The organism is Streptomyces sp. NPDC002577 (assembly GCF_053594815.1).
The window spans coordinates 115,344-230,193 of record NZ_JBSFWK010000010.1; the positions used below are offsets into that span (position 1 = coordinate 115,344).

The window sequence follows — 114,850 nt, forward strand, 5'->3', positions numbered from 1 at the left end:
CCAGTGCGAGCATCCGGTACCACGGCCCCTGCACCGGGCCGAACCGCGCTGCGAGCTCGTCCGGGTCGGCCCCGGCCAGCTGGGCGACGGTGAGCAGGCCGGCCTCGGCCAGCTTTCTCGCCGTCTTGCGTCCGATGCCCCACAGCGCGTCGGTCGGCCGCTCCGCCATGACGGCCGCCCAGTTGTCCCGGGTGAGGCGGTACGTACCGGCCGGCTTGGCGAACCCGGTGGCCAGCTTGGCGCGCAGTTTGTTGTCGCCGACGCCCACGGAGCAGGACAGCCCGGTCGCGGCCCGTACCGCCTCGCGTATCTCCGCGGCCATGGCCTCGGGATCGTCGGTGCGGGCGCCGAGGAACGCCTCGTCCCAGCCGAGCTCCTCGACGACCACCGGGAACCGGCGCAGCGTGGCCATGAACTCTTCAGATACGCGTTGGTACGCCGGTGGATCCGAGGGCAGGAACACCGCTTCGGGGCAGCGCTTGGCCGCCGTACGCAGCGGCATGCCGGACTGGATGCCGAATGCGCGCGCCTCGTAGGAGGCGGTGGCGACCACCCCTCGCTGGGTGGGGTCTCCGGATCCGCCGACCACCACGGGCCGTCCACGCAACTCGGGCCGACGAGCCACTTCCACCGCGGCGATGAACTGGTCGAGATCGACGTGCAGTACCCAGTCCCTGCCGGACACGCAGTTCAGTATGCGTCTTCGGCCCGTGCCGTGCCCGAGGAAGCGCCCGCCCGTTCCGGAGGAGGATGCGCGGTCGCACGGGCCCAGATCCGTCCGATTTTCGGTCACGACTGTCGCTCGGCCGAACATTTGGCGGCGATTTGGTGTGAGGTGTCCGATAACCGACTATAGGTGCATCCCCCAAGCGTTCTCGCAGCAGGCGTGCGCCCGTACGCCGGGCCGCCGCTGTGCGGGCCGGGTGAGCCGAGGCCAGACCCGCGGGCAGGCGACGGTATCCAGCACGACGAAAGGCGCACCACCCCATGCACGACACCGGAACCGCCTCGCCGTCGGCTCCGGCCCCGGGCGGGGCCACCACGTCCCCGGCCCATGGCCCCGCCTCCCAGACGGGGCACCTTTCCGCCCCCGAGAGGGACGGGGACAGCCGCCACGCCCGGCGCTTCGGGCTTCCGGTCGCCACCGCGCTGGTCATGGGCAACATCATCGGCGGCGGCATCTTCCTGCTCCCCGCATCCGTCGCCCCGTACGGCACCATCAGCCTCGTCGCCTTCGGCGTCCTCACCCTCGGGGCCATCGCGCTCGCGCTCGTCTTCGGGCGGCTCGCCCGGCGCAACCCGCGCACCGGCGGGCCGTACGTCTACGTGCGCGAGGCCTTCGGCGACTTCGCGGGCTTCCTGGCCGCCTGGTCGTACTGGATCACCTCCTGGGTGAGCAACGCGGCACTCGCCGTCACGGCCGTGGGCTACCTGGACGTGCTGCTGCCCCTGCACGGCTCGCCGTGGCTCAAGATGACCGCCGCGCTCGTCCTGCAGTGGCTGCCGGCCCTCGCCAACCTCGCCGGGACCCGCTACGTCGGCGCCGTGCAGCTCGTCTCCACGGTGCTGAAGTTCGTACCGTTGCTGCTGGTCGCCGTCGGCGGACTGTTCTTCTTCGACCCCGACAACCTCGGTCCTTTCCAGGCCACTGAAGACGGCGCGCTCGGCGCGGTCTCCGCGTCCGCCGCGATCCTGCTCTTCAGCTACCTCGGTGTCGAGTCGGCGGCGGTCAGCGCGGGCGAGGTGCGCAACCCGCGGCGCAACGTCGGACGGGCGACCGTCCTCGGCACGCTCGGCGCGGCGCTGGTCTACCTGCTGGGCACCCTGTCCGTCTTCGGCACCGTCGCGCACGACAAGCTGGTCACCTCCAGCGCCCCCTTCAGCGACGCCGTCAACTCCATGTTCGGCGGCACGTGGGGCGGCGCGGTGGTCGCGTGCGCGGCGCTGGTCTCGATCGTGGGCGCGCTCAACGGCTGGACGCTGCTCAGCGCCCAGACCGCGTACGCCGCCGCCCGCGACGGGCTGTTCCCGGCACGCTTCGCGGAGAAGCGCCGCGGCGTGCCGACCTTCGGCGTGATCGTCACGGTCGTGCTCGCCTCGCTGCTGACCGTCTACAACTACACGGCCGGAACGGCCCGGGTGTTCGAGATCCTCGTGCTGGTCACGACCTTCACCGCGACCGTCCCGTATCTCCTGGCGACGGCGGCCCAGCTGTACTTCCTCTTCTCGGGTCAGCGCGACCGGGTCCGCCCGGCGCGCCTCGCCCGGGACGCCGTGCTCGCGCTGGCTGCGTTCGGCTTCTCCATGTGGCTTCTGGCCGGATCCGGTTACTCCGCCGTCTATCAGGGCGTGCTGTTCCTCTTCGCGGGCGTCCTGGTCTACGCGTGGATGTCGGCCCGCGCGGCGCGCTCCTGACGCCTCGGCCTGGCTCAACAGCGGGGTGCCGCCCGGGCGCCCACCGCCAAACCCGTCGTACGCCCGCCAAATACCCGCAACACAACCGGTCTAGACTCTCCCCCGCAACGGCCCGCGTGACCGTTTCCGCAAGCGGGCAGCTCTGCCAGACCCGAAGGGTATTCGGCGCTTTGATACGGATAGATTCAGTCACCAAGCGGTACCCGGACGGCACGGTGGCCGTGGACCGGCTCTCGCTGGAGATACCGGACCGCTCGATCACCGTCTTCGTCGGGCCGTCCGGGTGCGGGAAGACGACGACCCTGCGCATGATCAACAGGATGGTCGAACCGAGCGAGGGCACGATCCTCCTCGACGGTGTCGACATCCAGAAGCAGCCGGTCAACACGCTGCGCCGGTCCATGGGTTACGTCATCCAGAACGCCGGGCTCTTCCAGCACCGCACGATCATCGACAACATCGCCACCGTGCCCCGCATGCTCGGCTGGGGCAAGGAACGGGCGCGGGAGCGGGCCCGGGAGCTGATGGAGCGGGTGGGACTCGACGCGTCGCTCGCCAAGCGCTATCCGTACCAGCTGTCGGGCGGCCAGCAGCAGCGCGTCGGCGTGGCGCGGGCGCTCGCCGCGGATCCGCCGGTGCTGCTGATGGACGAGCCGTTCTCCGCCGTGGACCCGGTGGTGCGCAAGGGGCTGCAGGACGAGCTCCTCCGCATCCAGGAGGAGTTGGGCAAGACCATCGTCTTCGTCACGCACGACATCGACGAGGCCATCAAGCTGGGCACGATGGTTGCCGTGATGCGCACCGGCGGCAAGCTCGCCCAGTTCGCGCCGCCCGACGAGCTGCTGTCCGCCCCGGCGGACGACTTCGTCGAGGACTTCCTCGGCACCGACCGCGGCATCCGCCGGCTGTCCTTCTTCTCCTCCGCCGGGCTCGAGCTGCAGACGGCTCCCGTCGTCGCGGTCGACTCCACCGCCGAGCAGATCGCCGCAAGCAGCACGCCGGACGTGCCCTATCTCCTCGTCACCGACTCCAAAGGCAAGCCGCTCGGCTGGAGCGAGCCCGGCGAACTGACCGCCGGGGACGTGGCGGCCGAGCGACTCCTGCCGTACGGGCGGCCCTTCGAGCACGGCAAGGAATCGCTGCGGGCCGCGCTCGACGGCGCCGTGCTCTCGCCCACCGGATGGGCCGTCGCGGTGGACGGCACCGGGCGGGTCGTCGGCGTCGTGTCGCAGCAGACCATCGGCGAGGCGATCCGCAGCGCCCACGCCGAGGGAAGCCGCACGGACGAGAAGGTCGCCGGATGAACGGCTTCTTCGACATCCCGAGCGACCTCCAGCACAGCTATCTCGGGCTCATCGGGCTGCACCTGCGCGAGGCCCTCCTGCCGGTCCTTGCCGGCCTCCTCGCAGGCCTGCTGATCGCGCAGATCTGCGTGCGGTTCCGCTGGCTGTACCCGCCGGTGCTGTGGGTCACGACCGTGCTGTACGCCATCCCGTCGCTCGCCTTCTTCGTCGTCCTCATCGACTACACCGGGCAGAGCGAGACCACCGTGATGATCCCGCTCGCCGTGTACAGCCTCGTCGTGCTCGTCCCGGCAATCGTCGACGGCGTCCGCTCGGTTCCGCAGGAGACGCTCGCCGCGGCCACTGCCATGGGCTTCGGGCCCGTACGGCGGTACGTCCAGGTGCAGTTGCCGATCGCCGTGCCCGCCATCATCGCCGGACTGCGGGTGGCCACCGTGTCCAGCATCAGCCTCGTCAGCGTCGGCGCCCTGATCGGCAACCAGGGCGCCCTCGGCAATCTGCTCGCGGACGCGATGTTCTACCACCGGCCCGTGCTCGCGGTGAACTCCGTGGTCACCACGGCCGTCCTCGCCATCGTCGTGGACGCGCTGCTGGTTCTCGTACGCGTCCTGCTGACGCCGTGGATGCCGCGCGGCAGCACCCGCAGGAGACCGAAGGCTGCCGAAGTGCCCCGACAGGCAGCGCCCGCCCTGGAGGACGCCGTCCGGTGAACGTACTGAACTTCGTCAACGCCTTCTTCAGCGACAGCTCCCACTGGCACGGCTACGACGGCATCCCGCAGCGCGTCCTCGAACACATCGGGTACTCGCTGATGGCGCTCGGTATCGCGGCCGCCATCGGGCTGCCGGTGGGCCTGCTGACCGGCCACACCGGGCGCGGCGGGAACGCGCTGGCCTTCGTCGCCACCGCCGCCCGCGCGCTGCCCAGCTTCGGCCTGCTCGTGCTGATGTTCGTGCTGCTCGGGCTCGGACTGCTGCCCGTGATGATTCCGCTCGTCGTCCTCGCCATCCCGCCGATCCTGGTGACGACATACGAGGCCGTGCGTTCCGTCGACCCGTCCCCGGTGGACGCCGCGCGGGGCATGGGCATGTACGAGTCCCGGATCCTCTTCCAGGTCGAACTGCCCGTCGCGCTGCCGCTGATCCTGAGCGGTCTGCGTTCGGCGGCCATCCAGATCGTCTCGACGGCCACCATCGCCGCGTACGTCAGCCTCGGCGGCCTCGGCCGCTACATCGTCGACGGCCTCTACCAGCGTGACTACGAGAAAGTGGTGGGCGGCGCCGTCCTGGTCGCGGTGATGGCGCTGGCGACGCTGGCGGTGTTCTGGGCGATCACGCGGCTCGCTGTGTCGCCCGGGGTGCGCAGGAGCGGCTAGACGACGGTGTACAACTGGCCCCGGGCCCGGGGCGGTTCCTCCATCGCCCCGGGCCCGGCGTCGCACTGCTCGAAGGGGAGCCGGCCGTGCCCCGCAAGCCGTGCGGGGCCCCATCTGGGGTCACATTCTCCTCAACTGACCATTGATCGAAGTCAATCGGTAACCAGACTGCGCTTGACTCACCGAGAGGCGGCTGGATTGGATCAGCAAAGGGCGGTTTCAGCACGCCGCCCACTTTGCCCAGGTCAATGCCCCAGTCAACCCCCCTACCCGGAACGGGAATTGTGACTCCTACCGCGAAGAGCAGCAGGTCCAGCACGATGCATCCTGGCGCGGCCGCCGTCGCGCTCGCCGCCACGGCGGCGCTCCTCGCCGGATGTTCGTCGTCCTCCGACAGCAAGTCCGACAACCCGCTTTCGGGAGACAAGGCGAACGGCAGCACCGTCGTCGTCGGCTCGAACAACTTCGCCGAGAGCATCCTGATCGCCGACATCTACGGCGAGGCCCTGAAGGCCAAGGGCATCAAGGTCACCTACAAGCCCAACATCGGCAGCCGCGAGACGACGTACGGTCTGCTCAAGAACGGCACCATCACCGTCCTGCCCGAGTACAACGGGGCGCTGCTGGCCTACCTCGACAAGAAGGCCGCGCCGAAGACGGTCGCCGCCACGACGGACGCCATCAACGCCAAGCTGGACTCCAAGCTGACGCTGCTGGAGCCGTCGTCGGCGCAGGACAAGGACTCCGTCACGGTGAACGCGGAGACCGCCAAGAAGTACAACCTCACCGAGAAGTCCACCATCGGGGACCTCAAGGACATCGCCAAGGACCTGGTTCTCGGTGCCGGGCCGGAGTTCCAGGCCCGGCATCAGGGTCTGCTGGGCCTGAAGTCGGTGTACGGCCTGGAGTTCAAGTCCTTCAAGGCCCTGGACGCGGGCGGCCCGCTGACCGAGGCGGCGCTGCAGAAGAACACGGTGCAGGCCGCGGATATCTTCACCACGGACCCGACCATCGCCAAGGAGAAGTTCGTGGTCCTCCAGGACCCGGAGAACCTCTTCGGGTTCGAGAACGTGCAGCCGCTGGTCTCCAAGTCGGGGCTGTCCCAGAAGGGCGTCGACGCGCTCAACGCCGTGTCGGCCAAGCTCGACACGGAGGCGCTGCTGGACATGGACGCCCAGGTGCAGCTCGACAAGAAGGACCCGCTGGAGGTCGCCAAGGCCTGGCTGAAGTCGGCCGGCCTCGGCTGACGTCCGCACCTCGGACACGAGCGGGAACAGAGCGCAGCGGGTGCCCCCGGAGGCCGGGGGCACCCGAACGTTCTTCGGCCGGGCGGCGTCATAGCGGTGACCGTCTTCGAGAGGACGCCGACATGCCTGCCGTACGTATCGGTTCCCGTTCCGTGCCCTCTGCCGCGCTGATCGGGGCATTGATGTGCGCGACCGCGGCCTGTGGCACCCACTCACCGGCTTCCGTAAATTCCGCTGAGGAGGCCGGGGCGGACGGCGGGCAGGCTCTCACCAACTGGGAGGAGCCCGCGTCGTACACCTACACGCTCAAGTCGAGTGAAGGGGAACGGGCCCTCATCGGAACCTTCCGGGTGACCGTCCGGGACGGCAGGGTGGCGAAGGCGGTCGGCCTCGACGAGAGCGGTCGGCGAGTGGTGAAGCGGTCGCCCGCTGAAGTACCCACCATCGGGGAGCTGCTGAAGGAGCTCGAGCAGGCCCGGCGCGAGAAGGCGCACCGGGCCGAAGCGCAGTACGCGGCCGACGGCCACCCGGTGCGCATCTCGCTGGACTGGGAGGAGAACGCAGTCGACGACGAGGCTGCGTACATCATCAGTGGCTACGAACCGAACAGCCGCTAGGAGTGTCCTGAAGATCTTGGAATCGCGCCCGGCTTGCATCGGTTCATGACGATTGACATTTACTGGCAATCCGGGGCGAGCCGGGTGGTCGGAGCAAGATCTTCATCGGCCTCCTAGTGCTTTCCCCAGCCGCTGACTTCGCCGTATCGCAGTGCCGGCCTCAATGTGCCTGCTGCGACACCCTGTCATGTCGGCTGCGCAACGCGAAGTCCGCCCGCAGGACCCCTCCCGGCCGCAGCAGCTTCTGGTGGACCAGTGGGTTCCGGCCGGGGGACGAGACGACGATGCTGAGATAGCCCTCGGGAAGACCGGCAGCGGCGTACTCCCCGTGTTCGTCGGTCGTGGTCCGCACCAGCTGCCGCCCCTTGGTGTCCATGACGATCACCGCGGCACCGCGGATGGGCTGCTGCTCGGAGTCGTGGACGGTGCCGACCAGCACCGGTACCGGCTCGCCGAAGTGGTGGCGGTGGACCGGGAGGGCGGTGGGTGCCGGCACCTCCAGCGCCGGGTCGTCCACGGGGGGCTCCTCGACCTCCTCCTGGTCGTCGTCGGCGTCACGTCCAGCGGCTCGCCGGTTCCGCAGCCAGGCGTCGAGGCCCATCAGAGCGGCGCCCGCGGCGATCCACGCGCACAGCACCAGGACCGGCTTGAGCACCCCGGCCCCGTCGAAGTAGAGGACTCCGCGCAGGGCGTCGACCGCGTTGGCCAGCGGCATCACCGCGTGCACGTACTGGAAGAAGGCCGGCAGCAGCGGGGCGGGCACCGCGCCGCCACTGGTGGGAATGGACAGCACGATGAACAGGCCCATGCCCACCGCGGGGAAGAACTGCCTGGTGAACGGGGCCACGCCGGAGGCGAAGGTGGCCACGGCCGCGGTGAGCAGGAAGGAGATCGCCATGGCGGAGGGGTCGGCGGGTATGTAGCCCAGCCCGCGGCCGACCAGGTAGCCGATGACGCTGAACAGGGCGGCGACGCCGGCGATGGTCAGCAGCTTCCGGCGCCGGTTGAAGGTCACCGCACGCAGCAGGGTCGTTGCGAGGATGTAGCCGGGAACGCTCCAGGCGATCCCGAAGTAGAGCAGTGTCGCGCCCAGCAGGTCCTTGCTCACGGTGGGCGCCACATCCTCGACCGTGAGCTGCTGATGGCTCCGGGCGGTGAGGTCGGTGAACACATCGCGGAGCTTCTGCTCGAGCGACATGCCGTTGGCCTTGGCCACATACAGCACGGGGTTCCGGCCGTGACCGGCGAAAGCCGCCGCCGCATCCCTGTCCAGCACCGCCTGCCGGGCCGCCCGTGCGTCGGCGACCGGGTGGACGTCGAACCCGCCCGGGTACTGCTGGTGAAGGGCACTGTCGACCTTGCGCTCGACGGCCGGATCGGCCACCACCACCTTCACGTGGTGCGGCTGCGGTGCGTGCAGGGCGGGGGCGAAGCAGAACAGGAAGCCGAGGAAGAGAGCCAGAGGAAACCACAGCGCCTCGGCCAGCGTCCCGGCCACGGACGGGCCCGGCGGCCGCTCGGTCTGTTCTGCCATGGGCCCTCCTTGGGCTGCTGGAACCTGGGCTGCCGGATCGAGCCGGTCCTTGCCGGCCGGCAGCACGAAGTGCCCATCATAGGCAACCTTGCAGTACTGCATTTTTGCAGTACTGTAGTTAGTGCCGTAGTTATCCTGGCGGCCGATCCGGGGAGCGTGACCAGGGCATGACGACGAGCCCTTCGAACGGGCTGCGTGAGCGCAAGAAGCAGGCGACCCGCATGGCCCTGCAGAGCTCGGCAGTGGACCTCTTCCGCCGGCACGGCCCGGACGCGGTCACGGTGGAGGACATCTGCGCGGACGCCGGCGTATCTCCCCGCACCTTCTTCAACTACTTCTCGACCAAGGAAGAGGCCGTCTTCCTCCTCGAGGAGGGCACCCCGGCCCTGCTCCGGCAGCGAATCATCGACCGCCCCGCGGCCGAGACCCCGCTGGAAGCGATCCACGCGGTGCTCGCCGATCGCCTGGGTGAGCTCACCACGGGCGAGATCCTGCTGGGACGCGGAGCGCTGCTGCGCGAGCGCCCCGAACTGCTCCCGCGTATCGCCCAGACGAACCGCGCGGTCGAGGACGCCGTCATCGCAGCGGTGGCGGTACGCACCGGCCTGCCGGAGGGCGACCTCTACGTCCGTACCACCGCGGCGGTCGCCTTCGCCGCCCAGCAGGCAGCCGTCGCCTGCTGGCAGCCCGGCTCGGGCGACGACGCGGTCGCCCTGCTCGACAGGGCGGTCGACCTGGTCTCCAACGGGCTGCCCTGGAAGCCGCCGACCCGCTGAGGGAGACCTCACACGCTGCGGTAACCAAGGCCGCGGTGACTCAGGCTGAGGTGACTGCGACAGCGGGAAGTATGACAGCGTGGCACGGCAAGACCTATGAGGTGACACGGCAACGCCTGTGAGATCGGGGGAGCAATGTCCATGCGGTGGGGCCTGATCGTCGAAGAGACCGTCGGGATGGGCGACAGCAAGACGTATTCGGCAGAGGTCTTGGAGCACTTCACGGGCACGCGCGAGGAGGCTTTGAGCCGCCTGGAGGCGCGCGCCCGTTCCTACGCGGCCCGGCATCCGGCAAACCCCGTGAGCACCCGGCTGTACCGGACCAGCGAGGGCTTTCTGCTGGTCAACGAGGGTTCCATGCGTGGCTATGGCTGTCGTTTCTCCGTCGCTGAACTGCTCTACGACAGCGTGGAGGAGCGGCAGGCGGCAGCGGCCGCGCGCGAGGCGGAGCGGCAGCAGCGCGCCGCTCAGAAGGCCGCAGACAAGGCGGCGAAGCGTGCTCAGCGGAGGTTTCCTTGGCGCTGAGAGGGCGCTGAGGGCGCAGCACGCCCCGGACCGGTCCGCTCAGCCCCGACACGGCCTTGGAACCGCCGAGTTGCAGCAGCATCGGCAAGGTGCCCGGCAGCTCGCTAGGCGCTTCGGAAGCGGCGGATGATCAGGTACATCTCGCAGCCGAGGCAGTAGCCGAAGGCAGCGTTCAGGAAAGCCGCGGCGAGGGCCAGTGCGGTGGCGGCCAGGCCGAGCCACTCGGCGCCTGCGAGGTAGCCGACCGTGCCGACGAGACCGAAGCCGAAACCGACGCCCTGCGCGAAGCGGGGCGGCCGGGCGTCCTCCAGCTCGCGCGGCGGGGCGAGCCTGGGCCGGACGGCGACGCGGTACAGCCAGCCGTACGGGGAGTACTGCAGGCCGCTGAACGCCCCGACCGCGAAGACCGCGGTCTGTACGGCCAGCAGGACGCCACTGCCGGTGATCAGCACCGCGCAGAGGACGAGTGTGGTGAGCGTGGCGGCGAAACGGGGGCCGCGCGGGTCGATCTGCATGAGCGGGACTCCGGGTGGAGGGGAGGATGGCGATCGGGCCGAAGCAGGTGTCAGCGACAGCGGCAGGCCGTGACCCGGCAGAGGTCGACCACGCGACGCGTGGTCAGCCGCAGTGGCCGGGGCGGGGAGTCCATGGCCGTCATGGTAGCGGCGCGGTATCGAGCGGTCGATGGCCGGATAGCGCGCACGGTTCGCGACCGTGCGGGTTCGCTGGGTTCGCAGGGTGGAGAGTTCGGAGGGCTCAAGGGTCGTGGAGACTGGACGTATGACCGGGTTGGTGGTGTGTGTCGCGGTGCTCGTTCTGGCGAGTGTCTTCGGGCTGGTGCGGAGGGCGCGCAACGGCCGGGTCCGGGAGCGGACCGGCGACGGTGTGGTGAGCCTGTCGGCGGCGGAGCTCGGCGCCGAACTGGGGGAGCGGGTGACGCTGGTTCAGTTCTCCACCGCCTTCTGCTCGCCTTGCCGGGCCACGCGTCGGCTGCTGACGGAGGTCGCCGGGACGGTGCCGGGAGCGGCGCACGTGGAGATCGACGCCGAGGCCCGCCTCGAACTGGTCAGACGGCTGGACATCCTGCGCACACCGACCGTGCTGGTCCTCGACCCGCACGGCCGGGTTGTCGCGAGGGCGTCCGGGGAACCCAGGCGTGCCGACGTGATGACGGCCGTCGGCAAGGCGACCGGGGTATCCGCGGTCCCGTAGTGGTCAACTCGCTGCGAAGCAGGGTTCGTTGTCCGGTCCCTGGTCGGGTTGGATCCGCAGACCGAACTTATTCGCAGCCACTGGCAGCCCGGACCAGCGAGACCAGCGACGCCAGCGACTCCTCGGGGCCTTGTCCCGAGGTGTCGACCACGATGCGCTCCCGGGCCCACGGCTCGTACTCCCGGTCGACGACCTGCTGCCAGTCGGGCAGCGGCAGATCCGGAATGTCGACCGACCGCGAGATCACGCGCCGCCGGTGTTCGGCCGGATCCGAGCAGACCACCTCCACTTCGACGGCAGGCACACCCGCTCTGGCGCCTGTGTCGCGCCAGGCGTCGCGCGTGACGGCCAGCGGATTCACCGACTCCGCGATCACGGTCAGGCCCTGCCGCAGATGCTCCTCTGCCAGGGCGTATCCGACGACGTAGCCGGCAGGCCCCACGGGGTGCCGGGCCAGGCCGGAGCGGACGATCGCCTGCTCGATGGTGTCGATCCGCAGGTGGACCGCGCCGAGCCGCGCGGCCAGCAGGCGTGCGAGGGTGGTCTTGCCAGTGCCTGGCAGACCGCCGATGACGATGAGCATGCCGCCATCCTGCCGCGAATCGTCCGGGCACCTGGTGGAAAGGGCGCCGGCGCCATCACTCCGTCCCTGTCGTGTGCCGCGCCAGGCCGGCGCGCAGCCCGGTCAGACGGGCGATCTCGGCGTCGAGGGCCGCCAGCCTGCGGTGCACGATCCCGGCGCCGGGGCCGTCCGAGCGGCCGTCGCACCGCCGCCGTGGCTCGTCGACCAGCAGTTGGATGCGGTCGGCCACACTGCGCAGGTCCTCCACGGTGAGCCCGAGGGCCAGCAGCTCCCGGATCACCCTGACCCGGGCCACCTCGGCCGGACCGTACTCGCGCTGCCCGGCGGCCGTACGCGGCGGCGGTGGCAGCAGACCGCGCTCCTCGTAGAACCGAAGCGCACGTGGCGTCGTGCCCGCTGCTGCCGCCGCATCCCCGATCCGCATCCCGGTTCCTCGCCTCAACCCGTGCCGCGCCGCTGTCTGCCGCGAAAGGCGCCGGCGCCGCGCCGGCGTGGATCAGCCTGGGGGGAGTTCCACGACGACGGTCCCGGTGTGCCGCCCCTCGAACAGTTCCTGCAACGCCCCGGGCGCGCGATCGATGCCCGGGATCCGCACATACGGGAAGACGATCTCACGCGAGCGCAGCCATTCGCCGAAGCGCTTGTTCCACTCCTGCGTCACCTCGGGGAGGTTCGTGCTGCTGAATCCGCGCAGCGTGACGCCCCGTGTGACGATCCGGAAGGTGTCGATCTCCGCCGGTGCGCTCGCGCCGTCGCGCTCCGGCGAAAGCTGCCCGGAGAGCGCGCCGACCAGCACGAACCGTGCGCCGCGGCGTGCTGCGCCGACGGCCGCGGTCAGCTGCTCGCCGCCCACCTGGTCCAGCAGCACGTCGATGCCGTCCGGCGCGGCGGCGGCCAGCTGTTCGGCGAACGGGGCGGGGCCCGGCACCACCACCGCGTCGTAGCCGAGTTCGGTCCGGAGCCGTTCGGCTTTGTGCGGCGAGCGGGTGCTGCCGACGACCCGTCCGGCGCCCAGCAGCCGGGCCACCTGTCCCGCCAGGGTCCCCACGGCTCCCGCGGCTCCGGTGACGAGGACCGTGTCGCCGGGCTGGAGGGCGGCGAGCTCGGTGAGCCCGGCGTACGCGGCCGCCCCCGATGACAGATGGGCCACCGGGTCCGGCAGCGCATCGCCGAGCGGTGCGCATTCCGCCTCGGCCACCAGGGCGTGCTCGCGCCAGCCGAGCAGGTGCGTGACCTCGTCACCGGGGCGGAGCCCGCTGCCGGGGCCGACGGCGACGACCTCGCCGACGGCCGGCCCGAACAGCGCGTCGCCCACGCGGACAGGAGGCAGCGGCACGCCGTCGGCCACGCCGCCGATGAGCGTGCGCAGCCCCGGGAAGACGAGGAAGTACCGGTTGCGGACCACGACTTGGCCCGGTCCGGGCGCGGGCAGCGGCGTCTCGACGACGCCGAGGTCTTCGGGCCCGGGCAGCTGATCGGGTGCGTTGACGAGCCGGATCTCTCGGGTCACGGGCGGCGGTACGGCGGTCATCTAGCGGGTCCTTTCCACAGCCGGGATACGACGGGCGGAGCGTCGCGTCGCCGCAAGCTAATCCCTGACGTACGCGTCAGGGGCAAGGCGGCCTCAGGAGGCAGGGGACGGGTGGCCCCTGCCCGGGGACATGAGTTCGCAGAGAGGCCGCCGGAGTATCCAGTTCCGGGATGGGGAGCCACCGGCGCCCCCCATCCGTCCCGTTGACACCTCTCGTGGCACGTGCTTGCATCCCCGCATGCCGTCGCCGGAGCCCCTGACAAGTCGCCGTGCCGTGGACCTGGTTCGCGTCGCCGCCGCGCTGTGTCGGGCGTCCGGCTGATCACGCGCTTGCCCGCTGCTCTCCCCAACTGTCGCTGCAGGCAGTTGCATTGCGTCGGTGAGCCCGGCTTCTGAACGCCTGTGGCCCGACGCTGTTGCGCGTCTGCCCTGCTCACTCCACTCATGACGAGGACCGCCATGCCTTCACCCAGCCCTGTCGGCCGACATGACGAAATCGCCTACGACCGCCGCAGACTGCGTCAGTGGCTCGCTGGTGAGGCCCGGGCGGACGGGATCTCCCGCCGCCGGCTGCTGACCCTGCTGGCCGCCACCGCCGCCGCGACCACGCTCCCCACGACGCCCCAGGCGCACGCCGCCGACCCGACGATCGTCAAGCCGCTGCCGCCGGAGTGGTTCATCCAGCGTGGCACCAACGCGGAGACCCGCTGGGAGGCACTGCGGGGCACCGGCCACCACACCCCCAACGAGTTGTTCTTCGTCCGCAACCACACCGCAACGCCTGTTCTGGACGCCGCGGACTGGCGGCTGAGGCTGTGGGGCGACGGGCTGCGCGCTACACCCGCAGAGGACAGCCCGGTGGAGTTCGGGTACGACGATCTGCGCGCCCTGCCCGCTGTCACCCGCACCGCGTTCGTCGAGTGCGCCGGAAACGGCCGCAGTTACTACACGACACAGCAGGGTGAGACGGTCACCGGCACCGCATGGACGCTGGGGGCGATCGGTGTCGCGCGCTGGCGCGGGGTGCCCCTGGCCGACGTGCTGCGCAAGGCCGGTCTTTCCCCGTACGCCGTGGACGTGCAGCCCCGCGGCCTGGACGCCGAATACCTCAGTGGCGGCGAGAGCCTGGGACGGGTGCGCCGTCTGCTGCCGCTGGCCAAGGCGCTGGACGACGTCCTGCTGGCGTACGAGATGAACGGCGAGCCGCTGCCGTACGACCACGGGTATCCGGTGCGGGTCCTGGTGCCCTCGTGGGTGGGGATCGCGTCGATCAAGTGGGTCGGTGACATCGAGGTGTCCGCGCAGCCGCTGTACTCGCCCTGGAACACCACCTTCTACCGGCTGTTCGGCTCGGCCTACCCGGAGGGCGGGAGCGCGCCGCTGACGCGGCAGACCCTGAAGAGCGCGTTCGAGCTGGCGAGCGGGGCCACGTTCACGGCAGGGGAGGGGCAGGTGCTCCACGGACGGTCGTGGTCGGGGGCGGGCGCCATCGCCCGGGTCGACGTGAGCACCGACGGCGGGACGAGCTGGCGGCCCGCGCGCCTGCACGACCGGCCGCGCGCCGGCACCTGGACCCGCTGGTCGGCCGACTGGAAGCCCGACGCCCCCGGCGCTACCCACATCCTGGCCCGCGCCACCGACACGGCCGGGCGCACACAGCCCGACACCGCGGTGCCCAACACCCAGGGGTACCTGTTCGACGCGGTCGTCAGGCATCCGGTGACCGTGGTCTGAGGACGACCGCCGACGGCATCTCAGCCCGGCCCCGGAGGGGAAGGGGCCGGGTTGAGGCACCATTGACCACTCGACCTGCCCGCGGCCCACTCAGCGGCCTGTGACACGGGCGGCTGCGACAGAACGCCGTGACAGGCCAAGGCCACGGTAGAGGTGGACGGCCGCGGTGTTCCAGCTGTCGACCATCAACGCGGCCATGCCGTGCTCGGCGACGAGACTGTCCAGAACGAGGCCGCACCCAGCCCGGCAGATGCCTCGTCCACGGCCTGTGCTGCGGTGGCGACGCCCGCAAGGAATCTGACGTCCGGCGCGCTCCAGGCGTCGGCGGCACACGCCAGGAGCGCTCCGGACGCATCGCGGGCCGGCATTCACCTGCGTGTACCAGCGGCACGGCGGACCGCGGAAGGCGTCGGGGGTCGGCCGGGGCGTGCCGACCCTGCCCGTCCCCGCATCGGCCACACTCACCGGGCGCGGCCGTCGACGCTGATGGATAGTGGTGGTGGAACGACGCCCCAGGCAGCACCCCGCCGCAACACCGGAGGCCCGATGTCCGCTGCACGGTCGATGACCGCGCTCACCGGCGTTGCGTTGCTCACCATCGCGCTGGCGGGCTGCGAGCGGTCGGCGCTTGGCCTGATCAACGCGCAGAACGGGACCCAGTACGGCGAAACCATCTCGAACCCGGTGATCGGCGGGTGCCACCATTTCCGCCAGGGCGTGGCCCGAGTCGAGAACCACACGCTGAACGACATCATCCTGTACCAGACCGACGACTGCACCGAGCCCAGCTTCGGGGAAAGCAGCTACGTGGGCACGACGCTGGCGGCCAACGTGGTCCGCTCGACCGGACTGTGGCGCAGCTACACGATCGTGGGCCGCTGACGAATCGTCAGCCGCGGTGAGCCGGGAATACCGGCCGCGCATCGTGTGGAGCCGCCGGCCGCGCTTGCGGAGCCGACCTCCGGAGCCGGTCGGCAGTACGCACAGCTCGGGGTGGGGAGGCGCCGTCCTCATGACCTCTCGGACGAGACGCCCGGGCCCGGAGCCCATGGGCATGGACGCCTTCCGTGCGTTGTACGAGCAGTTGCGGGACCAGGCCTGGGGCGGTCCCCATGACCGGCGCGGGGCACTCGGGCACCTGACAGCCGAGCGTGTGGTGGCCGCCGCAGCCGAAGTCCGTACCGGCCGGACGGTGTCTCTCGCCGCACCCATCGAGACGCGGGCCGGCCCGGACAACCCCGACCCTGCGGAGCATCGGATGACCGGACCGGCTCCTGGGGAACGCACGGACCACGGTCTTCACTTCGCTCGCGACAGGTTCGCGATGAACGTGCATGGAGACGCCGACAGTCATCTCGACGCACTCTGCCACGTACTGTTCGACGGCCGGCTCTACAACGGGCTTCCGGCAAGCAGCGTGACGCCGGACGGCGCCGGTTCTCTCTCGCTCGACGTGGTCCGGGACGGCGTCGTCGGCCGCGGTGTGCTCCTGGACATCCCGCGGTCGCGGGGCGTGCCGTGGCTGGAGCCCGGCGACCATGTGACGGCCGGCGACCTCGCAGCCGCCGAGACGGCGCAGGGGACCCGCGTCGGCCCCGGGGACCTGCTGCTCGTGAGGGTCGGGCACCGCCGTCGGCGCCGCGAACTCGGACCGTGGGACTCCGCGCGCGCCCGGACCGGCCTCCATCCGACGGCCATGCGGTTCCTGGCTGAACGGCAGGTCGCCCTGCTGGGGGGAGACGGGAACAACGACACCGCCCCCAGCGCGGTGGCGGAGGTCGCCTTCCCCGTGCATGTACTGGCGATACAGGCCATGGGGGTGCACCTGATGGACTACCTGCAGTTCGAGGAACTGGCCCCGGTGTGCGAACAGAACGGCCGCTGGACCTTCCTCTGTGTCGTCGCACCACTGCGGCTGCAGGCGGCCACGGGCTCTCCGGTGAATCCGATCGCCGTTCTGTGACCGACCCCGGCCAGGCAGGGGCCCTCGGGATGCCGCGTGCGGAAAGGGCGGATACGTTCGGATAAGCGGAATGTTTGCCTCGGCTCCGCGCTGCGGAGTGACGGGCCCGAGAATCGACATGACCGTGAGCCCGAGGACGGTGGCCGCCATGGGCGACTCTCCCCACAACGACGTCATCATCATCGGTACCGGCGCCGGCGGCGGCACGCTCGCCCACCGGCTCGCACCTTCCGGGAAGCGGATCCTCATCCTCGAACGCGGGGACTACCTCCCGCGCGAACGGGACAACTGGGACTCCACCGCCGTGTTCGTCAAGGGCAAGTACCGGGCCCCGGAGTTCTGGTTCGACAAGCACGGCAACGCGTTCCCGCCCGAGGTCAACTACTACGTCGGCGGAAACACGAAGTTCTACGGCGCCGCCCTCTTCCGGCTGCGCCCGGAGGACTTCGGCGAGATCCGGCACCACGACGGCCTCTCGCCGGCCTGGCCGATCCGTTACGAGGATCTGGAGCCGTACTACACCCAGGCCGAGCACCTCTATCTGGTGCACGGCCGGCACGGTGAGGACCCCTGGGAAGGGCCGGTGAGCGCGCAGTACGCCTATCCGCCCGTCGAGCACGAGCCGCGTATCCAGCAGCTGAGCGACGACCTGGAGAAGCGCGGGCTGCACCCCTTCCACCTGCCCATAGGCGTGAATCTGAGCCAGGACGAGAACGGGCGGGCGACGCACTCGAGTGTCTGCATCCGCTGCGACCGGGTGGACGGCTTTCCCTGCCTGGTGCGGGGCAAATGCGATGCCCAGGTGATCTGTGTGGAACCCGCCCTTCGGCATCCCAACGTAGAGATGATCACCAATGCCCAGGTCGTCCGTCTGGAGACGGACCCCACAGGTCGCACGGTCAGCACCGTGGTCACTCGGCATGCCGACGGCTCCGAGGCCCGGTACACGGCAGACGTGGTGGTCGTGGCCTGCGGGGCGGTCAACTCCGCGGTCCTGCTCCTGGCCTCCGCCGACGACCGGCATCCCCGGGGGCTGGCCAACAGCTCCGACGTCGTCGGCCGGTTCTACATGCGGCACAACAACATGGCTCTGATGGCCGTGTCGAAGGAACCGAACGACACCCGCTTCCAGAAGACCCTCGCCCTGCACGACTGGTATTTCCGCGCCGATGACTGGGACTACCCGCTCGGCGGAATTCAGATGCTCGGCAAGTCGGACGCCGAGCAGATCCACGGCGAAGCCCCGCGCTGGGCCGGAGCGGTGGCCCCTGACATGCCCTTCGAGGTACTGGCCCATCACGCCGTCGACTTCTGGCTGTGCGGCGAGGACCTGCCGCTGCCGGACAACCGCGTCACCGTGGACGGCGACGGCGCCATCCATCTGGCGCTGGACGAGCGGAACAACATCGCCGGCCTCGAGCGGTTGCGGCACAAACTGCAGAGCATGCTCGGTCACCTGGGCATGCACGAGCACCATCTGCTGTCCCACAGCATCTATCTGCACAAGGGCATGCCGATCGGAGCCACCGCGCACCAGGCCGGCACCGTGCGATTCGGCCACGACCCGGCCTCGTCGGCCCTGGACGTCAACTGCAAGGCGCATGACCTGGACAACCTGTACGTGGTCGACACGAGCTTCTTCCCGAGCATCGGCGCGGTCAATCCGTCACTGACGGCCATCGCCAACGCCCTGCGGGTGGGAGACCACCTCGTGGAACGGCTCAGCTGACCGCCGGACGCACGGCTGGTCCGGCCGGGCGAAGAATGCTGCTCCGCGCGGCGCAACACCAGATCGTCGGAGCCCACGGCCGCTGCGCCGGGTGATTCCGTGGCGCTCCGGGGCCGACGACGTCGTGGCCCGGCGGACACTGCGTCACGCAGCGAGGAGAGCCGATCGTGAATTCCACCGAAGGCGCGCCCCAGGGCGTGATTCCGACGCAGCTCCTGCAGGGGCAGAAAGCGCTTGTCACCGGTGCCAACTCCGGAATCGGCATGGCCACCGCCGTCGCGCTGGGCCGGGCAGGCGCCGACGTGGCCGTGAACTACGTCGCAGACCGGACGGCCGCCGAGAGAGTGGTCGACGAGATCGCCACGTTCGGGGTCCGCGCGGCGGCATACGAGGCCGACGTGTCCCAGGAGGACGCGGTCGTCGGGATGATGAACCGGATGGTCGAGGAGTTCGGAACCATCGACATCCTGGTCGCCAACGCCGGGCTGCAACGGGACGCCCCGTTCACCGAGATGACCCTCGCCCAGTGGCAGAAGGTTCTGGACGTCAATCTCACGGGTCAGTTCCTGTGCGCCCGGGAGGCCACCAAGGAGTTCCTGAGGCGCGGCGTCGTCCCCGAGGTCTCGAGCGCGGCGGGAAAGATCATCTGTATGAGCTCCGTCCACCAGGTCATCCCGTGGTCCGGGCATGTGAACTACGCCTCCTCCAAGGGAGGCGTGCAGATGATGATGGAGACCCTGGCGCAGGAACTCGCGCCGCACAAGATCCGTGTGAACGCGGTCGCTCCGGGAGCCATCAAGACGCCGATCAACCGCAGCGCCTGGGAGACGCCGGAGGCCCGGGAGGACCTGCTGCGGCTGATTCCGTACAAGCGCATCGGCGACCCCCAGGACATCGCCCATGCGGTCGTCGGCCTCGCCTCCGACCTCATGGACTACGTGGTGGGGACCACCCTCTACGTCGACGGAGGAATGACGCTCTTCCCCGGCTTCTCCACCGGCGGCTGATCCGGGCCCAGATTTCCTAGCCGCTCCCGAGCAGCGAAGGCGCGCATGCACACCATGTATCACCTGCTGGCGGACGCACCGGCACAGCTCCTTCCGGCCCGGCAGCTCATGGCCTTCACCCTCGCCTCCCACATTCTCCTGGTACCCATGGGCGTGGCACTGCCGCTCATCACTCTGGTGATGCACTACCGCGGTCTGCGCCGGGACGACCCGGCCGCCCTGCTGCTGGCGCGCCGCTGGTCGGCCGTCATGGCCGTGCAGTTCGCGGTGGGGGTGGTCACCGGCACCGTGCTGTCCTTCGAGTTCGGCCTGCTCTGGCCGGGGATGATGGGCCGGTGGGGGGACGTCTTCGGTATCGGCTTCGGCGTCGAGGCCTGGGCGTTCTTCCTCGAAGCGGTCCTCATCGCCATCTATCTGTACGGCTGGCGCAGACTGCCGCCGCGCGCCCACTTCCTTCTCGGACTGCCGCTGCCGGCCGTCGCGCTGCTGGGTGCGTTCGGGATCCTGGCCGCCAACTCGTGGATGAACACCCCGCGAGGCTTCTCCCTCGACGCGGCCGGCAATCCCGTCGACGTGAACATCTGGAAAGCCGTCTTCACCCCGATGTTCGGGCCGCAGTACTGGCACTTCGTCGTGGCCATGGTGCTGACGGCGGGCTATGTGGTCGCCGGCGTCTACGCCGTCGGCTGGCTGCGCGGCCGCCGGGACCACTACCACCGGCTCGGCTTCACCGTCCCCTTCACCATCGCCGCCGTGCTCACCCCCGTGCAGTTCTTCCTCGGGGACTTCATCGCGCGCTCGGTCTTCCACAAGCAGCCGGTGAAGTTCGCCGCCATGGAGATCGTCTGGAACACCGACACCCATGTGCCGGAGTACATCTTCGGCCGACTGCACCCCGATGGCAGGATCTCCGGCGGCATCAGGATCCCGCAGTTCGACTCCATCCTGGCCGGGTTCTCTCCCCGCACCCAGGTGACCGGCCTGACCTCGGTGCCGGCGAGCGACCGGCCCACGGCCACCGAGGCCACCATCGCGCACTGGGCCTTCGACGCCATGGTGGTACTCGGTTCCCTGCTCGTCCTCCTCGCCCTCTGGTACGGCTTCGTGTGGCTCCGCCGCCGGGGGCTGCCGGCGTCCAGGTGGTTCTACCGGAGCGCGGCGTGCGCGGGCGTCGCCTCGCTCGTCGCCGTCGAGTGCGGCTGGGTCGCCACCGAGGTCGGACGCCAGCCCTGGATCGTCTACCAGAACATGCGGGTTGCCGAAGCGGTGACGTCGACCCGCGCCGCGAGCCTGTGGACCATGTTCGGCCTGGTGATCGTGGTCTACGTGTTCATCTTCGGCTCGTTCGTCGTCGTGCTGCTCAAAATGCGCACCCGATGGCGGCTCGCCGACGCACAGCCAGAGACCCGCGCCGAGGCCGAGGCCCCGGAGGCGCACACCCCGTACGGGCCACGCTCACTGTCTTCGGCCGGTGAACCACCGGCCTCCGGAGCCGGGCCTGCTTCCACCAAGGACGGCACGTCATGATGGCCGACCTCATCGCCGTGGTCCTGGTGATCGTCGTGGCCGCCTACGCGTGTGCCGGCGGCACCGACTACGGAGCCGGGATCTGGGATCTGACCGCCGGCGGAGCGGACCGGGGCAATCGCCCCCGATGGCTGATCGACCACGCCATGGCCCCCGTGTGGGAGGTCAACAACGTCTGGCTGATCTTCGTCCTGGTCATCATGTGGACGGGATTCCCCACGCTCTTCCAGACGGTGTTCTCCGCGATGTGGCTCCCGCTGGCCCTGGCCGTCGTCGGCATCGTCCTGCGCGGCGCCGGCTTCGCCCTGCGCAAGCCCACCCGCCGTATCGCCGGGCGACGCCTCTACGGCGCCGTGTTCGCCGTGTCCTCGCTGCTCACGCCCTTCTTCCTGGGGGCCGCCGTCGGCGGCGTCGCCTCCGGACGGGTGGCCCCCGGGACGCCCGCCGCGGCCGACGCCTGGTCCAACCCCACCTCGATCCTCTTCGGCCTGCTCGCCATCGCCCTGACGGCCTTTCTCGGAGCCGTGTTCCTGGCCGGTGACGCCCGCCGCTTCGACGCACCCGATCTCGACCGTTACTTCCGGCGGCGGGCGCTCGGCAGCGCCGTCGTCCTCGCCGCGCTGGCGGTGATCATGCTGTTCGTCACCCGAGGCGACGCCCCCCACGTGTGGCACGGGCTGACCCACGGCGTGGGACTCTTTTTCATCATCGTGTCCGCGGCGAGCACCCTCGCCACCGGATGGCTGCTGACGCGCGCATCCGGCTCCTGGTCGCGGGTCACGGCCGTCTGCGCCGTCGCGGCGGCCGTCATCGGCTGGGGCATGGCGCAGCGCCCGTACCTCATCCCTACTTCCCTCACCGTGGCCGACGGGGCAGGCGCTCCCACCACCCTGCGCTGGCTGGCACTGGTCACCCTGGTCGCGGTGGTGCTCGTCGGCCCGGCCGTCGCCCTGCTGTACTGGCTCGACACCCACGGCGAGCTGGAGCCGCTCACTGACAGCGATGTGCGGCGCGGCGGTAGCACTGGCGACGGCGGAACGGCCGACGCCAGCTCTCCGCCGGGCTAAGCAGCGCCCTGCCGCACCCGGTTCAGGCTCGCGTCCAGGGTGATGGCCGCATCGATGAGCGCCAGATGCGTGAAGGCCTGTGGGAAGTTGCCCAGTTGATGTCCTGTGAGGCCGATCTCCTCCGAGTACAGGCCCAGATGGTTCGCGTAGGTCAGCATTTTCTCCAGCACGAATCTGGCCTGCTCGGGCCGGCCGGCCCGAGCCAGGGCGTCGACGTACATGAAGGTGCACAGGGAGAACGTGCCTTCGGAGCCCCGCAGTCCGTCGGGTGACGCCTCGGGGTTGTACCGGTAGACCAGGCTGTCGGAGACCAGCTCCCGGTCCATCGCGTCCAGCGTGGACGTCCAGTACGGGTCGTCGGGGGTGATGAAACCCACCGTCGGCATCCGCAGCAGCGAGGAGTCGAGCACATCACTGCCGTAGTGCTGGACGAACGCCTTGCGGTCCGGGTCCCACCCCTGGGTGAGGACCTGTTCGTAGATCCTGTCCCGCTCGCTGTTCCAGCGGCCGATCTCGGCGGGCCGGCCGTTGGAGGCCGCGAGCCGCAGGGCGCGATCGAAGGCCACCCAGGACATCACACGGCCGTAGGTGAAGTTCTTCCGGCCGCCACGGGTCTCCCACAGGCCCTCACCCGGCTGGTCCCAGTGGTCGACGAGCCACTCGAGGAGTGTGTGCAGCGAGGCCCAGCCACGGTGGTCCAGTTGGATGCCACGCTCATGGGCGAAGTAGATGCTGTCCAGTGCCTCGCCGTAGATGTCCAGCTGCAGCTGGGACGCTGCGCCGTTGCCGATGCGCACCGGGGCGGAGCGCTCGTAGCCCTCCCAGTGGTCGAGGACCTCCTCGACGAGGTCGGAGGAGCCGTCGACCCGGTACATGATGTTCAGTGGCCCCGAATCCCCCTCAGAGCCGGCCTTCTCTTGCACCCGGTCGCGCAGCCAGCCGATGAACGCCGCCGCCTCCTCCTTGAAACCGAGGCCCAGCAGGGCGTACACCGAGAACGACGCGTCGCGGATCCAGGTGAACCGGTAGTCCCAGTTCCGCTCGCCCCCCAATTGCTCCGGGAGTCCGGTCGTCGGGGCGGCCACCAGGGCGCCGCTGGGCGCGTAGGTCATCAGTTTCAGCGTCACCGCGGAGCGCTCCACCGCCCCCCGCCATCGGCCCACGTACCGGGACTGGCCGAGCCAGGACCGCCAGTACCGGACGGTGTCGTCGAAGAGCGTCTGGAACTCGGCGACGCGGATCTCGCGCGGCGGTCCCTCGGAGGCCGACTCCATGACCATGCCCCGCTGCTGCCCGGCGGACAGCGGCAGGGAGAGGTGCACATCGTGATCACCCGTGAGGATGTTCACCAGCCGTTCGTCTTCTGGCTCGCGGACCGGGTGGACGGTGAGTTCCAGCCCTCCCGCGGCGAACACGGCACCGTGGTCGGTGAGGTCCAGCTTGTGCGGTATACGGCCGTAGTCGAACCGGGGGGCGATGTCGACCTCGAAGGTCATGGAGCCGCGCACGCACCGGAACATGCGTGCCAGACGGTGCCGGGGGGTCGCCGTCACCCCGGTCACCGGCATGAAGTCGACAACCTCACCGGCACCCGAATCGGTCAGGAACCGAGTGACGAGAATCGCGGTGTCGGGGAAATACAACTGTCTCGTCGCATAGGTATTGTCCGCCGGGGCCACTGAGAAATGACCGCCCTTCTCACGGTCCAGCAGGGCGCCGAACACACTGGGCGAGTCGAAGCGCGGACAGCAGAACCAGTCGATGGTCCCGTCGGTGGTCACCAAAGCCGCGGTCTGCAGGTCACCGATCAGGCCGTGATTCTCGATCAGCGGGTATGCGTCCATCGTGAGCCCCCTCTCGGCCCCAGCCGAAAGCCGGACGTCCTGATGTGGCCCCGCACCGCTCGGCTGACTCGTGCGGTGTGAACCTGAATGCACCACAACGCCGACCGCTACCCTCCGAACAGCTTAGGCACGTTATTGCGGAAGGGGCCCGCCGAGCCGGCGTCGCACCTGTTACCAGCGGAAAGTGCTCTGCGGAATGCGTTGTCGCATCGCAGATCCGTGGACGTCAATGCGTGGACGTCAATGCTGGGCGTCTCGTCACTGCACCTACTGCTGAACGGCCTTACCTTGGGTATCCAGAAGACCCTCAAAGCCGACCTCGGAGGCTGTCACGTGCTGTGGAGCCCTGTGCCGGTGCCGCGGAGGGGAACTGTCCGCGGGCGCGGACGATGATGTCCTGGGCACGCGCATTCCAGCTGCGGCAGGGTGCCAAGGCCAGTATGTGGCTCGTCCCGCTCGCCGGGCTCGTGGCGGGGGTGTTTCTGGCCGAGGCGGCCTTGGTCGTGGGCCGGATCGAATGGATTCCCCCGAAGTGGCATTACTCCGCTACTACGGCCAGCAGTGTGCTCAGTGCCATCGTCGGCGCCATGATCGCGCTGCTCGGATTCGTGGTGACGATCGGCGTGCTCGTCGTCCAGCAGGCCACGGGAACGCTTTCACCGCGGTATATGCGCCTGTGGTACCGGGATCGACTGCAAAAGGCGGTACTGGCCACCTTCACCGGAACGTTCGCCTTCGCCTTCTCCCTGCTGCGCACCATCGAGTCGGACTCCGTCCCCGATCTGGGGGTCACACTGGCCGGGCTGGCCGTCGCCGTCAGCCTGCTGCTCCTCCTCGTCTACCTCAACCGGTTCACCCACATCCTCCGGCCCGTGGCCGTCGCCGACCTGGTCGGACGCATGGGCGAGGACGTCCTCACCGGCTCGGCGGTGAGCAGCGGGACAGGGACGCGACCTGATGCCGAAGCGGTGCTGCCGGGCGAACCGGTCACCGGAATCCGCGCCGAACACGGGGGAGCCATCCAGGCATTCGACGTGGCCGGACTGACAGCTCTCGCGGAGCGCCACGACTGCGTCTTCGTGATGCCGCACCTCGTCGGGGACTTCGTACCGCCAGGAGCCGCCCTCGTCGAGGTCCACGGCGGAAGCCCAGCGCCCGATCCCCGAAGGATCAGGGGACACGTCGCTCTGGGTGCCGAGCGGACCATCGAGCAGGATCCCGCCTTCGCCCTGCGCATCCTCGTCGACATCGCCATCCGCGCGCTCTCGCCGGCCGTGAACGATCCGACGACCGCGGTACAGGTGCTGAATCACATCGAGGTGTTCCTGCACACCGCCGGCAGGGCCGGACTCCGCCGACGCCACGTGCACAGCGACCGCCACGGCCGACCGCGGCTCGTGGTGCCGGGCCAGTCCTGGGAGGACTACCTCGAGCTCGCGGTCACCGAGATCCACGCGTACGGAGTGCAGTCGATCCAGGTGTGCCGCAGACTGCGCGCGCTCCTGGAGGGTCTGCTCGACACGGTGCCGGAACCCTTCCGGCCTGCGGTGCGAACCCAGCTGAGGCTCCTGGAGGACTCGGTCGAGCGGCAGTTCCACGACCCCGTCAGCCGCGCCATGGCGCGGGTGAGCGATCGCCAGGGGATCGGCGGCGGACGCCTGCCGGAAGCTCCGCCCGAGTGACCCTTTGGAAGGAGTTTCATCCGGCCAACGGTCCAATCTCCCGCCGCGACGCTCTACCCATCGACCGCGACGCTCGTTGTCGAGTGGAGCCGGCGACCGCACACGGGCGAAGCAGGGGTGGCAGTGACGACCGACGAAGTCCTCTTCGGTGTGGGCCTGATCCTGGTGCTGGCTGTCGGCTCCCAGATTCTCGCCCGCGGCGTACGCATCCCGGCCCTCATCGTTCTGCTTCCGGCGGGATTCGTCGCCGGGGCGCTGACCGATGACGTCGATCCTGATCGCCTGTTGGGCGCGGCCTTCCAGCCTCTGGTGTCGCTGTCCGTGGCGGTGATCCTCTACGACGCCGGGCTCGGGCTCGACCTGCGCCGGCTCAAGGGCCACACCCGCACCGTCGTGGTCAGGCTGATCGTGCTGGGTGTGGTCCTCTCGTGTGCCTCCGCCACCCTCTTGGCCGTGCCGCTCCTCGGCATGTCCACGGGTGCGGCTCTGGTGCTCGGCGCGATCCTGGTCGTCTCGGGACCGACGGTCGTCGGCCCGCTGCTCGACTTCGTCCGGCCGACCGACCGGCTCCGGCAGATCCTCACCTGGGAGGGTTCCCTCATCGATCCGGTGGGGGCCATCTTCGGATCCCTTGTCTTCGCCGGGGTGATCGGCAGTACGAAGAAGGGCCTCGATGCGCAGTTGCTCCATTTCGCGACCAGCGTGGGCGTCGGGCTGGTCGGCGCCGTGGTGGGCGCCGCGTTGCTGTGGCTGCTGTTGCGCAGACTCGGGCTCAACGAGGTGCTGGGCACGTCGGCGCAGCTCGCCAGCGTGATCGCGGTGGCCGCGGGGTGTGACATCGTCCGCAGTGACAGCGGGCTCCTCGCCGCGATCGGCATGGGGCTCGCGGTCGGCTGCCTACCGGGCTTCGACGTGCCCGTACGGCGTCCGTTCTTCGAAACCCTGGTCCAGTTGATCATCGGGGTGCTGTTCGTCTGCATCTCGGCCACGGTCACCCCGGCGTCCCTGTTCCCCGTGGTCCTGCCCACACTCGGTCTCGTCGCCGTCCTCGTCCTCGTCACGCGGCCGCTTGTGACCTGGCTGGCCACTCGCGGCACGGACCTGGAGCGCGGAGAGCGGGGCTTCATCGGCTGGATGGCCCCGCGCGGCATCGTGGCCGGGGCGAACGCCTCGGCCTTCTCCGCGGGGCTCGTCGCGGCAGGCGTCGGCGGAGCGGGCAGGGTCCTGCCCGCCACCTTCATGGTGATCGGTGCGACGGTGACGCTGTACGGCCTGACAGCGGTACCCGTGGCCCGGCGTCTGGGTGCGGTGAGTCCCTCCCGCGCCCACCCCCTGCTGGTCGGCGGCGACCCGTGGGTGATCGATCTCGGACTGGCGCTGCGATCGGCCGGGCTGGAGGTGGTCCTGTGGGCCGGCTCGGAGGAACAGCGCGGACGCATCCGGGAGGCGGGCCTGGAACTGGTACCCGGACAGCTCCTGGCGGCGGCCACCGGACGCGGCGCCCGGCTCGAGGGGATCACGGCCGTACTGCTCCTCACCGACGAGGACGACTTCAACGCCCTCGCGTCGACGGTCCTGCAGCGCGGTGGAGGCGCGCCCGTCCACCGCCTCGGGCCGCGTCGCCGCGACCACGGCGTCATCGCCCCGTACGGAGGTGATGAGACGCTCTTCGCGAGGGGACTGACCCGCCTTGAGGTGACCCGACGGTACGACGAGGGCGCGCGCATCGTGGTCGAGCGGATCGACGGGACCGTGCCGGCCGGACACGATCCCCTCCTCCTGGTGCGTACCGGCGGGCGGCTGGTGCCCGTCGTGGAACGCGGAAGCCCGCCCGTGATGGCGGGGGACGTGGCGGTCATGCTGGGGCCGGTGCCGTCGGACCGTCCCGGGGCGCAGGAGTCCTCACCGCCCGTGCCGGGGTGAGAGACGCGTAGAGCGGACCGGAGGAAGATGCCTGCGACCCGGCTAGCCGACGTAGGCCACAGCCCGGATCTCGACGCGCATCTCCGGAGTGGCGAGTCCCGGACAGATCAGCAGCGACGCGTAGGACCGCTCCTCGAGCAGCCGCGGCGCGTGCTCGGACAGCCAGGCGTCGCGGGCGCGCATGTACTCCACTCGCTCCGCGGGATCGGCCACGTACTGGTCGAGTTGGACGATGTCGTCCATGCTCGCGCCCGCGTCGGCGAGCAGCACGCGCACCCGGTCGAGGGTGACCTCGGTCTGCGCGGCGACTCCGTGCACCGGATCCCCCTGCTCGTCGGTCACACCGTCGATCCCGCTGAGGAAGACGAAACCTCCTGCGGCGACGCCCCGGCTCCACGGTTGCACAACCCCTCCATAGGTCAGTGCACCGAGCCCTCGCTTCGTCATGCTGCGCCCCTTCTCGTGTCGTCGGTCCGGCGGTTGGCGGACCTCACGTGGCCTCCCCGTGCCCCTCGGCCGGGGAGCCCGCGACGTTCTGCACCATGAGGACGCGTACGTGGTCGGCGTCGCCCACCGCACGCCACCGGTGCGGAGTCCGGCCCGTGTAGCAGACGCTGTCACCTGGGCCCAGGCGGTGCAGTTGCCGTCCTTGCGAGGTCTCCAGCTCGACCTCGATCTCGCCGTACACCACGTAGAGGAACTCGTCGCCGGCGTGGTCGTAGTACTCCTCGAATACCGACGGAGCACGGGTGAACTCGACCGGGTGCACGGCGAAGCCCGAAGCGCCGAGGACGCGGGCGACACCGGACGAGCTGGCCGCCACCGGCATCCCTTCTCCGCTGCGGACCACGTGAACCCCCTCCTCTGCTCTGCCGGTCGCGGGCGGCCCGGCCGACAGTGCCAGGAGCGCCTGCTGGCTTGTGCCCAGCGCTCTGGCGATCCGGTGCAGCGACTGCATGCTGGGGCGGGCGAGGCCGCGCTCGAGCTGGCTGAGGAACGGGTGGGACAGCTCCGACCGTTCGGCGAGTTCCACCAGCGTCAGTCCGCCCTCCTTGCGCAGACGGCGGATGGTCGCACCGAGCTCGGTGCGCATCGCCGTGTCCAGATCCGCCTGGGACCTGGTATCGGCGCGGTGCTTGCGACCTGCGGACTGTGCTGACATGGCGCATCCTTGGCGGTCTCGGTGAGCGCTCCGGTCATGACTGCCTGCCACCTGGGGCGTGTTACTCCCAGGAAACAGCCGACCGCTACGGTCAATGTTGATGTGACCAACATTCTATCCACAGGTCGCTCGCTGCTCCTGCCTCCCAGTCGTAAGGAGTTCGCATGCCCCCGGCCACCGCCGACCGCCCGTCGAGCGCATCCATGGACGCAGGTTTCCTCGATGCCATGGCCGCCCTCGCCGGGGGTGTCTGCATCGTCACCGCCCTCGGCGAGGGCGGCCGCCCGGCGGGGTTCACCAGTACCGCCGCGATGAGTCTGAGTCGTAGTCCGCAGTTGCTGGCGATAGGCGTGGACGGCGCCGGCCGTACGCTTCCGCTCATCCAGCGCAGCGGCCGGTTCGCCCTCAACATCCTGGGCGCTGACGGGGAAAGCGTCGCCCGGCAGTTCGCCTCGCGCAGTGCGGACCGCTTCGCAGGTCTCGCATGGACACCGGACGACAACGGCCTGCCTCTGCTGACCGAGTACAGCTCGCACGTCGTCGCCTGCCGCGTCGAAGAGGACGTGCCGGCCGGCGACCACCGGCTCCTGATCGCGTCCGTGGAGACGATCACGCCCGGGCGGGGCGGGGCGACGGCGCTGGTCCACCTCGGCCGTCGGTACCGCACGATCCCGTAGACCTCCTGCCCTCGGAGAGGACCTCCGACGCCCCCGGAGGGCGCTTCGACGGCTTCGCGCACCGGCCCCCGGCGAAAGGCACACCGACACGATGACGCCCATGACGATTCGCGGCGCGCTGCTCCCCGACCGCTCCGTCCGCGATCTACGCCTCGACGGTGGACGGGTAACGGCCGTCGCCCCACCCGGCGAGCTGCCCGCCGGCCCGCCCGAACTGGACCTCTCCGGCTACCTCCTGCTGCCGGCCCCGGCCGAGCCCCATGCCCACCTGGACAAGGCCGGTACCTGGGATCTGGCCGGCGCGCCGCCGTGCGACCTGCCCTCCGCGGTCGCCGCCTGGCGCCGCTACGCCGAGCACGTCACCGAGGAGGACGTACTCGTCCGGGCCCGGCGCACCCTCGACGACATGCTGGCCAACGGGGTGACGGCCGTACGCACCCACGCCGACGTACTGCCCGGCGCCGATCCGCTGCGCGGCCTGCGAGCCCTGGTGAGGCTGCGCGACGAGCTCCGCGGCCGGATCGATCTGCAGGTCGCCCTGCTGCACACCGACGCTCCCGGTGAACTTCTGTGCCAGGCCGTGGAGGTGGGAGCCGATCTGCTGGGCGGATGTCCGCACCTGTCGGCGGACCCCGCTGCGGCCATCGAGCGCCTGCTGCGGTTCGCCGAGCGGTACGGCGTGGGCGTGGACCTGCACGCGGACGAGAACCTGTCCCCGGGCGCGACGGATCTGCGGCTGCTGGCGGATGCCGTGCGGCGGCGAGGTTTCGCGGGTCCGGTGACGGCAAGCCACTGTGTCAGCCTCGGTGCAACCGATCCGCAGGACGCCGTTCGCATCGCCAAGGAGACTGCGCACGCCGGGATCGGTGTCGTGGCGCTGCCCCTCACCAACCTCTACCTCCAGGGGCGCGGCCATCCCTCGCGAACACCCCGCGGACTGACGGCTGTTCGCACCCTGCTCGATGCGGGAGTGACACTCGCCGCCGGCGGCGACAACATCCGAGACCCCTTCAACCCGGTCGGCCGTGCCGACCCCCTCGAGACCGCGGGGCTGCTGGTGACGGCCGGGCATCTCACCCTGGACGAAGCGGTCCACGCGGTGACGGACGGGGCCAGGTCCGTGCTGGGGATGCCCCTGGCAGGCCCGCGAGTGGGTGCCGTCGCCGACCTGTTGGCCGTACGTGCCGGCTCGCTCTCGGAAGCGCTCGGAGCCGCATGCCCGGATCGCATCGTGTTCAAGGCCGGCCGAATCATCAGCCGTACGACGGTGGTTCGCGAGTTCTTCGAAGTCGACGACGGTCATGTCGGAGACATCGCCGCGAAACAATGAATGTTCATGCTATCAACATTCGTCCAACGGGCCGTCGGAAATGGGGATGACATGGTGGCCACACTCGGGACGGCGCTGCGCCTCGACGGCGTCGAAAAACGCTTCCCCAACGGGACGACGGCCCTGGAGAAGGTGGAACTCGCCGTCGCACCGGGAGACTTCGTCTCCGTCGTCGGGCCCTCCGGCTGCGGCAAGTCCACCCTGCTGCGACTCGCTTCCGGGCTCGACCAGCCGACGGCCGGCGCGGTGCACACCTCCGGCGACCGGGTCGGCTACGTCTTCCAGGACGCCACCCTGCTGCCCTGGCGCAGCGTCCTGGCCAACGTCGAACTCCCGGCCGAGCTGGCAGGTGCCGACAAGGCGGAGCGCCGCGAGCGTGCCAGGGACGTGATCCGCCTCGTCGGGCTCGAGGGTTTCGAGAAGCAATTGCCGGGACAGCTGTCGGGGGGCATGCGGATGCGGGTTTCGCTGGCGCGGGCGCTGATGATGCAGCCGGCGTTGTTCCTCTTCGACGAACCGTTCGGTGCGCTGGACGAGATGACCCGCATGCGCATGCAGGAGGAGCTGCAGCGCATCTTCGCGGAGACCGGGTTCGCCGGGCTCTTCATCACCCACTCGGTGACGGAGGCGGTCTTCCTCTCGAACCGTGTCCTGGTCATGTCGGCGCGTCCCGGCCGGATCACCGCCGAATTCGATGTGCCGTTCCCGCATCCGAGGCCTCCGGAGCTGCGGTACGACCCGGGTTTCGCGCGTATCGCGGGCGAGGTGTCCACGGCACTGCGAGGAGGAAGCCAGTGAGCACGGACACGACTCCGGCGGCGGATGCCGTCACGAAGACGGCCCAGGCAACGGATCGGGAAGCGCCCGCCGCGCCGCCCCGCCCCGGCAGAGCGCGCACGGGCCGGCAGTGGGCGGTGCGCCTCGCCCCCGTTGCGTCGCTGGTCGTGTTCATCGGCGTCTGGTACGCCGTGAGTTACCTGCTGCTGACGCCCGAGCGCCGCTTCCTCGTCCCTCCGCCCCACCAGGTGCTGAACGTGGCGTTCCTGGACTGGGCGAGGTTGGAGCCGATGCTCCTCGCGTTGTCGCTCACCGCACAGGTGGCCCTCGTCGGCCTGGTGATCGCCGCGGCTCTGGGCATCACGGGCGCGGTGCTGATGAGCCGGGCCTCCTGGCTGGAGCGGTCGCTGTACCCGTATGCCGTCGTACTCCAGACGGTGCCGATCCTGGCGATCGTGCCTCTGATCGGCCTGTGGTTCGGGTTCGGATTCACCAGCCGCGTGGTGGTCTGCGTCCTGATCGCGCTCTTCCCGATGATCGCCAACACCCTGTTCGGGCTGCAGTCCGTGGACCGGGCCCTCCACGACCTGTTCACCCTGCAGAAGGCAAGCCGCTGGGACCGCCTGCGCAAGCTGGAGATGCCGGCCGCGCTGCCCTCCGTCTTCACCGGCCTGCGCACCTCGTCCGGCCTGTCGGTGATCGGCGCCATCGTCGGCGACATGTTCTTCAAGCAGGGCAGCCCGGGAATCGGAACGCTGCTCGACGTCTACCGCTCCCGGCTCCAGTCCGAGGAGCTGTTCGCCTCGATCATCCTCGCCTCGCTCTTCGGTATCGCCGTCTTCGCCGTCTTCACCCTGATCGGCCGCCTCGCCGTCGGCTCCTGGCACGCCTCCGCGTCCGCGGACGAGCGCTGATCCTCCGCTCCTCCGCGTCCGCGTGGACGAGTGCTGAACCGACGCCCATCCTCTCCATGGAGACTTCCGTGCCCCCTTCCTCCAAACGCCTTGCCGTGACGGGCGTTTCCTCCATATTCATCCTGCTTTCGGCGACCGCCTGCGGCGCCGGAGCGGCCACGGGATCCACCGAGGACCTCAAGGCCGCGCCTGCCGCCCAGCGCCTCGACGGCGTGTGTCCCGACAAGGTCGTCGTACAGATCGACTGGGAGCCGGAGGCAGAGCACGGGCCGCTCTACAACCTGGTCGGCCCCGGCTACACCGTCGACACCGACAAGAAGCGCGTCACCGGTCCGCTCGTCATCGGTGGCAAGGACACCGGCGTGAAGATCGAGATACGCGCGGGAGGCTCGGCGATCGGCTACCAGAGCGTCACCTCCCAGCTCTACCTCGACAAGAGCATCACCCTGGCCACCGTCACCACGGACGCGGCCATCGAGTCGGCCGGTAAACGCCCGGTCACGGCGGTCGCCGCGCTGATGAAGAAGAGCCCCCAGATCCTGATGTGGGACCCGAAGACCCATCCCGCATGGCGCACCGTCGCCGACATCGGCAAGTCCGACGCCAAGGTCGTCTACCGCGACGGCAACGTCTTCGTGCCGATGCTGGTCGACAAGGGCCTGATCAAGACGAGTCAGCTCGACGCGAGTTACGACGGCTCGCCGTCACGCTTCGTCGCGAACCCCGACATCGTGCAGCAGGGCTTCGCTACGGCAGAGCCGTACATCTACGAGCACGAGGTCGCCGCCTGGAAGAAGCCGGTGAAGTACCAGCTGCTCGCCGACGTCGGCTACAACGTCTACCCGCAGGCGCTGTCCGTGCGCAGCGGCGCGGTCGACGAGCTCGCCCCCTGCCTGAAGAAGCTCGTCCCCATCGTGCAGCAGTCCGCGGCCGACTTCGCGGCCGAACCGGACACCGCCATCGGCCTGATCGACGACCTGGTGAAGCAGTACAACACCAGCTGGGTCTACAGCAAAGGCACCGGAGAGTACGCCGCCGAGCAGATGGTGAAGCTCGGCATCCTCGCCGACGAGTCCGACGGCAGCATCGGCAGCTTCGACATGCACCGGGTCGGCGAGATCCTCGACACCGTCACGCCGCTGCTCACCAAGGACGGGGTCGAGGTCCCCGCGGACCTGACCGCCGGCGACCTCGCCACCAACCGGTTCATCGACACATCGATTGGGTTGAAGTAATGGCCGAGCCCCGCACTCCTGCCGCACTCGTCGAAGACGAACTGCAACGGCTGACCGGCCTGGTCGCCGACGAGCGGCCCGCCGCCGCTCCTGCGGACCGTTCGACCCCCGGGCTCGAGGAGTTCTGCGCGGCCGCCACCGACCTGATCGGCGCCGACGCCGTCGTACGCGACGACGCGTCGCTGGACAAGGCCTCGGTCGACTGGGCGCACATGTCCCCGATCCTGTCCGCGAAGCTGCCCGCAGGCCGCGCCGAAGTCGTGCTGCGCCCCACCTCGCACGAGCAGATCCCCGGCATCCTCGCTCTGGCCCACCGCCACCGTGTGCCGGTCACCGCGCGGGGCAAGGGCACCGGCAACTACGGGCAGGCGATCCCGCTGCACGGGGGAGTGGTCCTCGATCTCACCGGCTGCGGCCGCATCCTGGATGCCGGCGACGGCTGGATCCGCGCCGAGGCCGGGGCGAAGATGTCCGACCTCGAGGAGCACGCCAGGAGCCTGGGACAGGAACTGTGGATGTTCCCGTCCACCTTCGGTACGACGGTCGGCGGCTTCCTGGCCGGCGGCAGCGGTGGTACGGGATCGCTGGTCCACCGCACCAACGCCGACGGCTTCGTACGGGAAGTGACGGTAGTGCCGTGCACCGGGAACGCCGAGCCGTTCGCGAGGAAGGGCCCGGACGCGCTCCCGTACGTCCATGCGTACGGCACGTCGGGGATCATCGCCACCGCGACCGTCGGCCTGCAGCGGGCCCGTGACTGGACCGGGCTGTTCGCGGCCTTCGACGACTGGACCGCTGCGACCGCCGCACTTGCCGACCTGGTGCGTCTCGAACCCGCACCGCGCCTGGTGTCGCTCGACGAGGCGGGCCTGGTCGAGACGTTCCAGCCGGACCCCGCGCTCGACTCGACGGCGCTCAGCGTCCGCGCCATCGTCGAGGCCGAGGCCGAACCCGCTGCCCGGGAGATCGTCACCAGCCGTGGGGGACGCGTCCTCGAGGTCCGTCCGGCCCCCGAGGGACCCGCACTGATCAGCTCACTCTCCTTCAACCACCCCACGTACCACCTGATGAAGGCCAAGGACGGCTACTTCCATCTGGAGATCTCCGGTGACGCGCTCCTCGGCGACCCGGCCGAGGTGAAGAAGGTCTTCCCGGACACGCTCCTCCACCTCGAGGGCATGCGCTCCGGCACGGTCGGGATGCTCATGGCGCGCTACGAGGACGAACGGACCGTGTACGAAGGAATCACCGCCCTCGCCGCCCTCGGAGTGGGGGTGCACGACCCCCACAACTGGTTCGTGGACCGCCGCATCGAGCTCGTCCGGCAAGCGGCCCGGACAACCGACCCGCTGGGTCTGCTCAACCCCGGCAAGCTGCCCGCCGCCCCCACCCCGTGACCTGCAAGGGAGCTGAGCACCATGGCGTTCACGAACTTCATCGACCTCAGCGGACCGGCCGTCGAGCAGCTCGGCGAGGACACCGTGGCCGTCCTGCCTGTCGGCGCGATCGAGCAGCACGGCCCGCATCTGCCGGTCGCCACCGACTACTACATCGCGCAGGCCGTCGCCGAGGGAGCCGCCCGCGCGGCCGGCGAGACCTGCGACGTCACGCTGCTGCCCGCACTCGCCTACACCAAGTCCGACGAACACGCATGGTCCGGCGGCACGTTGTGGCTCACCGCCAGTACGCTGCTGGCGGTCATCGATGACATCGGCCGCTCCCTGGCCGTCGGCCCGATCCGGCGACTCGCCTTCCTCAACGCCCACGGCGGCAACAGCGCCCTGCTCGGTGTCGCGCTGCGCGAGCTGCGTACCCGCCACGGCCTGCGCACGTTCTTGCTGCACGCCAGCCTCCCGGCCGACCAGGGCGGCGCCTCGGCCGCAGGGGAACTCGGGCTCGGCGTGCACGGCGGGTTCAAGGAGACCTCCGCCATGCTCCATCTGCACCCCGATCTGGTCGACATGGAGCTCGCCCGGCGCAGCGTGCCCGAGCACCTCACGGCGTACGAGCACATCGGATTCGGCAAGTCCGTCTCGTTCGGCTGGATCAGCGACGACTTCGAAACCGGCAACGGCGTCATCGGCGACCCGACCGCCGCCGACGCGGAGTCCGGGCGCAAGCTCGTCGAAGCCGCCGTCGCGCAGAGCGCCGCGGCCCTGCGCGAATGCGCCCGGTTCCGGCCCGGCGCGGGCGGTGCGCGGCGAACCATGTGAGTCCGGGCGGATCGGCGTCCGTCGGCGGTCAGTTGGCGGAAAAACATTGGCAGCCTATATAGGTGCGTGATACATCTTCATTCATGGAAGAGGAACACCAGGCGGGTGATGTGGTCGCGTTCCTGGACGGGCTGGCGCTGCTGGCCGTCAGGCATCTGACGGTCCGGGACATGAGCATCACGGCGGCGGCGACGCTGAGCCGACTGGCCCGTAGCGGCCCCGTGCGGCTGACGAAACTGGCCGAGAGCGAAGGGGTCGCCCAGCCGTCGATGACGCAGCTGGTCCAACGCCTAGTGAAGCAGGGCCTGGTGAAGCGGATCAGCGACCCCGACGACGGGCGGGTCGTGCTGGTGAGCATCACCGACAGCGGCCGCCGACTCTGGGAGGACCGCAGACGCCAGCGTGGCGAAAGGCTCGTCCAGCTCATCGAGACTCTGCCGGCCGAGGACAGACAGGCACTCGCAGACGCGGCCCGGGTCGGGCTGCCCGTGCTCGGGCGGCTCGTGGAGAGCGCTCTGCGCGCCGACAACCCCGCCGACGCCTCTTCCTGACCAAATACCGGTACACGCACGCCGACTGGAGATTCGCTTGTCTTCGCATCAAGGCACCGTCAGCCCGTTCCGGCAGCCCAAAGCCGTATGGGCCGTGGCATTCGCCTGCGTGATCTCGTTCATGGGCATCGGTCTCGTCGACCCGATCCTGCCGTCCCTCTCGCACGACCTGCACGCCACACCGAGCCAGGTGTCGCTGCTGTTCACCAGCTACCTGGTGGTCACCGCCGTCGCCATGCTGTTCACCGGCTTCGTCTCCAGCCGGATAGGCGCCAAGCGCACCCTCGTGGCGGGCCTGGTGGTGATCGTGATCTTCAGTGCACTGGCCGGAGCCTCCGGGAGCATCGACGGGATCGTCGGCTTCCGGGCCGGCTGGGGCCTGGGCAACGCCCTGTTCATCGCCACGTCGCTCGCGGTCATCGTCGGGTCCGCGAGCGGCGGGTTCGCCGGGGCGATCATCCTCTACGAGACGGCGCTGGGCGTCGGTATCGCCGTCGGCCCGCTGCTCGGTGGTGTGCTGGGCGGCATCAGCTGGCGCGGGCCGTTCTTCGGGGTCGCGGTGCTGATGGCGATCGCCCTCGTCGCCACCCTGGTCCTCGTCCAGCCCACGCCCACTCCCGCCCGCAAGACCTCGATCGCCGCCCCGCTCAAGGCCCTGCGCCACCGCGGCCTGCTGACCATGGGCCTGACGGCGCTCCTCTACAACTGGGGCTTCTTCACGGTCCTCGGCTACGCCCCCTTCCCCATGGACCTGAGCACCCATCAGCTCGGCTTGGTCTTCACCGGATGGGGAGTGATGGTCGCCATCTTCTCCGTCTGGGGCGCGCCCTGGCTGCAGGCGCGACTGGGCATCGCCAAGGCGCTCTACGTCAACCTGGCGCTGTTCGCCATGGACATCCTGGTCATCGCCCTGTTCACCGACTCCGTGGCGACGCTGATCGTCGCAGTGATCATCGCGGGCGCCTTCATCGGCGTGAACAACACGATCACTACGCAGGCCGTGATGACCGTGGCGCCGGTCGAACGGCCCGTCGCCTCGGCCTCCTACGGCTTCGTCCGCTTCATCGGCGGCGGCCTAGCGCCGTACGCCGCGGGCAAGCTCGCCGAGCACTACAACATCCACGCGCCGTTCTACGTCGGCGCCCTGGCCGTGGTACTCGGCATCGCCGTACTCGCCACAGGCCACAAGCTGCTCGCCGAGGCCGAGCGGGCCCAGGCCGCCGAGGCCGCGGGTCAGGCCCCCGAACAGCGGGAACACGAGACGCTGGAGCGTCAGGCCGTGGCGGAGGACGTCGGCTCTGCCAGCTGACAGCGCGCGGAGGATCCACAGCAGACGCGAGGGGCCCGTCACCACACCGGGCCCCTCGCGTCTGCATCGGCTGTCCCTGTCGCCGACGTTGTGAGCGCCAGCCGACGTACAGACGGCCCAGGACCGCCCCCAGATGGATGATGACCACCCCCAGCACGAGGCCGGACAGGCTCTGCAGCAGCGCCCCGCCGATCGCCCCGCCGAGCGCTCTGCCGCATCAGGCCGTGTACCGGGGGCGCTGCCCGCCTCGGGAGCGCCCCCGGCAGCACGGGTTCAGGACAGCGGGATGCGCACGACCTGCGGGTCGTGGTCGCTCATCTGGTTCGTGAACTCGCTGTTGATGTGGACGATGTCGTAGCTGTACGCCTTCGCCGCGAGGCCCGGTGACAGCAGGATGTGGTCCAGCACCTGGGCGTTGCCCTCGTAGACGTAGCTGTACCGCTCCGCCGCGGGGAGGGTGCGGGGCAGGTCCACCAGGGTGCCGCCCGCGGTCAGGATGTCCGCGGTCGTGGAGAACTCGAAGTCGTTGAGGTCGCCGAGCACGATCACGTCGGCGTTCGCGTCGACGGCCAGGATCTGGTCGACGAAGTTCTTCACCACGGTGGCCTGGTTGTGGCGCTGCGTCTCGCTGGACCGCGTCGGCGGCTGGAGATGGCCGAACAGCGGGTCGTCGCCGCCCTTGGAGTTGAAGTGGTTGGCGATGACGAACAGCTTCTGGCCGTTCCAGGTGAACTCCCCGGCCAGCGGCTTGCGGCTGGAGCTGAAGGCCGAGTTCGTCGGGTCGATCCGGCCGGGGGAGTACGTGAGCGACGGTACGCCGCCGCTGTTCACCACCGAGTCGGCGGTCGTCGCCGTGGCGCCGGAGCGGTCGGTGAAGGCGAGACCGCGGTCGGTGCGGAACAGGAACACCTGGCGGATGTTGCCGCCGGTCTCGCCGCCGTCGGTGTCGTTCTGCGGGTTGATCTGCCGGTAGGAGTAGCTCGGCCCGCCGGCGGCCGTGATCGCGCTGATCAGCTTGGTCACCGTCTGGTCGGCGGCGACCACGCCGTCGTCGGTGGCGCCGGTGTTGTCCTGGATCTCCTCCAGCGCCACCAGATCAGGTGACTTGAGGTTGTTCACGATCGCCCCGGCCAGGGCGTCGAACTTGGACTGCGCGTCGGACGGGTCCAGGTTCTCCACGTTGAACGTGGCGGTGGACAGCTGTCCGGACGTCGGCGCCTGGGTGATCTCGGGGGTGATCCCGCCGTCGGTCACCGTGGGGGTGGTGGTGGGCAGCAGCTTGAAGTTGCCGAATGAGTAGTCGAGCACGCCGGTCGTGGCGCCGGGCAGGGTGTCGCCGACATTCACGGTCGGAGTGGCCGCCAGCACGTCGTCCAGCAGGACCCGCTCCGGATTGGCGTCATCGGACTGAAGCACGATGCCGCCCCTGCTGGTGCGCGTGGTGCTGCCCTGCGGCACCACCGGGATCTCCCCGTACGACGAGCGGGGGCCGACCACAGCGGCACCGTCGATCTCGACCCGCATGCCCTCCATCGACTCCCAGAAGTCGATGCCGTCCGATGCCGGGTCGAAGGTGCCGCTGGTCTCCACATCGCCGGTCGCGTCGTCGTCGATCACCTTGCTCGGCGGCACCCGGCCGCCGGGGCCGACCAGGACCGGGGCGGGCAGCGCGATGCCCTGGGCGACGGTGGTCACCACGGGAGAGGTGATCTCGGTGGTGGTGAGGTTGCCGGTGCCGCTGGTGCCGCCCGGGCGGTACTCGCTGACCGTGCCGCTCACGGTGACCGAGTCGCCGACAGCGACCGTCGGTGCCGAGGACGTGTAGACGAAGATGCCCTCGCTGGTCGCCGGGTCGGAGTCCGGCTGCGTGTCCTGCAGCCAGAAACCGGTGCTGCTCTTGGCGGTCACCACACCGGGCACGCCGCTGACGCTCTGGCCCGCCAGTGGCGAGCGGTGCCCCGCGCCCTGGATGGTGCGGATACGGGTGGCCGTGCCGCCGCCCGCCGTGGAGCCGGCGTTGCGCGGGGTGGGCGCGGACACCGTGAAGTCCGCGGAGTTGTTGTCGCTGTCCGTGCCGCCGCCGGCCGAGCGTATGGCAGCGGTGGTGTTGGACAGGGTGCCGGTGGGCGCGGTCTCGTACGAGGTGGCGCTGCTGCCGTAGCCGACGAAGTCCTTCACGCCGGACTGCTGGGCGCAGCCGGTGGCGCAGGCCAGTGCCGTCGCGCTGGTGACCAGGGCGACCTTGCCCGTGGTCGCGCTCATCGCGATGGTGCCCGTGGCGTCGGGGGTGGGCAGCGCCGAGCCGGTGCCCGAGCCCGCGGCCTGCTGGACCAGGAAGTAGTGGCCGGGCGCGATGCTGCCGGACAGCGTGGTCTTCGACCAGGACGAGCCGGACGCCGAGGCGTACTGCACCGTCCAGCCGGACAGCGAGACGGTGCTGGTGCCCCGGTTGTAGAGCTCGATGAAGTCGTTGGTGTAGGGCGCGCCGGTGTTCCCGCCGCCACCGTAGACCTGGCTGATGACGACGTCGGCGGACGCGGCGTGCACGGACGCGCCGTTCAGCGTGGTCATTCCGCTGACGACGGCGCAGGAGAGGGCGAGGGCTGCCGCGCGATGGCGACGGCGTCTTCTCGTGTGGGGGGAGGGCGTGGAGAGGCCGGGTGTGGCGTTTCTGCGTCGCGATGGGGAGTTGGAAGGCATGCGTGCGCGCTCCTGTTGACGAGGGACGGCGGCCGAGTGGGGGGACGAGTGCGGGGTAAAGGATGGCGCCAGGAGGGTTTACGCGGGTAGATGATCAGGCGTTAACTTCTTGCAACAGCCACGTGAATGTGTGAGGCCACTTTGCGAAGGGTCCTCCACGGGGACTCTGATGCCGTGCTCATCCCGGCGCCGGGCCGGCCGACTCCAGCTCCGCGAACGCCTCCACGGCCCCCGTCCGGCCCGTGACGATGATGACGTCGCCCGGCTGGACGACCGTCTCCGCGGTCGCATGGGTGAAGTCGGCACCGGGGCGCTTGATGCCGACGACCGTCACCCCGTACGTGCTGCGCACCCGGCTCTCACCGAGCGGCACGCCGCCGACGACCCTTGGCGCGAGCGTCTTGACCAGGGCGTAGTCGCTGTCGAACGCGATGAAGTCCATCATGCGGCCGGTGACCAGGTGGGCCACGCGCTCGCCCATCTCGTGCTCGGGCAGGACGACATGGTGCGCGCCGATCCGTTCGAGGATCTGGCCGTGCTGGCGGGTGGTGGCCCGCGCCCAGATGTTGGGCACGCCCGTGTCGACGAGGTTGGACGTGGCCAGGATGCTGGCCTCGAGGTCGGTGCCGATGCCGACCACCGCCCGTGAGAACTGTCCCAGGCCGAGCTGTTCCAGCGCCTGCGGATCGGTGCAGTCGGCGGCGGCGACGTGGGTGAGCTCGTCGCCCGTCTTCTGCACGACGCCGGTGTCGGAGTCGATGCCGAGGACGTCCCACCCGCGCCGCATCAGCTCCAGTGCCAGGGAGCGGCCGAAGCGGCCGAGGCCGAGCACGGCGACCTTGGAGTCGCCGGCCGGGCGGTCGCCGGCGGCAGGATACCGACGGCGGCGCAGGCGCAGGTTCTTGCGGTGGTCAGCCAATGACGGGTCGCTCCTCGGGAAGTGTGTAGCGGCGGTCACGCTCGCGCAGGGCGAGTGCGGAGGCGAGAGTGATCGGGCCGAGGCGTCCGGCGAACATCAGTACGATGACGGTGAGTTGGCCCGCCGCTGAGAGGCTGCCGGTGATGCCGGTGCTCAGCCCGACCGTGCCGAAGGCGGACACGCTCTCGAACAGAACTGCATCGGGCGGCTCTGAGGTGGTGGTCAGCAGCACCAGCGTGCCCGACATGACGAGCGCCACGCCCAGGAGTGCGACGGTGAGGGCCTGGCGCAGTGCCGCCTCCGGGATACGACGGCCCATGACGTCCACGGCGGTGCGCCCGCGGATCTCGGCCAGGATCGCCGCCCCCAGCACCGCGAACGTCGTGACCTTGATGCCGCCCGCGGTGCCCGCGCTGCCGCCGCCGATGAACATCAGTACGCACATGCCCAGCAGGGTCGCCGGGCGCATGGCGCCGGTGTCGACGCTGTTGAAACCCGCCGTACGCGCGCTGGCGGCGGTGAAGAACCCGTTGAGCAGCTTGTCCCCCCAGTCCATGGGGCCCAGCGTCCCCGGGTTGTTCCACTCCAGCAGGCAGGTCATCAGGGCGCCGACGACGAGCAGGGCCGCGTAGGTGGCGAGCGTGAGCCGGGTATGCAGGGACCAGCGGTGCCTGAGCCCGCCGCGTACGCCGGCCTGGCCGACCCGGAACAGCTCCAGCAGCACGGGGAAACCCAGGGCGCCGAGCAGGCAGACGGCGGCGATCGGCAGGATGATGGAGGCATCGTGCGCATAGCCGACGAGGTTGTCGTCGCGCAGCCCGAAACCGGCGTTGTTGAAGGCGGAGACCGCGTAGAAGACGCCGTGGTAAAGGGCTTCCCCGGGCGTTTCGCCCTGGCCGAAGTGAAAGCGCGTCATCAGGTACGCGGCCAGGGCGAACTCGATGACGAGCGTGGTGCCCGCGATGCCCAGGAGCAGCCTGCGGATGTCGGTCACGCCGACGCTCCCGGTCTCGGCCTGCGTGCTGAGCTGTGTAGTCAGCCGGAGCCGGCCCGCCACGAGCAGACCCAGCAGGGAGGCGAGCGTCATGATCCCGAATCCGCCGACCTGGATCAGGGCGAGGATCACGCCCTGGCCGAACGCGCTCCAGTGGCTGCCGACGGGGACGATGGCGAAGCCTCCGCTGGCCGCGCCCGCTGAGGTGAACAGGGCGGTCAGTACGCTGGTGCTGCGGCCGGGCGCGGTGGTGGCCGGGAGCATCAGCAGGGCCGCGCCCAGGACGATGAAGAGCGCCAGGGCCAGAACGGCGGCACGGGTCGGTTGCGCGGCCAGCCGAGACCACAAGGCCCGAGTCGTACCCGCGGCCACCACCCACCTCCCGGTCTTCCCGACGCCGTACCTCCGCGGCGCTGCCCTGCCCCGCCGCCCGGTCGGTGATCACTGCGGTGTGGGCAGCAAGAGACAGCATCCCCGCCAAAAGGGGCATATGGAACGCGGCGCGACGTCGAGAGCCGTCGAAAATCGCGGGAGGAACGGGCGGCAGCGCGCCTTCAGTGGACAAGGCGCCCGCGGGTTCAGCGGATCCGCCGCCTGCAGGCTCAGTGGATCCGGCGCCCGTGGGCGTCCGGCACGCCGGACTTCCGGAAGAAGTACGTGTTGATGTGGTCGCGCCACTCGCGCGCGCTGCGGAGCTGTTCCTCATAGCGCTCCGCCGCCCGCGCGTGGCGTGCGGGGCGCATCAGATCCGAGAGCCCGCCCCACACGCGGCGTGCCTCCTCGACCTCCTCCACGCCGTCGAAGTGCGTGTCGTAGATGTGCTGGATCACCGTCTCACCGCTGTGCAACACGTGGCCGTACGGCACGTGGTGGAAGAAGAGCAGCAGCTCGTCCGGGCAGGTCTCGGGGTTCTCGTACACTTCCGCCCACGGCTTGGCGTACTGCCCGGCGAACCCGGTACCGGTCGCCTGGCTGCGGTCCACGCCGATCCCGTCGCGGTCGGCGAAGTGGTACGTGCCCCAGGGGCTGTACTCGTAGCCGTCCACGCTCGGCCCGTAGTGGTGCCCCGGCTGCACCATGAAGCCCACCCCGAGCGGCGCCGTGTACTTCTCGTACGTCCGCCAGGAGCCGTCCAGGACCGCGTGCAGCCCGTTCCGCAGCCGCGCGGGAGCGGCGGTCTCCTCCGGCGCGAACGTCAGCTCGATCCACTCGTCCAGGACGGCGCGGGGGTCCGTGTCCGGTCGCCAGGCGAGCCGGCCGATTGCGTACAGGTTCGCCTGCGCCAGCGGATGCCCCGTCCAGAACGGGTCGTCACCGGCGCTCGACACCGCCACCAGGCCGCCGCCGCGCGCCAGGTCCCCGACGCTCGGCCCTTCCCCGCCCTCCGGCCGGAACCGCAGCGCCTCGCTCCACATCGGCCCGAGCCAGCACACGTGCCGCTGCTGCCCCGTGTACTCCTGGGTCGCCTGGATCTCCACCGCGAGCCGGGTGTTCGGCATCGCGCCGATCACCGGCGACACGGGCTCGCGTGTCTGGAAGTCCATCGGCCCGTGCTTCACCTGGAGCACCGCGTTCGGCGCGAACTCGCCGTCCAGCGGCGCGAAGTGGTCGTACGCCGCGCGCGCCCGGTCCGTCGACCGGTCCCGCCAGTCCTGCTTGTGGTTGTAGACGAAGGCCCGCCAGTGCACCGTCCCGCCGTACGGGGCCAGCGCCGCAGCGAGCATGTTGGCGCCGTCCGCGTGGCTGCGGCCGTAGCTGAACGGGCCCGGCTGCCCCTCGGAGTCGGCCTTCACCAGGTACCCGCCGAAGTCGGGAATCGCCTCGTACACCCGGCCGGTCGCCTCTGCCCACCAGGCGCGCACCCCCTCGTCCAGCGGGTCGGCGGTGGGCAGGCCGCCGAGCACGACGGGCGCGGCGAAGGAGACGGACAGGTGCGTGCGGATCCCGTACGCGCGCAGGGCGTCCGCGATCGCGGCCACCTCGCCGATGCGGTCGGTCAGCAGGTGCGCCTCCGTGGCGTGCACGTTGACGTTGTTCACGGAGACCGCGTTGATGCCGCAGGCCGCCAGCAGCCTGCCGTAGCAGCGCACCCGCTCCAGCTCGTCCCGCGAGCCCCGCGCCCGCCCGTTCTGCCAGAACAGCGAGCCGCCCGAATAGCCGCGCTCGACCTGGCCCATCACCGCATGCACGGCCACGTTGTCCCAGTGGTCGAGCATCCGCAGCTCCAGGGCCGGACGGTGCACCTCGCGTGCCCGCTCGCTCTGGAAGGCCGCCTCGCCGAGCCGCACGACGTGGAACAGCCCGTACAGCAGCCCGGCCTGACCGGCCGCCGTCACCGACGTGACGCCGTCGGCCCGCTCCAGTGCGAAACCCTCGTCTCCGAGCCCGTCGGGGTCGTCCGCGCCCAGCTCCAGGACCAGGTCGTACGACGCTCCCGATTCCCGCGAATCTCTTACGACGTGACCGCCGAACCGGGCACAGGCGTACGCCACTTCACCGTGCACCGTGCCCACCAGCGGGCCCTTTCCGGAGATCAGCGTTCTCCGGGAGCCGAGCGGGCGGAACGCGGCGGGTGGCAGCCACGCCGGGTCGACGCCGCTGGGCAGCGCGGGCACGGATACGGGTGCGGATGCAGTCACGACAACCTCTGGTCAGTGCGTATGGAGCGAGCTGGGCCGCGCGGGCGCGGCCCAGCCATGGAACGAAACCCTCGGCCTACTGAAGACGCAGGACGGACACCCCGCGCGGGTCCAGCGTCAGTGCCTCACCGCGTTCCACCTGCTTGCCGGTCAGCAGCTCCACGGCCGACGCGTGTGCCGTCACGGACACCGGGTCGGAGGCGTGGTTCAGCAGGAAGAACAGGCGGGTGCCGTCGGGCGCGGTGCGGGTGGCGGTCTCGACGGACGAGTGTTCGGCGTACGGGCCGACCAGGTCGTGGCGGGCGAGGACGCGGCGGACCACCCAGTCGACGCCCGGCTGGTCCAGCGCGGTCGCGACATACCAGCCCTCGCCCCCGTTCTCGCCGAAGGGGTGCCGCGTGACGGCCGGGGTTCCCGCGTAGAAGTCGTCCTGGTAGGTGCCGACCGGCTCGGCGCCCTGCGGCAGCACGATCTCGAAGACGAGTCGCCCGTCGGTGCTCAGCGCCTCCTCGCCCGTGCCGAGCACGACCGGGTTGACGACGTCGGCCGGGCGCGAGTCCCACTCGTCCACGCGGACGCCCATCAGGCCGGCCAGCGGGCCGGGGACGTCGGTGAGGAAGGCGTTGTCGTACTCGTCGACGCGGCCGGAGAGGAACGTCGTCAGCACCGTGCCGCCGCGCTCCGCCACGGCCTCCAGACGGGCGGCGAGGTCGCCCTTCACCATGTGCAGTGCGGGCGCGAGGACCACGTCGTACGGAGTGAGATCGGCCGTGACCGGGACGACGTCCACGTCCGCGCCCGCCTCACGGGCAGCGCGGTAGTACGCGTGCACGACCTGCTGGTAGCCGACCAGCCGGGACGGGCCGTCGGAGATCTCCAGCGCCCACCAGCTGTCCCAGTCGAAGAGCAGGGCGGTACGGGCCGGGGTGCGGGCGCCGAGCGCGACCGGCCCCAGCTCCTCCAGCTCCCGTCCCACCTCCGAGACCTCGCGGAACACGCGGGTGTCGTCCCGTCCGGCGTGCCCGATGACCGCACCGTGGTACTTCTCGCAGGCCCCGCGCGAGGCGCGCATCTGGAAGTAGAGCGCGGCGTCCGCACCGTGCGCGACGGCCTGCCAGGTGGCCAGACGCAGCTCACCGGGGCGCCTGAGCGGGTTCACGTCGCGGCAGGCGGTCGTGGAGGGCGTCTGCTCCATCAGCCAGAACGGCGCGCCGTCCTTGAGACCGCGCATCAGGTCGTGCCCGAGGGCGGCCATGGTGGGCGGGGCGTCGAGCGGCGGGTAGCTGTCCCAGGACGCGAAGTCCAGGTGGGGCGCCCAGCGGTGGTAGTCCAGCGGCCGGTACATGCCCATGAAGTTGGTGGTGACCGGGGTCTCCGCGTCGTGGCGGCGGATCGCCTCCTTCTCGGCGCGGAAGCAGCCGAGGAGCGCGTCCGTCATGAAGCGCTGGTAGTCCAGGGTGATGCCCTGGAAGGCCGTGTGGTTCGGGCCGCGCCAGTGCTCGGTGAGGGCGTTCGGCGGCTCGATCTCGAACCAGTCGGTGTAGCGGTGCGACCAGAAGGTCGTGCACCACGCCTCGTTGAGCGCGTCGAGATCGCCGTACTGCTCGCGCAGCCAGCCCCGGAACCCGCCGGCGCACAGGTCGCAGTAGCAGGCCCCGCCGTACTCGTTGTTGATGTGCCAGGCAAGCAGCGCCGGGTGGTCGGCGTAGCGCTCGGCGAGGCGGCCCGCGATCGCGGTGGAGAGCCGGCGGTACGCCGGTGAGCTGGGGCAGAAGTTGTGCCGCTGGCCGTAGCCGTGGCGGCGGCCCTCGAAGTCGGTGCGGTTGACCTCGGGGTAGGCGCGGGCCAGCCAGGGCGGGAGAGCGGCGGTGCCGGTCGCGAGGCACACGCGCCGGCCCTCGGCGGCCGCGCGGTCGAGGATGCGGTCCAGGACGGTGAAGTCGTAGACGCCCTCGGCGGGCTGGGTGAGCGACCAGGAGAAGACACCGACCGTGAGGGTGTCGATACGGGCCTGGTCGAACAGCCGGTGGTCCTCGTCCCAGACGGGTTCGGGCCACTGCTCGGGGTTGTAGTCGCCGCCGTACGGGATCTTGTCGGTGCGGGGGACGGTCATGACGTGAAGTCCTTCTGGGTCTCGGCGATCACCGGGCGGCTGGTGTGCAGCAGGGACAGCAGCAGAGGCGCGGCCAGCAGGGCGGGCAGCGCCTCGGTGAGCAGCACGGTCAGCCCCCCGGCCAGGATGAGCAGCGACAGCGCGCCCAGGGTTGCCTTGCCGTGCCGGAACAGGAAGTACGCGGAGAGGCGCGCGGTGTCGCGCCCGCGGAAGACGAACAGGGAGGTCAGGACGAGCGCGTGCGCGCCCCACAGCAGCGAGGCCACGCCGATCACCGCGAGCAGCACCGCCCACCAGCCGGGCAGGCCGGTGGCGTGGAAGTGGGCGAGTGATATGCCGATGACGGTCAGCCAGGCGAGCAGCGGCGTCCACAGCTTCAGCGCCGGCAGGGCGTTGAGCCGCCAGCCGCGCCAGAAGGCGCGGGCCGGGTGCAGTTCGGTGAGGTCGCGGGTGCGGTGGTGGAGCGCGTACAGGGCGGCGGACAGGGCAGGGCCGAGCGGCAGCAGACAGACCGCGGCGAGCGGCAGGTTGGACGGGTCGGCGCCGAGGAACAACAGGGCGACCAGGCCGGGCGAGGCGGCTGCGAGCAGCAGCGCCTCGACGGTCACGAGCGTGTGGACCAGGGCCGCCGCGCGCGACAGCGGGCCGTCGCCGAAGGCACGACGGCCGGCTGTCTGCGGGGCGCTCATCGGGGCTCCTCCCGTCCGAGCAGGCGCCGCTCGTCCCACCAGGGCGGCGTCTCGTCGTCCAGCGCGGTCACCTCGACCAGGGTGACCTCGTGCCGGGCGAGCGTGAGGTCGAGGTCGGCCCGGCCGTCCTCGACGGGCAGCCGCAGATGGCCGCGGGCGGGCTCGGCCGCCTCGTGCAGCACGTCGAGCTCGTGCGGGCGCGGCGAGCGCGGGCTGCCCATACGCCGCCAGGCCGTGTAGGCGTTGCCGTGCTCCTCGTCCACGGTGGAGCGGCGGACGAACGCCTCGCCGCGCGGACGGGTCCCGATTGGGACGGACAGGCGCACGGTGTGCCGGTCCGGGCCGGGCGTCTCGCCGGTCGGATCGACGGGCGCCCAGGCGAGGACGGTGACCCGGCCGTCGGGGTGCCGCGTGACCAGGTGGTCGTCGCCGCGCGCCAGCAGTTCCTGCCCCATCCGCGCCATGAACGCGTACAGGTGGTACGTCGGCTTCTTCACCTGCCGGTGCGTGAGCAGCCCGAAGCCGCCGTGGAACAGCGCGGTGGGCGGGCCCACCTCCTCGAACATGTCGCTGAAGGTCCAGTACGAGAAGGAGTCGACCAGGTCCCCGCCCGCGGCGAGCACCGGCGCGAGATACGCGGCGTGAAAGGCGGTGTCGTGGATCGGGTTGTCCGGCCGGTACGAGGAGTTGAACTCCGTGATGTGGACCGGGACGTCCGCGAACCGGGTGCCCTCGAGCTGGCGGCGCGGGGTCGCGAACTGCTCGAGGAGGCGGTCGGCCGGAGCGAGCGTCTGGTGGACGCCGAACGGCACGTGCTGCGCCGGGCCTGTGGTGTAGGCGTGCCGGGAGACGAAGTCGACGGGTGCGTCGCTCGCCTCGGCGAACTCCGCGAACCGCACCATCCATTCGTCGGATCCCGGCGAGATGGCCGGGCCGCCGACCTGGAGGGAGGCGTCGACCTCCTTCACCGTGTGCGCGGTCACCTCGTAGAGCCGGTGGTACGCCGCCTCGTCCGCGTCCTTCCAGAAGTCCCGCAGATTCGGCTCGTTCCACACCTCGATGGGCCAGGTGCGCACCTCGTCGATGCCGTAGCGGTCGATGAGGTGGGTGAGGGTGGCGCGGACCAGCTCCGCCCACTCCTTGTGGGAGCTGGGCGGAGTGACGTTGCCGCGCCACCAGAAGACGGTCTGGTCCCCGGAGGCCAGGTCGCTCGGCATGAATCCGAGTTCGATGAACGGCTTTATGCCGAGGGCCAGATAGGCGTCCACCACCTGGTCGACGTACGTGAAGGAGTGGTGCACGTGGCGGGCGCCCTCCCACTCGTACGGCCGGTGGACGCCCATGCCGTCGCTGAGCAGGCCATGCCCGCGGATGTACCGGAATCCGATCTCGCGCTGCAGCAGGGCGAGCGAGTCCTGGTAGTCGCGGCGCAGGGCGAGTTCGATCCGGCCGGTGCCGACGCAGAAGCGCCAGGCCTCGGAGAGATGTCCGGCCGGTTGGTCCGGTATGCGGTGACGCATGGCCTTGCTCGTCATCGTCAGCCGTTCTCCTTCTTGAAGCGCTCGTACGCCTTGTTGTGCATGTCGATGAACTGGTCCATGTTCTTGGCCTTCAGTTCAGCGACGTAGTTGTCCCACTCCGACAGCTTGCGCTTGCCGAGGGCGAACTTGAGGGTGTTCTCCCGGACGTGGTCCTTCAGCGGGGTCTCCCAGAGGGTGGCCTGCTCCTGCTCGGACGCCTTGAGCGGGTGGGCCGGCTCGACGGCGAGCAGCTTGCGCTGGGCCATCGAGTCCTGGAACTCCTTCTCGTCCTCCGTGAAGGACGACGAGACCAGGGACCACTTACCGCCGTAGGAGAAGACGCCGTTGGTGAAGCCGTAGTCCTTCTGCAGGTCCTTCTTCGCGTCCGGGTTCATGGCCAGGGCCTTGATGCCGTCCTTGGGGGCGTACTTGCCGGGTCCGGACGACGTGTACGTGACGTCCTTGACACCCCACTTGGCGAACTCCTGACCGGCGTCCGAGTACCACAGCCAGTCGACGAACTGCATCAGCGCGACGAAGTTCTCGCTCTTGAGGGCCTCGCTGGAGATCATCATGCCGTTCTCCAGACGGCTGCCCGCCACCACGGGACCGGCGGGGCCGATCGGCACCGGGATGATCGCGATCTTCGAGCCCTTGACCTGCTTCTCCAGGTTGAGGCGGTACTCGTCCGCCAGCACCTGGGGATTGGCGCTGATCACGAAGGACTTGCCGGCGAGGAGCTTCTGCTTGGCCTGGTCGTCGGACTGCGTGAAGCTCTCGGGGTCCACCAGGCCGTCGGACACCAGCTTGTTCAGGTACTCCAGCATCTGGCGGTACTCGTCCATGGCGCCGGTGAAGACGTACTTCTGCGCCTTGGTGTCAAAGGTGTAGTTGTTGTAACCCCAGCCGCCCTTGGTGCCGAAGGACTGGGCGAGGAAGTTGAGCAGCGCGCCGCCCGGCTCGGGCTGGTTCCAGCGGTCCGAGAAGGGATACACCTTGGGGTGGGCCTCCTTGAGGCCCTTCAGCACCTCGTGGACCTCGTCCCAGGTGGTCGGCAGGTCGAGCCCCGCATCCTCCAGTACGTCGGTGCGCAGGGCGAGCGAGTAGCCGACCTTCACCTTCTCGTGGATGCCCGGCAGGAGGTAGTACTTGCCGTCGGCCTGCCGGATGGAGTCGATGTCCCCCTCCAGCCCCCACTTCTTGACCTTGTCCTGGAAGTTGGGCATCAGGTGCACGTACTCGCTGACCGGGAGGATGGCCCCGGAAGCGACGAACGCGGTCTCCTGACCCGGGTACGTCTTGGGGATGAGGAAGGGCGCGTCACCCGCGCCGAGGAGCAGGCCTCTCTTCTTCTCGTAGTCGCTGTACGGGACGCCGGTCCTCTTGAACGTGACGTTCGTACGCTTGGTGAGTTCCTTCCAGAAGAGCCAGCTGTCCTTGGGCGGGTAGACCGGGTTGTCGAGGTGCAGAAGGGAGAAGGTGAGCGGCTTGGTGGCCTTGAACTGGTCACCCGCCCCGTACTTCTTCATCGCCCCGACCTCTTTCTTGGAGAGGTCCTTCGGGTCGTCGCTGGAGTCGTCGCCGCTGCCGCAGCCGACGAGGGTGGTGAGGCCGAGGCCGGCGAACGCCGCGGCGGCGAGCAGGCTGCGCCGGGACAGCTGTCCGGAGTTGTTCACGGATACTCCTTTGTTTCCGTATCAGGGGGTGTTTCTCTGTAGCCGAGGGCCGAGTTGTCTCGTGTCAGTTGTCAGCCCTTGACCGCGCCGAGCGTGACGCCGGAGACGAAATAGCGCTGGACGAACGGGTAGACGCAGAGAATGGGCAGCGCCGTGAGCAGGATCGTGACGGACTGGATGTTCGCCCCCACCTGCGTGAGCTGCTCCGTGGTGGCGCCGACGTTCCCGCCGCCGGTCGCGCCGGCGATCATGTTGCGCAGATAGACGGTTACCGGCATCAGCTCGGCCTTGTCCATGTAGAGGAATGCGCCGAACCAGGAATTCCAGAAGGACACCGAGTAGAACAGCACCATCGTCGCGATCACCGCTTTGGACAGCGGCAGTACGATGCGGAACAGAATTCCGTAGGTGCTCAGTCCGTCGATCTGCGCGGCTTCTTCGAGTTCGGACGGCAGGCTTTCGAAGAAGGCCTTCATCACGAGCAGGTTGAAGACGCTGATCGCGTTCGGGATGACCAGGGCCCACAGCGTGTTCTTCATGCCGAGGCTGGTGATGAGCACGTAGTTGGGGATCAGGCCGCCCGAGAAGAACATCGTGAAGACGGCGACGCCGATCAGGGCGTTGCGCCCCTTCAGATGCTGCTTGGACAGGACGTAGGCGTAACAGGTGGTGAGCACCATGGCGATGACGGTGCCGACCACCGTGTACAGCACGGTGTTGCCGTAGTTCCGCCAGAACATACCGTCCGAGATCACGAGGCGGTACGTGGTCAGGTTGAACCCCTCGGGCAGCAGGTTCACCTCGCCGGCCCGGATATGGTCCTCCGCGCTGAAGGAGCGGGCGATGATGTTCACGAAGGGGTACAGGGTCACGACCACGACCGCGGTGAGGATCAGCCCGTTCACCACCTGGAAGACGCGGTAGCCGCGGGAGGGCTGGTGCACCGAGGTGCGCTGGCGCGGAGCGCGGCGCAGATCGCCGCTGGACAGGGTTACCACAGGCTCGTCCCCACTGTGCGACGCGAGATCTGGTTGGCGGAGAAGATCAGCACCAGGCCGATGATCGCCTCGAAAAGGCCGATGGCGGCGGCGTAGCTGAAGCTGTTGGATTCCACACCCGCGCGGTACAGGTACGTGGAGACGACGTCCGCGGTGGGATACGTCAGCGGGTTGTACAGCAGCAGGATCTTCTCGAAGCCCACCGCCATGAACGTGCCGATGTTGAGGATCAGCAGCGTGATCATGGTGGGGCGGATACCAGGAAGGGTGATGTGCCAGATCTGCTGCCACCGGTTGGCGCCGTCGATCCGCGCCGCCTCATACAACTCGTCGTCGATGGTGGTGAGCGCGGCCAGGTAGAGGATCGTGCCCCAGCCGGCGGTCTGCCAGATCTCCGAGCTGACATAGATGGTCCGGAACCACTCCGGCTCCTGGAGGAACGGGATCGGCTTGTGGCCGAACGTCTCGAGGGCCTGGTTGACCGGGCCGTCCGTGGCCAGGATCTGCATCGTGATGCCCGCGATGATCACGATGGAGAGGAAGTGCGGGAGGTACGAGACCGACTGCACGAACCGCTTCAGCGCCCGCGTGCGCACCTCGTTGAGCAGCAGAGCCAGCACGATCGGCACCGGAAAGCAGAACACGAGCGTGAGCGTGCCCATCCACAGCTGGTTGGTGAAGACGTGCCAGAAAGTGGGGTCGTCGAGGAACATCTGCACATAGCGCAGACCCACCCATTCCTCACCGAGGATCGAACCCCCCGGCTGGAAGCGCCGAAAGGCGATCACGTTCCCGATCATCGGCAGATACCGGAAAATCAGGAAGAACAGCAGCGGCAGCACCGCAAGCGAGTACAGCTGCCAGTCACGGCCCAGCGCCTGCCGCCATGTTCGGCGCGCGCGCGGCAGTGGCCGGCTGGGCTGGGCCGGGGGACCGGCCGACGGCGGATCCTCGGTGCCGTGCGGCGGATCCAGGGCGGTGGAGGTGCTCATGTTCAGGCCTCCGTGGCGTGTGCGGGACGGGCTGACGGGCCAGGATGGGCCCTGGTGGGAAAGGCAGTGGTGCGGGACGGACGGATACGTCCGGAGGCACCCGGCATCACGGGGGGATCCGGGACCGATACGTTTTCAGAAGCTTTCCGGTAACGTGGCGGCAACTTAGGGGCGGCTTCGCGCGCTTGTCAATGGTGCTCACATGCAGGGACGTTGAACGAACCGTGTCCCAACTGCAACGTTTCAAGGAGGGGTCGGGTCTCGGGCAACGCTGTTAATCTCTTCCGGAAATTTTTGATCACTGACCGAAACGACCGGACGACCGCCCGCCGTCCCCGATCGCCTGCGAGGTTCCGTGCCCGCCTTCGACCTCCCCCCGGACGAGCTGGAGCGACACCGCCCCGCACTCGACGAGCCTGCCGACTTCGACGCCTTCTGGCAGGACACCCTGAAGCAGGTAGAGCAGGACGAAGCGCTCGTCTCGGTGCATCCCGTGGACAACGGCCTTCGGCTGGTCGAGAGCTGGGACGTGACCTTCCGGGGATTCGACGGCGAGCCGGTGCGCGCCTGGTACAGCCGCCCCGCCGCAGTGTCGGAGGCCCTGCCCGCCGTCGTCGAGTACGCGGGCTACGGGCGCGGGCGCGGCCTCGCGCACGAACGCCTCACCTGGGCCTCCGCCGGATACGCGCACCTGCTCATGGACAACAGGGGACAGGGCGACCAGTACGGCTGCGGCGGCGACACTCCGGATCCGCATGCCTCCGCGCCCGGCGGCCCGGGACCTGCCGCGCGCGGCCTGCTCTCGCCGCACGACTATCACTACCGGCGGCTCATCACGGACGCCGTGCGTGCCGTCGCCGCCGTGCGCGCACTGCCGGGCGTGGACGGCGCACGCGTGGCCGCCGTCGGCAACAGCCAGGGTGGCGGCCTCGCACTGGCCGTCGCCGGACTCGTCCCGGACCTGGCGGCGGTGGCGGTGAGTGCCCCGTTCCTGTGCGGCATCCATCGCGCGCTGAATCTCACGGACGCCGCTCCCTACGGTGAGATCTCGGCCTATCTCTCGGTACACCGCGAGGCCGTCGAAGCCACCATGCGCACCCTCACCTACATGGAGGGCGCCTCCTTCGCCCGCCGCGCGAACGCCCCGGCCCACTTCGGCGTCGGCCTGCGCGACACGGTCTGCCCGCCCAGCGGCGCGTACTCCGCCTTCAACCGCTATGGCGAACTGAGCGGCACCGACCCGTCCCGGGAGATGCACACCTATCCCTTCAATGGCCACGAGCACGGCGACGCGGTGCACGTACGCAAGCAGCTGTCGTGGCTGCGCGAGGTGCTGGGCGACTGAGACGGTTGTCGCCGGCGCGGCCCCGGATCATGGTCCGGGGCCGCGCCGGCCGAGAACTGGGGTGCGGTTTGACGGCCGGGAAGGGGGGCGCGCGCCGGTGCGCGGAGCAGCGCCATTACGCCAAGTCCGCCCCCGGGCGCAACACCCCTGTCCTCACAGCCCCTTGCCGGGCTACCCTCAATATCCCCACAACGTCCGTCCGTACCGGCCTCGTTGGGACAGCATGATCGCTACTCCGCTCGTTCAGCCGCCCACGCCGCCCCTCTTGCTCGAACGTGAGTTGGAGCTCGCCGCGGCCGCCCGAGCCGTCGACACCCTCCTGTGCCACGCTCGCCCCGAAGGCGGCGTGCTGGTCTATACGGGAGAGGCAGGAGTCGGAAAAACGTCACTGCTCGGCGCGGTGCGCGCCACCGCCGAGGACCGCTGCACGGTGTGGTCGGCTCGCGGCAGCCGAGCGACGACGTCCGTGCCCTTCCATCTCGTTCGGCAACTGCTGCACCCCGTACTGGACGGGCTCGCCCGGGACGAGGCGCGCGAACTCCTCGGCGAGGCGTACGAGATCGCGGGCCCAGCCGTCGGCCTGGCCGCCGCGAGCGGCCCGCCCACCTGCCCGCAGGCCGTACGCGAAGGCCTCGACCGGCTCGTCGGCCGTCTCGCGCTCAGCCACGGCCCTCTCGTGCTCACCATCGACGACGCCCACTGGGCCGACACCGAATCGCTGTCCTGGCTGGCGTCGTTCAGTACGTTCCTGTGCCGTCTGCCGCTGCTGATCGTCGTCGCACACCGCCCCCCGGAGCTGTACGGCAGCGAGCTTGCGCATCTCGCCGCCGTGGGAGAGGCCGCACGCCTGCGCGTCACCCTGCAGGCCTTCACGCCGGAGGCCACGGCGGAACTGGTGCGCGACGCGCTCGGTGCAGGCGCCGACGCCTCGTTCTGCCGCGAGGTGTGGGCGGTCACCGGCGGCAACCCGTACGAAACAGTCGAACTGCTGGAGAGGATCCGGGCCCGTTCCATCAAGCCCGTCGCGGAGTCCGCGGACCTGCTGCGAGGGATCGGCGCCACGGCCCGCGGTCGTGGGCTCATCGACAGGCTCGAGCAGATCGGCGCCGACGCGACCAGGTTCGCGTGGGCCGCAGCCGTGCTCGGCACGGACATCTCGCTGGAACTGGTGCAGAACCTGGCCGGGATGGCGCAGGCGCAGGCCGCCGACTGCCTGGCCAGGCTGCGCGCCGCCCGCATACTGACGGGCAGTGAACCGCTGGAGTTCGTGCATCCGCTCATCGCCACCGCGGTGTACCGCGCGATCCCGCCCGCCACCCGCACCGCGATGCACGGCCGGGCCGCCTGGCTCACCATCCAGGCGGGCCTCGGCCCCGCGGCCGCGTCCCGCCACCTCCTGGAGGTACAGCCGGACGACGACCCCGAAGTCGTACAGCAGTTGCGCGCGGCCGCCGCCGAACACCTCGCGGTCGGCGCCCCGGACGCCGCCCGCCGCTGCCTGGAGCGGGCCCTGCGCGAACCCCCGCACGCGCGCGTGCGCGCCCACGTCCACTACGAACTGGGCTGCGCCACCCTCCACACCTCGCTGCCCACCACGGTGCGCCACCTGCGCGCCGCCCTCGATCTGCCGGGCCTCGGCGACGAGCTGCGCGTCGACGCCACCTGCCTCCTTGCCCAGACCCTCGCCCACAACAACGAGATGCGCGAGGCCGCCGCCTCCGTCAAGGCCGCACTCGCCCACACTCCGCCCGGACTCGGACGACTACGCCTGCAGGCCGCGCACTTCATGTTCGAGGCGTGCCGCGGGGAAGAAGACGACGGCCCTGGCCGCTCACGGCGGCTGGCCGCGCTCGCCGACCACCTGCCGGGCACCACCAACGCCGAACGCGCCCTGCTCACCGTCCGCGCCTTCGACGCGATGCTGCGCGGCGAGGACGCCGGCCATGTCGCCGCCCTCTGCGACCGGGCCCTCGACTCGGGGCGCCCGCCGCGCGGCCTCGGCTGGACGGACACCGACTGGGGCTCCGAATACCCGGTGCTGATCGGCATCACCTGTACCTACACCGACCAGTTGGAGCGGGCCGAGGACCTCTTCACCGAGGCGCTGCTCTCGTACGAGATATCCGGCTGGAAAGGCGTCCATCTGGCCCTGGTGTACACGCTCATGGGCGGCGTGCACCGGCGCCGCGGCAGGCTGATCGAAGCAGAAACCTTCCTTCGGGAGGGGCTGCGCCATGCCGACCGGGTCGGGGCCGGCCTGCCGGTCCACTGGGACGCGGCGTGCACGCTCATCGACACCCTGCTGGCCCGAGGCCACACCGAAGAGGCCCAGCGGATCGCCGACGAGTGCGACTTCGAACCCCCGTACCCCGACCTGCTCGTGTGCCCAGACGTCCGCACCGTCCGCGGCAGGCTGCTGCTCGCCCAGGGGCGCCCGAAGGAAGCGGTCGCCGAACTGGAGGCGGCCGGAGCCGCCCTCGAGGCCCGCGGCCACCACAACACCGTATGCGCCCCATGGGCTCTCGAACTGGCCAGGGCTCTCGCCCGCGAGGACCCCGGCCGCGCCGCCTCGCTCGCTGTCAGGGCCCGCCAGAACGCAGAACGCCTCGGCACCGACACCGCCGTGGGCGAGGCCCTGCGCTGCGCCGCCGCTGTGGCGGGGCCGGACGCCGCCGCCCCGCTCCTCGCCCAGGCAGTCGAGCGCCTCGCGGCATCCCCGTCGGCGTACGAACATGCCCTCGCCCGCGTCGAGTACGGCCTGCTGACCCACAACCCCGCCGAGCTCCGCCGGGGCCTTGAGCTTGCCAAGAGCTGCGGTGCCGACACCCTCGCCGCCCGGGCCTCGAGGGCGCTCGCCGCGGAGCGGCCACTCACCTGAGGAAACGTTCAGCCCGCGCGGTCACGGGCAACCCAGTGGAATAGTGAACGCGTTGAGAGGAGGGCCCGCACTGGCCACGGCACCGCCGTCGTCCGTACCGGCCCTCCCGGTGCCACGCGTCAGACGGCGGCCCAGCCGTCGTCGACGGGGAGAATGGCGCCGTTGACGAAGGCGGCGGCGTCGGAGGCGAGGAAGACGATGGCGTCGGCCTGCTCCTCGGCCGTGCCCATCCTGCCGATGTTGGCGCCCACGAACTGGCCGACCAGCGCGGGACCGTGGGCCTCCGGGCTGGCATCGACCTGGATGCTGGTCGCCGTCGGGCCGGGGGCGATGGCGTTGGCGCGGATGCCCTGCTTGCGGTACATGACAGCGAGGTTCTTGACCAGGCCGACGATGCCGTGCTTGGAGGCGGTGTAGGCGGCGCCGGCCGCGCTGCCGCGCAGACCGGCCTCGGACCCGGTGAAGACGACCGAGCCGCGCGTCGCCGCCAGCATGTGCGGCAGCACGGCGCGGGTCAGCAGGAACGGAGCGGTCAGGTTGATGCGTATGACGCGCTCCCACTCGTTGTCGTCCGTCTCGCCCAGGGCCGACATGCGGTCCATGATCCCGGCGTTGTTCACGAGCACGTCCACGCCGCCGAACGTCTCCACGGCCGATGCGACGACCTGGTCCACCACCCGCTGGTCGCTGAGGTCACCGACGACCGCGTGGGCGTCGCCCCCGGCGTCCTTGATCGCCTTGACGGTCCCCTCGGCGCCGTCCCGGTTCAGGTCCGCGACGAGGACCTTCGCGCCCTCCGCCGCGAACTTCAGGGCTGCGGCCCGGCCGATCCCCGATCCCGCTCCGGTGACGATGACGCCGCGTCCCTGAAGGCCGGTGGTGCTCATGTGGTGCTCCTTGCTGTCGCGCTGTTGCTGCTCTGTGTGCTGCGTTGTGTGCGCCGGGCGACCCTCTGTGGTGCAGGAGAGTCGTCATGCGGGGGTCGCCTGCGGGGCGGGATGACCAGGCTACAACTCCATTACTTGAGTCAAGTAAGCATGGGGGCGTTAGTTGAGTCAAGCAAGTAATGTAAAATGTGGGACATGACCACAGCGCCGCGAGCAACCACCCCCGTCTCGACGGATGTGGCCGAGATCGAGCGAGCCCTCAGCCGCATCTCCTACCTGACCGGCCGGGTCCGGCAGCACGACCGCCTCATGGCCCTGGCGGGAGTGCCGCTCGACCGTGCCGCCGTGGCGCTCCTGCGGCAGATCTACGACGCCGCGCCCCTCCGGCCCAGCGAGCTGGCGGTCCGGCTGGCCGTGGAGGCGTCCCATGTCACCCGGCAGGTGCAGCAGCTGCAGAAGGCCGGTTACCTGTCCCGCGTCCCGGACCCCGACGACCGCCGCGCACAGCTCATCGAGCTCACCCCCCTCGGCCGCGACACGGTCGAACGCATCCGCGAAGCCAGTCGCCGGGGTATGGAGGGGGCGCTGGCCGCGTGGTCGCCCGAGGAGCTGCAGCAGCTCGCCACCCTGTTCCACCGGATGGTCGACGACTTCCTCGCCTACAAGTGGACCGGGGAGGAGGACGCGGACGCGCCGGGCGCCGGCTGAGGACGGCCCGTATCGAGGTCGACGGCGCCGACAAGACTCTTCAATTGCGGTCCTGGTGCTGGTGGCGGCTGCTGCCCCCGCTGTCGCCCGTCTGCAGGTGCTGCCGCGAGCCCCGCGACCGTGTCGGCGCCGAGTCGGCCGCCCGGACGCCGTCCTCCGGCTCCTCGGAGTCGAGTACGCCTTCGCCGTAGAGGTCCTGCAGCCAATTGGCCTGGTAGATGGTGTCGAGATAGCGCTCGCCGAGGTCCGGGGCGATGGCGATCGCGGTGAGGTCGCGCGCGTCGTTCTCGGCCAGCCAGCGCATCGCGCCGCTGACCACTGTGCCTGTGGAGCCGCCGAACAGGAACCCGCGTCTGGCCAGACGGTGGCAGGCTCGGATGGTGTCGGTCTCCTCGACGTAGATGACCTCGTCCACGTACGACTCGTCCAGCAGCGGAGGACGCATGCTCATGCCGAGACCGGGGATCATCCGGCGGCCCGGCTCACCACCGAAGATCACCGAGCCGACGCTGTCCACCGCGACGATCCGCACCGGCCGGTGCCAACGCCGGAAGAAGCGTGCGCAGCCCATCAGGGTCCCCGTGGTGCCGGCCCCGACGAACAGCACGTCGAGCCGCGGGAAGCGCTGCGCGATCTCCGGCGCCGTCTTGCGGTAGTGCGCCTTCCAGTTGCCCGGATTGGTGTACTGACTGAGCCATACGTACCGGTCGTCGGAGTCGACCAGCGCGCGGACGTAGTCGATCCGCGCGCCCAGGAAGCCGCCGTTGGCATCCAGGTCGGCGATGACGTGCACCTGGCTGCCCAATGCCTCCATCAGCAGCCTGGTCGACAGGTTGCAGCGGGAGTCCGTCACGCACAGGAACCGGTAGCCCTTGCTCGCCGCGATCATGCTCATCGCCACGCCGAGGTTCCCCGACGAGGACTCGACCAGGATCGAATCCGGCTTGAGCACGCCCTCCCGCTCGGCGGTCTCCACCATCTCGGTCGCCGCCTTCAGCTTGATCGAGCCGGCGAAGTTGAAGCCCTCGCACTTGAGATAGAGGGAGCGCCCGAAGATGGGCCGGAGGTCGACATAGAGCTGTGCTTCGTTAAAGGCATGCGGAGCGGATATGACAGGCACGATGGCCTCCTCATGTGCAACAGGACTCTTCCGAACATCCATCCGCTGTGGCGTTGCGTGTCGCGCTTGCTGGGCGAGACCTGTGTCCGAACCGAGTCGGCCGGGGGACCCCTGCGCGTCGTCGAAGGCCCGGACCGCGCTCCGGATGCCGGAGCCGGCGTGACAGGCCGTCGGCCGTGCATCATCCGTACCGGCGCAGTTCGTGGAAGAAGTCGTCGATGACGTGCAGCTCTCCGGAGCGGGCCACCTCGTCGTAGACGTACTTGCCGACCGCGAGGTCGAGCACTCCGAGGCCGAAGGGCGAGAACACCACCGTCCGGTCCGCGGGCACCTGCACACGTCCGGACATCACGTCGTCCAACGTGCCCTGCAGGAAGTCCCGGTCGCCCGTGAGCTGCTCGGCCAGATGCGGCGACGTGTTCGCCTTCAGACAGTGCTCGACGTCGTCGACGAAGTTGGCCGAGGCGAGGATGATCTCCGGCGAGAGGTCGCGCAGCGACACGTGCAGAACCACGGGATGGTGCGCGAACCACGCAGGGTCCGTGACGTGCGGCTCACCGGCGACGGTGGCGAAGACCACCAGGTCGCTGACGCGGATCAGCTCCTCGGCGCTGTCGTGCACGGTGATCCGGCCTGTGGTGCCCGACTGCTCGAGGTAGCAGCGGAAGCCCGCCGCGCTGTCGGCGGACACGTCGTGCACACCGATGTCGTCGAACGACCAGCCGCTGCCGGCCAGGAACGTGTGGATGTAGCGGGCGATCAGGCCCGTCCCGAAGAACCCGACGCGCGTGGGCCGGGGCCGGTTCCGGGTGAGCCGGTCGGCGGCCAGCGCCGCCGACGCCGCCGTCCTCGTGGCGCTGATGATGGAGCTCTCCAGGCAGGCGAACGGATAGCCGGTGTCGTGGTCGTTGAGGATCAGCACGGCCGACGCCCGCGGGATCCCGGCCTGCACGTTCTCCGGGAAACTGGAGATCCACTTCAGCCCGTCCACCCGTACGTGGCCGCCGATCGAGGCGGGCAGCGCGATGATCCGGGACGACGGCCGGTCGGCGAAACGCAGGAAGTACGACGGCGGGTTCACCGAATCACCGGCGCCGTGCAGCCGGTAGATGGCCTCGACCAGCTCGACGATCTGCTTCTCGCGGCCCTCCAGCACCTTCTGGACCTGGGCGCCGGAGATCACCGAGAAGGGGCGCACAGCGGTCGGCTCGGGCATGGCGGACTCCATTGCGGCGTAACGGACGGTGGTCATCGCGCGGTCACCTCGACGGTCGGCGAGCAGTCGGACAGGCGTACCGCGTCGGCCATCGCGACGAGCACGTCACGAGGCCCCTCGAAGGGCTCCCGGCTGTGCGCGCTGCGGATGTTGTCGACGAGCATCAGGTCGCCGGCCTGCCACGGCTCGCGGGCGGTGCCCGCCTCGTAGATCTCGTTGAGCAGCTGCACCACGTCCTCGCTGATCGGGTCGCCGCCTCCGAAGCGGGTGTTGAACGGCAGTCCGTCGGCGCCGTAGACCTCGACGAGGTACTCGCGGACCTCGGGCGCCAGTGTCCACTCGTTGAGGAACGCGATCTGGTTGAACCAGCAGCGGCGGCCGGTGACCGGGTGGCGCACCACGGCGCTGCGGAGCTGGCGCGTGCGCAGGGATCCGTCGCCCTGCCACTCGAAGTCGATCGCGTTGGCACGGCAGTAGCTTTCGACGGCGGTGCGGTCGTCGGTGCCGAACGCCTCGGCGACGGACGACCCGATCTCGTCGTTGTAGCTGCGCGTGAGCAGCCAGCCCTCCCGCTCGAACCGCTGGGTCAACTCGGCGGGCAGCGCGTCGAGTACGGCCGCCGCGTCGGCAACGCCGGTCGCCCCGCCCGCGGTGGGCGCGGTGAGACACGCGAACATCATCAGGCCGGGGAAGTCGAGCGTGTAGCTCAGCTCGTGGTGCATGCACATCGGCTGGTTCGGGGGCCACTGGGCCGAGGAGTACACGCCGTCGGCGTAGGTCTGCCGGGGCGCGAAGGCCTCCCTCTCCGGCATCAGACCGTTGCTCAGCCGCCCGAAGACGGCTCCGGACGCGGCCACGTCGCGCAGCCCGAGGCCGCGCACCAGTACGGCACCGTGCTCGGCGACCACGGCGCGCAGCGCGTCCCGGTGCTCGGTTGCCCAGGCCGGCGCGTCTCCTGAGGCGTCGGCCCGCAGGATCGGAGGTCTGCCCGGCTGCGACTCGACGTCGAGCACCGACTCCGGGGAGATGGAGGACATCGTCGTTTTCCTTTCAGCGTGCCGCTCAGGAAGAAGGCAGCAGTTCGACGGTGTGCAGCACGGCCTGTGCCGCCTCGCTCGGACAGGTGCGCAGGAAGTAGTGGCCGCCCTCGGCGAGCACGTGCAGGTCGACGTGGTCGGCCAGGAACTGCCAGTCGCGGTGGTGGAGCGGGTAGTCCGCCGTGATCGGGTCGTCGGTGGCGACGACCACGGTGACCGGCGCGGACAGCTTCACCGCCGGGGGAGTGTCGAGGAGGTCGGCGAAATAGCGGTGTGCGGACACACAGTCGTGCCGGTAGGCGGCACCGACATGGTCGGCGCGCTGCGCGTCCAGTTCATGGAGTTCGGTGTAGCCGCGGTCCGTGCTCAGCCGTGCGGCGATCTCGCTGTCGCTCTGCCCGGTCAGCTCGGTGACGGCGTCGCGCCGCTCGACGGCATCGCCGGGCAACTGGGCGCCGAGGAACACCCGTTGGACGCCTACTCCGCGCTCCTGAAGCCGCCTGGCGGTCTCCATGGCGAAGGCGGTGCCCGAGGAGTGACCCCACAGCATGACCCCGGTCAGGCCGCGCTCGGTGATCTCGCCGACGACCTGCTCGACCACGTCTGCCATCGCCGCGAAGGGCTCGCTCTCGGCGGCCACGTCGTGACCGGGCAGCTCCACGGCGTGGACCGCGATCCCGCTGCCCCGCAGCGCCTTGGCCATCGGCTGGAAATTGACCGCGTTTCCGCCGGCGTACGGGAAGCACACCAGGGCACCGGCCGGCGCGCCGCCCGGCTCCGACAGCGACTGAAGCAGCCCGGAGCGCCGGTCGGACCTGCCGTCGACCAGCGCGGCCAGATCGGCGAGGACCGGGTGACGGGTGACGTCCTTGAGGGACACCGCACGGTTCAGGGTGATCGCCAGCTTCACCGCGGACAGCGATGTGCCGCCCCGGTCGAAGAAGTGGTCCATCCGCCCGATCTGGGCCTGCGGGATACCGAGCACCTCCGCCCAGGCGGCGGCCAGCCGCTGCTCGGTCGGCGTACCGGGCGCGTGGCGGTCCTCCTCCACGGCGTCGAGTTCGCCGGCGAGCGCCGCCAGCGCCCTCTTGTCGGTCTTGCCGTTGGCGGTCAGCGGCAGACTCTCCCGCCAGTGGAAGGCGGACGGCACCATGTACTCGGGCAGAGATGCGCCCAGCCGGTTCCGCAGGACGTCGACGGGGAGCGGCTCCGGGCCGGAGTAGAAGGCCACCAGGTGCCTGCTCTGGCCGGCCCGCTCGGCAACCACCACCGCTCCGTCGCGGACACCGGGAACCTGCAGCAGGGTGTTCTCGATCTCGCCGATCTCGATCCTGAACCCACGGATCTTGACCTGGGTGTCGCGGCGGCCGAGGAACTCCAGCTTCCCCTCGGGCAGCCAGCGGCCGTGGTCACCGCTCCGGTAGAGCCGTGCGCCCTCGTGGTGCGGATCGGGCATGAACGCCAGCTTGGTGCGGTCGGGGTCGTTGACGTAACCGCGGCCGACGCAGACGCCGGAGAAGACGATCTCGCCGGGGGCGCCGAGCGGCACCGGGTTCAGGTGCTCGTCGACGACGTAGACACGCACGTTGCTGACGGGGGGACCGAGCGGAACCCGTTCGCGGTCCGGCACCCGGTCCATGACCTCGTGGTTGGTGTCGTCGGAAGTCTCCGTCAGGCCGTACGCGTTGACGAGCCTGATGCCGGGCTCGGCGGCGAACCAGCGCTGCGTGAGCTCCTTCTTCAGCGCCTCACCCGTCACCGACACGCACCGCAGATCCGGCAGTTCGCGCGGGTGCTGCTCCAGATACGTCAGCACGACCTCGAGATACGACGGCACGATCTGGAGAACCGAGACCCGTCCACGGGTGATCTTGTCGACGAACCGCTCGACGTCCAGGATCACGTCCTGTTCGACCAGCAGGGTGCGCCCCCCGACCAGGAGCGCGGAGACCAGTTGCCACAGTGAGATGTCGAAGCACTGGGGCGCGGTCTGGGCGACCACCTGCCCGTTGGCGATCTCCAGGTCGTCGATCTTGGCGTAGAGGTGGTTGAGCATGCCCGCGTGCTCGCACATCGCGCCCTTGGGTTCGCCGGTGGAGCCGGAGGTGAAGTAGATGTAGGCGAGTTGGTCCGGCGCGACGGCGACGCCGAGGTCGTCGTCGGCGTGGTCCTCGTCGCAGGCGGCGCCGATGACGAGCTTGTGGACGTCTGGCAGTGATTCGAGCGCCTCATCGAGGGAGCCGGTGCTGCCGGGTTCGGTCAGTACGATCCCGCACTCGGCGCGGGAGAGCATGGCCGCGATACGGTCGGCCGGGAAATGCGGCTCGATGGGCAGGTACACGCCTCCGGCCTTGAAGACCGCGAGGACGGCGGCCATCCAGTCCAGGTTCCGCTCGGTCACCACCGCGACGACGCTTTCGCGCCGCAGTCCCCTCGCGAGCAGGGCCCGACCCAGCCGGTTGGCACGGGAGTTGAGCTCCTGGTAGGTCCACTGCCGGTCGCCGTGCACGGCTGCGACGGCGTCCGGGCGTGCGCGTACCCGCTGCTCGAACAGCTCGTGCATACAGGCGTCCGGCAGGTCCCGGCGCGGTCCGGCGAGCCCTACGAGCTGGAACCGGAGTTCGTCCGCTGAGAGCAGGCTCTGCCGCCCGTGCTCACCATCCGGATCTGCGGCGATGAGCGCGAGCGCGGTGAGGTGGTAGCCGGCGATCCTGGCGGCGCACTCCGCGTCGAGCGCGTCGGTCCGGTACCGCAGGCGCAGCACGAGCCGGTCACCGTGGCGGGAGGCTCCCACCCACAGCACGGTGTCTCCGGTGAGATCGACGTCTCCGGTGGTGTCGCCACCGAGCCCGGTGGGATCGAACGCGATTTCGGCTGACGGTTCCGGCAGACCGAGTTCGCGCCTGAGATCGTCGACCGGAAAGTCCTTGTGCGACAGCAGTTCCGACGCGACCCGATGGCTGTCCAGCAGCAGTGCCCGCCACGATCCGGGTTCGGTCGTCAGCCGGAAGGGCAACGGCCGGCCGCCGTCCTTGGTCAGATAGCCGGTCGTGACCTCCTGCTCGCCGGACAACGCGGCGAGCACCTTGGCGTGGGCGGCCAGCAGCACGGAAACGAGCGGTATCGAGAGGTCCTGCGCCAACCGGTGCACCGCTCGCGCGACGTCATCAGGGACCGTCGCCTCGTGCTCGCCGACGCCCGGCACCGGATGGAGCGTCCACCGCGGGATCGTGGTGGATCCACCGGCGAGGAGCACACCGCGCCAGAACTCCCGGTCAGCATCCACTCGCGTTGCCATCGATCCGTCCCTCTCCGCTCACCGTTGACACCGTGTCGGTCGCCGCCGGTCTGGGCGGCTTGGCTGTCGTCGTCTCCCGGGCAGAACGGCGGGCCTGCTGTGTCGTCCAGCCAGGTGCGCCCGCCACCGAGACGGTCCCGCTACCCCGTCTGCCCCAGTGCGGCAGGCAGGCGGGGTGCGTCTCGCATCTCCGCGGCAGGGTTTCCACCCCATCGGGCGTGCTCTGGGACTTCCTCGCCCTTCATGAGAAAGGAGTCGGGGGCGAGCACTGCGCCGTCGCCCATCGTCACGCCGTAGTGGACGTGGGCAGCGACACCGAGCGTGCAGCCGTCGCCGAGCGTGCTGCGGTCGGACTTGAACGTGCCGTCCTCCTGCGAGTGGCACTGGATCTTGCTGCCCGCATTGAGGGTGCAGTCGCTCCCGATGGTGGTCAGCATCCGCTCGGTCAGATAGCAGCCGTCATCGAAGACCCGGCTGCCGATCCGAACCCCCAGCATCCGCCAGATCACATTCTTGAACGGGGTTCCGTTGAATACGTTGAGGTATTCGTCGGGCACCTTCCACACGCGCTCGTGCCACCAGAAGTACGGGTCGTAGATGGAGCACAACCGGGGGCGCAGCCCGCGGAACGCCAGGATGGCCCGCTCCACCAGCACGAAGTAGAGGGGGGTGAACGCCAGGGAGAACACAACGAATGCCGCGACCAGCACGTGCCCTAGAGAATGCTTGTACAGGTCGACGTCCGCGAGGGCGATCAGTGCGAGCACGAAGACGTACAGCCACCGCACAAGCAGGTGGAAGACCATCGACGTGATGTTGTAGCGGTTCTTCGCGGCGAGATTGCGGCGCAACTCGTCCCCGGTCCGCATGTGGTCGAACCGCGAGTCGCGCTCCACCGAGCGGGGAATCTCGAAACACGGCGAGCCGAGCAGACCCACCCCCTCGCGTACTTCGCCGTCCAGCGGCACCATGACCTTCGTCGCGAGGAGACAGTTCTCGCCTGTCTTCGCTCCTGACGGAAAGGCGATGTTGTTCCCGAGGAAGTTGTGCGCCCCGATCGATGCCCGGGACACGCGGAAAGACGTGCTCGAGAAGTCGGCATTGACGATCGAAAGACCGTCGGCGACCATCGTGCCGCTGCCGACGGAGCACAGATACGGGGTCTCGTGCCCCACCTCCGTGCCGAAGTTCGACCCGGTCTGCTCGACCCGGGACAAGTCGTATCCGAGGCCGCGCAGATAGTGGACGATGTAGGAGCTGTCACCGAAGAGCCATTTGAAGAACTTCACGTTCGTCATCCGCGTGATCGCCCGGTGCGTCGAGTAGTGAAAGCCGTACAGCGGATAGACCTTGTCCGGCTTGACGAACAGACTCAGCAGGCGCGGAACGGTGAACAACATGACGAGGCCCAGGAAGACGAAGCCGAAGAACATCGCGGCGGACACCATCAGCGCGTCGATATAGAGCTCCCCCGACGTGAAGCCGGCCGCGCCCGGGCGCAGCCGCTCGCTCAGCACCGGGACCTCTGTCAGCAGCATGTACAGTCCGCCGACGGCGAGCGGCACGGCGAGGAGGAACAGCTGACCCGCGGTGACGAGGCCGAAGCCGGCCCGCCGCAGCGTGCCGCACTTGGCGGGCGGGACCCTCACATAGTCGACCTCCGTGGGCTGTGCAGGGGAGCCGTGCCACCGCTGACCGTCCGGGACCGCCTGGCCGCTGTGCAGTGAGGACGTGTGGCCGAGCTGAGCCCCGTCACCCATCGACGTGTCGATGTCGATCACGGTCTTCTCGCCGATGAACACGTCCCGGCCGAGGGTGACCGGGCCCGTCTGGATACGGCCGGCATGCGCCCGGTAGCAGAGGAAGAACGAGTCCTTGCGGATCACCGTGCCGGCGCCGATCGTGAGCAGGTCGGTGCAGACGGGCACGTGGTGGGAGAGGATCGTGACGCCCTTGCCGATCCGAGCGCCGAGCGCCCTGAGGTACAGCACATACAGGGGATTGCCGACGAAGAAGACCATCGGATTGGCGTGGAGCAGCACCTTCACGGTCCAGAACCGCAGATAGGTCAGGCCCCAGACCGGGAATTCGCGTGTCTTCCACCGGCCGATCAGAATCCATTTGGCCACGACCGGGAAGGTGCACAGCGCGACGAAACCGATGCCGCCGAACACGACCGACCGCAGGTAGATCTCGGTCAGATTCGCGCCGGCGGCTATCCATGCGTAACCCCGGGCGGTGACAAGCGCGGCCAGAAACGAATATCCGAGGAAAAGCAGCAACTGCAACGCTCCGCAGATGACGTACTGCAGATTGCCGGCCGGTTTCACCACGTCAGATGACGCCGCGCCAGCCGAGCTGACGGGGGCTGGGGCGTGGGCGGCATCGGCTGGTGCGGCCGGTGCCGCCTCGGTCAGCGCCGTGGCCAGGCTCCGGATCGTCGGATGACGGTAGATGTCCTTCATCGAGACGGACGGCAGATCCGCCCGCTTCCTGACCCGTGCGCAGAACTGAGCCATGACCAGAGAATTGGCACCGAGGTCGGTGAAGAAATTACTGTCGACCGACACCTGCTCGACACGCACGACGCCCGCCAGCACTTCCGCGAAGTTCCTCTCGGTGGCCGTCGACGGGCCGTTGTCCGGCGGCGCGACGATCGTACTGCGCTCGGCCACTGCAGATTCATCCGGCCCGGTCGTCAAGACCTTGGCAGACTTCTCCACCATGCAAGCTCCCTGAGGAATCTCGACCACCATCGGCCGGATGACCGACGCTCACTGTCCTCGCGCTGAGCGATGAACGGACAAAGCAATTCAGAAGGAATCGGAAGCCGAAGCCACGAGGTCGTGGCTCATTGCCTCCGCGAAAGCATTGCCGTCAGTTTCCGTCGTCCATGGTCGGGGTGCCACTCGGCCTGGACCGGACTGGATCGCGCCGTCATCGCACGGAGCCCTGTCGCTGTGGCGGGTCGACGCTGCTCAGGCGCCTCATGGCAGGGATGGCAGCCCGCTCCTCCATTTACTGCATGCGGGTGGAGGGGCCTGCTCCGGAGGGAGCTGAGCCAGGGGTGATCTGAGGGCGGCCGGCTCATTCGGTGCGCGCCCAAGCGCCCCTGGCTAGCTGAAAAGGGAATTTTGAGACGGTCTATGTGACTCAGAAATGGAGGGAGAAATATCTCGGATCGCAGGCCGGCGCCGGATATCTGCTGAACCTCCGCCGGCCCGGTCTGCGTTTCCTTGTCTCCGTGCGAAAACCACACTTCGTGATTCTGGTTGTTGCCCGAGTAACTCTCGTTCTTGCCTGGGCGCCCGTCAGCCGGGTATCAGCACAGCCCGTCCTGAAACCCTGCTCTGCCGCAGGCGGTCGAATGCCTCCGGTGCGGCGGACAGCGGGAACTGCTCCACCTCGACGTGGAGCGCTCCCGAGCGTGCCAGTGCGATGACCTCGGCAAGCTCCGGCCGGGTGCCCCAGAACGGCAGCGAGAGCCGGAATCCCGGCGGCAGGAAGCCCGGCTTGCGTACCGTCAGCTGCCCGCCGCCACTGCCGACCACCGTAAGTTCCCCGCCGGGGCGCAGGATGCCGGTGGCGAGCTCGAGGGTCGCGCTGTTGCCGACGAAGTCGAGAACGGCGTCCACCCCCACACCGCCGCTCTGCGTCCTCAGTATGCGGGCGGTGTCCGCTCGCATCAGGGTCGCCGCGTGCGCGCCACTGCGTTGGGCGAGCGTGAGGGCCTCTTCGCGGATGTCGACTGCCAGAACGCGGCTCGGGGTGGTCGCGCGGAGTATCTGGACGGCGAGGTGGCCGAGCCCGCCGACGCCGATGACGGCTGCGGTGGTGCTTTCGCCGAGAGCATGGCGTACTCCGGCGACGGCATGGTACGAGGTCAGCCCGGCGTCCGAGAGAGGCGCCGCCTGATCGGCCGGCAGGTCGCCGATCGGGACCAGATACCGGCCGGCCGGTACGAGGACGTACTCGGCCATCCCGCCGTCCCGGCCGAGTCCGACGCCGTGCCATCCCAGACCGTCGCGTCGATCGCAGTAGTTGTCGCGGCCCGCGGCGCAGCGTGCGCAGGACCCGCATCCCCACGGGCCGTAGAGCACCACCCGTGCACCGACCGCCGGCCCCTCGGCGTCAGGGCCGAGGGCCGCGACCTGCCCGGCGACCTCATGGCCGAGGGTGAACGGCGGCCGGTAGGGGAGTGTGCCCGAGGAGCCGTCGATGACGTGGATGTCGGAGTGGCAGAGCCCCGCCGCCTCCACCCGCACCAGTACCTCGGCCCCGTGGGGGACCGGCCGCTCAACCTCGGTGAGCGCCGGTTCCCGTCCCCACGCTGTCAGCCGCACCGCCCTCATTGTCACCGTCCAGGGTCTTGTCAGTTCAACGGCGGTGACGATAACAGAGACGAAGTCAGTTCAGTAACAGTGATGTCGAGAAGGAGCACGAGGATGAGCAGGGACGTACGACCGGGCCGGTTCGCGGGCAAGGTCGCGATGGTGACGGGTGCCGGATCGGGGATGGGTGCGGCTGTCGCCAGGCAGCTGGCCGCAGAAGGGGCGCAGGCCGTAGCCCTGGCGGACGTGAACGTCGAGGCTGCCGCGCTGATGGCCAAGGAACTGCCTGTCGGGCGGGCGTTCGCCCTCGACGTGGCGGATGCGGCCGCGGTCGACGGCGCCGTGGAGGACGTACTGCGCGAGCATGGGCGGCTCGACCTACTGGTGCACGCTGCCGGGGTCGACGACCCGGAGTCCAAGCAGCGGATCGCGGACGCGCTGGTCGAGGGGCGTGTGCCTCAGGTGACCGACCAGCTCGCAGACGCTGCCTGGCGGCGAGTCATGCGGGTCAACCTGGACGGCACGTTCCACGTGCTGCGCGCCGCGGTCCGGGCCATGCGGCCCGCCGGGGCGGGCGCGATCGTCGTGATCGGCTCTTCCTCGGCCTTCGACACGCCGGTCGGATACCCGCATTACGCCGCGTCGAAGGCGGGTGTGCACGCGCTGAGTCAGGCCGTGGCCAAGGAGGTCATCTCGTCCGGGATCCGGGTGAACGTGGTCGCGCCCGGTCCGACCGAGACCGGTATGGCGGCGCGTACCCCTGCGGCATTGCGCACCGATCTCGGCGACACGCGGGTACGCCCCTATGCGACGCCGGAGGAGATCGCCGACATCGCGCTGTTCCTGGCGAGCGACGCCGCGGCGAACCTGGTCGGCGCGGTGCTGCTCGCCAACGGCGGCCGCTTCACCGTTTGACGGTCTTCCGGGCTCGGCTCCCGGTCCGGAACCCCTTCCAAGGGGCGGTGGTTTCGGACCGGGCCCCGGGCGGGCGGTTCCCGCCGCTGAGGCCGACCGCTTCCGCTGTGCCGGCCGGCCGGCGCCGTGCCGCCATGGCCGAAGACGCCCGAATCAACTCGTGCACGGGTATTGCCCGCCCGGGGCCCGATGCTTACGGTCTCGAATTGAGTTCAGTTCGCAAGGCGCAGAGTTCAGTTTGCAATGCGCTCCGGCGGCGCCGAGGTGCAGGGCGCGCGGGCGCTCGGCACGAGGAGACGGTCGACGTGGATCAGTTTCTGCTCGTCCTGGTGAGTGGTCTCGCCAGTGGTGCGGTGTACGGCCTGATGGGCCTCGGGCTGGTGATCATTTATCGGGCGACGGACGTGGTCAACTTCGCCCTCGCCAGCCTCGCTACCGTCGGCCTGTATGCGGCGTTGACGCTGTACGACAACGGTCTGCCGCTGATACTGGCCGCCCTGGCCGCCATCGCGGTGACAGTGATGGTCGGCCTGACCGCCCGTGAGACGGTGATCAGGCCGCTCGCGCAGGGGGAGTTGCTTTCGGCGCTCGTCATGACGATGGGCGTCTCGCTCATCGCGGAGAGCGTCATCAGCACGATATGGGACGACCAGCCGCGGCTCTTCCCGAGCCTGGTGGAGGGATCCGTCTCGTTCGGGGGCTCGGCGATACCGGCGCAGAGCCTCCTGACCATCGCCGTGGCGGCGGTCGCGATGGCGTCGGTGGCGTATCTCTTCGGACGTACGACCATCGGCTCCGCGATGCGCGCCGTCGCCGAGTCCGCCGACACCGCGCAGATCCTCGGCCTCGGTTCGCAGCGCATCGCCCGGATCTCCTGGGCACTGGGACTCGGCCTCGCGGCGCTCGCCGCGTTCCTCTACGCGCCCCGGGCCGGCCTGGTGCCGACGGTGCTCAGCGCACCACTGTTCCGCGCCTTCGCCGGGATCTTCCTCGGCGGCCTGACCAGCATGTACGGCGCCGTCATCGGCGGGCTGACGGTCGGCGTGCTGGACAACCTGGCAGCGAGCTATGTCTCGGCCGGCTACCGGGACACCTTCGTGTTCACGTTCACCATCCTCGTGCTGCTGATACGCCCGCAGGGGCTGTTCGGCGTGCGCACGTTCCAGCGGGTCTGAGGGAGCGGTCCATGTCTGTCATCAGTCGTTCCAACCTCGCCAGGGCGGCACTCGGGCCGCTCGCCGCGGCCGTGCTCATCCTCGTGCTGAACTCCGGGGTCATCCCGCCGTACCAGGCGTACTCCGTAGGGCTCGCGGCCGTCTACACCGTCCTCGTCCTCTCGGTGAGCCTGCTCGCGGGCTGGGCCGGCATCTGGTCGATCGCTCATCCCGCGTTCTTCGCCATGGGTGCCTACTTCGCGGCCTACGGCAGTACGCACGGCTGGTCGCTGGAGGCCGTGGTGCTCGGCGCGATCGCCTGCAGTGCGGCCTTCGGGGCGTTTCTGGGTTCTGCGGGTGCGCGGTTCTCGATGCTGTACGTCGCCCTGCTGACCCTCGCGTTCACCATGGTGTCGCTGGAGGTCATGGGCCAGTGGACCAGCGTGACCGGCGGTGACCAGGGCATTCCGATGGAGAAGCTGGACAGCGCACTGGGGCTCGGCACGCTGGCCAGCGCCGGTACGCAGGCGCAGTACATCGCCGTGGGCGTGGCAGGCGTCGCGCTCGCGGTGGCCGCGCTGGCCCGGCCCAGCGCCCTGCGGATGCGCCTCGTCGCCGCCAAATCCCACCCGATGGCCGCCCGTTCGATCGGCATCGCGCCGGAGGCCCAGTCGGCCCTGGCCTTCGCGGTCAGCGCCGCGTTCGCCGCGCTGGCGGGGGTGCTGCTGGCCCTGGTCGTCGGGTTCGTCAGCCCGGACCCGTTCTCCCTGGCGCTGGCCATCTCGCTGATCGCCGCGTGCGTACTCGGCGGTGCGGGCACGCTGCTGGGCGCCGTCGTCGGTGGCGTGTACCTGACCTGGGCTCCGACGGCCGCAGAGAGCGCAGGGGTCCCGCAGCCGATCCTCCAAGGCGTCGTGCTCATCGCCGCACTGCTGTTCCTGCCGGGTGGCGTGGTGCTCTTCCTCGGGCGGACGGCGCGCAGACTGGTGCGGCGGCCCACGCCCCACACGCCCACCCTCGTGGATCCGCACGAGGAACCCGTGCAGCACGTGCCCGCGCCCGCAACCCCTAAGGAACTGCTGCGACTTGACGAGGTGTCCGTCACCTTCGGCGGCCTGAAGGCACTCGAAGGCGCCTCGTTGACGGTACGGGCGGGGGAGACCCTCGCGATCATCGGCCCCAACGGCGCGGGCAAGACGACGCTGCTGAACGTGCTGTCCGGGCTCGTCGGAGGCGGACGGGTCGCCGGCAGCGCCCGGTACGGCGGCAAACCCCTGCTGAAGACCCGCGCCACCGCCCGACGCAGGCTCGGCATCGGCCGGACCTTCCAGCACGCCGAGACGTTCCCCGAGCTGACCGTCCTGGAGAACGTGCTCTGCACCCGTCGCCGTGTCACCGCGCACAACCGGGCCAGGGCCGTGGAACTGCTGGGGAGGGTCGGCCTGGCACACGTCGCGGACCGCTACCCGGGCGAGCTCCCGTTCGGCCTGCACAAGCGCCTCGACCTGGCCAGGGCGCTCGCCGAGGAGCCAGAACTGCTCATTCTGGACGAGCCGTTCGGCGGTCTCGATGCCGGTGAACGCACCGTGCTGGCCCGGCAGATCGTACGGCAGCAGCAGCGCGGCACCGCGGTCGTGATCATCGACCACGTCCTCGACGACCTGTTCGCCGTCGCCCACCGCGTGGTCGCCTTCGACTTCGGCCGGCCGATCGGCGAGGGCGAGCCCGGCAGGATCCTGGACGATCCCCGGGTGCGGACCTCCTACCTGGGCGAGGGCGGTGCCCGGACGGAGCTTTCGCGCCTGGACGGCACCGAGCGCGCCGCAGTGCGCCTGGAGGGGGTGGGCCACGCCTACGGCGGAGTGACCGCGCTGCACGGCATCGGCCTCACCATTCCGCAGGGCAGCGTCGTCGGCGTCGTCGGTGCCAACGGTGCGGGCAAGAGCACGCTCGGCCGGATCCTGCACGGCTCGCTCTCGCCCACCCGCGGCGAGCGTGCGGCAGCCCAGGACCTGCGTACCGCGCTGGTGCCTGAGGGCCGCGCCCTGTTCAAGACGCTGTCGCTGCGGGAGAACCTGGAGGTGGCCGCGTACGCCGCCGGCATCAAGGGAGCGGACCTGAAGGCGCGCCTCGAGGAGACCGCCGAGTGGCTGCCGCCGCGGCTGCGCGACCGGATGGGCGTACCCGCCGCCGGCCTCTCCGGAGGCGAGCAGCAGATCCTGGCGATCGCCAGGGCCCTGATGGCGCGGCCCGACCTGCTGATCGTCGACGAACCGGCGCTCGGCCTGTCGCCCGCGATGGTCGACGAGGTGTACGCCCGCCTCGGCCGGCTCGCACGCGAAGGCATGACCGTCGTGCTGTTGGAGCAGTCGCTCGGCCGCGCCGCGTCCGCCTGCCAAGAGGTGGTCGTGCTGCACGAAGGCGGCATCGCTGTCCGCGGCGAGCCCGGGGACCCCGCGTTCCTCGCCCGCGCCGAACAGGCGTACTTCGACGGGCAGGACGACGCTCCTGTGGCTGCCGCACAGGGGTGAAGCCGAGGCCCCGGCGGGCAAGCGGAGGCCGCTCACGGTCTTGTGCCGTGAGCGGCCTCCCGGAGCATCCGCCTCGCGGGCGGTCGCCGGTCTCCACGTCAGCCCTTCTTGACGGTGGTCAGCCCTTCTTGACGGTGTTGCCGGCATCGACGGGGAGGGCGACGCCCGTGATGTAACGCGCCGACTCGGAACACAGCCAGAGCACGGCCTCCGAGACGTCCTCGGGCTCGATCCACGGGACGTCCGGAAGGATGTTGAGGGCCGCGAAGGGCTCGTGGACGTCGGCCGCCGTCGGGTTGGTGACGTCGGGTGCGAAGAGTTCGAAGGTGGGGGCGTTCACGACGAGGGGTGTGTTCACCGTCGTGGGGCAGACGGCGTTCACGCGGATGCGGTGCGGCCCCAGCTCCTGTGCGAGCACCTTCATGAACCCGATGACCCCGTGCTTCGCCGCCGTGTAGTGCGCCGTGTTGAGGTAGCCGAGGAGGCCCGCTGTCGAGCTGGTCAGGACGACTGAGCCGCCTTGTCCGCGCTCGACCATCGAGGGGAGCGCCGCACGGACGGTGTTGAAGACACCGGTCAGGTTGACGTCGATCATGTCCTTCCACACATGCTCGGGCATCTCCCAGCTGACGGACCATGACCCGATGCCGGCGTTGGCACAGACGATGTCGATCTTGCCGAACTCGGCGAGGCCCCCCTCGACGACCCTTTGAACCTGACCGAGGTCGCGTACATCCGCTGTGCCCGCGAACGCGCGACGCCCTCGTGCCTCGACCAGCGCGACGGTCTCCTTGAGATCATCGCTGGTGGCCAGCGGATAGCCGACCGTCTCCACGGCGTCCGCACAGATGTCCAGCACGATGACGTCGGCACCCTCCTCCGCCAGCCGGCAGGCATGCGACCTTCCCTGGCCGCGGCCGGCACCCGTGATGAAGGCGACTTTTCCGTCGAGGGTTCCCATGCTTTCTCCTTCGCAGATGGCGAGCCGGGATGCCGGTTCGGTCGTGCGGACAGCGCCGCGCGCAATGGATCCCTGGCAGGCTCCTCAAGCTTGGAATTGAACTGAACTGGCGTCAAGAAGCGTGTCGAGGCCGATTTCCGGCCGCCGGGGGCCGATGAACCGGGGCTTGTGTAGCTCTAACTAGGGGTGTTCTGCTCCTTGTTGGTCGAATTAGCAGGCGCTGATCCGAGCATGACTGTTGCGTTTCGAATTGGATTCGGTTTTGCTAGCTGGTTGTCAGGGCGAACACCAGCGGGACTCGCTGGAGAGCCGATCCCTTGGCCGGAGGAGAGCCGCGTGCACACAGACGACGTCGATCTGCTGATCATCGGTGCGGGAATGGCGGGGCTGACCGCCGGCGCCCGCGCAGTCCGCAACGGCCTGTCCGTGGTGATCGTCGAGATCGGTACGGACGTCGGTGGCTCCGCACGCTTCGCCGGTTACGCGTGGACCGCCCCGAACCACGACGTCATGGACCAGCACAATCCGCGCGGCGACATCGCGCTCAAGCGCGCGCTGGTGGACAGGTTCGACGACGGCATCTCCTGGATCCGCTCCATCGGCGTCGAGGCCAAGGACGCCCAACGGATCCTCAGCTTCGGCCGCGGGCATCAGTTCGACACCAACCACTACGTCGACACCTGCCGACGACTCATCGTCGAAGGCGGCGGCGAGCTGCTGCTCGGGACTGACACCGAACGGCTGGTGGTCGAGCACGGCGTCGTGGCCGGCGCCGACCTGAGGGCGGCCGACGGCACGCGCAGGCACGTGCGGGCCCGCACCACGCTCGTGGCGACCGGCGGATTCCAGGGCGACCTCGCCCTGCGCACCGCACATGTGCACCCCCATGCCGATCGCATGCAGCTCCGCTCCAACCCCCACAGCCGCGGCGGCGGCTACCGCCTGGCCACCCAGACCGGCGCGGCCACCGGCGGCGACGACGCCGGCTTCTACGGGCACCTCATCCCCAGCGGCATCCCCTTCGCCGACCCGGCTGACTTCGTCGACATGTCGCTCTACTACAGCGAACACGCCCTGCTGTTCAATCTGCAGAGCGAGCGGTTCGTCGACGAGACGCTGGGCGACCACCTCACGGCCATGGCCCTGCTGGAACAGCCCGAAGGCCGCGGTCTCCTCATCGCCGATGCCCGGGTGTTCCGCGATTGGATAGTCGGCGCGTACGTCGAGGGCGCCGTAGCCGTCGACAAGTTCGCCCTGGCGAGCAAACGAGGCGGCCGTGTCGGACTGGCCGAGGACCTCGACGAACTGGCCTACCTGCCCGAGGAATGGGGCTACCAGGGCGAGGCCATCCGCAACGCCGTGAAGCTGTTCAACGAGCACGCCTCGGCAGGGGTGGACCCCGTGCCCGGCCGGGAGCTGGACCGCCTGCCGCTGGACGAACCTCCGTACTACGTCATCGAGACGGTGCCGGCCATCACTTTCCCGTTCCACGGCGTGCGCATCGACGACCGGGCCCGCGTGCTGGGCGAGGACGGCCGGCCGATCGGAGGGCTCCTCGCCGCCGGATCGGACACCGGCGGCCTGTGGCACCGCGCCTACGCGGGCGGCCTCGCCTCAGCCCTCGTCTTCGGGCTGACAGCCGCCGAGACGGCCACCGAGACGGCACACCGCTCCTGAGCAGGACTCACCGACACCACCACCGCCCCTGCGGGAGGGAAAGTTGACAGCCATCGATCACAAGGCCTTCTTCATCAACGGGTCCTGGCGAGCGGCAGAGGGCACGGACCACTTCGACGTGATCTCCCCGAGGTCCGAGCAGCGCATCGGGCGGGTCCCTGCCGCCTCGAAGGGGGACATCGACGCCGCAGTCGCCGCGGCCAGGCAGGCCTTCGACGAAGGCGAGTGGCCGAGGCTCACCCCGGCAGAGCGAGCCGACTACGTCTCCCGTCTGGCGGACGGGATCGAGAGGCGGCGGAACGAGCTTGCCGAACTGATCACCGAAGAGCTCGGCTGCACACTGTTCCTGTCGCAGGTCTACCAGACGGTGTCGCCCGTCATGAGCTTCAACTACTCCGCCGAGATCGGCCGGAGCCTGCAGACGGCCGAGGTGCGCATCAGCGACCTCTCCCCGCTTTCGGGCAAGTCGGCAGGAGGAAGCATCATCCCCATGGCCGGGTCCAGCCTGGTCGTCAAGGAGCCCGTCGGTGTGGTCGCCGCCTTCCCGGCATACAACTTCGCGCTTCCGGCGATCGGCCAGAAGGCCGGGCCGGCGCTGATCGCGGGCTGCACCGTCATCGTCAAGGTCACGGAACCCAACCCTCTGGCGACATTCATGGTCGGCGAGGTCTGCGAAGAGATCGGTCTGCCGTCCGGTGTCCTCAACATCGTCGCGGCGCGGGCACCCGAGTCCGAGTACCTGGTCCGCCACCCCGGTGTGGACATGGTCAGCTTCACCGGCTCCGTCGACGTCGGCGCCAGGATCGCTGCGGCCTGCGGCGAACTCGTACGGCCGTGCGTGCTGGAGCTCGGCGGCAAGTCCGCGGCCATCGTGCTCGAGGACGCCAAGATGGAGGACGTGCTGCCCACCCTCGTCGGGGCCAGCGTCGGCACGAACTCGGGCCAGAGCTGCGTCGCCCAGACACGACTGCTGGTTCCCGAGTCCCAGTACCGCGCCTACGCGGAGGCCCTGGCCGACGCGTTCGCCTCGCTCAAGGTCGGCGACCCCATGGAAGCCGACACGGTGGTCGGTCCACTGGTCACATCCCGCCAGCGTGACCGCGTCGAGTACTACGTGGACGTGGCACGCAAGGAGGGCGCGACCATCGCCTCGGGCGGCCGTCGGCCATCGCACCTGAACCGCGGGTGGTACTACGAGCCGACCCTCGTCACCGACGCGCACAACGGGATGAGGGTGTCGAGGGAGGAGATCTTCGGGCCCGTTGCCTCCCTCATCCCGCACCGCGGCGAGGACGACGCCGTGCGTATCGCCAACGACAGCGATCTGGGGCTGGCGGGCTCCGTGTTCACGGCGGACACGGCACACGGGTTCGAGGTCGCGCGGCGGGTGCGCACGGGCACGTTCTCGGTCAACACCTTCGCAGCCGACCTGGGCTCGCCGTTCGGCGGATTCAAGAAGTCGGGGTTCGGGCGCGAGCACGGCCCGGACGCCGTCGACGAGTACCTGCTGACGAAGACGATCTCGATCGACCCGAGCCACGAGCTTCCGCAGTCGGTGACCCGCAACGTTCCACACGGAACCGGACCCGGGGCGCGCTGACCCCGCTCGCCGCAGCGGCCGAGTTCCGGCGGCAGTGCGGTCCCTCGGATCACCGCCTGCCTACGTCGCCGACGCGCGACCACCAGACCGTTCAACCAGTTCCCCGCCCTGGAGACCCCATGCACCGTCGTCATCCCGAGATCGACCCCCAGCTGCTGTCCGAGACCGAGGAACAACGGGAACTCCGCACGGTCCTGCGCGACTTCTTCACCGAAGCGAGCGGGTCCGAAGACGTCCGCAAGCACCTGGCCACCCCGCGCGGACACGACGAAGCCCTGTGGGCGCGGATGGCAGGCGAGATCGGTGTGCACGGCCTCGCGATACCCGAGGAGTACGGCGGATCCGGCTTCACCTTCGCCGAACTTGCTGTGGCACTGGAGGAGTCCGGGCGCGCCCTGTGCTGCGCCCCGCTGCTGCCCACCGTGGTGCTCGCGGGGTACGCCCTGCTGAACAGCGGCGACCGGCAGGCATGCGAGCGCTATCTGCCGCGAATCGCCGACGGCACGCTCGCGGCGACGGTGGCAGGTTTCCACGACGACGAGCCGCTCATCAGCGCCGAGCGCTCCGCCTCGGGCTGGGTCCTTCGTGGCGCGTCGGACTTCGTGCTCGACGGAGCCGGTGCGGATCTGATCGTGGTGCGGGCCCGGACCAGCGACGGCGCACGGTTGTTCGCATGCGAGCCCAACGGGGACACCTGCACGCGGACACCGCGCCGCGTCCTGGACGAGACGCGCCGCCAGGCTCTCGTGGAGTTCCACGGCGCACCCGCCACATCCGTGGGCGAGTCGGGTGAGGTGATGGCGACCCTCGACGCCGGGCGGGCCGCGCTCGCCGCCGAGCAGGTCGGCGGCAGCGGCCACGCACTCGACGCTACGGTCGAATTCGTCGCGCAACGCCACCAGTTCGGGCGCCCCATCGGCTCCTTCCAGGCGGTCAAGCACCGGCTGGCCGACGTACTGGTCGCCCTCGAAGCCGCGCGCTCGGCGTCCGCGTACGCGACCGCCTGCGTCGCCATCGCGTCGCCACAGCTGCCGGTGGCCGCCGGCGCCGCAGCAGCTGTCTGCTCCGAGACCTTCCGCCTGGCGACCGCCGAGTACGTCCAGCTGCACGGCGGAATCGGCTTCACCTGGGAGCACCCGGCACATCTGTACGTGCGCCGGGCGCGCAGCAGTGAGGTGCTGTTCGGCACGGCGGACCGGCACCGAGCCCGACTGGCCGAACTCATCGGTCTTGCCCCCCGGTCCGCAGCCTGAGCAGACAGAGAGAGCCACATGACGCAGCCCACCGACCTCGCCCTCACCACACCGTTCACGCTCGGCGGTCTCACCCTCCGCAACCGCCTGGTGGCCACCGCCCACGCCACCGCCGCCGTCGCCGACGGCGCCCCCACCGAGGCCGACGCGGCCTACTGGCGGCGCCTGGCACAGGGCGGCGCCGGCATGGTGATCACCGGAGGTACCGCCGTGGCCCCCGATTCGACGCTGCCGCAGCGCTACCTGACCGAGGCATGGCGCCCCGAGATCAAGGACTCCGTGCGCCGCCGGGCCGAGGCCATCACCGACGGCGGTGCGGTGGCCATCGCCCAGCTCGTCCACCTCGGCCGGGAGACCCTGGGCGCGGGTACGTACTACGCGCCGGTGTCCGCGGCCGCCGTCCGCTCACCCCGTGAGGCGACCGCGCCGCACGCGCTGAGCACCGAAGAGGTACGCCGTGTCGTCGACGCCTTCCGCGTCTCGGCGGCCAACAGCGTGCAGGCCGGCTTCCACGGCGTCGAGCTGCACGCCGGACACGGCTATCTGCTCGCCCAGTTCCTCTCCCGCGTCAACAACACCCGCGACGACGAGTACGGCGACCGGATCGCCCTGCTGGCCCAGGTGATCGACGCGATCCGTACCGAGATCGGTGACGCCCCCCTCGGCGTAAGGGTGTCGGTGGAGCCGGGCGAGAACTCCGGACTCGGCCTGGAGGATCTGGTCGAGCTGCTCCCGCGCCTGCATGCCGCTTCGCCGTTCACGTACGTCAACGTCACCACCGGCGTCCGCAACACCTACGTCCCCGGCATGGCCACCACCCGGCCGCCGCTTCTTGAGTCCGTGGCCCGGCTGCGCGCGGCGGTCGCCCTTCCGCTGCTGGTCAGCCAGGGGTTCCGGTCGGCTGCCGACATCGAGCGGGCGCTGGACTCGGGGGCCGATCTGGTCGGCATGGCGCGGCCGTTCATCGCCGACCCGGACTTCGCCCGCAAGGTGATCACCGGCGACGAGCGCTCCATACGCCCCTGCACGGGCTGCAACGAGGGCTGCCGGACCTTCGAACCCACAGGGTCCTGCTCCGTGAACCCCGAACTCGGCCCGCCGGGAACCGCGTCCCGCCCGGCCGTTCCGCTGCTGCTCACACCGCCCGGTTCCCGCACCGGCTCCGTCGCCGTCCTGGGCGCGGGCCCCGCGGGCATGGAGTGCGCGATGGCCCTGGCCCGTAGCGGCGCCGCGGTGGTCGTCTTCGACAGCGCCCGCGAAGCGGGCGGCCAGGCGCGCCTCGCAGGCCGCGCCGCACACCGCTCCGGCTGGCAGAAGTTGGTGGACTACCAGCGCGACCAGCTCGCCGACCTGGGCGTCCGCGTGTTTCTCGGTACGTCACCGACGTCCGCCGAACTCGCCGAGTACTCCCAGATCGTGCTCGCCACCGGAGCGGAGGAGGCGGTCGTGCCCGTGCCGGGCGAACTCCCCACGCTCACCAGCACGGACTTCCTCCACCGGTACGCCGAGGTGGTACCGAGCGCGCCCAGGGTCGCCGTCCTCGACGACGGCTTCGGCTGGTGGCAGGGCATCAGCGCCGTCGAGAGCGCGCTGGCGGCCGGCGCCCGTGAAATCACGGTCATCACGCCAGGCAACGGCTTCGCGACGGGTCTGTCGCCGGAGAACCGCACCCAGCTGATGAACCGCCTCACCGGTGCGCCCCTGCGTGTCGTCGCGATGAGCACCGTGACCTCGACGACGCCCGACGGTGTGCGGCTGCGCCATGTGCTGGACGGTCAGGAGACGGACCTCGCCGCCGACCTCCTGGTGACGGTCGGCGAACGCCGTCCGCGGCGCCCGGACTTCACTCCGGCCGACGGCCAGACCGTCCGCGCGGTCGGCGACTGCGTCGTGCCGCGCCGCATCGCGCACGCGGTCGCGGAGGGAAGGGCCGCAGCGGAGGCGGTCGCGGTCAGGCCGCTGTGAGCGCCAGGCGGGCGGCCCTGAGGGGCTGATATGCCCGCATGCCGATTTCCTTCGTCTCAAAGAAGAGAGAGGTGGCAATGGCACGTCGCATCGTGGTGTGTGGCGGAGGCTCCGCCGGTGGTGTTCTGGCTGCCCGGCTGAGTGAGGACCCCGCCGACACCGTCACGCTGGTCGAAGCGGGTCCCGACTACCGCACCCCGGAGGAGACCGCCCCCGAGGTGCTCGACGCAAACCAGTTCGGATTCACCACGCACGACTGGGGCTATGAGTCGGACGACCATGTTGCCGCGGCCGACAGCATCCCCATGTTCGGGATCGTCGAGCAGGGCGTCGTTCCCGTCCTGCGCGGCAAGGTCATCGGCGGCTCCTCGTCGGTCAACGGCGCCAACGCCCTGCGGCCCACTGCCGAGGACTTCGCCCGGTGGACCGGACTCGGCTGCGACCGTTGGTCCTGGGACGAGATCCTCCCGTACCTGAAGAAGCTGGAGGACGACCCGGCGGGCGGTGAGCTGCACGGTACGGGCGGGCCCGTGCACATCGAGCGCTTCACCGAAGGCAACGGTCTGCGCCCGGTGATGGCCGCGTTCCTGGAGGCCTGCGCGCAGGCCGGCCACCCCGTCCACCAGGACATGAACGGCGCCGAGCGGCGCGGAGCGGGCCCCACCCCCTTCAACCGCAAGGACGGCATCCGCCAGACCTCGGCCATCGCCTACCTCGGTCCGGCCCGTGACCGCGACAACCTGACCGTACGCGGCGGACAGACCGTCGACCGCGTGGAGTTCACCGATGACGGCACGGCGGCTCGTGCAGTGCTCCTGGCCGACGGAACCCGCCTCGAGGCCGACCTGGTCGTCCTCTCCGCAGGCGCCATCGGCAGTCCGGCGATCCTGATGCGCTCGGGCATCGGTCCGCGACGGCTGCTCGAAGAGCTGTCCATCCCGGTGATCCAGGCCCTCGAAGGCGTCGGCAGGAACCTCCGCGACCACCCGATGGTCTACCTCACCTACGCCGTGGACGAGGAGACGGTCGGCGAGCTCACCCCGCCGTTGCAGACCGTGTTGGCCTTCTCCTCGGGAGGCGCGGACAGCAAGGGCGAAGTCGACCTGCACGCGCTTCCGTTCACCATGGAACCGGGCGTCATGCTGGTGCCGCTCGGCCTGGTCCGCCCGTACTCGCTGGGCAGCGTGCAGATCACCTCCCGCGACCCTGAGGCCGACCCGCGGATCCGGCTGGGTCTGTTCGAGCACCCCGACGACATCCGGCGCATGGTGGCCGGCATTCGCCAGGTCCGGGAGATCATGGGCTCGGGTCCGCTCGAGAAGTACGTACGGGCCGAGACGTGGCCGGGTCCGGAGGCGACCACCGGCGCCGACCTCACCCGTGCCCTCTTGGAGGGCAAGAACACCTACTGCCACGCCGTGGGCACCTGTGCGATGGGCGGGGAGGGCACCCCGACCGGAGTCGTCGACCAGAGCGGCAAGGTGCACGGCGTCGAAGGGCTGTACGTCGTCGATGCCTCGATCATGCCGGACATCCCGGCCGTGCCGACCAACACCACCGTGATGATGATGGCCGAACGCTGCGCGGACGAGCTGCGCCGGGGCGACTGACCGCCGGCAGAGGGCCGCCGTCGGCATCACTGTCACCAGCGCCGACGGCGGCGATCACGAGACACCTCTCAGGCGGCATCGAGTTCGGCGAACTCCGCTTCGGTGAGCTTCAGGTCGGCCGCTGCCGCCGAGTCACGAATGGTGGTCGGCCGGGACGACCCCGGGATCGGCACGACGATCGGGGACTTGGCCAACTCCCAGGCCAGGCACACCTGCTGCGGACTGACCCCGCGCTCGTCGGCGATCCGCGCGAACGCGCCGTGTGACGAACCCAGGCCGCCCGCACGGGAGATGCCGCCCAGCGGGCTGTACGGCAGGAAGGCGATCCCCAGCTCGGTGCACAGGCGCAGCTGCGGCTCGCTGTCGCGGGTGGCCGGCGAGAAGTTGTTCTGTACGGACACCAGCCGCTCGCCGAGGATCCCGTGCGCTTCGTGCAGTTGGTCGGAGTCCACGTTCGAGATGCCGACCGCGCGGATCTTGCCCGCGTCGCACAGGTCGAGCATCGCGCCCACCGAGTCGGCGTACGGCACGTTCGGGTCCGGCACGTGCAGCTGGTAGAGCCCGATGGCGTCCACACCCAAGCGCTTGAGCGAGCCCTCGCAGGCCTCCCGCAGAGCCGCCGGATCACCGTTGAAGGACCATGCTCCGTCGGCTTCGCGTGACGCCCCGCCCTTCGTGCCGACCAACACCTCAGAGGTGTCGCCGTCGTACGCCGCGAGTGCCCGCGCGATCAGCGACTCGTTGTGGCCGGTCTCTGACGAGTTGAGGCAGTACGACATGGCCGTGTCGATGAACGTGATCCCGGCGTCGAGCGCGGCATGAATGGTCGCGACCGCGCGCTCCTCATCCGGCCGCCCTTCGATGGACAGTGGCATCCCACCGAGCCCGATGGCGCTGACCACGGCGCTGCCGATGCGGCGGCTGTGCATGTCTGTACCCCCTAGGTGACGCGATGCGACGTCTGCGACTTTACGCTTCTGGCCTCATGTCCACGGCCGTTCCAGGGATACGCCCGGCAGTTCGCAGGTGGCGCGGTGGGACGACGTCTGCTCAGGCGCCGTAGTCGTAGAACCCGCGTCCGCTCTTACGCCCCAGATGCCCCGCGGCGACCATCCGCTGAAGCAGCGGAGGAGCGGCGTACAGCGGTTCCTTGAACTCCTCGTACATCGCGTCGGCGACGGCCTGGGCCGTGTCCAGGCCGATCAGGTCGAGGAGCCGCAGCGGGCCCATCGGGTGGGCGCAGCCCAGCTCCATGCCGCGGTCGACGTCCTCGGGACGCGCCGCGCCGGACTCCACCATGCGGATCGCGGAGAGCAGGTAGGGCACCAGCAGGGCGTTGACCACGAAGCCCGAGCGGTCGGATGCCTGGATGACCTCCTTGCCGAGTTGCCGGCCGGCGAAGTCCCGGGCGCGGGCCAGCGTGTCGGCACTGGTGGTGAGGGCCGGGATCACCTCGACCAGCTTCTGCACCGGTACGGGGTTGAAGAAGTGCAGGCCCACGACCTGCGCCGCCCGGCCCGTGGCGACCGCGAGGTCGACGACGGGCAGTGAGGAGGTGTTGGTGGCGAGGACGGCGTCGGGGTCGGTGACCACCTTGTCCAGCTGACGGAAGACCTCGAGCTTCGCCTCCCGGTTCTCGGCGACGGCCTCGATGACGAACTGCCGGTCCGCAAGCTCGCCCAGATCGTGGGTGAACGAGAGACGGGCCAGGGCCTGTTCGCGGTCGGCCTCGCCGAGCTTGCCGCGCCGCAGGCCGCGGTCCAGGGACGCGGTGACGCGGTCGCGGCCGGCGGCCGCCAGCTCCGGGGTCGACTCCGCGACGGTGACGTCGAGGCCACGCAGTGCGGCCACCTCGGCGATGCCGGAGCCCATGAGCCCGCAACCGACCACGCCGAGACGTGTCATGTCAGACATGAAGATCCTTTCACCCGCACCAAGAGACGTACGCACCAACGGACGTACGCATCAACAGACTTCTCCATACTGAACCGAAGTAGGTGCAGGTCTCAAGCGATATATTGAAGTCAGTTCAGTTCAGTGGCAGGCTCGAGTGCGTCGATCGGGAGAGACGCCGAGGAGGAGTCATGCTTGCTGCCAGGCTGTACGGGGCCAAGGACCTGCGGATCGAGGAGATGCCCGAACCCGAGCCGGGGCCGGGCGAGGTGAAGATCCGCGTGGCGTACGCGGGGATCTGCGGCACCGACGTCCATGAGTACTTCGAGACGCCGCGCGCCACGCACGAGCCCAACCCGCTGACCGGCGCCACTCTGCCGCAGACCCTGGGGCACGAGTTCGCCGGCACTGTCGTGGCCTGCGGTGAAGGCGTCGACCGGGTCGCCCCCGGCAGCCGGGTCTGCGTGCGGCCGATCCGCACCTGCGGAACGTGCCCGCGATGCACGTCCGGACTGTCGCATCTGTGCAGGTCCTTGGCGGCGATCGGGGTGACGTCCCCCGGTGGCGGACTCGCCCAGTACGTGGTCGTTCCGGCCGCGTCCGTGCACCCGCTGCCCGACACCGTGTCGCTGGAACAGGGTGCCCTGGTCGAGCCGATGGCGGTGGCTCTGAACGCCGTGGAGCGGGCCCGTGTGCCCGCTGGTGGAAGTGCCCTGGTGACGGGGGCGGGTGCCGTCGGCATGGGTGCACTGTTCGCACTCAGGGCGCACGGCGTCCATGACGTGCTGGTGGTGGAGCCTTCGCCGTCCAGGCGCGCGGCGGCCGAACGGCATGGCGCCCGCGTACTCGATCCAGGCGCCGTCGACGTGGTCGAGGAGGTGGTGAACCACACCCGAGGCCGCGGTGTGGACGCCGCCATCGAATGCGCGGGCCGGCCGGAGGCGTTGAACACCGCCATCCGCTCGGTGGCGGCCCAGGCTCCGATCGTGATGGTGGCTCTGTACTCGGGCCCGGTCGCCATCGACGCCTCCGTCGTGCGCCTGGCCGAACTCGCCCTGCTCGGCTCGGAGGCGTACCCCGACGGCGTCTTCGAGCGCGTCATCGGCCACATGGCCGCCGGGAGCTACCCGACCGACGGCTGGCTCGACCACATTCCGCTCGCCGACACCCTCGCGGGGCTGCACGACGTACGCGACGGGCGGCGCGTCAAGGTCCTCGTCGACATCCCGGCGGACGGCGGGCGTTGAGCCGGCGCGGGGCTGGTGTGTGTCCACTGAACCAATCTCGGTCCAGGGGTTGACAGTGGATCACCAGCTCCGCAGACTCGTAGTGAATTCAGTTCAGTTTGGAAATCGGAGGGATCAAGAGATGGCAGTTGAGGACGAGATCCAGTTCGAGCGTGACGGTCATGTCGCCCGCGTCTGGCTCAACCGCCCGTGGAAGAAGAACTGCGTCACGGTGCCGATCCTGGACCGGCTCGACGAGATCATCACCGAGGTCGACGAGGACCCCGAGCTGCGGGTCCTGGTGTTCCGCGGTCGCGGTGGCACCTTCTGCTCGGGCTTCGACCTGGACAGCCTGAAGGCGGACTTCGTCGGCAAGTCGAACGCCATCGACGTCGCGGTCAAGTCCGCGAAGGTGTGCGACCGCCTCTACTCGATGAAGACCCCCTCGGTCGCGGTCCTGGAGGGCTACGTCACCGCGGGCGGTTTCGAGATCATGATCTCCTGTGACTTCGCGATCGCCGCGGACGACGCCAAGATCGGCGATTTCCACATCCGCCGCGCGCTGTTCGGCGGGGCCGGCCCGATCTACCGGGTGCCGCGCATGATCGGAATCCGCAAGACCAAGGAGCTGATGCTCACCGGCAAGCTGCTGTCCGGCGTCGAGGCCACCGAGTTCGGCCTGATCAACGACCACGCGCCGACCGAGCAGCTGGACGAGAAGGTCGAGGAGTTCATCTCCCACCTCACCGACAAGAGCCCGTTCACGATGTGGCTCACCAAGATGACGATCGACCGCAGCCTGGACGCAGACACCCAGTCGCTGATGGTGATGGAGCACCTTGCGGTGGGTGTGGCGCTCAACTCGGAGGACGCCGCCGAGGGCGTGTCGGCGTTCCTGGAGAAGCGCGAGCCCAAGTGGCAGGGGCGCTGATCCGGATGGCCACGGATCCGCGGAGTCCCGTCGTCGGGCTCCAGGGCTCACGCTGCTCAGGCTGCTCGGTGGCGGTCTACCCCGCGGACGAGGCGTGCCCGCGCTGCGGGGGGCCGGCCGATCCCGCGACCCTTTCCGGTGCGGGCACGTTGTGGACGTGGACGGTGCAGCGGTACGCACCCAAGTCGCCGCCGTACCAGGCCCCGCCCGGCGGCTTCGAACCGTTCGCGGTCGGCTACGTCGAGCTGGCGGAAGGCATGCGGGTGGCCGCCGTACTCGAGGTCGACGACCTCGACGACATTCGCATCGGGATGCCCCTCACGGTGACCGCCGGACAGGGCGTCCCGCGGGCCCGGCCCACAACGCTCGCTGAGGAGGGCTCATGAGCAGCGACGTCCTGATCTGCGGTGCCGGACGCACCCCGTTCGGCCGGTCGGAGGCGAGCGGCCGGCAGCTGGCCGTCAGCGCGGTGAACGCCGCGCTGGCGGATGCCGGGATCGAGTGGTCACGGGTGCGCGCCGCCTTCGGCGGCAGCGACAGCGCCGGGCTTGCGGACACCCTGGTGGCCCAACTCGGCCTCACCGGGCTGCCGTTCGTGAACGTCAAGAACGGCTGCGCGACCGGCGGCAGCGCCCTGATCTCCGCCGTGAACGCGATCCGCTCCGGTATGGCGGACGTCGTCCTCGCCGTCGGATTCGACAAGCATCCGCGCGGCGCCTTCGACCCCAGGCCCGAGGACTGGGGCCTGGGCGAGGAGTACGGCAGCGACGGCCTGATGGTGACCACCCAGTTCTTCGGCATGAAGATCCAGCGCTATATGCACGACCACGGGATCACGCCGGACACTCTCGGGCTGGTCGCCGAGAAGGCCTACCGCAACGGGGCCCTGACCCCCGAGGCATGGCGGCGCAAGCCGCTCACCGCCGCCGAGATCCTCGACTCGGACATGGTCAGCGACCCGCTGACCCGCTACATGTTCTGCTCCCCTGGGGCAGGCGCGGCCGCACTGGTGCTCTGCTCGCCCGAGGTCGCCCGCACCCTGGACGGCCCCTCGGTCACCCTGCGTTCGGCGGCCGTACGCACCCGGCGTTTCGGCTCGTTCGAGGTGTTCAGCCCCTGGATCCCCGGGGGCGACCTGATCAGTGTCAGCCGTGACGCGTCGGCCGCCGCCTTCGAGGAGGCGGGGATCGGCCCGGGGGACGTGGACGTCTGCCAGTTGCAGGACACCGAGAGCGGCGCCGAGGTCATGCACATGGCCGAGTGCGGGTTCTGCGAGGACGGCGAGCAGGAGCGGCTGATCGCCTCCGGTGCCACGGAGATCGGCGGCGCCCTGCCGGTCAACACCGATGGCGGCTGCATCGCCAACGGCGAACCCATCGGCGCATCAGGGCTGCGCCAGGTCTACGAAGTCGTCCAGCAGCTGCGCGGCCGGGCCGGCGAACGCCAGGTACCCGGCGAGCCGAGGATCGGCTTCACCCATGTGTACGGCGCACCAGGCGTGAGCGCCTGCACCGTGCTGACCCGCTGAATGCCCGTCAACTGACTGGGCGAGTGCTGAACGGAGGCGGAGGAAGAGATGAGCGGCATCCCGGAACCGGAGGAGTTCCGCACGCAGGCCCGGCAGTGGCTCGCCACGGTCGCCCGGCCGCGCGCCGCCGACGGCGAGTGGGGCAGCGGCTCCGACTCGGTCGCCGTGTTCGAGAACTGGACCGAGGAGCAGGAGCGCGAGCACACCGCCCGCATCCAGGAGTGGGAGCGCACCCGCTACGACCAGGGGTGGGGTGCCCTCAACTGGCAGGAGGCGTACGGTGGCCGCGGCCTGCCCGTGTACTACGAGCAGCTCTACCGTGCCGAAGAAGCCGCCTTCGACGTGCCGCACCGCACCGAGATCTTCCCGGTGACGCAGCAGCTCGTCGCCCCGGCGATCGGCATCTGGGGCACCGACGAGCAGAAGGAGCGCTGGCTGCGCCCCATGCTGCGCACGGACGAGCTGGCCTGCCAGCTGTTCTCCGAGACCGAGGCGGGCTCCGACCTCGCCGCGGTGCGCACCAGGGCGGTGCGCGACGGCGACAACTGGGTGCTGAACGGACACAAGGTGTGGACCTCCGGCGCCCGCGTCGCCACCTGGGGAGTCGCGGTGTGCCGCACCGACCCGGACGTCCGCAAGCACGCCGGCATCACCGTCTTCCTGGTACGCATGGACGCGCCCGGCGTCATCGTGCGGCCCATCCAGCAGATGACCGGCGGCGCCAGCTTCAACGAGGTCTATCTCGACGGCGTGGTCGTGCCCGACACCGACCGCCTCGGACCGGTCGGCGAGGGCTGGCGGGTCACCCTCAGTGTGCTGGCCGCCGAACGGCTCGACTCGGGCAACCTCGGCCTGGACAACGCCGACCGGGCGCTGGACCTCGCAGGGAACCTGGACCGCTCGCTCACCGGCAGTGAACAGCAGCAGGCCGCCGACCTGTACATCCGCACCCTCGTCCAGCGGCTCATCGGTCTGCGGGTGACCGCCGCCCTCGTCGCGGGGCGCGAACCCGGCGCGGAGGCGTCGGTCGGCAAGCTCTACGCCACCGAGACCATGCGGCGCACCAGCGACCTGGTGTCGGAGCTGCTGGGTTCGCGCCTCGTCGCCGACACGGGGGAGTGGGGCACGTACGCCTGGACGGAGCATCTGCTCGGCGCGCCCGGCTACAGCATCGCGGGCGGCACCGACGAGATCCAGCACAACATCCTCGCCGAGCGGGTGCTCGGACTGCCCAAGGAGCCCGTCCGATGAAAACGGCTACGCAGGTGCCGGAGCTGGCCGTTCGGGTCCGCGGTCGTCTCGCTCACCGGCATCCGGGAGCCCCGATCGGTGAGCTGCGTACACTGCCGGGTGGGCACTCGGGGCTGACGTACTGGGTCACGGCAGGGGACACGAAGTACGTCGTGAAGGCGGTGCCTCCGGGGCAGCGGCCCATCGGGCGCAACGATGTGCTGCGTCAGGCGCGCGTACTGAGAGCGCTCTCTGGCTCGGCGGTGCCGGTACCGGGCGTCGGGGCCGTCGATGAGACACAACCCGCATGGTTCGCCATGGACTTCGCCGCCGGGGAGGCCGTCGAGCCCGTACTCGACGAGCCTGAGGTGCCTGCGGAGACGGCGCGGGCGAGGATGCTGGGGATCGCCTCGGTGCTGCGGCGGTTGCACGAGACTGATGTTCATACGCCCGGGCTGGACGCGCCGGCACCGCTTGACGCGGCCGGCGAGCTGGAGCGGTGGAGCCGCACCATGCACGCCGTACCGGCTGAACTCCGCCCCGGTGGCGAGGAGTTGCTGGCGCGCCTCGCCGACGACGTGCCCGGCGATCTCCCGCCCGTGCTGCTGCACGGCGACTTCCGCCTCGGGAACGTGCTGTGCGTCGGTGAGCGCCCGGTGGCCGTCGTCGACTGGGAGATCTGGAGCGTCGGGGACCCGCGCATCGACCTCGGGTGGTTCCTGCTCTTCGCCGACCACCGCAACTTCCCGGCGCTGGGCCGCGCCGTGCCCGGCCTGCCCACCGAGGCCGAACTGCTGGACACCTACCTCGACGGCCGGCCCGCCCTGCCCGCGATGGCCTGGTTCCGGGCCCTGGGCCGCATGAAGATGGCCGCGATCATGGGCCACAACCTGCGCCGGCACCGCGAGGGCAAGCACCACGACCCGGACCAGGAGCGCCTGCCGCCCACCATCGCCGCGATGATCCGCACGGCGCACGACATTCTCGGCTGATCCGTAGCCACCACTACAAGCGGACGCACCGCACACGCCAAGCACTTGGGACGTACGCCGAGTCAGGCCACCAGGCCCTCGGTGAAGAGGAGCAATCGTGGACTTCGGATTCTCGCCACGGGCGAGTGAACTCCAGGACCGCATGCGGTCGTTCATGGAGCAGCACGTCTTCCCCGCGGAAGCGGTCTACGACCGGCAGATCGCCGAGGCGGACGACCCGCACGCGCTGCCGCCGGTGATGACCGAGCTGAAGGAGAAGGCACGCGCCGAGGGCCTGTGGAACCTTTTCATGGCGCACGGCGACTGGGGTGCGGGGCTCACCAACCTCGAGTACGCGCCGCTCATGGAGCTGGCGGGCCGCTCCATCATCGGCCCCGAGGTGTTCAACTGCTCGGCGCCCGACACCGGCAACATGGAGCTGCTCGCGCTGTACGGCACCCCCGAGCAGCAGGAGCGCTGGCTGAAGCCCCTGCTGGAGGCGGAGATCCGGTCGTGCTTCGCGATGACCGAGCCCGAGGTCGCCAGCTCCGACGCCCGCAACATCCGCACCCGTATCACCCGCGACGGCGGCGACTACGTCGTCAACGGCCGCAAGTGGTACACCTCCGGCATCCTCGACCCCGACTGCAAGCTGATCATCCTGATGGGCAAGACCGACCCGGACGCGCCCACCTACCGGCAGCAGAGCATGCTGCTCATCCCCCGTGACACCCCGGGCGTCACGGTCGTGCGCGACCTGCCGATGTTCGGCTACACCGACCGGTGCGGGCACGGCGAGGTCCTCTTCGAGGACGTCCGCGTACCGGTGGAGAACATCCTCAGCGGCGAAGGAGAGGGCTTCGCGCTCGCGCAGGGACGGCTCGGCCCGGGACGCATGCACTACGCGATGCGCGCAGTCGGGTTCGCCGAGCGCGCCCTGCAGCTGATGTGCGAGCGCGCCACCGAACGCATCGCCTTCGGCGGGCCGCTCGCCGACCGGGGCGTGGTGCGTGAGTGGATCGCCCGCAGCCGCATCGAGATCGAGCAACTGCGCCTCCTCGTCCTGAAGTCCGCCTGGCTGATGGACACAGTCGGCAACGCCGCCGCCCGTATGGAGGTCGCCGCGATCAAGGTGGCGGCGCTGGAGATCGCCCACAAGGTGGTCGACCGCGCGGTGCAGGCGCACGGCGCGGCGGGCGTCAGCGACGACACCGTACTGGCCCGGCTGTACGCCATCACGCGGGCGCTGCGCATCGCTGACGGCCCCGACGAAGTGCACCTGCGGACGGTGGCCCGCCAGGAACTCGCCAAGTACAAGCAGAACCCCGCGAAGGCCGAGCAGCAGAAGACCGACACGAAGGCAGGGGCAGCGTGAACGCCAACACCCTCGACGGCAAGGTCGCCGTCATCACCGGCGGATCCCGCGGGATCGGCCTCGGCATCGCCACCGCCTACCGGGCGGCCGGCGCCCATGTGGTGATCGCGGCCCGCAAGGCGGCCGGACTCGCCGAGGCGCGCGAGGAGCTGCTGCGCGTCAAGGGCGACGGCGACATCCACACGGTCGTCGCCAACGCCGGCGAACCCGACCAGGCAGAGGCCTGCATCGACGAGACCATGGCGCGCTTCGGCCGGGTCGACATCCTCGTCAACAACGCGGCGACCAACCCGTACAACGGCGACCTGCTCGACCTGGACCTGCCGCGCGCCGAGAAGACGGTCCGCGTCAACCAGTACGGCGTGATCGCCTGGACCCGCTGCGCCTGGCGGGCCTGGATGGCCGAGCACGGGGGAGCGGTCATCAACATCGCGTCCGTCGGCGGGCTGATCGTCGACCCGCACATCGGCTACTACAACGCCACCAAGGCCGCCATGCTGCACATGACCCGGCAGCTCGCGTACGAACTCGGGCCGCGGGCACGGGTGAACGCCATCGCCCCCGGACTGATCAAGACGGAGCTGGCGCGGGCCGTGTGGGAGGTCCGCGAACCCATCCTCACCGCCAAGCTGCCGCTGCGGCGCCTCGGCACGGTGGAGGACGTGGCGAACGCGGCGGTGTTCCTGGCCTCCGACGCCTCGTCCTGGATGACCGGCCAGACCCTGGTGCTCGACGGCGGCGCGACCGCCCTGCCGATCGGGGTGGACGAGTGAGCGCGCCGCTGCCCGCTGCCGACTTGTTCTCGCTGGAGGGCAGGACGGCCATCGTCACGGGTGCCTCCGCGGGGCTCGGCGCACGCTTCGCCGCCGTCCTCGCCCAGGCCGGCGCCACCGTGTTCGCCGCCGCACGCCGCATCGACCGGCTGAAGGAACTGGCGGACTCCGACGCACGCATCCACCCCGTGGCCTGCGACGTCTCGCTCGAGGCCGACCGCACGCGGCTGGCCGAGACCGCGCTGGCCGCCACCGGCCGCATCGATGTCCTGGTCAACAACGCGGCCAGCTCCGGCGAGACACGTGCCGAGGACGAGTCCTCGGACGCCTTCGCCGACGTCCTCGGTGTCAACCTCACCGCGCCCTTCCACCTCGCCCGGCTCACCGCCGAGGCGCCCGCGCCCACCACAGGCAAGAGCATCATCAACGTCTCCTCCATCCTCGGCCTGGTCTCCGCCGCCCCCCTCGGCGGCGCGAGCTACTCCGCGTCCAAAGCCGGACTCATCGGCCTGACCCGCGAGCTGGCCGGACAGTGGGGCCGCGGCGGAATCCGAGTGAACGCCCTCGCCCCCGGCTGGTTCCGCACCGAGATGACCGCGGACCTCTTCGGCGACGAGCGCTCCAGCCGCTGGGTCGACCGCAACACCCTGCTGCGCCGAGGTGGCGACGCCCACGAACTCGACGGCGCGCTGCTGTTCCTCGCCTCGGACGCCTCCACGTACTGCACCGGCCAGGTCCTGACCGTCGACGGTGGATGGACGGCGCGATGAGGGTCGGCATCGACATCCAGAACGGCGGTCTCGCCCGCGTCACCTTGCGCCGGGGCGAGGCGGGAAACGCCATCGACCTGGAGATGGCGCGCGGACTGCTGGAGGCGGCCCGGGCCTGCGCTCGTGAGCCCGTACGGGCCGTGCTGCTCACCGGGGAGGGGAAGTCCTTCTGCGTCGGCGGCGACCTCAGGGAGTTCTCGCAGCTCTCAGGTGAGGCGCTGGAGAAGCACCTCATCGCGGTGACGGACGCGCTGCACGACGCCCTGCGCACCTTCGCCGCGATCGACGCGCCCCTGGTGGCCGCCGTGCAGGGCGCCGTCGCCGGCGCGGGCATCGGTCTGGCAGCGGCAGCCGATGTGACCCTCGCCGCCGACAACGCCTCGTTCACCGCCGCGTACACCGGCATCGGCTACTCACCGGACGCCGGAGTGAGCTGGTCGCTGCCCCGCCTCATCGGACCAAAGCGGGCCCTGGACTTGTTGCTGACGAACCGCCGGATCCCGGCGGCGGAAGCCGCGGCGCTCGGTCTGGTGAGCCGGGTCGTCGCCGCCGACGAGCTGGCCGCGGAGGCCGCGCGGACGGCCGAAGTCCTGCGCCGTGGGCCCACCGTCGCTTTCGGCGCCACCCGTCGGCTCGTCGCCGCCGGACTGACCGCGGACCTCGGCCCGCACCTGGACCGCGAGGCCCGCGCGCTCGCCGCAGCGGCCGCCTCGGACGAGGGACGCGAGGGTGTCGCCGCGTTCCTCGGCAAGCGGGCGCCCGACTTCACGCATAACCGGCCCCGGCCCTGATCCCGTACTCGAATCCCATGGAGTCCACCGTGTCGGAAGCATTCATCGTCGGAGCCGTCCGCACCCCCGTAGGCCGCCGCAAGGGCGCGCTCAGCGGCGTGCACCCCGCCGACCTCGGCGGCCATGTGCTGCGCGCCCTGCTGGAGCGCACCGGTGTCGACCCGGGCGCCGTCGACGACGTGTTCTTCGGGTGCGTCAGCCAGATCGGCGCACAGACCGGGAACATCGCCCGCACCGCGTGGCTGTCGGCCGGGCTGCCCCAGCACGTCCCCGGCACCACCATCGACCGCCAGTGCGGCTCCTCGCAGCAGGCCGTGCACTTCGCCGCCCAGGCGGTCGGCTCCGGCGCCGCCGACCTCGTCGTCGCCGGTGGCGTCGAGGTGATGAGCCTGGTGCCCATCGCAAGCCCGATGTTCGTCGGCGAGCAGGCCGGCCTGGGCAGTCCGTACGCGGGGGACGGCTGGCGTGAGCACTTCGGGGATCAGGAGGTCTCGCAGTTCCGCGGGGCCGAGCTGATCGCCGAGAAGTGGGGCATCGCCCGCGCGGACATGGAGCAGTTCGCGCTCACCAGCCACCAGCGTGCCCTCGCCGCCCAGAAAGAAGGGGCCTTCGACGAGGAGATCGTGCCGGCCTTCGGGCTCACCGCCGACGAAGGCCCGCGCGCCGACACCACGCTCGAAAAAATGGCGGGCCTGAAGACCCTCATCGAGGACGGCCGGCTGACCGCAGCCGTCTCCAGCCAGATCTCCGACGGCGCCGCCGCCCTGCTCATCGCCTCCGAGGACGCGGTACGCCGCCACGGCCTGACCCCGCTCGCGCGCGTGCACACCATGGCTGTGGTCGGCTCGGACCCGATCCTCATGCTGACCGGTCCGATCCCCGCCACCGAGAAGGTGCTGGACAAGGCCGGGCTTTCGATCGACGATATCGACCTCGTCGAGATCAACGAGGCCTTCGCCTCCGTCGTCCTCGCCTGGCAGAAGGAGATCGGGGTCGCCCCGGAGCGGGTCAACGCCTTCGGCGGTGCCATAGCACTCGGCCATCCGCTCGGCGCCACGGGCGCCCGGCTCATGACCACGCTCGTTCACCAGCTGCGCAGGACCGGCGGGCGCTACGGTCTGCAGACGATGTGCGAGGGCGGCGGGATGGCGAACGCGACCGTCGTCGAGACTCTGTGAAGCCGATTGGCAACTGAGTTCAACTTGGGTTTACTCTCGGCGTACGGACACGTTGTGTGACGGCCCAGGAGAGAGGTCATGACAAGGATCGTTGAACCGGAGGCGGGACCGCGGTCCAAGCGCGCGGCCATTCTCACGGCGGCCGTGGACTGCTTCGGCGAGACCGGCTTCGAGGCCACCAAGTGGTCCACGGTGGCCGAGCGGGTCGGCATCGGACAGACCGCCCTCTACCACTACTTCGAGTCGAAGACCCACTGTCTGCTGACGATCATGCGGCTCGAACTGCAGCGCTCCCACGACCGGTTCGTCGAGGCGACCACGGGCAACGCGGACCCGGTCGAGGCGCTGCGGGCCGCGGTCCGCGCGGCGTACGACGTCTCCCCGCACGAGGTCCTGCAGATGCGCATCCTGCAGAACCACATGGACCTGCTGTCGGGGGCGCGAAGGTCCAAGCGCGAGGAGGCCGAGCGGGTCGCGGCCCGGCAGTTGGTCCAGGTCGTGGAGAGGGACTGGACGACCCTGCTGGTGAAGGGCATGTCCCAGGGTGCCTTCCCGCTGCGGGACGCCCAGCTGCTCGGTGCGAGCGTGCTCGGCCTGATCGTCAGCGTCTGGCGGTGGTACCGGCCGTCCGGGCCGACGCCTCTGTCGGAGATCAGCGAGCTGATCGAGGGCGCCTGCGTGCGCATGGTGGCCACCTGACGCGCTGAGCGGCCCCGCACATCGCGGCCCCCTGACGGATGTCCGTCAGGGGGCCGCACTCTTCTCCCGCTCCGATCCGAAGTGATCGAGTACGTAACCGACCATTGCCACCTGTGTTTCCACGCGATTAAAATCCGAACTGAATTGAACTTAACTCAGGTTGATCTGAGGAGGGGTCATGCGACGACGCACCACACGCGCGCTCATCGCCGCACTCGCCGCCATGCTCGCCCTGGTGGCGAGCGCATGCGGCACCGGAGGCCCCTCGACGGTGGGGGCCGACAAGGTCATCAGGATCGGCGCCTGGTACCCGCTCACGGGAGCCCTGGCCTCCTTCGGCATCCCCGAAAAGGCAGGCGTCGACGCGTACTTCAAGTCGGTCAACGCACGTGGCGGCATCAACGGCCGAAAGATCGACTGGATCGTCAAGGACAACGCCTTCGATCCGCAGCAGACCGTGCAGATCGCCCGCCGGCTCGTGGACCAGGACGGGGTCGTGGCGATCGTCGCGACCAACGGCACCGCCCAGTCCCAGGCCACCTTCCCCTTCGTGCTCGAGCAGTCGAAGGTGCCGGTCCTCAACCCCCTGGGCGGCGACGCATCCTGGTACGACCCGCCCCGCGACGGACTGTTCGGTCTGCAGACCCTTTATGAGGACCAGGCGGCCGCACTCGGGGACTGGGTGGCGCGCGACGGGGCCAAGAAGGTGCTCGTCGTGCACAGCGACCCGGCGGCGTTCGTGAACGTCGCCAAGCAGATCGGTCCCGCCGCCCGCAAGACCGATCCGTCGGTCCAGGTGAAACGCCTGACGGTCAAGTTCCAGACCACCGACTACAGTCCGGTCATCAGCAAGGTGAAAGCTCAGAAGCCCGACGCTGTCGTGCTGATCCTCGCGGCCGCGGAGGCCGCGGCCTACCTCAAGGAAGCCAAGCTGCAGGGGCTTTCCGTGCCTGTGTACGGCTACGCGCCCGTGGCGGCGCAGTCCACGCTGACGCTGGCGGGCAAGGCGGCCGAGGGGCTCAAGGCGGTGCAGCTGGTCAAGTCGCCGCACGACGACGACCCAGCCGTCAAGGAGTTCCGCAAGGCGATGGCGAAGTACGAGCCGGGGCAGCCGGCCGACTTCATCACCCTATGGGGCTGGGAAGCTGCGAAGGCGTTCGTCGAGATCGCCGAGACCATCGACGGGCCAGTGACCGCAGAGTCGCTGACCCGGGCTTACGAGAACGCACGCCACGTCGACACAGGCGTGGGACCGGTCCTGAACTTCAGCGCGGGGCACCACCTCGGCACCCGCGACGTACAGAAGCTCGTCGTCAGGAACGGCCGCTGGGAGTCGCAGGGAGACTTCTTCACGCCGCCTTCCCGCGGCTGACGTCCATCCCCGACCGCGGTTGCACCCCTTCCCACCAGTGAGAGGACACCCATGGCCAGCGTGTTGCGCGCCTACATGGCACGTATGGACAGCCACCACCCCGAGCAGGCACTCGAACTCATCGCACCCGACTTCCGTTTCCTCATCGCCCTGCCCGGCCGCGAAGCGACGGGCTGGTCCAAGGACGACTTCGCGGACTACATCGCGGGCCGCAACGCGGTCGAGAGGGTCCACGACATCCTCCGGTACAGCTCCGACGGCGATCTGGAGACCGCGTACGGAGTGGTGAAGGAGTCCGGGAAGGCCGTCGGGTCCTTCCTGTCGGCGGCGGTTGTCACGCCCGACGGGCAGATGGCGCGCTATCAGTCCTTCTTCACGACGACATTCGACCTCATCGACGGGCCGGAGTAGCCGCCCGGCCGTATGCCGTTGGGTCAACACGCCGCACCGACCGAGCCGCAAGGAGGCTGACATGACCGACACCGCCACCACTGCCGCCGCACCCTTCCTCACCGCATGGTTCGAGATCCTCGACAGTGACGAGCCGAACCGGATCCTGGACCTGATCAGCGACGACTTCTCCCTCTCCATCCTGTTCTCCACCGGCGACGGCAACGCGACCGACTTCGCCGGGGATCGTGCCGCGCTGGTCGGCTACCTGGAGCAGCGCGAGAGGGGCACGCGCACCCACCATCTGCTGTCCGCGACCACCCTCGGCCAGGACGAGCTCTTCCTCGGAGAGGTACGGCGCGGGGGCGTTCCCGAGGCGAGTTTCGTCGCCGCCGGGCGGGTGGACGACAACGGCCGCCTGAGCCGTCTACTGATCGGCCGGTCGTCCGAGATCCGTTTCGACTGAACACGACCGACCCGTTGAACACCTTCCGTTGAACACGTTGCAACTGACCACGTACGGAGGACAGTCATGTACAACCTCGTCCTGATGGCAGCCCGGCCCCCCGAGTGGACGCACGAGCAGTTCATCGACTGGTGGCGCGGCGACCACGCGGAGCTGACCTACCGTCTGCCCGGCCTCCGAGCCTGGCGGCACACCGAGATCGACCAGGCCCTGGAGAAGCGCTCCGAGGGCTGGGACGGGATCTCCGTGCTCAGCTTCGACTCGCCGGAGGACCTGAAGAAGGCCCTCACGAGCCAGGAGTGGGCAGATGCGGTCGCACAGGTCGGGGACATGAAGGGCCGCCGGATCGCGGTGATGGGTCACGAGGCGGAGATGTTCACCGGCTGAGGCACGCGGATCGGCCGTTGACCAGTGCGTCGGCTTTCGTGGCACGGCATCGACGGCAGCCGTTCACAGCAGGGTTCATGACGGAGTTCGGCACAGCGTAGCGAGGAAGCGGGATGCGACAGGTAGTGCGGGAGTTCCAACAGAGCGCCGAACGGGCGGACTTCGTCGCCGTCATCGACGACACGGGGAGCCATACGGCGCGCGAGCTGCTTGCCGACGCGGCGCGGCTCGCCGAGGTGATGTTCCCCGACGGGGCCGGCGGCACCGTCATGCTCCAGGCTGACAACTCGTGGCGCACCGTCGCCGCCACGCTGGCGGTGGGCCTGAGCGGGGGAGTCCTCGCCGTGGTGAACCGGCACACCACCCGCGCAGAGTTCGCCGCGGCCTTCGAGGACATCCGTCCGGACGCCGTCGTCGCCGAGCCCTCGGCGATGGACGAATGGGCGGTGCCCGAGCTGCTGCAGGGACGGGCGGACGGCACGGTACTCGACGGCTGGACCTGCCTCTCCGCGGCCGGGAAGCCAGATGTCTCACGCTGGTCGGGTGGCGTCCTCATCGGACTGACCTCCGGGTCGACCGGACGTCCCAAGGGCGTCGTGCAGTCCGAGGAGGCCCTGCGCTACGCCGGCTCGAGCACCATCGAGATCAACGGCCTGACCCGCGGCGACGCCGTGGCCGCGATCGTGCCGCTGTCGTCGACGGCCGCGTACTGCTTCGGCGTCTACCTCTCGCTTCTCCTGGGCGGCCCGCTCGTTCTGACGTCGAAGTGGGACCGTGCCGTGGCGCTGCAGCGGATGGCCGAAGCCGAGGTCCGCTGGACCATGTGCGTGCCGACGATGGCGCTGCAGATGGGCGCCGAGGCGGCAGGTTCCGGCATCCTCACGGGAGTCCGCGCGATCACCGTGGGCGGCGGCCCCATGGATCGTGGAGCTCTCGCACGCGCAGAACAGTCCCTCGGCACGAAGATCCTCCGGGTCTTCGGCATGTCCGAGTGCCTCGGCCACACCTCTCCCAGCGCCGACGACCCAGAGGAGATCCGCCTCGGCAGGGACGGCCGTCCCTTCCCTGGAACCGACCTCCGCGCCATCACGCCCGAGGGGATCGAAGCCGGACCGGGCACGTCCGGCCGCGCCCAGGTCCGCGGCCCCTCCCTCTTCCTCGGCTACGCACGGGACGGCAGGGTCGAGCCGCCCGCGCTGACGGAGGACGGCTACTTCCCCACCGGCGATCTGCTGATGACCCACGAGGACGGGACCATCAGCATCATGGGCCGTGAGAAGGATGTCATCATCCGTGGCGGCCGCAACATCGACATCACCGAGATAGAGCGGGCGGTCGCCAGCTACCCGCGCGTGGCCAGGGCCTGTGTCGCGGCCGTCCCGGACGAGGTGCTCGGCGAACGTGTGGCGCTCCTCGTCGTCACCGAGGACGGCAGCGGCATCGACCTCGCGGAGGTGACCGGGCACCTGGAGAGCGTCGGCCTGTCCAAGACCAAGTGGCCCGAGTACGTGTACGGCATCGAGGAGCTGCCCCAGACCAAGGTCGGAAAGCTCGACCGAGCCGGCGCCCGCGAACTGGCCAGCCGACTGAACATGCGTACTCCCGATCCGGCCTGATCCAAGACACACACCTGATCCAAGGACACACCGGTCGGCAGGCTCACACGCATCCCCGGCCCTGATGCACAGCGGTACACGAGCAAGGGAGAGTCATGACAACGCGGTTCGACCAGGGCCCATGGGCCGCAGCCGGAGTCCAGACCGTGCAGCCCGGGGTGCACCGCGTTCCTCTTCCGCTGCCCAACGACGGCCTCCACGCGGTCAACGTCTATCTGCTGGAGAACCTCGCGGACGACGACGGCATCGTCATGATCGACGGCGGCTGGGCGATCCCGGAGGCGCGCAAGGCGCTCGAGGAGGCCATGGCCGCCATCGGCCGCGACCTCGGCGACATCAGCCACATCCTGGTCACGCACATCCACCGCGACCACTACACGAACGCCGTGGAGCTGCGCCGGCTGCTGGGTTCACACGTGTACCTGGGCGCGGGCGAACGGCCGGGCCTGGAGATGCTCGACCGGCTGCGCAGCGACGAACCCGCCGGCTCACTGGAGACGTTGCGCAGGGCGGGCGCCGGCGAACTGGCCGACCGCATCCAGGCGATGGACCACGGCGGCTACGACCCGAGCGTGTGGCAGACCCCCGACCGCTGGCTCGGCGCGGAAACCCTCCGCTTCGGCGACCACGAGCTGCACGTCGTACCCACACCCGGCCACACCAAGGGACACGTGGTCTACCTGGACGAGCAGCGCGGACTGCTGTTCTCCGGGGACCACGTCCTGCCGCACATCACGCCGTCCATCGGCTTCGAACTGGCCGAGCCCGGAGGCAAGCCGCTCGCCGACTACCTCGACTCACTGCGGCTGATGACGCGTTACGCCGACGCCCGCCTGATGCCCGCGCACGGCCCGGTCGCCGACAGCGCCCACGCACGCGTGGCCGAGCTGCTCGCGCACCACGACAACCGGCTGGCGCAGAGCCTGACAGCGCTGGGTGACGGCACACACGACGCCCACGCGGTGGCGCGCCAACTGGGCTGGACGCGCCGGGAGGTGCCGTTCGGGGAGCTCAGCGCCTTCAACCAGATGCTCGCGGTGAACGAGACGGCGGCGCACCTGGACGTCCTGGTGCTGCGGGGGCAGGTTGCGGTGGCGTTCGTGGACGGGGTGAACCAGTACACGCGCGTGCAGTGACACCGCACATACGAACAGGGGGCGCAGCAGTTGCCGCGCCCCCTGTTTCGTGATGTCAGCGGGCCGTCCAGCCGCCGTCCACGTACAGCTCGGAGCCGGTGACGAAGCTCGCGTCCGGGGAAGCGAGGAACGCCACCGCCCCCGCGACCTCGTCGGGCTTGCCCAGCCGGCCCAGCGGCGTGCCCTCGACCATGGCGGTGTGCCGGGGCGTGCCCTGCCACAGCTCGCGTGAGCGGGGCGTCTCGATGAAGCCGGGGTGGATCGAGTTGACGCGCACGCCGCGCGTGGCCCAGTGCAGTGCGGCGTTCTTCGTCATCAGCCGTACCGCGCCCTTCGCGGCGTGGTACGAGAACTGGCTCCCGAAGCCGCCAACGGTGCCGAAGATCGACGCGATGTTGACGACGGAGCCGCCACCGGAGCGTTCGATCGCGGGCCCGCCGTGCTTCATGCCGAGCCAGACACCGGTCTGGGTGACCGCTATGACCTTGTCCCAGGACTCCCGCGTCTCCGTCTCCACGGTCCGCATCTCGGCGATACCCGCGTTGTTGACGAGCACGGACAGGCCGCCCAGCTCGGCGACCACCCGCTCGACCACTTCGCGCCATGCCTCCTCGTCGCTGACGTCCAGGGCGAGGCCGAGCGCCCGCGCCCCCTCGGCCGCCAGCTCCTTCGCCAGCTCCTCGCAGCGGCCGGCGTCCACGTCGGTCACCACGACCGCGGCGCCCTCGGCGGCCAGCCGGCGCGAGACGGCATCTCCTATGCCGCCGGTCGCGCCCGTGATCAGTGCTACCTGTCCGGACAGCCGTTCGTGCATGAGATTCCTTCCGGTCGACGTGTCAGTGGTCATGGCAGCAGCTCCAACCCCGAGCGCAGCAGTGCCGGCACCGCGGAGCCGACGCGCTCGAAGCCGGCGCCGAGGGTCTGTCCCGCGAGGTAGCGGGCGTGGATCCCCTCCGCGATCACAGCGAGCTTGAAGCACCCCAGCGCCTGGTAGTAGTCGACGGCTTCGATGTCCCGGCCGGACTTCTCGGCGTACCGCTCGGCCAGTTCACGGCCCGAGGGGAATCCGGGGTTGGCCGTCGGGACGTGGCGGGCTCCGAGTACCGGTTCGCAGGCCGGATCCCAGTACATGAGCAGCATCCCGAGATCGGCGAGAGGATCACCGAGGGTGGCCATCTCCCAGTCGACGATCGCCGCGATCCGCCCGAGGTCGCCGGGCGCCAGGATGGTGTTGTCCAGGCGGTAGTCGCCGTGCACGATCGCCGGGGCGCCGCTCGCGGGCAGGGCGCGGGCGAGCCTGCCGTGCAGCTCGTCCAGGTCGGGCAGCGCCCGCGTGGCGACTCTGTCCCACTGCCCGCGCCACCGCCGCACCTGCCGTTCGAGATATCCGTCGGGGCGGCCGAAGTCGCCGAGGCCGACGTCGGCGGCGTCGACCGCGTGAAGTGCCACCAAAGCGTCCACGAGTGCCTCGGCGGCGCGCCGGGCATCGGCGGGCGCCAGCGCGGCGGCTTCGTCGCCGTCGCGCAGCACCGGGCCCTCGACGAAGTCGACCACGCAGAACGGCGCACCGATCACCTCCGGGTCCGTGCACGACAGCACGGCCCGGGCGACGGGCACGCCGGTGCCGCCGAGCGAGGCGACGACGCGGTACTCGCGGTCCATGTCGTGCGCGGTCGGAGTCAGCACGCCCAGCGGCGGCCGGCGCAGCACCCAGCGGTGCGTCCCGTCCGTCACCTCGTACGTCAGATTGGACCGGCCACCGTGCATCAAACGCACCGTCAACGGCCCCTCGTACCCTGGCACGTTGCGCTCGAAGTGGTCCTGCAGCGCGGGAACATCGACCCCGACCACGGCCGTCTCCGTCACTGCGCGGCCCTCCGCTCCTTCGCCGCCCGCACCGCGCGTTTGGCGATGGCCCAGCGGTGCGTCTCGGAGGGGCCGTCGTAGATACGGAACGGACGCACCTCCCGGTACAGCCGCGACAGCGGCGCGTCCCCCGAGATACCGAGCGCGCCGCACACCTGCACGGCGCGGTCGACCACCCGGTTCACCGCCTCGGAGACGTACGTCTTGGCGATCGAGGTGTGCTGGGCGGCCGAGCGGCCCTGGTCCAGTTCCCAGCAGGCGCGCCACAGCACCGCACGGCTGGTCTCGATGTCGATCTCGGAGTCGGCCAGCAGCTGCTGCACCATGCCCAGTTCGGCCAGCGGTCCGCCGAAGGCCGAGCGGCCCGCCGCGCGCTCGAGGGCGATGTCCTGGGCCCGGCGCGCCACCCCGAGCCAGCGCATGCAGTGGGTCATACGCGCGGGGCCGAGGCGCACCTGCGCATACCTGAAGCCCTGGTCGACCTCGCCCAGCACATCGCTGTCCGCGACCTCGCAGCCCTCGAAGACGACCTCGCTGTGTCCGCCGAACAGGCCCTGGTCCAGAGTGTCGATGTTCCGGACGATCTTCATACCCGGATTGCCGGCATCCACGAGGAACATCGTCGCGCCGCCCGCGTCGCCGGGCCCGCCGCTGGTGCGCGCCATGCAGATGGCGAAGGCCGCTCCGTCGGCGCCACTGATGAACCACTTGCGGCCGTCGATCCGCCAGCCGCCGTCCGTCTTCGTCGCCGTCGTGGTGAGCGCACGCGGGTCGGATCCCGCGCCGGGCGCCGGCTCGGTCATCGCGAAGCAGGAGCGGGCCTCACCGGCGGCCAGCGGGCGCAGGAACCGCGCCTTCTGCTCCTCGGTGGCCACTACCTCGAGCAGGTGCATGTTGCCCTCGTCGGGCGCCGCGCAGTTCAGCGCGAGCGGCCCGAGCAGCGAGTACCCGGCCGCCTCGAACACCACCGCCTGCCCGCGCAGGTCAAGCCCGAGTCCGCCGAACTCCTCCCCGACATGCGGAGCGAAAACCCCCGCCGCACGGGCTGCCTCCTGCAGCCGCCGCCGCAGCGGTTCCGGTCCGTCATGGACGTTCCCACCGCACGCCTGCTCCTCCGGTATGACCACATCGCGTACGAACTCGGTGGTGCGCCGCGCGATGCCGGCGATCCGTTCGTCGATCTCGAAGCTGATGGACACATCTCACCCCTGATCTTGGCTACTGACCATTAGCCATAACAGAGGTGGGAGGAGCTTCGTGTCAAGGGTGCGGGCTATAGTGGCTGGCCCAGGCAGATAAGATCGGCTAATTCTCAGTAGCTTCAGGGGGGCGTGTGAGCGCATCTCAAGGCGGGCCCTACGAGCGTCCGCACCGGCCCGCGCGGCGCGAGGACACGCCCACGGCCGATCGCCGGTCCGCGATCCGGCAGGCAGCGCTGCGGTTGTTCGCCGAGCAGGGCTACCGGTCCACCACCATGACCGACATCGGAGCCGCCGTCGGCATCCGCGGCCCGAGCCTCTACAAACACGTTGCTTCCAAGCACGAGTTGCTGGCCGAGATCATGATCGGAACGATGGAGCAGCTCATCGCGGACAACACGGCGGCCGTCGCCGGCACCGACGATGTGCGGGAGCAGCTGCGCCGCGCCGTGGAGGCGCACATCCGCTACCACGCGCGCCATCGCCTGGAGGCCTTCGTCGGCAACCGTGAGATCGGCAGCCTGGAGCAGCCCGACCAGGAGCGGGTGCTCGGCGGCCGCAGCGACTACGAGCGCCGCTTCCGTGAGTTGATCGAGCAGGGTGCCGCCGAGGGTGCCTTCCACGTCCAGTCGGCCAGGATCGCCTCATACTCGATCCTGGACATGGGCATCGGCGTGGCCAGCTGGTTCCACGAGGGTGGCGAGTTCTCCGTCGACCAACTCGCGTACCAGTACGGCGACATCGCGCTGCGGATCGTGGGCGCGCGGCCCCCGGCCGTCTCGTACGAGGAGACCGACCCGGCGCGCCCGTGAACCTGCCTGTCCGTCGCTGAGCGGTCAGTACTTGTAGGACTGGCCGCCGTCGATCGGAATGACCGCCGCGTTGATGAACTGGGCGTCGTCCGACAGCAGGAACGCCACGAGGTGGGCGACCTCCTCGGGCCTGCCGAAGCGCTTCATCGGGTTCACGCTGACGAACTGCTTGCCGGCCTCTTGCGGGTTCTCCGGGTCGAGCTGCCGGAGCGACGCCTCCACCATGGGCGTCATGATCGCGCCCGGCGCTATCGCCTTGACCGACACTCCGAACTGGCCGTACTCAATGGCGGAGTTGCGGGTGAGGCCGACGACGCCGTGCTTGGCCGCGGCGTACCCGGACTGGTTGCCGACGCCGCGGATACCGCCGACGGAGGCGGTGTTGACCACGCTGCCGGAGCCCTGCTTCTTCATGACGCCGAGGACGTGCTTCAGGCCCAGGAAGACGCCGCGCAGATTGATCGACAGGACCCGGTCGAACTCGTCCGAGCCGAAGTCCTCGGTCAGATTCTGCTTGCCCTCGATGCCGGCGTTGTTGAAGAAGCCGTCGATACGGCCGAAGGCGGCCAGGGTCTCGGCGACATAGCGCTCGACGTCCTCCTCGGAGGAGACGTCGGCGGTGATCGTGATCACCTCGGTGCCGGGGGATGACTTCTCGACGGCCGCGGCGGTCTCGGCGAGCCCCTGCTCGTTGACGTCGACCAGCGAAAGACGGGCGCCCTCGTCGGCGAGCTGGAGCGCCGCGGCCTGCCCGAGGCCCGAAGCGGCTCCCGTGATCAGTACGGCCCGGTTGGTGAATCTGTTGCGCACAGCTGTCTCTTCCTCGAGATCGGATCTTCGTCACCGAGCTTAACGTGATGATGTCCCAGTGGGACAAAAGTCCTCCCGGGACTCATGTCCCATCGGGACATGACCGGGAGTACCATCGGGGGCATGACGGCGATGAAGCCCTCCAAGCCCTCCAGCCGCACCACAGGCGGCATGCCTCCGGTCGAGGACCGCAGGCAGCGAAAGGCCCGGCAGACCCGGGAGGCGATGGCCGCGGCGGCCATCGATCTGATCCTCGAGCGCGGCCTCGCGGCCGTCACCGTCGAGGCGATCGCCGAGCGTGCCGACGTCACGCGCCGCACCTTCAGCCGCCACTTCAAGGGCAAGGAGGACGCAGCGCTCGACTTCACCCGGGCCGACGGGGACAACATCAACACTGCCCTGCGCGCCCGCCCGGCCGACGAGCCGCCGTTCGTCGCTTACCGCAACGCCGTCGGGGAGTGGCTCGCCGCCCGCGAGACGCTCGGCGGACAGCCCTACGCGCGGTGGCAGGCACTGCTGCGGCTCACGGACACCGAGCCGGCGTTGTTCGCGGCGTACGAGCGGATCCGGGTCGACGCCCAGGACGACTCCGTGGTGATCATCGCCGAACGGCTCCGCACCGATCCCGACCGGGACCTGCGTCCCGCCGTCGTGGTGGGCGCCGCCGCCGGAGTGCTCACCGCGGCCCTCCGCACCTGGGCGCGCCAGGAGCACGCGGACGGCCGGGGCCTGCTGGCGTGGGTGAACCAGGCCTACGACGCCCTCATCGAACAGGCGGCCGGAGCGACCGGCCCCGACGTGACCGTCGACAACAACGAAGTGACCATGGACAAAGAGGTCGAATCATGAAGGCACTGCAGTACCGGGAGATAGGCGCAGCACCCGAGGTCGTCACCGTCCCCGATCCGGAGCCGGGCCCCGGACAGGTTCTGCTCAAGGTCACCGCCGCGGGCGTGTGCCACTCCGACATCGCCGTGATGGAGTGGCCCGCCGAGGGCTTCCCGTACGAGCTGCCGCTGACGCTCGGCCATGAGGGCGTCGGCACGGTGGCCGCACTGGGCGAGGGTGTGACCGGTCTGGCGGAGGGCGACGCGGTCGCCGTGTACGGCCCGTGGGGCTGCGGGACCTGCGCCAAGTGCGCCGAGGGCAAGGAGAACTACTGCCTGCGCGCCGGCGAGCTGGGCATCTTCCCGCCCGGGCTCGGCGCTCCCGGCTCGATGGCCGAGTACATGCTGGTCGACGACGCGCGGCACCTGGTGCCGATCGGCGGTCTCGACCCGGTCGCCACCGTGCCGCTGACCGACGCCGGCCTCACCCCGTACCACGCGATCAAGAAGTCGCTGCCCAAGCTGGTCCCCGGCTCGACCGCGGTCGTCATCGGCACCGGCGGCCTCGGGCACGTCGCCATCCAGCTGCTGCGCGCCATGACCGCCGCCCGCGTCATCGCACTGGACGTCAGCGACGACAAGCTCGCCCTCGCCCGCACCGTCGGCGCCCACGAGGCCGTGCTGTCCGACGCGCAGGCGGCCGCCAAGGTCCGCGAGCTGACCGGTGGCCTCGGCGCGCAGGCCGTCTTCGATTTCGTCGGCGTCGAGCCCACCGTGAAGACCGCCGGTGCCGTCGCCGCCGTCGAGGCCGACGTGACCATCGTCGGCATCGGCGGGGCCGCGCTTCCCGTCGGCTTCGGCCACCTGCCGTTCGAGGTCTCCGTCACCGCCCCGTACTGGGGCAGCCGCGGCGAGCTCTTCGAGGTCCTGGACCTCGCCCGGGCGGGCGCCGTCTCCGTGCACACCGAGACGTTCTCGCTCGACGAGGCACCCCTCGCGTACGAGCGGCTGCACGCAGGCAAGATCAACGGCCGCGCTGTGATCCTCCCCAACGGCTGATCTCGCACAGCAACGAGAGCGCCGGCAACGAGCCCGCACAGCAGCGAACGACCAGAAAGAAGCACTGAGCACCTTGAGCACCACCGAATACGCCACCGAGTTCGCCGGCAAGACCGCGATCGTCACCGGCTCCGCCTCGGGCATCGGCCTCGCCGTGGCCCGCCGCCTCGGCCAGACCGGCGCGGCCGTCGTCATCGCCGACTACAACCTCGAGGGCGCCGAACAGGCCGCCGAGCAGCTCAAGTCGGAGGGCATCAAGGCGGCCGCCGTGCGCGTCGACGTCTCCGACGCCGCATCGGTCGAGGCCGGCGTGCGCTTCGCCGTCGACACCTTCGGCGCCCTGCACCTGGCGGTGAACAACGCGGGCATCGGCGCCGACGGCACCCCCGTCGGCGAGTACGACATCGACGTCTGGAACCGTGTGGTCCGCACCGACCTCGATGGCGTCTTCTACTCGATGCGCTACGAGATCCCCGCGATGCAGGCCGCCGGCGGCGGCGCCATCGTCAACGTCTCGTCCATCCTCGGCTCCGTCGCCTGGGCGGGTTCCTCCGCCTACGTCGCCGCCAAGCACGGCGTCATCGGCCTGACCAAGACCGCCGCCCTCGAGTACGCCGACAAGGGAATCCGCATCAACGCGGTCGGCCCCGGCTTCATCGAGACCCCCGCCCTACAGGCGATGGACCAGGAGGCCTACGCCGGCCTCACCGCCCTGCACGCCACCGGCCGCCTCGGCCGCCCCGAGGAGGTCGCCGAACTGGTCGCCTTCCTCCTCTCCGACCGCGCGTCTTTCGTGCACGGCAGCTACCACCTGGTCGACGGGGCGTACACCGCGCGCTGAACCGAGGCAGTGCCGACTCCGTCAGGGGCCACCCACTTGGGGTGGCCCCTGACGCGTGTGGCGATGTCCGTGCCCTGCACCCATGCGGCACTGTCGCTGCCCGGCGGGTCTCACGGGCCTTCGCGCAACTCGAAGAAGCCGAAGTCCGCCTCGGTCCGGGTGCCGCCGAGATCCTGGGCGCAGACGCCGACGAACGCACCGGTGAACCGGAGGCGGTCCCCGTAGTCGTCGGACAGCTTGGTGGCGTCCAGGACCGGGCCGATCCGCTGCCACACGGACCCGTCCGGCGAGGCGGAGAACCGAAGTTCGGCACCGTCGAAGCGGGCACGCAGACGGACCTGCGGCCATGCGTCGATGTCGATGCCGGCATCGGGGAGCTCGCGGTAGCTGCCGTCGTCGCTCACGGTGATCCCGAGGACCCGGCCGCGCCCTTCGGCGTGGGTGATCCGCAGGTAGTAGTGGGTGGTGGTGTCGTACCAGCAGATCAGGCCCGCGAGCTGCGAGTAGTGGGACGGACGGAAGTCGACGACCGTGGTGGCCTCGCAGTGCACCGAGGTGAGCCGCCGGGCGACGAGGCTCTGGTCGAAACGTGAGTGGAGGCTCTGCCGGCCGCGTAGCCGCAGCCATCCGGGGCGTTCGGTCAGGCTCAGCCAGGAGTCGTCGGCGGGAACGCGCAGGGTGCTCCAGTCCGAGCCGAGAACCGGGGTGTCGAAGTCGTCGCGCACGACGGGCGCGAGGGCCGGTCGCGGCTCCACCCCTGTGGGCGCCGGAACCTCCACCCGCGGCCGGTTGTCGCCGTGGGCGAGCCGCAGCCACCCGTCGTCGGTCCAGGTCAGGCGCTGCAGACAGCTCTCGCGGCCGAGGACGCAGCGGGGGCCGTCGGGCGTTTGCACCGGGCGGGAGGCCAGGTGGACGAGATACCACTCACCGTCCGGTGTCTCGACCAGCTCGCCGTGACCCGCCTTCTGCAGCGGCCACTCCGGCACGTCCCGGGTCGTGAGGAGCGAGCCCTCGGGGTCGAGTTCGTAGGGGCCGGTCAGCTCGCGCGAGCGGGCCATCAGGATCCCGTGGTTCCACCCGGTGCCACCCTCGGCGAGCATCAGGTAGTACCAGCCGTCGCGGCGGTAGACGTTGGGACCCTCGATGAGTTCGTCGTGCGTGAGGATCGTGCGAGGCTGTCCGATCAGGGCCTTCTTCCCGGCGTCGTACTCCTGGAGCAGGATCCCGGCGAACGACGGGTGCCCGTCACGGTGGTCCCACTGCATGTTCAGCAGCCAGGTGCGCCCGTCCTCGTCGTGGAAGAGGGACGGATCGAATCCCGAGGAGTTCAGGAAGACCGGCTCCGACCAGGGGCCCTCGATGGAGGGCGCGGTGATCAGGTAGTTGTCGACGTCCTTGTAAGGGCTGCCGACGGTCCGCACGATGGTGTAGACGAGCCAGAACCGGCCGTCGTGGTACGACAGTGAGGGCGCCCACACCCCGGCCGAGTCGGCGACTCCGCGCAGGTCGAGCATGCCGGGGTGGTCCAGGATGTGACCGGCCGGCTCCCAGTCGGCCAGATTCGTCGAGCGATGCACGCGTACGCCCGGGAACCACTCGAAGGTCGACGTGGCGAGGAAGTACTCGCCGCCGACGCGCAGGATGCTCGGGTCCGGGTGGAATCCGGGCAGCACGGGGTTGTGCATCTGGCCCGAAGGCATACGAGTCCTTTCGCCGGGCCCCGGTCATCAGCAGGTGCCGGCCCGATGCGTCGAAGTTCCGAGCCCCGGCGCCGGTGAACCGCTGAAGCCGCGGGCAGCCGTGACACGTGGTCAATCTAGAAACCGGTTGCTGCCGAGTCAACGCCCTCGCGGCGGCCCGTGGTCACTCGAAAATTTCGATGCCGCCGACGACTTCGGAGTTCCGGCCGATGAAGGCGCCGATGAGTTCGGAGCCTCCGGCCGACGGCGGTGTGGCGTACCGGACGACGCACATGTCATCCGCGGCGCGGCTCGCGCTCCGCGCGCGGCGGAGCCGTGCTCGCGCGCTCGACCAGCCGCGTGGGCAGTTCCGTGCGGGCGCTTTCCGGTGCCTGGCCCGCCATGAGCCGGACCAGACGGCGCACCGCTGTCGCGGCCATCTCCGAGAAGGGCTGGTGGACGGTCGTGAGGGCGGGGGACGCCCAGCGCGCCTCGGGGAGGTCGTCGAAGCCGACCACGCTGATGTCGTCCGGCACCCGCAGGCCGCGCAGCGCCAGGGCCTCGTAGGCACCGAGAGCCATCTTGTCGGAGCAGACGAAGACGGCGGTCGGCGGCTCGGGCAGGTCGAGGAGTTCGAGCATCCGGCGGCGGGCGACGACCTCGTCGAAGTCGCCGTAGCGAAGGTACTCGGGACGGGGTCGCACGCCCGCTGCCGCGAGCGCCGAGCGGTAGCCGGCGACGCGGGCGCTGCTGCACAGCTTGCGCTGGTAGCCGGCGATGACGGCGATGCGCTCGTGCCCGAGGGAGAGGAGGTGTTCGGTGGCGGTGGCGCCGCCGTGCCCGTTGGCCGCGCCCACCGACACGACTCCCGGCGGCGGCTCGTGGGCCGGGTCGATCATCACGAACGGAATGGCGTGTTGCTCGAGCCAGGCGTACTGGGAGGTGGTCAGCTCGGCCAGGTTGAACAGCACCCCGGACGAGCCGCGGGCGGTGAGCTTGTCCAGCCAGCCGCGCGCCGACCGCCCGCCCCCGGTCCGGGTCAGGCCTGCCGAGACCACCACTTCCAGGCCCGCCTCGTGCGCCGCCTCCTCCACGCCGTGCAGCACCGCGGCGGACCAGGAGCTCTCCAGCGAGTGCACGACGAGGTCGACCAGGCCGAGGGCCTTCGTCGTGTCCGTCCGGGGTCTTCGCACGTAGCCGAGCCGTTCGAGCGCCTCGGTGACCCGGCGGCGCGTCTCCGGCGCCACGTCCTCGCGGCCGTTGACGACCTTGGACGCGGTCGGCACGGACACCCCGGCCTCGCGGGCCACGACCGCCAGCGTCGGCCCGGTCGTCGCGCTCCCGCCACGCACCATCGCGGCTCCACCTCCCAGGCCCGTCCCGAGGGCCGGCGAAATCGTCGAACGCGTCGCTCGCACGGCGCAGACACGCGCCGCGTAGCAACCGTTACCTACACTAAACCCGCCTCAACACCGCGTGAAGAAGGAAGAATTCACAGGGCTGCGCCAGCCCTAGGGCTTCGAAACTTCGAACAGGGAGGCCTTGCAGGCGCTCCGCAGAGCCGACCTGTGAAACTGGTTGTGCTCATGGTCACTTGAGGGCTCCCAACGTGACGCCGGTCCGCCAGTAGCGGCGCATCGCGACCATCATGATCGCCATGGGCACGATGGACAGCAGGGCGCCGGTCAGGACGAGGCTGGTCAGGTCGACACCCGACTCCACGCGTTTGCCGGTCCAGTTGTACAGGCCCAGGTTCAGGGTCCAGTTCTCCTCGCCCCGCAGTACGGTCAGGGGCAGGAAGAACGCGTTCCAGGTGTTCACGAAGGCGAGCAGGAACACCGTGGCCCCACCCGTCGTCATCATCCGCAGCACGATGCTGAAGAAGATCCGCAGCTCCCCGGCGCCGTCGATACGGGCCGCCTCCAGCAGCTCGAACGGAATGGTGGCCTCGGTGTAGACCTTGGCCAGGTAGACGCTGAACGGGTTGATCAGGCAGGGGATCAGCATCGCCCAGGGGGTGTCGACCAGCCCGATCGCCGAGAACAGCAGGTACAGCGGCAGGGTGAGCAGGGCGATGGGGATGAGGAAGGAACCGACCACGCAGGCGAACACCGCGCTGCGCCCGGGGAAGTCGAAGCGCGCCAGGCCGTAGCCCGTGGCGAGGGCGATGAGGGTGCCACCCAGGGAGCCGACTCCCGCGTACAGGAACGAGTTGGCGGTCCAGCGCAGGAAGATGCCGTTCTCGTAGGTGAAGACCTGGTGCAGGTTGTCCCACAGATGCCAGCCGGAGAACCACAGCCCGTTGCTCTGGTACAGCCCGACGCGGTCCTTGGTCGAGGCCACGATCAGCCACCACACCGGGAACAGGCTGTAGACGCTGGCCAGGACCAGTCCGACGAGGAGGAAGCGCTGGCCGCCCCGGCTGCGTGCGGCGGGATCCGGGCGGGTGAGCCGTCGCGTGGTGCGTCCGCGGGGCGGCTCGGTGCCGGTTGCCGTGCCGTTCTCCTCACGGTTTTCCGTCAGCGCCATCAGTCCGCCTCCCTCGAGGTCAGCCGGTAGAAGAGGAAGGACGCGACACCGAGAATCAGGGCGAGGAGGACCGACAGGGCCGCGGCGTAGTGGTAGTTGCCGGCGTTGAACGCCTGGTTGTAGATGATCATGATCGGCGTGAAGCTGTCGCTGACGGTCTGCGGGGTGATGTTCCGGAACAGCGCGGGTTCATTGAAGATCTGCAGCATCTGGATGATCGAGAGCAGGGCGGTCAGGACGAGCGCCCCGCGCACGAACGGGACCTTGATGCTCAGCGCGATCCGCAGCTCCGAGGCGCCGTCGAGGCGTGCGGCCTCGAACAGCTCGCGGGGCACGCCCTGGAGCGCCGAGTAGATGATCACCATGTTGTAGCCGATGCCGTGCCAGGTCAGCAGGTTGCCGATGGCCGGCCACACCATCGACGGCGAGAAGAAGTTCCAGTGGAACCCGAACAGATTGCCGAGCGGCGTCAGCGGGCCCACGTCGGGACTGTAGAGGTTGATCCACACAATGGCCGCGACCACCCCGGGGATCATGTACGGGACCAGCAGCAGGATCCGGAACCGGCCGGCCACCCGCGAGGTGACCGCGTCCAGGAGCATCGCCAGCACCAGGCTGATGAGCAGCATGAACGGGATCTGGACACAGGCGAACAGCACCACCCGCAGGATGGACGTCATGAACGCCGAGTCGGTCAGGCCGTTGCTGTAGTTCTCCAGCCCGACGAACTCCGTGGTGGCGCCGCCGAGGCCGAGTCCTGACTGCTTCTGCAGGTACAGCGACTGGTAGACGGCGTAGCCGATGGGGAGCAGATACAGGAAGACGAATCCGAGCTGGAAGGGCACCGTGAACGCGGCACCCTTCCAGCGCTGGGAGCGAATCATCGAGTGTGCCTCAGCCCTTGACGCTGATGCCGCGCTGCTTCAGGTCGTTGACCGTCCACTCCTGCATGTGCGCAAGCAGGTCGGTGACCTTCTCCTTCTTGCTGACCACCTTGGCCCACTCGT

At 69.9% G+C, this 114,850-nt stretch carries 100 protein-coding genes (2 of these 100 only partly in view); 61 read left to right on the top strand and 39 right to left on the bottom strand.

The features are described from left to right. Window positions 1-685 carry the 5' portion of a DNA polymerase IV gene (locus ACWD4J_RS16560; RefSeq protein WP_451396078.1) on the bottom strand. It extends 359 nt beyond the left edge of the window, so only the first 685 of its 1,044 coding nucleotides appear in the window; it begins with the start codon at window positions 683-685; its stop codon lies off the left edge, out of view. Between the two features lie 302 nt (window positions 686-987). Between ACWD4J_RS16560 and ACWD4J_RS16565 the strand changes: the two genes are divergently transcribed. From ACWD4J_RS16565 to ACWD4J_RS16590, 6 genes are all read left to right on the top strand, one after another. Beyond that, entirely contained in the window at window positions 988-2,415 is a 1,428-nt protein-coding gene (locus tag ACWD4J_RS16565; protein WP_451396079.1) for an amino acid permease, read from the top strand. A 170-nt stretch (window positions 2,416-2,585) separates the two neighbouring features. After that, window positions 2,586-3,719, top strand: a complete 1,134-nt coding sequence (locus ACWD4J_RS16570; protein WP_451396080.1) for an ABC transporter ATP-binding protein — start codon at window positions 2,586-2,588, stop codon at window positions 3,717-3,719. Beyond that, window positions 3,716-4,429 (top strand): ABC transporter permease, encoded by a 714-nt coding sequence (locus tag ACWD4J_RS16575; RefSeq protein WP_451396081.1) that lies wholly within the window; start codon window positions 3,716-3,718, stop codon window positions 4,427-4,429. Before ACWD4J_RS16570 ends, ACWD4J_RS16575 begins: the two co-directional genes overlap by 4 nt. Continuing rightward, a complete protein-coding gene (locus ACWD4J_RS16580) occupies window positions 4,426-5,094 on the top strand; it encodes an ABC transporter permease (RefSeq protein WP_451396082.1) in 669 nt (222 codons plus the stop codon). The genes ACWD4J_RS16575 and ACWD4J_RS16580 overlap by 4 nt, the downstream gene beginning before the upstream one ends. A gap of 284 nt (window positions 5,095-5,378) precedes the next feature. Beyond that, window positions 5,379-6,341, top strand: coding sequence for an ABC transporter substrate-binding protein (locus ACWD4J_RS16585; protein ID WP_451396083.1), 963 nt, complete (start codon window positions 5,379-5,381; stop codon window positions 6,339-6,341). A 122-nt stretch (window positions 6,342-6,463) separates the two neighbouring features. Continuing rightward, window positions 6,464-6,958: a DUF6174 domain-containing protein gene (locus tag ACWD4J_RS16590; protein WP_451396084.1), complete on the top strand. Its 495-nt coding sequence runs from the start codon at window positions 6,464-6,466 to the stop codon at window positions 6,956-6,958. A 160-nt stretch (window positions 6,959-7,118) separates the two neighbouring features. On the opposite strand, the gene ACWD4J_RS16595 is transcribed toward ACWD4J_RS16590, so the two are convergent. Then, the gene (locus ACWD4J_RS16595) at window positions 7,119-8,492 is read right to left on the bottom strand and encodes a carboxypeptidase regulatory-like domain-containing protein (protein ID WP_451396085.1); all 1,374 of its coding nucleotides are present in this window, start codon (window positions 8,490-8,492) and stop codon (window positions 7,119-7,121) included. Window positions 8,493-8,659: 167 nt separating this feature from the next. Between ACWD4J_RS16595 and ACWD4J_RS16600 the strand changes: the two genes are divergently transcribed. Then, the gene (locus ACWD4J_RS16600) at window positions 8,660-9,268 is read left to right on the top strand and encodes a TetR/AcrR family transcriptional regulator (protein WP_451396086.1); all 609 of its coding nucleotides are present in this window, start codon (window positions 8,660-8,662) and stop codon (window positions 9,266-9,268) included. A 141-nt stretch (window positions 9,269-9,409) separates the two neighbouring features. After that, window positions 9,410-9,793, top strand: a complete 384-nt coding sequence (locus tag ACWD4J_RS16605; protein WP_451396087.1) for a hypothetical protein — start codon at window positions 9,410-9,412, stop codon at window positions 9,791-9,793. Between the two features lie 104 nt (window positions 9,794-9,897). Here the strand turns inward: ACWD4J_RS16605 and ACWD4J_RS16610 are convergent, their stop codons facing one another. Next, window positions 9,898-10,308: a DUF4395 domain-containing protein gene (locus tag ACWD4J_RS16610; protein ID WP_451396088.1), complete on the bottom strand. Its 411-nt coding sequence runs from the start codon at window positions 10,306-10,308 to the stop codon at window positions 9,898-9,900. A gap of 265 nt (window positions 10,309-10,573) precedes the next feature. On the opposite strand from ACWD4J_RS16610, the gene ACWD4J_RS16615 reads away from it, so the two are divergent. Beyond that, window positions 10,574-11,005, top strand: a complete 432-nt coding sequence (locus ACWD4J_RS16615; RefSeq protein ID WP_451396089.1) for a TlpA family protein disulfide reductase — start codon at window positions 10,574-10,576, stop codon at window positions 11,003-11,005. 67 nt (window positions 11,006-11,072) lie between these two features. Here the strand turns inward: ACWD4J_RS16615 and ACWD4J_RS16620 are convergent, their stop codons facing one another. The 3 genes from ACWD4J_RS16620 to ACWD4J_RS16630 form a co-directional block, all read right to left on the bottom strand. Beyond that, window positions 11,073-11,588: an AAA family ATPase gene (locus tag ACWD4J_RS16620; RefSeq protein WP_451396090.1), complete on the bottom strand. Its 516-nt coding sequence runs from the start codon at window positions 11,586-11,588 to the stop codon at window positions 11,073-11,075. 55 nt (window positions 11,589-11,643) lie between these two features. Further along, window positions 11,644-12,012 carry a MerR family transcriptional regulator gene (locus tag ACWD4J_RS16625; protein WP_451396091.1) on the bottom strand — a complete coding sequence of 123 codons (369 nt, stop codon included), beginning with the start codon at window positions 12,010-12,012 and terminating at the stop codon, window positions 11,644-11,646. A 72-nt stretch (window positions 12,013-12,084) separates the two neighbouring features. Continuing rightward, on the bottom strand, window positions 12,085-13,119 hold the full coding sequence (locus ACWD4J_RS16630; protein ID WP_451396092.1) for an MDR family NADP-dependent oxidoreductase: 1,035 nt from the start codon (window positions 13,117-13,119) through the stop codon (window positions 12,085-12,087). A 238-nt stretch (window positions 13,120-13,357) separates the two neighbouring features. On the opposite strand from ACWD4J_RS16630, the gene ACWD4J_RS16635 reads away from it, so the two are divergent. From ACWD4J_RS16635 to ACWD4J_RS16670, 8 genes are all read left to right on the top strand, one after another. Continuing rightward, entirely contained in the window at window positions 13,358-13,441 is an 84-nt protein-coding gene (locus ACWD4J_RS16635; protein WP_451396189.1) for a putative leader peptide, read from the top strand. A 137-nt stretch (window positions 13,442-13,578) separates the two neighbouring features. Continuing rightward, on the top strand, window positions 13,579-14,853 hold the full coding sequence (locus tag ACWD4J_RS16640; protein ID WP_451396093.1) for a sulfite oxidase: 1,275 nt from the start codon (window positions 13,579-13,581) through the stop codon (window positions 14,851-14,853). Between the two features lie 564 nt (window positions 14,854-15,417). Further along, window positions 15,418-15,735 carry a hypothetical protein gene (locus ACWD4J_RS16645; protein WP_451396094.1) on the top strand — a complete coding sequence of 106 codons (318 nt, stop codon included), beginning with the start codon at window positions 15,418-15,420 and terminating at the stop codon, window positions 15,733-15,735. A 130-nt stretch (window positions 15,736-15,865) separates the two neighbouring features. Then, window positions 15,866-16,816: a cyclase family protein gene (locus tag ACWD4J_RS16650; protein WP_451396095.1), complete on the top strand. Its 951-nt coding sequence runs from the start codon at window positions 15,866-15,868 to the stop codon at window positions 16,814-16,816. A 148-nt stretch (window positions 16,817-16,964) separates the two neighbouring features. Beyond that, window positions 16,965-18,545, top strand: a complete 1,581-nt coding sequence (locus ACWD4J_RS16655; RefSeq protein ID WP_451396190.1) for a GMC oxidoreductase — start codon at window positions 16,965-16,967, stop codon at window positions 18,543-18,545. A 167-nt stretch (window positions 18,546-18,712) separates the two neighbouring features. Then, window positions 18,713-19,552 (top strand): SDR family oxidoreductase, encoded by an 840-nt coding sequence (locus ACWD4J_RS16660; RefSeq protein ID WP_451396096.1) that lies wholly within the window; start codon window positions 18,713-18,715, stop codon window positions 19,550-19,552. A gap of 45 nt (window positions 19,553-19,597) precedes the next feature. After that, a complete protein-coding gene (locus ACWD4J_RS16665; protein ID WP_451396097.1) occupies window positions 19,598-21,079 on the top strand; it encodes a cytochrome ubiquinol oxidase subunit I in 1,482 nt (493 codons plus the stop codon). After that, window positions 21,076-22,146 (top strand): cytochrome d ubiquinol oxidase subunit II, encoded by a 1,071-nt coding sequence (locus ACWD4J_RS16670; protein ID WP_451396098.1) that lies wholly within the window; start codon window positions 21,076-21,078, stop codon window positions 22,144-22,146. Before ACWD4J_RS16665 ends, ACWD4J_RS16670 begins: the two co-directional genes overlap by 4 nt. On the opposite strand, the gene ACWD4J_RS16675 is transcribed toward ACWD4J_RS16670, so the two are convergent. Both ACWD4J_RS16675 and ACWD4J_RS16680 read right to left on the bottom strand, forming a co-directional pair. Further along, entirely contained in the window at window positions 22,143-23,990 is a 1,848-nt protein-coding gene (locus tag ACWD4J_RS16675) for a glycoside hydrolase family 15 protein (protein ID WP_451396099.1), read from the bottom strand. The two genes, ACWD4J_RS16670 and ACWD4J_RS16675, sit on opposite strands and share 4 nt — an antisense overlap. A 307-nt stretch (window positions 23,991-24,297) precedes the next feature. Further along, the gene (locus tag ACWD4J_RS16680; RefSeq protein ID WP_451396100.1) at window positions 24,298-24,423 is read right to left on the bottom strand and encodes a hypothetical protein; all 126 of its coding nucleotides are present in this window, start codon (window positions 24,421-24,423) and stop codon (window positions 24,298-24,300) included. On the opposite strand from ACWD4J_RS16680, the gene ACWD4J_RS16685 reads away from it, so the two are divergent. Together ACWD4J_RS16685 and ACWD4J_RS16690 are read left to right on the top strand one after the other, a co-directional pair. Then, window positions 24,380-25,672, top strand: coding sequence for a DUF2254 domain-containing protein (locus tag ACWD4J_RS16685; protein ID WP_451396101.1), 1,293 nt, complete (start codon window positions 24,380-24,382; stop codon window positions 25,670-25,672). The genes ACWD4J_RS16680 and ACWD4J_RS16685 overlap by 44 nt on opposite strands. Window positions 25,673-25,795: 123 nt before the next feature. Beyond that, window positions 25,796-27,595: a cation:proton antiporter gene (locus tag ACWD4J_RS16690; protein WP_451396102.1), complete on the top strand. Its 1,800-nt coding sequence runs from the start codon at window positions 25,796-25,798 to the stop codon at window positions 27,593-27,595. Between the two features lie 42 nt (window positions 27,596-27,637). Here the strand turns inward: ACWD4J_RS16690 and ACWD4J_RS16695 are convergent, their stop codons facing one another. Beyond that, window positions 27,638-28,042: a RidA family protein gene (locus ACWD4J_RS16695; RefSeq protein ID WP_451396103.1), complete on the bottom strand. Its 405-nt coding sequence runs from the start codon at window positions 28,040-28,042 to the stop codon at window positions 27,638-27,640. Window positions 28,043-28,085: 43 nt separating this feature from the next. Further along, window positions 28,086-28,757: a helix-turn-helix domain-containing protein gene (locus tag ACWD4J_RS16700; RefSeq protein WP_451396104.1), complete on the bottom strand. Its 672-nt coding sequence runs from the start codon at window positions 28,755-28,757 to the stop codon at window positions 28,086-28,088. Between the two features lie 164 nt (window positions 28,758-28,921). On the opposite strand from ACWD4J_RS16700, the gene ACWD4J_RS16705 reads away from it, so the two are divergent. The 9 genes from ACWD4J_RS16705 to ACWD4J_RS16745 all read left to right on the top strand — a co-directional run bounded on the left by ACWD4J_RS16705 (window position 28,922) and on the right by ACWD4J_RS16745 (window position 37,763). Then, complete coding sequence (locus ACWD4J_RS16705) at window positions 28,922-29,434, top strand: flavin reductase family protein (RefSeq protein ID WP_451396105.1); 513 nt, start codon at window positions 28,922-28,924, stop codon at window positions 29,432-29,434. A gap of 100 nt (window positions 29,435-29,534) precedes the next feature. Continuing rightward, window positions 29,535-30,764 (top strand): amidohydrolase family protein, encoded by a 1,230-nt coding sequence (locus ACWD4J_RS16710; RefSeq protein WP_451396106.1) that lies wholly within the window; start codon window positions 29,535-29,537, stop codon window positions 30,762-30,764. A 51-nt stretch (window positions 30,765-30,815) separates the two neighbouring features. Then, a complete protein-coding gene (locus tag ACWD4J_RS16715; RefSeq protein ID WP_451396107.1) occupies window positions 30,816-31,562 on the top strand; it encodes an ABC transporter ATP-binding protein in 747 nt (248 codons plus the stop codon). Next, entirely contained in the window at window positions 31,559-32,455 is an 897-nt protein-coding gene (locus ACWD4J_RS16720) for an ABC transporter permease (protein ID WP_451396108.1), read from the top strand. The genes ACWD4J_RS16715 and ACWD4J_RS16720 overlap by 4 nt, the downstream gene beginning before the upstream one ends. Before the next feature lie 68 nt (window positions 32,456-32,523). Next, window positions 32,524-33,690: a hypothetical protein gene (locus ACWD4J_RS16725; protein ID WP_451396109.1), complete on the top strand. Its 1,167-nt coding sequence runs from the start codon at window positions 32,524-32,526 to the stop codon at window positions 33,688-33,690. Further along, window positions 33,690-35,087 carry an FAD-binding oxidoreductase gene (locus ACWD4J_RS16730; RefSeq protein ID WP_451396110.1) on the top strand — a complete coding sequence of 466 codons (1,398 nt, stop codon included), beginning with the start codon at window positions 33,690-33,692 and terminating at the stop codon, window positions 35,085-35,087. Before ACWD4J_RS16725 ends, ACWD4J_RS16730 begins: the two co-directional genes overlap by 1 nt. 21 nt (window positions 35,088-35,108) lie before the next feature. Beyond that, complete coding sequence (locus tag ACWD4J_RS16735) at window positions 35,109-35,903, top strand: creatininase family protein (RefSeq protein WP_451396111.1); 795 nt, start codon at window positions 35,109-35,111, stop codon at window positions 35,901-35,903. 83 nt (window positions 35,904-35,986) lie between these two features. Continuing rightward, the gene (locus ACWD4J_RS16740; RefSeq protein ID WP_451396112.1) at window positions 35,987-36,454 is read left to right on the top strand and encodes a MarR family winged helix-turn-helix transcriptional regulator; all 468 of its coding nucleotides are present in this window, start codon (window positions 35,987-35,989) and stop codon (window positions 36,452-36,454) included. 37 nt (window positions 36,455-36,491) lie between these two features. Continuing rightward, complete coding sequence (locus tag ACWD4J_RS16745) at window positions 36,492-37,763, top strand: MFS transporter (RefSeq protein ID WP_451396113.1); 1,272 nt, start codon at window positions 36,492-36,494, stop codon at window positions 37,761-37,763. Between the two features lie 273 nt (window positions 37,764-38,036). Here the strand turns inward: ACWD4J_RS16745 and ACWD4J_RS16750 are convergent, their stop codons facing one another. The 10 genes from ACWD4J_RS16750 to ACWD4J_RS16795 form a co-directional block, all read right to left on the bottom strand. Then, window positions 38,037-40,334 carry a lamin tail domain-containing protein gene (locus tag ACWD4J_RS16750; RefSeq protein ID WP_451396114.1) on the bottom strand — a complete coding sequence of 766 codons (2,298 nt, stop codon included), beginning with the start codon at window positions 40,332-40,334 and terminating at the stop codon, window positions 38,037-38,039. Window positions 40,335-40,641: 307 nt separating this feature from the next. Next, a complete protein-coding gene (locus ACWD4J_RS16755; protein ID WP_451396115.1) occupies window positions 40,642-41,382 on the bottom strand; it encodes a potassium channel family protein in 741 nt (246 codons plus the stop codon). Beyond that, a complete protein-coding gene (locus tag ACWD4J_RS16760; protein WP_451396116.1) occupies window positions 41,375-42,724 on the bottom strand; it encodes a TrkH family potassium uptake protein in 1,350 nt (449 codons plus the stop codon). Before ACWD4J_RS16760 ends, ACWD4J_RS16755 begins: the two co-directional genes overlap by 8 nt. Before the next feature lie 254 nt (window positions 42,725-42,978). Continuing rightward, window positions 42,979-45,015 (bottom strand): alpha-glucuronidase, encoded by a 2,037-nt coding sequence (locus ACWD4J_RS16765; RefSeq protein WP_451396117.1) that lies wholly within the window; start codon window positions 45,013-45,015, stop codon window positions 42,979-42,981. A 76-nt stretch (window positions 45,016-45,091) separates the two neighbouring features. Continuing rightward, a complete protein-coding gene (locus tag ACWD4J_RS16770) occupies window positions 45,092-47,128 on the bottom strand; it encodes a beta-galactosidase (RefSeq protein WP_451396118.1) in 2,037 nt (678 codons plus the stop codon). Continuing rightward, on the bottom strand, window positions 47,125-47,817 hold the full coding sequence (locus ACWD4J_RS16775) for a hypothetical protein (protein ID WP_451396119.1): 693 nt from the start codon (window positions 47,815-47,817) through the stop codon (window positions 47,125-47,127). The genes ACWD4J_RS16770 and ACWD4J_RS16775 overlap by 4 nt, the downstream gene beginning before the upstream one ends. Continuing rightward, complete coding sequence (locus tag ACWD4J_RS16780) at window positions 47,814-49,352, bottom strand: GH39 family glycosyl hydrolase (RefSeq protein ID WP_451396120.1); 1,539 nt, start codon at window positions 49,350-49,352, stop codon at window positions 47,814-47,816. Before ACWD4J_RS16780 ends, ACWD4J_RS16775 begins: the two co-directional genes overlap by 4 nt. Window positions 49,353-49,354: 2 nt before the next feature. Further along, the gene (locus ACWD4J_RS16785; protein WP_451396121.1) at window positions 49,355-51,013 is read right to left on the bottom strand and encodes an ABC transporter substrate-binding protein; all 1,659 of its coding nucleotides are present in this window, start codon (window positions 51,011-51,013) and stop codon (window positions 49,355-49,357) included. A gap of 71 nt (window positions 51,014-51,084) precedes the next feature. Beyond that, window positions 51,085-51,957 (bottom strand): carbohydrate ABC transporter permease, encoded by an 873-nt coding sequence (locus tag ACWD4J_RS16790; protein WP_451396191.1) that lies wholly within the window; start codon window positions 51,955-51,957, stop codon window positions 51,085-51,087. Window positions 51,958-52,004: 47 nt separating this feature from the next. Next, window positions 52,005-53,003, bottom strand: a complete 999-nt coding sequence (locus ACWD4J_RS16795) for an ABC transporter permease (protein WP_451396122.1) — start codon at window positions 53,001-53,003, stop codon at window positions 52,005-52,007. Window positions 53,004-53,358: 355 nt separating this feature from the next. On the opposite strand from ACWD4J_RS16795, the gene ACWD4J_RS16800 reads away from it, so the two are divergent. Together ACWD4J_RS16800 and ACWD4J_RS16805 are read left to right on the top strand one after the other, a co-directional pair. After that, complete coding sequence (locus ACWD4J_RS16800) at window positions 53,359-54,348, top strand: acetylxylan esterase (protein ID WP_451396123.1); 990 nt, start codon at window positions 53,359-53,361, stop codon at window positions 54,346-54,348. A gap of 223 nt (window positions 54,349-54,571) precedes the next feature. After that, window positions 54,572-57,226, top strand: a complete 2,655-nt coding sequence (locus ACWD4J_RS16805; protein WP_451396124.1) for an ATP-binding protein — start codon at window positions 54,572-54,574, stop codon at window positions 57,224-57,226. A gap of 119 nt (window positions 57,227-57,345) precedes the next feature. On the opposite strand, the gene ACWD4J_RS16810 is transcribed toward ACWD4J_RS16805, so the two are convergent. Further along, window positions 57,346-58,113, bottom strand: coding sequence for an SDR family NAD(P)-dependent oxidoreductase (locus tag ACWD4J_RS16810; protein ID WP_451396125.1), 768 nt, complete (start codon window positions 58,111-58,113; stop codon window positions 57,346-57,348). A 195-nt stretch (window positions 58,114-58,308) separates the two neighbouring features. Between ACWD4J_RS16810 and ACWD4J_RS16815 the strand changes: the two genes are divergently transcribed. Beyond that, window positions 58,309-58,821 (top strand): MarR family winged helix-turn-helix transcriptional regulator, encoded by a 513-nt coding sequence (locus tag ACWD4J_RS16815; protein WP_451396126.1) that lies wholly within the window; start codon window positions 58,309-58,311, stop codon window positions 58,819-58,821. Between the two features lie 40 nt (window positions 58,822-58,861). On the opposite strand, the gene sbnA is transcribed toward ACWD4J_RS16815, so the two are convergent. The 6 genes from sbnA to ACWD4J_RS16845 all read right to left on the bottom strand — a co-directional run bounded on the left by sbnA (window position 58,862) and on the right by ACWD4J_RS16845 (window position 69,844). After that, window positions 58,862-59,941 carry a 2,3-diaminopropionate biosynthesis protein SbnA gene (gene sbnA / locus ACWD4J_RS16820; RefSeq protein WP_451396127.1) on the bottom strand — a complete coding sequence of 360 codons (1,080 nt, stop codon included), beginning with the start codon at window positions 59,939-59,941 and terminating at the stop codon, window positions 58,862-58,864. Between the two features lie 181 nt (window positions 59,942-60,122). Beyond that, window positions 60,123-61,157, bottom strand: a complete 1,035-nt coding sequence (sbnB, locus tag ACWD4J_RS16825) for a 2,3-diaminopropionate biosynthesis protein SbnB (RefSeq protein ID WP_451396192.1) — start codon at window positions 61,155-61,157, stop codon at window positions 60,123-60,125. 32 nt (window positions 61,158-61,189) lie between these two features. Next, a complete protein-coding gene (locus tag ACWD4J_RS16830) occupies window positions 61,190-62,194 on the bottom strand; it encodes a TauD/TfdA family dioxygenase (protein ID WP_451396128.1) in 1,005 nt (334 codons plus the stop codon). A 25-nt stretch (window positions 62,195-62,219) separates the two neighbouring features. After that, window positions 62,220-65,492, bottom strand: a complete 3,273-nt coding sequence (locus ACWD4J_RS16835; RefSeq protein ID WP_451396129.1) for a non-ribosomal peptide synthetase — start codon at window positions 65,490-65,492, stop codon at window positions 62,220-62,222. A 140-nt stretch (window positions 65,493-65,632) separates the two neighbouring features. Next, window positions 65,633-68,218, bottom strand: coding sequence for a Pls/PosA family non-ribosomal peptide synthetase (locus ACWD4J_RS16840; RefSeq protein ID WP_451396130.1), 2,586 nt, complete (start codon window positions 68,216-68,218; stop codon window positions 65,633-65,635). A 585-nt stretch (window positions 68,219-68,803) separates the two neighbouring features. Then, window positions 68,804-69,844, bottom strand: a complete 1,041-nt coding sequence (locus ACWD4J_RS16845; protein WP_451396193.1) for an NAD(P)-dependent alcohol dehydrogenase — start codon at window positions 69,842-69,844, stop codon at window positions 68,804-68,806. A 93-nt stretch (window positions 69,845-69,937) separates the two neighbouring features. On the opposite strand from ACWD4J_RS16845, the gene ACWD4J_RS16850 reads away from it, so the two are divergent. The 3 genes from ACWD4J_RS16850 to ACWD4J_RS16860 all read left to right on the top strand — a co-directional run bounded on the left by ACWD4J_RS16850 (window position 69,938) and on the right by ACWD4J_RS16860 (window position 74,423). Continuing rightward, window positions 69,938-70,738, top strand: a complete 801-nt coding sequence (locus tag ACWD4J_RS16850) for an SDR family NAD(P)-dependent oxidoreductase (RefSeq protein ID WP_451396131.1) — start codon at window positions 69,938-69,940, stop codon at window positions 70,736-70,738. 305 nt (window positions 70,739-71,043) lie between these two features. Further along, entirely contained in the window at window positions 71,044-71,913 is an 870-nt protein-coding gene (locus tag ACWD4J_RS16855) for a branched-chain amino acid ABC transporter permease (protein WP_451396132.1), read from the top strand. 11 nt (window positions 71,914-71,924) lie between these two features. Further along, on the top strand, window positions 71,925-74,423 hold the full coding sequence (locus tag ACWD4J_RS16860) for an ATP-binding cassette domain-containing protein (protein WP_451396133.1): 2,499 nt from the start codon (window positions 71,925-71,927) through the stop codon (window positions 74,421-74,423). Window positions 74,424-74,541: 118 nt separating this feature from the next. Here the strand turns inward: ACWD4J_RS16860 and ACWD4J_RS16865 are convergent, their stop codons facing one another. Further along, window positions 74,542-75,384, bottom strand: a complete 843-nt coding sequence (locus ACWD4J_RS16865) for a mycofactocin-coupled SDR family oxidoreductase (protein ID WP_451396134.1) — start codon at window positions 75,382-75,384, stop codon at window positions 74,542-74,544. A 336-nt stretch (window positions 75,385-75,720) separates the two neighbouring features. On the opposite strand from ACWD4J_RS16865, the gene ACWD4J_RS16870 reads away from it, so the two are divergent. From ACWD4J_RS16870 to ACWD4J_RS16890, 5 genes are all read left to right on the top strand, one after another. Then, window positions 75,721-77,061 carry an FAD-dependent oxidoreductase gene (locus ACWD4J_RS16870; RefSeq protein ID WP_451396135.1) on the top strand — a complete coding sequence of 447 codons (1,341 nt, stop codon included), beginning with the start codon at window positions 75,721-75,723 and terminating at the stop codon, window positions 77,059-77,061. Between the two features lie 43 nt (window positions 77,062-77,104). After that, window positions 77,105-78,661, top strand: a complete 1,557-nt coding sequence (locus ACWD4J_RS16875; RefSeq protein WP_451396136.1) for an aldehyde dehydrogenase — start codon at window positions 77,105-77,107, stop codon at window positions 78,659-78,661. A 119-nt stretch (window positions 78,662-78,780) separates the two neighbouring features. Next, a complete protein-coding gene (locus tag ACWD4J_RS16880; RefSeq protein WP_451396137.1) occupies window positions 78,781-79,914 on the top strand; it encodes an acyl-CoA dehydrogenase family protein in 1,134 nt (377 codons plus the stop codon). 18 nt (window positions 79,915-79,932) lie between these two features. Further along, on the top strand, window positions 79,933-81,879 hold the full coding sequence (locus tag ACWD4J_RS16885) for an oxidoreductase (RefSeq protein ID WP_451396138.1): 1,947 nt from the start codon (window positions 79,933-79,935) through the stop codon (window positions 81,877-81,879). Window positions 81,880-81,956: 77 nt separating this feature from the next. Beyond that, window positions 81,957-83,489: a GMC family oxidoreductase gene (locus ACWD4J_RS16890; RefSeq protein WP_451396139.1), complete on the top strand. Its 1,533-nt coding sequence runs from the start codon at window positions 81,957-81,959 to the stop codon at window positions 83,487-83,489. Window positions 83,490-83,557: 68 nt separating this feature from the next. Here ACWD4J_RS16890 and ACWD4J_RS16895 read toward each other — a convergent pair whose 3' ends face one another. Together ACWD4J_RS16895 and ACWD4J_RS16900 are read right to left on the bottom strand one after the other, a co-directional pair. Next, window positions 83,558-84,418, bottom strand: a complete 861-nt coding sequence (locus ACWD4J_RS16895) for an aldo/keto reductase (RefSeq protein WP_451396140.1) — start codon at window positions 84,416-84,418, stop codon at window positions 83,558-83,560. A 121-nt stretch (window positions 84,419-84,539) separates the two neighbouring features. After that, entirely contained in the window at window positions 84,540-85,403 is an 864-nt protein-coding gene (locus ACWD4J_RS16900; RefSeq protein WP_451396141.1) for a 3-hydroxybutyryl-CoA dehydrogenase, read from the bottom strand. 170 nt (window positions 85,404-85,573) lie between these two features. Between ACWD4J_RS16900 and ACWD4J_RS16905 the strand changes: the two genes are divergently transcribed. The 18 genes from ACWD4J_RS16905 to ACWD4J_RS16990 all read left to right on the top strand — a co-directional run bounded on the left by ACWD4J_RS16905 (window position 85,574) and on the right by ACWD4J_RS16990 (window position 102,221). Continuing rightward, window positions 85,574-86,629, top strand: a complete 1,056-nt coding sequence (locus ACWD4J_RS16905; RefSeq protein WP_451396142.1) for an alcohol dehydrogenase catalytic domain-containing protein — start codon at window positions 85,574-85,576, stop codon at window positions 86,627-86,629. A 121-nt stretch (window positions 86,630-86,750) separates the two neighbouring features. Continuing rightward, a complete protein-coding gene (locus tag ACWD4J_RS16910; protein ID WP_351137002.1) occupies window positions 86,751-87,539 on the top strand; it encodes an enoyl-CoA hydratase/isomerase family protein in 789 nt (262 codons plus the stop codon). Window positions 87,540-87,607: 68 nt separating this feature from the next. After that, window positions 87,608-87,925: a Zn-ribbon domain-containing OB-fold protein gene (locus ACWD4J_RS16915; protein ID WP_451396143.1), complete on the top strand. Its 318-nt coding sequence runs from the start codon at window positions 87,608-87,610 to the stop codon at window positions 87,923-87,925. Beyond that, window positions 87,922-89,067, top strand: coding sequence for a thiolase family protein (locus ACWD4J_RS16920; RefSeq protein WP_451396144.1), 1,146 nt, complete (start codon window positions 87,922-87,924; stop codon window positions 89,065-89,067). The genes ACWD4J_RS16915 and ACWD4J_RS16920 overlap by 4 nt, the downstream gene beginning before the upstream one ends. Window positions 89,068-89,115: 48 nt before the next feature. Then, a complete protein-coding gene (locus ACWD4J_RS16925; RefSeq protein ID WP_451396145.1) occupies window positions 89,116-90,318 on the top strand; it encodes an acyl-CoA dehydrogenase family protein in 1,203 nt (400 codons plus the stop codon). Then, window positions 90,315-91,289, top strand: coding sequence for a phosphotransferase family protein (locus ACWD4J_RS16930; RefSeq protein ID WP_451396146.1), 975 nt, complete (start codon window positions 90,315-90,317; stop codon window positions 91,287-91,289). The genes ACWD4J_RS16925 and ACWD4J_RS16930 overlap by 4 nt, the downstream gene beginning before the upstream one ends. 97 nt (window positions 91,290-91,386) lie before the next feature. Beyond that, window positions 91,387-92,643 (top strand): acyl-CoA dehydrogenase family protein, encoded by a 1,257-nt coding sequence (locus ACWD4J_RS16935; protein WP_451396147.1) that lies wholly within the window; start codon window positions 91,387-91,389, stop codon window positions 92,641-92,643. Continuing rightward, window positions 92,640-93,416, top strand: coding sequence for an SDR family oxidoreductase (locus tag ACWD4J_RS16940; RefSeq protein ID WP_451396148.1), 777 nt, complete (start codon window positions 92,640-92,642; stop codon window positions 93,414-93,416). Before ACWD4J_RS16935 ends, ACWD4J_RS16940 begins: the two co-directional genes overlap by 4 nt. Continuing rightward, the gene (locus ACWD4J_RS16945; RefSeq protein WP_451396149.1) at window positions 93,413-94,186 is read left to right on the top strand and encodes an SDR family NAD(P)-dependent oxidoreductase; all 774 of its coding nucleotides are present in this window, start codon (window positions 93,413-93,415) and stop codon (window positions 94,184-94,186) included. Before ACWD4J_RS16940 ends, ACWD4J_RS16945 begins: the two co-directional genes overlap by 4 nt. Next, complete coding sequence (locus tag ACWD4J_RS16950; protein WP_451396150.1) at window positions 94,183-94,977, top strand: enoyl-CoA hydratase/isomerase family protein; 795 nt, start codon at window positions 94,183-94,185, stop codon at window positions 94,975-94,977. Before ACWD4J_RS16945 ends, ACWD4J_RS16950 begins: the two co-directional genes overlap by 4 nt. A 29-nt stretch (window positions 94,978-95,006) precedes the next feature. Next, window positions 95,007-96,155, top strand: a complete 1,149-nt coding sequence (locus ACWD4J_RS16955) for an acetyl-CoA C-acetyltransferase (protein WP_451396151.1) — start codon at window positions 95,007-95,009, stop codon at window positions 96,153-96,155. 78 nt (window positions 96,156-96,233) lie between these two features. Beyond that, window positions 96,234-96,854: a TetR/AcrR family transcriptional regulator gene (locus ACWD4J_RS16960; RefSeq protein ID WP_451396152.1), complete on the top strand. Its 621-nt coding sequence runs from the start codon at window positions 96,234-96,236 to the stop codon at window positions 96,852-96,854. Window positions 96,855-97,032: 178 nt separating this feature from the next. Further along, window positions 97,033-98,226 (top strand): ABC transporter substrate-binding protein, encoded by a 1,194-nt coding sequence (locus ACWD4J_RS16965; protein WP_451396153.1) that lies wholly within the window; start codon window positions 97,033-97,035, stop codon window positions 98,224-98,226. 51 nt (window positions 98,227-98,277) lie between these two features. After that, a complete protein-coding gene (locus ACWD4J_RS16970; protein ID WP_451396154.1) occupies window positions 98,278-98,637 on the top strand; it encodes a nuclear transport factor 2 family protein in 360 nt (119 codons plus the stop codon). Window positions 98,638-98,698: 61 nt separating this feature from the next. Then, window positions 98,699-99,082 (top strand): hypothetical protein, encoded by a 384-nt coding sequence (locus ACWD4J_RS16975; protein WP_451396155.1) that lies wholly within the window; start codon window positions 98,699-98,701, stop codon window positions 99,080-99,082. A gap of 66 nt (window positions 99,083-99,148) precedes the next feature. Beyond that, window positions 99,149-99,469, top strand: a complete 321-nt coding sequence (locus ACWD4J_RS16980; RefSeq protein ID WP_451396156.1) for an EthD domain-containing protein — start codon at window positions 99,149-99,151, stop codon at window positions 99,467-99,469. A 113-nt stretch (window positions 99,470-99,582) separates the two neighbouring features. Continuing rightward, on the top strand, window positions 99,583-101,085 hold the full coding sequence (locus ACWD4J_RS16985; RefSeq protein ID WP_451396157.1) for a class I adenylate-forming enzyme family protein: 1,503 nt from the start codon (window positions 99,583-99,585) through the stop codon (window positions 101,083-101,085). A 95-nt stretch (window positions 101,086-101,180) separates the two neighbouring features. Beyond that, the gene (locus ACWD4J_RS16990) at window positions 101,181-102,221 is read left to right on the top strand and encodes an MBL fold metallo-hydrolase (RefSeq protein WP_451396158.1); all 1,041 of its coding nucleotides are present in this window, start codon (window positions 101,181-101,183) and stop codon (window positions 102,219-102,221) included. Window positions 102,222-102,276: 55 nt separating this feature from the next. On the opposite strand, the gene ACWD4J_RS16995 is transcribed toward ACWD4J_RS16990, so the two are convergent. The 3 genes from ACWD4J_RS16995 to ACWD4J_RS17005 are packed head-to-tail and all read right to left on the bottom strand — an operon-like array spanning window position 102,277 to window position 105,286. Next, window positions 102,277-103,035 (bottom strand): SDR family NAD(P)-dependent oxidoreductase, encoded by a 759-nt coding sequence (locus ACWD4J_RS16995; RefSeq protein WP_451396194.1) that lies wholly within the window; start codon window positions 103,033-103,035, stop codon window positions 102,277-102,279. Window positions 103,036-103,064: 29 nt separating this feature from the next. After that, complete coding sequence (locus ACWD4J_RS17000; protein ID WP_451396159.1) at window positions 103,065-104,087, bottom strand: phosphotransferase family protein; 1,023 nt, start codon at window positions 104,085-104,087, stop codon at window positions 103,065-103,067. After that, the gene (locus ACWD4J_RS17005) at window positions 104,084-105,286 is read right to left on the bottom strand and encodes an acyl-CoA dehydrogenase family protein (RefSeq protein ID WP_451396160.1); all 1,203 of its coding nucleotides are present in this window, start codon (window positions 105,284-105,286) and stop codon (window positions 104,084-104,086) included. Before ACWD4J_RS17005 ends, ACWD4J_RS17000 begins: the two co-directional genes overlap by 4 nt. Window positions 105,287-105,420: 134 nt before the next feature. Here ACWD4J_RS17005 and ACWD4J_RS17010 point away from each other — a divergent pair, with 134 nt between their 5' ends. After that, window positions 105,421-106,098, top strand: coding sequence for a TetR/AcrR family transcriptional regulator (locus ACWD4J_RS17010; RefSeq protein WP_451396161.1), 678 nt, complete (start codon window positions 105,421-105,423; stop codon window positions 106,096-106,098). 24 nt (window positions 106,099-106,122) lie between these two features. On the opposite strand, the gene ACWD4J_RS17015 is transcribed toward ACWD4J_RS17010, so the two are convergent. Beyond that, complete coding sequence (locus tag ACWD4J_RS17015; RefSeq protein WP_451396162.1) at window positions 106,123-106,908, bottom strand: glucose 1-dehydrogenase; 786 nt, start codon at window positions 106,906-106,908, stop codon at window positions 106,123-106,125. Between the two features lie 123 nt (window positions 106,909-107,031). Between ACWD4J_RS17015 and ACWD4J_RS17020 the strand changes: the two genes are divergently transcribed. The 3 genes from ACWD4J_RS17020 to ACWD4J_RS17030 all read left to right on the top strand — a co-directional run bounded on the left by ACWD4J_RS17020 (window position 107,032) and on the right by ACWD4J_RS17030 (window position 109,635). Continuing rightward, complete coding sequence (locus tag ACWD4J_RS17020) at window positions 107,032-107,757, top strand: TetR/AcrR family transcriptional regulator (RefSeq protein ID WP_451396163.1); 726 nt, start codon at window positions 107,032-107,034, stop codon at window positions 107,755-107,757. Then, window positions 107,754-108,794: an NAD(P)-dependent alcohol dehydrogenase gene (locus ACWD4J_RS17025; protein WP_451396164.1), complete on the top strand. Its 1,041-nt coding sequence runs from the start codon at window positions 107,754-107,756 to the stop codon at window positions 108,792-108,794. The genes ACWD4J_RS17020 and ACWD4J_RS17025 overlap by 4 nt, the downstream gene beginning before the upstream one ends. A 64-nt stretch (window positions 108,795-108,858) precedes the next feature. Further along, complete coding sequence (locus ACWD4J_RS17030; protein WP_451396195.1) at window positions 108,859-109,635, top strand: SDR family NAD(P)-dependent oxidoreductase; 777 nt, start codon at window positions 108,859-108,861, stop codon at window positions 109,633-109,635. Window positions 109,636-109,745: 110 nt separating this feature from the next. Here ACWD4J_RS17030 and ACWD4J_RS17035 read toward each other — a convergent pair whose 3' ends face one another. The 5 genes from ACWD4J_RS17035 to ACWD4J_RS17055 all read right to left on the bottom strand — a co-directional run. Further along, complete coding sequence (locus ACWD4J_RS17035; protein ID WP_451396165.1) at window positions 109,746-111,335, bottom strand: glycoside hydrolase family 43 protein; 1,590 nt, start codon at window positions 111,333-111,335, stop codon at window positions 109,746-109,748. Between the two features lie 275 nt (window positions 111,336-111,610). Continuing rightward, on the bottom strand, window positions 111,611-112,669 hold the full coding sequence (locus ACWD4J_RS17040; protein WP_451396166.1) for a LacI family DNA-binding transcriptional regulator: 1,059 nt from the start codon (window positions 112,667-112,669) through the stop codon (window positions 111,611-111,613). Between the two features lie 235 nt (window positions 112,670-112,904). Continuing rightward, complete coding sequence (locus ACWD4J_RS17045; protein WP_451396167.1) at window positions 112,905-113,843, bottom strand: carbohydrate ABC transporter permease; 939 nt, start codon at window positions 113,841-113,843, stop codon at window positions 112,905-112,907. Beyond that, complete coding sequence (locus tag ACWD4J_RS17050; RefSeq protein ID WP_451396168.1) at window positions 113,843-114,727, bottom strand: carbohydrate ABC transporter permease; 885 nt, start codon at window positions 114,725-114,727, stop codon at window positions 113,843-113,845. Before ACWD4J_RS17050 ends, ACWD4J_RS17045 begins: the two co-directional genes overlap by 1 nt. A gap of 10 nt (window positions 114,728-114,737) precedes the next feature. Then, window positions 114,738-114,850 carry the end of an ABC transporter substrate-binding protein gene (locus tag ACWD4J_RS17055; RefSeq protein WP_451396169.1) on the bottom strand. The gene runs 1,225 nt beyond the window's last position, so only the last 113 of its 1,338 coding nucleotides appear in the window; the start codon falls outside the window, past its right edge — the gene reads right to left on this strand; it ends in the stop codon at window positions 114,738-114,740.

Excerpts from the sequence above, each read along its gene's own strand:
- ACWD4J_RS16645 (WP_451396094.1), top strand. The coding sequence starts at position 15,418 with ATGACCGCGCTCACCGGCGTTGCGTTGCTCACCATCGCGCTGGCGGGC.
- ACWD4J_RS16975 (WP_451396155.1), top strand. The coding sequence starts at position 98,699 with ATGACCGACACCGCCACCACTGCCGCCGCACCCTTCCTCACCGCATGG.
- ACWD4J_RS16610 (WP_451396088.1), bottom strand. The coding sequence starts at position 10,308 with ATGCAGATCGACCCGCGCGGCCCCCGTTTCGCCGCCACGCTCACCACA.
- ACWD4J_RS17020 (WP_451396163.1), top strand. The coding sequence starts at position 107,032 with ATGACGGCGATGAAGCCCTCCAAGCCCTCCAGCCGCACCACAGGCGGC.
- ACWD4J_RS16770 (WP_451396118.1), bottom strand. The coding sequence starts at position 47,128 with ATGACCGTCCCCCGCACCGACAAGATCCCGTACGGCGGCGACTACAAC.
- ACWD4J_RS16710 (WP_451396106.1), top strand. The coding sequence starts at position 29,535 with ATGACGATTCGCGGCGCGCTGCTCCCCGACCGCTCCGTCCGCGATCTA.
- ACWD4J_RS16650 (WP_451396095.1), top strand. The coding sequence starts at position 15,866 with ATGACCTCTCGGACGAGACGCCCGGGCCCGGAGCCCATGGGCATGGAC.
- ACWD4J_RS16705 (WP_451396105.1), top strand. The coding sequence starts at position 28,922 with ATGCCCCCGGCCACCGCCGACCGCCCGTCGAGCGCATCCATGGACGCA.
- ACWD4J_RS16880 (WP_451396137.1), top strand. The coding sequence starts at position 78,781 with ATGCACCGTCGTCATCCCGAGATCGACCCCCAGCTGCTGTCCGAGACC.
- ACWD4J_RS16865 (WP_451396134.1), bottom strand. The coding sequence starts at position 75,384 with ATGGGAACCCTCGACGGAAAAGTCGCCTTCATCACGGGTGCCGGCCGC.
- ACWD4J_RS16810 (WP_451396125.1), bottom strand. The coding sequence starts at position 58,113 with ATGAGCACCACCGGCCTTCAGGGACGCGGCGTCATCGTCACCGGAGCG.
- ACWD4J_RS16590 (WP_451396084.1), top strand. The coding sequence starts at position 6,464 with ATGCCTGCCGTACGTATCGGTTCCCGTTCCGTGCCCTCTGCCGCGCTG.
- ACWD4J_RS17045 (WP_451396167.1), bottom strand. The coding sequence starts at position 113,843 with ATGGCGCTGACGGAAAACCGTGAGGAGAACGGCACGGCAACCGGCACC.
- ACWD4J_RS16860 (WP_451396133.1), top strand. The coding sequence starts at position 71,925 with ATGTCTGTCATCAGTCGTTCCAACCTCGCCAGGGCGGCACTCGGGCCG.
- ACWD4J_RS16910 (WP_351137002.1), top strand. The coding sequence starts at position 86,751 with ATGGCAGTTGAGGACGAGATCCAGTTCGAGCGTGACGGTCATGTCGCC.
- ACWD4J_RS16850 (WP_451396131.1), top strand. The coding sequence starts at position 69,938 with ATGAGCAGGGACGTACGACCGGGCCGGTTCGCGGGCAAGGTCGCGATG.
- ACWD4J_RS16595 (WP_451396085.1), bottom strand. The coding sequence starts at position 8,492 with ATGGCAGAACAGACCGAGCGGCCGCCGGGCCCGTCCGTGGCCGGGACG.
- ACWD4J_RS16995 (WP_451396194.1), bottom strand. The coding sequence starts at position 103,035 with ATGCACGAACGGCTGTCCGGACAGGTAGCACTGATCACGGGCGCGACC.
- ACWD4J_RS16640 (WP_451396093.1), top strand. The coding sequence starts at position 13,579 with ATGCCTTCACCCAGCCCTGTCGGCCGACATGACGAAATCGCCTACGAC.
- ACWD4J_RS16990 (WP_451396158.1), top strand. The coding sequence starts at position 101,181 with ATGACAACGCGGTTCGACCAGGGCCCATGGGCCGCAGCCGGAGTCCAG.
- ACWD4J_RS16700 (WP_451396104.1), bottom strand. The coding sequence starts at position 28,757 with ATGTCAGCACAGTCCGCAGGTCGCAAGCACCGCGCCGATACCAGGTCC.
- ACWD4J_RS16630 (WP_451396092.1), bottom strand. The coding sequence starts at position 13,119 with ATGACCGCCGTACCGCCGCCCGTGACCCGAGAGATCCGGCTCGTCAAC.
- ACWD4J_RS16775 (WP_451396119.1), bottom strand. The coding sequence starts at position 47,817 with ATGAGCGCCCCGCAGACAGCCGGCCGTCGTGCCTTCGGCGACGGCCCG.
- ACWD4J_RS17025 (WP_451396164.1), top strand. The coding sequence starts at position 107,754 with ATGAAGGCACTGCAGTACCGGGAGATAGGCGCAGCACCCGAGGTCGTC.
- ACWD4J_RS16980 (WP_451396156.1), top strand. The coding sequence starts at position 99,149 with ATGTACAACCTCGTCCTGATGGCAGCCCGGCCCCCCGAGTGGACGCAC.
- ACWD4J_RS16750 (WP_451396114.1), bottom strand. The coding sequence starts at position 40,334 with ATGACCACGCTGAACGGCGCGTCCGTGCACGCCGCGTCCGCCGACGTC.
- ACWD4J_RS16655 (WP_451396190.1), top strand. The coding sequence starts at position 16,965 with ATGGGCGACTCTCCCCACAACGACGTCATCATCATCGGTACCGGCGCC.
- ACWD4J_RS16575 (WP_451396081.1), top strand. The coding sequence starts at position 3,716 with ATGAACGGCTTCTTCGACATCCCGAGCGACCTCCAGCACAGCTATCTC.
- ACWD4J_RS16905 (WP_451396142.1), top strand. The coding sequence starts at position 85,574 with ATGCTTGCTGCCAGGCTGTACGGGGCCAAGGACCTGCGGATCGAGGAG.
- ACWD4J_RS16795 (WP_451396122.1), bottom strand. The coding sequence starts at position 53,003 with ATGAGCACCTCCACCGCCCTGGATCCGCCGCACGGCACCGAGGATCCG.
- ACWD4J_RS16830 (WP_451396128.1), bottom strand. The coding sequence starts at position 62,194 with ATGTCCTCCATCTCCCCGGAGTCGGTGCTCGACGTCGAGTCGCAGCCG.
- ACWD4J_RS16925 (WP_451396145.1), top strand. The coding sequence starts at position 89,116 with ATGAGCGGCATCCCGGAACCGGAGGAGTTCCGCACGCAGGCCCGGCAG.
- ACWD4J_RS16920 (WP_451396144.1), top strand. The coding sequence starts at position 87,922 with ATGAGCAGCGACGTCCTGATCTGCGGTGCCGGACGCACCCCGTTCGGC.
- ACWD4J_RS16950 (WP_451396150.1), top strand. The coding sequence starts at position 94,183 with ATGAGGGTCGGCATCGACATCCAGAACGGCGGTCTCGCCCGCGTCACC.
- ACWD4J_RS16695 (WP_451396103.1), bottom strand. The coding sequence starts at position 28,042 with ATGACGAAGCGAGGGCTCGGTGCACTGACCTATGGAGGGGTTGTGCAA.
- ACWD4J_RS16625 (WP_451396091.1), bottom strand. The coding sequence starts at position 12,012 with ATGCGGATCGGGGATGCGGCGGCAGCAGCGGGCACGACGCCACGTGCG.
- ACWD4J_RS16840 (WP_451396130.1), bottom strand. The coding sequence starts at position 68,218 with ATGGTGGAGAAGTCTGCCAAGGTCTTGACGACCGGGCCGGATGAATCT.
- ACWD4J_RS17040 (WP_451396166.1), bottom strand. The coding sequence starts at position 112,669 with ATGGTGCGTGGCGGGAGCGCGACGACCGGGCCGACGCTGGCGGTCGTG.
- ACWD4J_RS16740 (WP_451396112.1), top strand. The coding sequence starts at position 35,987 with ATGGAAGAGGAACACCAGGCGGGTGATGTGGTCGCGTTCCTGGACGGG.
- ACWD4J_RS16715 (WP_451396107.1), top strand. The coding sequence starts at position 30,816 with ATGGTGGCCACACTCGGGACGGCGCTGCGCCTCGACGGCGTCGAAAAA.
- ACWD4J_RS16895 (WP_451396140.1), bottom strand. The coding sequence starts at position 84,418 with ATGCACAGCCGCCGCATCGGCAGCGCCGTGGTCAGCGCCATCGGGCTC.
- ACWD4J_RS16665 (WP_451396097.1), top strand. The coding sequence starts at position 19,598 with ATGCACACCATGTATCACCTGCTGGCGGACGCACCGGCACAGCTCCTT.
- ACWD4J_RS16845 (WP_451396193.1), bottom strand. The coding sequence starts at position 69,844 with ATGAGGGCGGTGCGGCTGACAGCGTGGGGACGGGAACCGGCGCTCACC.
- sbnB (WP_451396192.1), bottom strand. The coding sequence starts at position 61,157 with ATGCCCGAGCCGACCGCTGTGCGCCCCTTCTCGGTGATCTCCGGCGCC.
- ACWD4J_RS16985 (WP_451396157.1), top strand. The coding sequence starts at position 99,583 with ATGCGACAGGTAGTGCGGGAGTTCCAACAGAGCGCCGAACGGGCGGAC.
- ACWD4J_RS16605 (WP_451396087.1), top strand. The coding sequence starts at position 9,410 with ATGCGGTGGGGCCTGATCGTCGAAGAGACCGTCGGGATGGGCGACAGC.
- ACWD4J_RS16970 (WP_451396154.1), top strand. The coding sequence starts at position 98,278 with ATGGCCAGCGTGTTGCGCGCCTACATGGCACGTATGGACAGCCACCAC.
- ACWD4J_RS17050 (WP_451396168.1), bottom strand. The coding sequence starts at position 114,727 with ATGATTCGCTCCCAGCGCTGGAAGGGTGCCGCGTTCACGGTGCCCTTC.
- ACWD4J_RS16675 (WP_451396099.1), bottom strand. The coding sequence starts at position 23,990 with ATGGACGCATACCCGCTGATCGAGAATCACGGCCTGATCGGTGACCTG.
- ACWD4J_RS16615 (WP_451396089.1), top strand. The coding sequence starts at position 10,574 with ATGACCGGGTTGGTGGTGTGTGTCGCGGTGCTCGTTCTGGCGAGTGTC.
- ACWD4J_RS16565 (WP_451396079.1), top strand. The coding sequence starts at position 988 with ATGCACGACACCGGAACCGCCTCGCCGTCGGCTCCGGCCCCGGGCGGG.
- ACWD4J_RS16960 (WP_451396152.1), top strand. The coding sequence starts at position 96,234 with ATGACAAGGATCGTTGAACCGGAGGCGGGACCGCGGTCCAAGCGCGCG.
- ACWD4J_RS16670 (WP_451396098.1), top strand. The coding sequence starts at position 21,076 with ATGATGGCCGACCTCATCGCCGTGGTCCTGGTGATCGTCGTGGCCGCC.
- ACWD4J_RS16900 (WP_451396141.1), bottom strand. The coding sequence starts at position 85,403 with ATGTCTGACATGACACGTCTCGGCGTGGTCGGTTGCGGGCTCATGGGC.
- ACWD4J_RS16620 (WP_451396090.1), bottom strand. The coding sequence starts at position 11,588 with ATGCTCATCGTCATCGGCGGTCTGCCAGGCACTGGCAAGACCACCCTC.
- ACWD4J_RS16930 (WP_451396146.1), top strand. The coding sequence starts at position 90,315 with ATGAAAACGGCTACGCAGGTGCCGGAGCTGGCCGTTCGGGTCCGCGGT.
- ACWD4J_RS16730 (WP_451396110.1), top strand. The coding sequence starts at position 33,690 with ATGGCCGAGCCCCGCACTCCTGCCGCACTCGTCGAAGACGAACTGCAA.
- ACWD4J_RS16885 (WP_451396138.1), top strand. The coding sequence starts at position 79,933 with ATGACGCAGCCCACCGACCTCGCCCTCACCACACCGTTCACGCTCGGC.
- ACWD4J_RS16805 (WP_451396124.1), top strand. The coding sequence starts at position 54,572 with ATGATCGCTACTCCGCTCGTTCAGCCGCCCACGCCGCCCCTCTTGCTC.
- ACWD4J_RS16780 (WP_451396120.1), bottom strand. The coding sequence starts at position 49,352 with ATGACGAGCAAGGCCATGCGTCACCGCATACCGGACCAACCGGCCGGA.
- ACWD4J_RS16965 (WP_451396153.1), top strand. The coding sequence starts at position 97,033 with ATGCGACGACGCACCACACGCGCGCTCATCGCCGCACTCGCCGCCATG.
- ACWD4J_RS16735 (WP_451396111.1), top strand. The coding sequence starts at position 35,109 with ATGGCGTTCACGAACTTCATCGACCTCAGCGGACCGGCCGTCGAGCAG.
- ACWD4J_RS16685 (WP_451396101.1), top strand. The coding sequence starts at position 24,380 with ATGATGTCCTGGGCACGCGCATTCCAGCTGCGGCAGGGTGCCAAGGCC.
- ACWD4J_RS16835 (WP_451396129.1), bottom strand. The coding sequence starts at position 65,492 with ATGGCAACGCGAGTGGATGCTGACCGGGAGTTCTGGCGCGGTGTGCTC.
- ACWD4J_RS16635 (WP_451396189.1), top strand. The coding sequence starts at position 13,358 with ATGCCGTCGCCGGAGCCCCTGACAAGTCGCCGTGCCGTGGACCTGGTT.
- ACWD4J_RS17035 (WP_451396165.1), bottom strand. The coding sequence starts at position 111,335 with ATGCCTTCGGGCCAGATGCACAACCCCGTGCTGCCCGGATTCCACCCG.
- ACWD4J_RS16815 (WP_451396126.1), top strand. The coding sequence starts at position 58,309 with ATGACCACAGCGCCGCGAGCAACCACCCCCGTCTCGACGGATGTGGCC.
- ACWD4J_RS16600 (WP_451396086.1), top strand. The coding sequence starts at position 8,660 with ATGACGACGAGCCCTTCGAACGGGCTGCGTGAGCGCAAGAAGCAGGCG.
- ACWD4J_RS16890 (WP_451396139.1), top strand. The coding sequence starts at position 81,957 with ATGGCACGTCGCATCGTGGTGTGTGGCGGAGGCTCCGCCGGTGGTGTT.